Source organism: Rhodococcus sp. P4_C10 (assembly GCF_056402135.1).
Genome location: NZ_JBFUHZ010000012.1, coordinates 1 through 114,598, shown reverse-complemented (window position 1 = coordinate 114,598; position 114,598 = coordinate 1). Strand labels below are relative to the sequence as shown.

At 69.9% G+C, this 114,598-nt stretch carries 106 protein-coding genes and 3 pseudogenes; 32 read left to right on the top strand and 77 right to left on the bottom strand.

Going from position 1 to position 114,598, the window contains the following annotated elements; genetic code table 11:
* Positions 1–390: HNH endonuclease signature motif containing protein (locus AC1DWC_RS11350; RefSeq protein WP_477908065.1), on the top strand; the 390-nt coding region annotated here is incomplete at its 5' end.
* Positions 391–675: 285 nt separating this feature from the next.
* Here AC1DWC_RS11350 and AC1DWC_RS11345 read toward each other — a convergent pair.
* From AC1DWC_RS11345 to AC1DWC_RS11260, 18 genes are all read right to left on the bottom strand, one after another.
* Positions 676–1,272, bottom strand: coding sequence for a nucleotidyltransferase family protein (locus AC1DWC_RS11345; RefSeq protein WP_477908063.1), 597 nt, complete (start codon positions 1,270–1,272; stop codon positions 676–678).
* 64 nt (positions 1,273–1,336) lie between these two features.
* Positions 1,337–1,759 (bottom strand): hypothetical protein, encoded by a 423-nt coding sequence (locus tag AC1DWC_RS11340; protein ID WP_477908061.1) that lies wholly within the window; start codon positions 1,757–1,759, stop codon positions 1,337–1,339.
* Between the two features lie 64 nt (positions 1,760–1,823).
* The gene (locus AC1DWC_RS11335; RefSeq protein WP_477908087.1) at positions 1,824–3,788 is read right to left on the bottom strand and encodes a primosomal protein N'; all 1,965 of its coding nucleotides are present in this window, start codon (positions 3,786–3,788) and stop codon (positions 1,824–1,826) included.
* Between the two features lie 176 nt (positions 3,789–3,964).
* Positions 3,965–5,179, bottom strand: a complete 1,215-nt coding sequence (gene metK / locus AC1DWC_RS11330) for a methionine adenosyltransferase (RefSeq protein ID WP_477839353.1) — start codon at positions 5,177–5,179, stop codon at positions 3,965–3,967.
* 180 nt (positions 5,180–5,359) lie between these two features.
* Positions 5,360–6,640, bottom strand: a complete 1,281-nt coding sequence (gene coaBC / locus AC1DWC_RS11325) for a bifunctional phosphopantothenoylcysteine decarboxylase/phosphopantothenate--cysteine ligase CoaBC (protein WP_477908059.1) — start codon at positions 6,638–6,640, stop codon at positions 5,360–5,362.
* A 9-nt stretch (positions 6,641–6,649) separates the two neighbouring features.
* On the bottom strand, positions 6,650–6,952 hold the full coding sequence (gene rpoZ / locus AC1DWC_RS11320) for a DNA-directed RNA polymerase subunit omega (RefSeq protein ID WP_072846880.1): 303 nt from the start codon (positions 6,950–6,952) through the stop codon (positions 6,650–6,652).
* A 113-nt stretch (positions 6,953–7,065) separates the two neighbouring features.
* Positions 7,066–7,650 carry a guanylate kinase gene (gene gmk, locus AC1DWC_RS11315; protein WP_477839427.1) on the bottom strand — a complete coding sequence of 195 codons (585 nt, stop codon included), beginning with the start codon at positions 7,648–7,650 and terminating at the stop codon, positions 7,066–7,068.
* Between the two features lie 62 nt (positions 7,651–7,712).
* Positions 7,713–8,033, bottom strand: a complete 321-nt coding sequence (gene mihF, locus AC1DWC_RS11310; protein ID WP_072846879.1) for an integration host factor, actinobacterial type — start codon at positions 8,031–8,033, stop codon at positions 7,713–7,715.
* 126 nt (positions 8,034–8,159) lie between these two features.
* On the bottom strand, positions 8,160–9,035 hold the full coding sequence (gene pyrF / locus AC1DWC_RS11305) for an orotidine-5'-phosphate decarboxylase (protein ID WP_477908056.1): 876 nt from the start codon (positions 9,033–9,035) through the stop codon (positions 8,160–8,162).
* Entirely contained in the window at positions 9,032–12,373 is a 3,342-nt protein-coding gene (gene carB, locus AC1DWC_RS11300) for a carbamoyl-phosphate synthase large subunit (protein ID WP_477908054.1), read from the bottom strand. The genes pyrF and carB overlap by 4 nt, the downstream gene beginning before the upstream one ends.
* Positions 12,373–13,539: a glutamine-hydrolyzing carbamoyl-phosphate synthase small subunit gene (gene carA, locus AC1DWC_RS11295; protein ID WP_477908052.1), complete on the bottom strand. Its 1,167-nt coding sequence runs from the start codon at positions 13,537–13,539 to the stop codon at positions 12,373–12,375. Before carA ends, carB begins: the two co-directional genes overlap by 1 nt.
* Before the next feature lie 20 nt (positions 13,540–13,559).
* A complete protein-coding gene (locus AC1DWC_RS11290; protein ID WP_477839429.1) occupies positions 13,560–14,048 on the bottom strand; it encodes a PH-like domain-containing protein in 489 nt (162 codons plus the stop codon).
* 2 nt (positions 14,049–14,050) lie between these two features.
* Positions 14,051–15,385, bottom strand: a complete 1,335-nt coding sequence (locus tag AC1DWC_RS11285; RefSeq protein WP_477908050.1) for a dihydroorotase — start codon at positions 15,383–15,385, stop codon at positions 14,051–14,053.
* Entirely contained in the window at positions 15,382–16,323 is a 942-nt protein-coding gene (locus AC1DWC_RS11280) for an aspartate carbamoyltransferase catalytic subunit (protein WP_477908048.1), read from the bottom strand. The genes AC1DWC_RS11285 and AC1DWC_RS11280 overlap by 4 nt, the downstream gene beginning before the upstream one ends.
* Complete coding sequence (gene pyrR / locus AC1DWC_RS11275) at positions 16,320–16,946, bottom strand: bifunctional pyr operon transcriptional regulator/uracil phosphoribosyltransferase PyrR (protein ID WP_072846872.1); 627 nt, start codon at positions 16,944–16,946, stop codon at positions 16,320–16,322. The genes AC1DWC_RS11280 and pyrR overlap by 4 nt, the downstream gene beginning before the upstream one ends.
* A gap of 196 nt (positions 16,947–17,142) precedes the next feature.
* Complete coding sequence (nusB, locus tag AC1DWC_RS11270; protein ID WP_072846871.1) at positions 17,143–17,667, bottom strand: transcription antitermination factor NusB; 525 nt, start codon at positions 17,665–17,667, stop codon at positions 17,143–17,145.
* A gap of 1 nt (position 17,668) precedes the next feature.
* Positions 17,669–18,232, bottom strand: coding sequence for an elongation factor P (gene efp, locus AC1DWC_RS11265; RefSeq protein WP_477908046.1), 564 nt, complete (start codon positions 18,230–18,232; stop codon positions 17,669–17,671).
* A 16-nt stretch (positions 18,233–18,248) separates the two neighbouring features.
* Positions 18,249–19,355 carry a M24 family metallopeptidase gene (locus tag AC1DWC_RS11260; RefSeq protein WP_477908044.1) on the bottom strand — a complete coding sequence of 369 codons (1,107 nt, stop codon included), beginning with the start codon at positions 19,353–19,355 and terminating at the stop codon, positions 18,249–18,251.
* A gap of 100 nt (positions 19,356–19,455) precedes the next feature.
* Between AC1DWC_RS11260 and AC1DWC_RS11255 the strand changes: the two genes are divergently transcribed.
* Complete coding sequence (locus AC1DWC_RS11255; RefSeq protein WP_477908042.1) at positions 19,456–20,268, top strand: B-4DMT family transporter; 813 nt, start codon at positions 19,456–19,458, stop codon at positions 20,266–20,268.
* Positions 20,269–20,291: 23 nt separating this feature from the next.
* Here AC1DWC_RS11255 and aroQ read toward each other — a convergent pair whose 3' ends face one another.
* The 5 genes from aroQ to AC1DWC_RS11230 are packed head-to-tail and all read right to left on the bottom strand — an operon-like array spanning position 20,292 to position 24,065.
* Positions 20,292–20,717 carry a type II 3-dehydroquinate dehydratase gene (gene aroQ, locus AC1DWC_RS11250; protein ID WP_477839374.1) on the bottom strand — a complete coding sequence of 142 codons (426 nt, stop codon included), beginning with the start codon at positions 20,715–20,717 and terminating at the stop codon, positions 20,292–20,294.
* Positions 20,714–21,826, bottom strand: a complete 1,113-nt coding sequence (gene aroB / locus AC1DWC_RS11245) for a 3-dehydroquinate synthase (RefSeq protein ID WP_072843829.1) — start codon at positions 21,824–21,826, stop codon at positions 20,714–20,716. The genes aroQ and aroB overlap by 4 nt, the downstream gene beginning before the upstream one ends.
* 53 nt (positions 21,827–21,879) lie before the next feature.
* Positions 21,880–22,383: a shikimate kinase gene (locus AC1DWC_RS11240; RefSeq protein ID WP_477908040.1), complete on the bottom strand. Its 504-nt coding sequence runs from the start codon at positions 22,381–22,383 to the stop codon at positions 21,880–21,882.
* Positions 22,384–22,402: 19 nt separating this feature from the next.
* Complete coding sequence (gene aroC / locus AC1DWC_RS11235) at positions 22,403–23,602, bottom strand: chorismate synthase (protein WP_174556678.1); 1,200 nt, start codon at positions 23,600–23,602, stop codon at positions 22,403–22,405.
* Positions 23,603–23,636: 34 nt separating this feature from the next.
* Positions 23,637–24,065, bottom strand: a complete 429-nt coding sequence (locus AC1DWC_RS11230) for a prepilin peptidase (RefSeq protein WP_477908085.1) — start codon at positions 24,063–24,065, stop codon at positions 23,637–23,639.
* 244 nt (positions 24,066–24,309) lie between these two features.
* Between AC1DWC_RS11230 and AC1DWC_RS11225 the strand changes: the two genes are divergently transcribed.
* Entirely contained in the window at positions 24,310–25,143 is an 834-nt protein-coding gene (locus tag AC1DWC_RS11225; protein ID WP_477908038.1) for a lipase family protein, read from the top strand.
* A 3-nt stretch (positions 25,144–25,146) separates the two neighbouring features.
* Here AC1DWC_RS11225 and AC1DWC_RS11220 read toward each other — a convergent pair whose 3' ends face one another.
* The 5 genes and pseudogenes from AC1DWC_RS11220 to AC1DWC_RS11200 form a co-directional block, all read right to left on the bottom strand.
* Entirely contained in the window at positions 25,147–25,974 is an 828-nt protein-coding gene (locus AC1DWC_RS11220) for a shikimate dehydrogenase (RefSeq protein WP_477908036.1), read from the bottom strand.
* Positions 25,975–25,987: 13 nt separating this feature from the next.
* Positions 25,988–27,184, bottom strand: a pseudogene (locus AC1DWC_RS11215) (endolytic transglycosylase MltG); the annotation flags it as partial.
* Positions 27,185–27,219: 35 nt separating this feature from the next.
* The gene (gene ruvX, locus AC1DWC_RS11210; protein ID WP_072843834.1) at positions 27,220–27,750 is read right to left on the bottom strand and encodes a Holliday junction resolvase RuvX; all 531 of its coding nucleotides are present in this window, start codon (positions 27,748–27,750) and stop codon (positions 27,220–27,222) included.
* Positions 27,747–30,416, bottom strand: coding sequence for an alanine--tRNA ligase (gene alaS / locus AC1DWC_RS11205; protein ID WP_477908033.1), 2,670 nt, complete (start codon positions 30,414–30,416; stop codon positions 27,747–27,749). Before alaS ends, ruvX begins: the two co-directional genes overlap by 4 nt.
* 107 nt (positions 30,417–30,523) lie before the next feature.
* Positions 30,524–31,402 (bottom strand): AraC family transcriptional regulator, encoded by an 879-nt coding sequence (locus AC1DWC_RS11200; protein WP_477908031.1) that lies wholly within the window; start codon positions 31,400–31,402, stop codon positions 30,524–30,526.
* A 26-nt stretch (positions 31,403–31,428) separates the two neighbouring features.
* On the opposite strand from AC1DWC_RS11200, the gene AC1DWC_RS11195 reads away from it, so the two are divergent.
* Positions 31,429–31,923 (top strand): VOC family protein, encoded by a 495-nt coding sequence (locus AC1DWC_RS11195; protein WP_477908029.1) that lies wholly within the window; start codon positions 31,429–31,431, stop codon positions 31,921–31,923.
* Here AC1DWC_RS11195 and AC1DWC_RS11190 read toward each other — a convergent pair.
* Complete coding sequence (locus AC1DWC_RS11190) at positions 31,907–33,316, bottom strand: replication-associated recombination protein A (protein ID WP_477908027.1); 1,410 nt, start codon at positions 33,314–33,316, stop codon at positions 31,907–31,909. The genes AC1DWC_RS11195 and AC1DWC_RS11190 overlap by 17 nt on opposite strands.
* A gap of 286 nt (positions 33,317–33,602) precedes the next feature.
* On the opposite strand from AC1DWC_RS11190, the gene AC1DWC_RS11185 reads away from it, so the two are divergent.
* Both AC1DWC_RS11185 and AC1DWC_RS11180 read left to right on the top strand, forming a co-directional pair.
* Positions 33,603–35,210, top strand: a complete 1,608-nt coding sequence (locus AC1DWC_RS11185; protein ID WP_477908025.1) for an alkaline phosphatase D family protein — start codon at positions 33,603–33,605, stop codon at positions 35,208–35,210.
* Between the two features lie 152 nt (positions 35,211–35,362).
* Entirely contained in the window at positions 35,363–37,036 is a 1,674-nt protein-coding gene (locus AC1DWC_RS11180) for an alkaline phosphatase D family protein (protein WP_477908023.1), read from the top strand.
* Between the two features lie 13 nt (positions 37,037–37,049).
* Here the strand turns inward: AC1DWC_RS11180 and AC1DWC_RS11175 are convergent, their stop codons facing one another.
* The 3 genes and pseudogenes from AC1DWC_RS11175 to aspS all read right to left on the bottom strand — a co-directional run bounded on the left by AC1DWC_RS11175 (position 37,050) and on the right by aspS (position 41,180).
* A complete protein-coding gene (locus AC1DWC_RS11175; protein ID WP_477908021.1) occupies positions 37,050–38,249 on the bottom strand; it encodes a kinase in 1,200 nt (399 codons plus the stop codon).
* A 200-nt stretch (positions 38,250–38,449) separates the two neighbouring features.
* Positions 38,450–39,367, bottom strand: a pseudogene (locus tag AC1DWC_RS11170) (DUF389 domain-containing protein); the annotation flags it as partial.
* A 16-nt stretch (positions 39,368–39,383) separates the two neighbouring features.
* Complete coding sequence (gene aspS, locus AC1DWC_RS11165; protein ID WP_477908019.1) at positions 39,384–41,180, bottom strand: aspartate--tRNA ligase; 1,797 nt, start codon at positions 41,178–41,180, stop codon at positions 39,384–39,386.
* 154 nt (positions 41,181–41,334) lie between these two features.
* Here aspS and ypfJ point away from each other — a divergent pair, with 154 nt between their 5' ends.
* Entirely contained in the window at positions 41,335–42,279 is a 945-nt protein-coding gene (gene ypfJ, locus AC1DWC_RS11160; RefSeq protein ID WP_477908017.1) for a KPN_02809 family neutral zinc metallopeptidase, read from the top strand.
* 19 nt (positions 42,280–42,298) lie between these two features.
* On the opposite strand, the gene AC1DWC_RS11155 is transcribed toward ypfJ, so the two are convergent.
* On the bottom strand, positions 42,299–43,468 hold the full coding sequence (locus tag AC1DWC_RS11155) for an AI-2E family transporter (protein ID WP_477908015.1): 1,170 nt from the start codon (positions 43,466–43,468) through the stop codon (positions 42,299–42,301).
* A gap of 102 nt (positions 43,469–43,570) precedes the next feature.
* The gene (locus AC1DWC_RS11150; RefSeq protein ID WP_477908013.1) at positions 43,571–44,614 is read right to left on the bottom strand and encodes an Rv2578c family radical SAM protein; all 1,044 of its coding nucleotides are present in this window, start codon (positions 44,612–44,614) and stop codon (positions 43,571–43,573) included.
* Positions 44,615–44,701: 87 nt separating this feature from the next.
* On the opposite strand from AC1DWC_RS11150, the gene AC1DWC_RS11145 reads away from it, so the two are divergent.
* The 5 genes from AC1DWC_RS11145 (at position 44,702) to AC1DWC_RS11125 (ending at position 50,882) form a co-directional block, all read left to right on the top strand.
* Positions 44,702–45,616, top strand: coding sequence for a DUF5995 family protein (locus tag AC1DWC_RS11145; protein ID WP_477908011.1), 915 nt, complete (start codon positions 44,702–44,704; stop codon positions 45,614–45,616).
* A 12-nt stretch (positions 45,617–45,628) separates the two neighbouring features.
* Positions 45,629–47,275, top strand: coding sequence for an FAD-dependent monooxygenase (locus AC1DWC_RS11140; protein ID WP_477908009.1), 1,647 nt, complete (start codon positions 45,629–45,631; stop codon positions 47,273–47,275).
* Between the two features lie 162 nt (positions 47,276–47,437).
* Positions 47,438–48,976, top strand: a complete 1,539-nt coding sequence (locus AC1DWC_RS11135; RefSeq protein ID WP_477908007.1) for an arylsulfatase — start codon at positions 47,438–47,440, stop codon at positions 48,974–48,976.
* Between the two features lie 5 nt (positions 48,977–48,981).
* The gene (locus AC1DWC_RS11130) at positions 48,982–49,923 is read left to right on the top strand and encodes an HAD family hydrolase (protein ID WP_477908005.1); all 942 of its coding nucleotides are present in this window, start codon (positions 48,982–48,984) and stop codon (positions 49,921–49,923) included.
* Positions 49,924–49,946: 23 nt separating this feature from the next.
* Positions 49,947–50,882: a formylglycine-generating enzyme family protein gene (locus tag AC1DWC_RS11125; protein ID WP_477908003.1), complete on the top strand. Its 936-nt coding sequence runs from the start codon at positions 49,947–49,949 to the stop codon at positions 50,880–50,882.
* Here the strand turns inward: AC1DWC_RS11125 and AC1DWC_RS11120 are convergent.
* From AC1DWC_RS11120 to AC1DWC_RS11090, 7 genes are all read right to left on the bottom strand, one after another.
* Positions 50,877–51,197 carry a YidH family protein gene (locus AC1DWC_RS11120; protein WP_477908001.1) on the bottom strand — a complete coding sequence of 107 codons (321 nt, stop codon included), beginning with the start codon at positions 51,195–51,197 and terminating at the stop codon, positions 50,877–50,879. The two genes, AC1DWC_RS11125 and AC1DWC_RS11120, sit on opposite strands and share 6 nt — an antisense overlap.
* Positions 51,198–51,278: 81 nt before the next feature.
* Positions 51,279–51,854, bottom strand: a complete 576-nt coding sequence (locus AC1DWC_RS11115; RefSeq protein ID WP_477907999.1) for a TetR/AcrR family transcriptional regulator — start codon at positions 51,852–51,854, stop codon at positions 51,279–51,281.
* Entirely contained in the window at positions 51,851–53,824 is a 1,974-nt protein-coding gene (locus AC1DWC_RS11110) for an MFS transporter (RefSeq protein ID WP_477907997.1), read from the bottom strand. Before AC1DWC_RS11110 ends, AC1DWC_RS11115 begins: the two co-directional genes overlap by 4 nt.
* A gap of 95 nt (positions 53,825–53,919) precedes the next feature.
* Positions 53,920–55,965, bottom strand: a complete 2,046-nt coding sequence (locus AC1DWC_RS11105; protein WP_477908083.1) for a 5-oxoprolinase/urea amidolyase family protein — start codon at positions 55,963–55,965, stop codon at positions 53,920–53,922.
* Positions 55,965–56,630 (bottom strand): urea amidolyase associated protein UAAP2, encoded by a 666-nt coding sequence (locus AC1DWC_RS11100; protein WP_477907995.1) that lies wholly within the window; start codon positions 56,628–56,630, stop codon positions 55,965–55,967. Before AC1DWC_RS11100 ends, AC1DWC_RS11105 begins: the two co-directional genes overlap by 1 nt.
* Complete coding sequence (locus AC1DWC_RS11095) at positions 56,627–57,493, bottom strand: urea amidolyase associated protein UAAP1 (protein WP_477908081.1); 867 nt, start codon at positions 57,491–57,493, stop codon at positions 56,627–56,629. Before AC1DWC_RS11095 ends, AC1DWC_RS11100 begins: the two co-directional genes overlap by 4 nt.
* Positions 57,494–57,552: 59 nt before the next feature.
* On the bottom strand, positions 57,553–59,085 hold the full coding sequence (locus tag AC1DWC_RS11090; RefSeq protein WP_477907993.1) for an amino acid permease: 1,533 nt from the start codon (positions 59,083–59,085) through the stop codon (positions 57,553–57,555).
* A gap of 194 nt (positions 59,086–59,279) precedes the next feature.
* Here AC1DWC_RS11090 and AC1DWC_RS11085 point away from each other — a divergent pair, with 194 nt between their 5' ends.
* Positions 59,280–60,722 (top strand): putative nucleotidyltransferase substrate binding domain-containing protein, encoded by a 1,443-nt coding sequence (locus AC1DWC_RS11085; protein ID WP_477907991.1) that lies wholly within the window; start codon positions 59,280–59,282, stop codon positions 60,720–60,722.
* Positions 60,719–61,567, top strand: coding sequence for a Fic/DOC family protein (locus tag AC1DWC_RS11080; protein ID WP_477907989.1), 849 nt, complete (start codon positions 60,719–60,721; stop codon positions 61,565–61,567). The genes AC1DWC_RS11085 and AC1DWC_RS11080 overlap by 4 nt, the downstream gene beginning before the upstream one ends.
* Before the next feature lie 135 nt (positions 61,568–61,702).
* Here AC1DWC_RS11080 and AC1DWC_RS11075 read toward each other — a convergent pair whose 3' ends face one another.
* On the bottom strand, positions 61,703–62,401 hold the full coding sequence (locus AC1DWC_RS11075; protein ID WP_477907987.1) for a hypothetical protein: 699 nt from the start codon (positions 62,399–62,401) through the stop codon (positions 61,703–61,705).
* Positions 62,402–62,417: 16 nt separating this feature from the next.
* Positions 62,418–63,083: an ArsR/SmtB family transcription factor gene (locus AC1DWC_RS11070; RefSeq protein WP_477907985.1), complete on the bottom strand. Its 666-nt coding sequence runs from the start codon at positions 63,081–63,083 to the stop codon at positions 62,418–62,420.
* A gap of 90 nt (positions 63,084–63,173) precedes the next feature.
* Here AC1DWC_RS11070 and AC1DWC_RS11065 point away from each other — a divergent pair, with 90 nt between their 5' ends.
* From AC1DWC_RS11065 to AC1DWC_RS11040, 6 genes are all read left to right on the top strand, one after another.
* Positions 63,174–63,683, top strand: a complete 510-nt coding sequence (locus AC1DWC_RS11065) for a hypothetical protein (RefSeq protein ID WP_477907983.1) — start codon at positions 63,174–63,176, stop codon at positions 63,681–63,683.
* Positions 63,684–63,708: 25 nt separating this feature from the next.
* Positions 63,709–65,070, top strand: coding sequence for an MBL fold metallo-hydrolase (locus AC1DWC_RS11060; protein WP_477907981.1), 1,362 nt, complete (start codon positions 63,709–63,711; stop codon positions 65,068–65,070).
* The gene (locus AC1DWC_RS11055) at positions 65,067–66,344 is read left to right on the top strand and encodes an MFS transporter (RefSeq protein ID WP_477907979.1); all 1,278 of its coding nucleotides are present in this window, start codon (positions 65,067–65,069) and stop codon (positions 66,342–66,344) included. The genes AC1DWC_RS11060 and AC1DWC_RS11055 overlap by 4 nt, the downstream gene beginning before the upstream one ends.
* 346 nt (positions 66,345–66,690) lie before the next feature.
* Positions 66,691–68,067: an MBL fold metallo-hydrolase gene (locus tag AC1DWC_RS11050; protein ID WP_477907977.1), complete on the top strand. Its 1,377-nt coding sequence runs from the start codon at positions 66,691–66,693 to the stop codon at positions 68,065–68,067.
* A gap of 34 nt (positions 68,068–68,101) precedes the next feature.
* Positions 68,102–68,329 carry a YgaP family membrane protein gene (locus tag AC1DWC_RS11045; RefSeq protein ID WP_477842849.1) on the top strand — a complete coding sequence of 76 codons (228 nt, stop codon included), beginning with the start codon at positions 68,102–68,104 and terminating at the stop codon, positions 68,327–68,329.
* A 5-nt stretch (positions 68,330–68,334) separates the two neighbouring features.
* The gene (locus AC1DWC_RS11040) at positions 68,335–69,117 is read left to right on the top strand and encodes a sulfite exporter TauE/SafE family protein (protein ID WP_477907975.1); all 783 of its coding nucleotides are present in this window, start codon (positions 68,335–68,337) and stop codon (positions 69,115–69,117) included.
* 7 nt (positions 69,118–69,124) lie between these two features.
* On the opposite strand, the gene AC1DWC_RS11035 is transcribed toward AC1DWC_RS11040, so the two are convergent.
* Both AC1DWC_RS11035 and AC1DWC_RS11030 read right to left on the bottom strand, forming a co-directional pair.
* The gene (locus AC1DWC_RS11035; protein ID WP_477907973.1) at positions 69,125–69,505 is read right to left on the bottom strand and encodes a DsrE family protein; all 381 of its coding nucleotides are present in this window, start codon (positions 69,503–69,505) and stop codon (positions 69,125–69,127) included.
* Positions 69,506–69,556: 51 nt separating this feature from the next.
* Positions 69,557–71,044 (bottom strand): HD domain-containing phosphohydrolase, encoded by a 1,488-nt coding sequence (locus tag AC1DWC_RS11030; protein WP_477908079.1) that lies wholly within the window; start codon positions 71,042–71,044, stop codon positions 69,557–69,559.
* 150 nt (positions 71,045–71,194) lie between these two features.
* On the opposite strand from AC1DWC_RS11030, the gene AC1DWC_RS11025 reads away from it, so the two are divergent.
* Together AC1DWC_RS11025 and AC1DWC_RS11020 are read left to right on the top strand one after the other, a co-directional pair.
* Positions 71,195–71,947: a TetR/AcrR family transcriptional regulator gene (locus tag AC1DWC_RS11025; protein WP_477907971.1), complete on the top strand. Its 753-nt coding sequence runs from the start codon at positions 71,195–71,197 to the stop codon at positions 71,945–71,947.
* A 4-nt stretch (positions 71,948–71,951) separates the two neighbouring features.
* A complete protein-coding gene (locus AC1DWC_RS11020) occupies positions 71,952–72,374 on the top strand; it encodes an HIT family protein (RefSeq protein ID WP_477907969.1) in 423 nt (140 codons plus the stop codon).
* Positions 72,375–72,411: 37 nt separating this feature from the next.
* Here the strand turns inward: AC1DWC_RS11020 and AC1DWC_RS11015 are convergent, their stop codons facing one another.
* On the bottom strand, positions 72,412–73,062 hold the full coding sequence (locus AC1DWC_RS11015) for a class I SAM-dependent DNA methyltransferase (protein ID WP_477907967.1): 651 nt from the start codon (positions 73,060–73,062) through the stop codon (positions 72,412–72,414).
* Positions 73,063–73,196: 134 nt separating this feature from the next.
* On the opposite strand from AC1DWC_RS11015, the gene AC1DWC_RS11010 reads away from it, so the two are divergent.
* Both AC1DWC_RS11010 and AC1DWC_RS11005 read left to right on the top strand, forming a co-directional pair.
* Entirely contained in the window at positions 73,197–74,639 is a 1,443-nt protein-coding gene (locus tag AC1DWC_RS11010; protein ID WP_477907965.1) for an HNH endonuclease signature motif containing protein, read from the top strand.
* Positions 74,640–74,713: 74 nt separating this feature from the next.
* The gene (locus AC1DWC_RS11005; RefSeq protein ID WP_477907963.1) at positions 74,714–74,884 is read left to right on the top strand and encodes a hypothetical protein; all 171 of its coding nucleotides are present in this window, start codon (positions 74,714–74,716) and stop codon (positions 74,882–74,884) included.
* Positions 74,885–74,926: 42 nt separating this feature from the next.
* Here AC1DWC_RS11005 and AC1DWC_RS11000 read toward each other — a convergent pair whose 3' ends face one another.
* Genes AC1DWC_RS11000 through AC1DWC_RS10990 form a run of 3 tightly spaced genes read right to left on the bottom strand, consistent with a single transcriptional unit; the run spans position 74,927 to position 77,564 of the window.
* Positions 74,927–75,565: a hypothetical protein gene (locus AC1DWC_RS11000; RefSeq protein WP_477907961.1), complete on the bottom strand. Its 639-nt coding sequence runs from the start codon at positions 75,563–75,565 to the stop codon at positions 74,927–74,929.
* Positions 75,552–76,832, bottom strand: coding sequence for a histidine--tRNA ligase (gene hisS, locus AC1DWC_RS10995; protein WP_477907959.1), 1,281 nt, complete (start codon positions 76,830–76,832; stop codon positions 75,552–75,554). The genes AC1DWC_RS11000 and hisS overlap by 14 nt, the downstream gene beginning before the upstream one ends.
* A 51-nt stretch (positions 76,833–76,883) precedes the next feature.
* Positions 76,884–77,564 (bottom strand): MBL fold metallo-hydrolase, encoded by a 681-nt coding sequence (locus AC1DWC_RS10990; RefSeq protein ID WP_477907957.1) that lies wholly within the window; start codon positions 77,562–77,564, stop codon positions 76,884–76,886.
* 224 nt (positions 77,565–77,788) lie between these two features.
* Here AC1DWC_RS10990 and AC1DWC_RS10985 point away from each other — a divergent pair, with 224 nt between their 5' ends.
* From AC1DWC_RS10985 to AC1DWC_RS10975, 3 genes are all read left to right on the top strand, one after another.
* The gene (locus tag AC1DWC_RS10985) at positions 77,789–78,658 is read left to right on the top strand and encodes a peptidylprolyl isomerase (RefSeq protein ID WP_477907955.1); all 870 of its coding nucleotides are present in this window, start codon (positions 77,789–77,791) and stop codon (positions 78,656–78,658) included.
* Positions 78,655–79,455 carry a peptidylprolyl isomerase gene (locus tag AC1DWC_RS10980; protein ID WP_477907953.1) on the top strand — a complete coding sequence of 267 codons (801 nt, stop codon included), beginning with the start codon at positions 78,655–78,657 and terminating at the stop codon, positions 79,453–79,455. The genes AC1DWC_RS10985 and AC1DWC_RS10980 overlap by 4 nt, the downstream gene beginning before the upstream one ends.
* Positions 79,456–79,726: 271 nt before the next feature.
* Positions 79,727–80,338, top strand: a complete 612-nt coding sequence (locus AC1DWC_RS10975) for a DUF1707 SHOCT-like domain-containing protein (protein WP_477908077.1) — start codon at positions 79,727–79,729, stop codon at positions 80,336–80,338.
* A gap of 66 nt (positions 80,339–80,404) precedes the next feature.
* On the opposite strand, the gene AC1DWC_RS10970 is transcribed toward AC1DWC_RS10975, so the two are convergent.
* The 12 genes and pseudogenes from AC1DWC_RS10970 to AC1DWC_RS10915 all read right to left on the bottom strand — a co-directional run bounded on the left by AC1DWC_RS10970 (position 80,405) and on the right by AC1DWC_RS10915 (position 92,579).
* Complete coding sequence (locus AC1DWC_RS10970) at positions 80,405–82,735, bottom strand: RelA/SpoT family protein (RefSeq protein WP_477907951.1); 2,331 nt, start codon at positions 82,733–82,735, stop codon at positions 80,405–80,407.
* A 70-nt stretch (positions 82,736–82,805) separates the two neighbouring features.
* Positions 82,806–83,366: an adenine phosphoribosyltransferase gene (locus AC1DWC_RS10965; protein ID WP_477907949.1), complete on the bottom strand. Its 561-nt coding sequence runs from the start codon at positions 83,364–83,366 to the stop codon at positions 82,806–82,808.
* Positions 83,363–85,072: an ABC transporter substrate-binding protein gene (locus AC1DWC_RS10960; RefSeq protein WP_477907947.1), complete on the bottom strand. Its 1,710-nt coding sequence runs from the start codon at positions 85,070–85,072 to the stop codon at positions 83,363–83,365. Before AC1DWC_RS10960 ends, AC1DWC_RS10965 begins: the two co-directional genes overlap by 4 nt.
* Before the next feature lies 1 nt (position 85,073).
* Complete coding sequence (gene secF / locus AC1DWC_RS10955; protein WP_477907945.1) at positions 85,074–86,243, bottom strand: protein translocase subunit SecF; 1,170 nt, start codon at positions 86,241–86,243, stop codon at positions 85,074–85,076.
* A gap of 4 nt (positions 86,244–86,247) precedes the next feature.
* Positions 86,248–87,918, bottom strand: coding sequence for a protein translocase subunit SecD (gene secD / locus AC1DWC_RS10950; RefSeq protein ID WP_477908075.1), 1,671 nt, complete (start codon positions 87,916–87,918; stop codon positions 86,248–86,250).
* Positions 87,919–88,001: 83 nt separating this feature from the next.
* On the bottom strand, positions 88,002–88,376 hold the full coding sequence (gene yajC / locus AC1DWC_RS10945) for a preprotein translocase subunit YajC (protein ID WP_477907943.1): 375 nt from the start codon (positions 88,374–88,376) through the stop codon (positions 88,002–88,004).
* Positions 88,377–88,449: 73 nt separating this feature from the next.
* Entirely contained in the window at positions 88,450–89,544 is a 1,095-nt protein-coding gene (ruvB, locus tag AC1DWC_RS10940; protein ID WP_477908073.1) for a Holliday junction branch migration DNA helicase RuvB, read from the bottom strand.
* Positions 89,545–89,546: 2 nt separating this feature from the next.
* Positions 89,547–90,155, bottom strand: a complete 609-nt coding sequence (ruvA, locus tag AC1DWC_RS10935; RefSeq protein ID WP_477907941.1) for a Holliday junction branch migration protein RuvA — start codon at positions 90,153–90,155, stop codon at positions 89,547–89,549.
* Positions 90,152–90,736: a crossover junction endodeoxyribonuclease RuvC gene (gene ruvC / locus AC1DWC_RS10930; RefSeq protein WP_072843889.1), complete on the bottom strand. Its 585-nt coding sequence runs from the start codon at positions 90,734–90,736 to the stop codon at positions 90,152–90,154. Before ruvC ends, ruvA begins: the two co-directional genes overlap by 4 nt.
* 86 nt (positions 90,737–90,822) lie before the next feature.
* Positions 90,823–91,569, bottom strand: a pseudogene (locus AC1DWC_RS10925) (YebC/PmpR family DNA-binding transcriptional regulator); the annotation flags it as partial.
* An 81-nt stretch (positions 91,570–91,650) separates the two neighbouring features.
* Positions 91,651–92,301 (bottom strand): pyridoxal 5'-phosphate synthase glutaminase subunit PdxT, encoded by a 651-nt coding sequence (pdxT, locus tag AC1DWC_RS10920; RefSeq protein WP_477908071.1) that lies wholly within the window; start codon positions 92,299–92,301, stop codon positions 91,651–91,653.
* A 38-nt stretch (positions 92,302–92,339) separates the two neighbouring features.
* Positions 92,340–92,579: a hypothetical protein gene (locus tag AC1DWC_RS10915; protein ID WP_477907939.1), complete on the bottom strand. Its 240-nt coding sequence runs from the start codon at positions 92,577–92,579 to the stop codon at positions 92,340–92,342.
* A 263-nt stretch (positions 92,580–92,842) separates the two neighbouring features.
* Between AC1DWC_RS10915 and AC1DWC_RS10910 the strand changes: the two genes are divergently transcribed.
* Positions 92,843–94,546 (top strand): APC family permease, encoded by a 1,704-nt coding sequence (locus AC1DWC_RS10910; RefSeq protein ID WP_477908069.1) that lies wholly within the window; start codon positions 92,843–92,845, stop codon positions 94,544–94,546.
* A gap of 469 nt (positions 94,547–95,015) precedes the next feature.
* Here AC1DWC_RS10910 and AC1DWC_RS10905 read toward each other — a convergent pair whose 3' ends face one another.
* From AC1DWC_RS10905 to AC1DWC_RS10845, 13 genes are all read right to left on the bottom strand, one after another.
* The gene (locus AC1DWC_RS10905) at positions 95,016–95,300 is read right to left on the bottom strand and encodes a hypothetical protein (protein ID WP_477907937.1); all 285 of its coding nucleotides are present in this window, start codon (positions 95,298–95,300) and stop codon (positions 95,016–95,018) included.
* 327 nt (positions 95,301–95,627) lie between these two features.
* Entirely contained in the window at positions 95,628–96,449 is an 822-nt protein-coding gene (locus tag AC1DWC_RS10900) for an acyl-CoA thioesterase (RefSeq protein ID WP_477907935.1), read from the bottom strand.
* 55 nt (positions 96,450–96,504) lie between these two features.
* Positions 96,505–97,527 (bottom strand): cation diffusion facilitator family transporter, encoded by a 1,023-nt coding sequence (locus AC1DWC_RS10895; RefSeq protein ID WP_477907933.1) that lies wholly within the window; start codon positions 97,525–97,527, stop codon positions 96,505–96,507.
* Complete coding sequence (locus AC1DWC_RS10890) at positions 97,524–97,922, bottom strand: ArsR/SmtB family transcription factor (protein ID WP_477907931.1); 399 nt, start codon at positions 97,920–97,922, stop codon at positions 97,524–97,526. Before AC1DWC_RS10890 ends, AC1DWC_RS10895 begins: the two co-directional genes overlap by 4 nt.
* Positions 97,923–98,041: 119 nt before the next feature.
* Entirely contained in the window at positions 98,042–98,944 is a 903-nt protein-coding gene (gene pdxS / locus AC1DWC_RS10885; protein ID WP_072844223.1) for a pyridoxal 5'-phosphate synthase lyase subunit PdxS, read from the bottom strand.
* Between the two features lie 129 nt (positions 98,945–99,073).
* On the bottom strand, positions 99,074–100,129 hold the full coding sequence (locus AC1DWC_RS10880; RefSeq protein WP_477908067.1) for an NUDIX hydrolase: 1,056 nt from the start codon (positions 100,127–100,129) through the stop codon (positions 99,074–99,076).
* Positions 100,129–101,256: a glycosyltransferase family 4 protein gene (locus AC1DWC_RS10875; RefSeq protein ID WP_477907929.1), complete on the bottom strand. Its 1,128-nt coding sequence runs from the start codon at positions 101,254–101,256 to the stop codon at positions 100,129–100,131. The genes AC1DWC_RS10880 and AC1DWC_RS10875 overlap by 1 nt, the downstream gene beginning before the upstream one ends.
* The gene (locus AC1DWC_RS10870) at positions 101,257–102,159 is read right to left on the bottom strand and encodes a phosphatidylinositol mannoside acyltransferase (protein WP_477907927.1); all 903 of its coding nucleotides are present in this window, start codon (positions 102,157–102,159) and stop codon (positions 101,257–101,259) included.
* Positions 102,156–102,839 (bottom strand): phosphatidylinositol phosphate synthase, encoded by a 684-nt coding sequence (pgsA, locus tag AC1DWC_RS10865; RefSeq protein ID WP_477907925.1) that lies wholly within the window; start codon positions 102,837–102,839, stop codon positions 102,156–102,158. Before pgsA ends, AC1DWC_RS10870 begins: the two co-directional genes overlap by 4 nt.
* Positions 102,840–103,406: an ATP adenylyltransferase gene (locus AC1DWC_RS10860; RefSeq protein WP_477907923.1), complete on the bottom strand. Its 567-nt coding sequence runs from the start codon at positions 103,404–103,406 to the stop codon at positions 102,840–102,842.
* Positions 103,403–105,454 carry a threonine--tRNA ligase gene (gene thrS / locus AC1DWC_RS10855; RefSeq protein ID WP_477907921.1) on the bottom strand — a complete coding sequence of 684 codons (2,052 nt, stop codon included), beginning with the start codon at positions 105,452–105,454 and terminating at the stop codon, positions 103,403–103,405. The genes AC1DWC_RS10860 and thrS overlap by 4 nt, the downstream gene beginning before the upstream one ends.
* Positions 105,455–105,543: 89 nt before the next feature.
* The gene (locus tag AC1DWC_RS10850; protein WP_477907919.1) at positions 105,544–106,356 is read right to left on the bottom strand and encodes a hypothetical protein; all 813 of its coding nucleotides are present in this window, start codon (positions 106,354–106,356) and stop codon (positions 105,544–105,546) included.
* The gene (locus AC1DWC_RS10845) at positions 106,353–106,736 is read right to left on the bottom strand and encodes a TIGR02611 family protein (RefSeq protein ID WP_072844227.1); all 384 of its coding nucleotides are present in this window, start codon (positions 106,734–106,736) and stop codon (positions 106,353–106,355) included. The genes AC1DWC_RS10850 and AC1DWC_RS10845 overlap by 4 nt, the downstream gene beginning before the upstream one ends.
* 261 nt (positions 106,737–106,997) lie before the next feature.
* Between AC1DWC_RS10845 and AC1DWC_RS10840 the strand changes: the two genes are divergently transcribed.
* Positions 106,998–108,161 (top strand): tyrosine-type recombinase/integrase, encoded by a 1,164-nt coding sequence (locus AC1DWC_RS10840; RefSeq protein ID WP_477907917.1) that lies wholly within the window; start codon positions 106,998–107,000, stop codon positions 108,159–108,161.
* 847 nt (positions 108,162–109,008) lie between these two features.
* Here AC1DWC_RS10840 and AC1DWC_RS10835 read toward each other — a convergent pair.
* Positions 109,009–109,482: a hypothetical protein gene (locus AC1DWC_RS10835; protein ID WP_477907915.1), complete on the bottom strand. Its 474-nt coding sequence runs from the start codon at positions 109,480–109,482 to the stop codon at positions 109,009–109,011.
* A 122-nt stretch (positions 109,483–109,604) separates the two neighbouring features.
* Between AC1DWC_RS10835 and AC1DWC_RS10830 the strand changes: the two genes are divergently transcribed.
* Together AC1DWC_RS10830 and AC1DWC_RS10825 are read left to right on the top strand one after the other, a co-directional pair.
* Positions 109,605–110,468 carry a CBS domain-containing protein gene (locus AC1DWC_RS10830; protein WP_477907913.1) on the top strand — a complete coding sequence of 288 codons (864 nt, stop codon included), beginning with the start codon at positions 109,605–109,607 and terminating at the stop codon, positions 110,466–110,468.
* Between the two features lie 59 nt (positions 110,469–110,527).
* Positions 110,528–110,743, top strand: coding sequence for a hypothetical protein (locus AC1DWC_RS10825; protein ID WP_477907911.1), 216 nt, complete (start codon positions 110,528–110,530; stop codon positions 110,741–110,743).
* A 284-nt stretch (positions 110,744–111,027) separates the two neighbouring features.
* Here AC1DWC_RS10825 and AC1DWC_RS10820 read toward each other — a convergent pair whose 3' ends face one another.
* Entirely contained in the window at positions 111,028–112,053 is a 1,026-nt protein-coding gene (locus AC1DWC_RS10820; protein WP_477907909.1) for an NHL repeat-containing protein, read from the bottom strand.
* A 504-nt stretch (positions 112,054–112,557) separates the two neighbouring features.
* Here AC1DWC_RS10820 and AC1DWC_RS10815 point away from each other — a divergent pair.
* Positions 112,558–113,079 (top strand): hypothetical protein, encoded by a 522-nt coding sequence (locus AC1DWC_RS10815; RefSeq protein ID WP_477907908.1) that lies wholly within the window; start codon positions 112,558–112,560, stop codon positions 113,077–113,079.
* A 703-nt stretch (positions 113,080–113,782) separates the two neighbouring features.
* Here AC1DWC_RS10815 and AC1DWC_RS10810 read toward each other — a convergent pair.
* Positions 113,783–114,196, bottom strand: a complete 414-nt coding sequence (locus AC1DWC_RS10810) for a hypothetical protein (protein ID WP_477907906.1) — start codon at positions 114,194–114,196, stop codon at positions 113,783–113,785.
* Positions 114,197–114,598: the final 402 nt, after the last annotated feature.

Genomic DNA, 114,598 nt, shown 5'->3' with positions numbered 1-114,598 from the left:
GCGGCCCGCATCTCCTGCGACGCGCAGATCACCGCGATCTTCGTCGACCGGGGCGGCAACCCTCTCGACGTGGGCCGCACCACCCGCGTCATCTCCCCGAAACTACGGAAGGCGTTGGTGGCCAGGGACTGCGGCTGCGCGTTCCCCGGCTGCGGGCGCCCCGCCGCCTGGACCGACGCACACCATGTTCGGCACTGGTCCAAGGGCGGACCCACCGCCCTGTCCAACCTCGTGCTGCTCTGCAAGAAGCACCACACGATCATCCACAAGAACCACTGGGCAGTGAAGATCGAATCGGACGGATTTCCTTGGTTCACACCCCCTGCCTGGGTGGACCCCTTACGAAGACCCCGGCCGGCTCACAACCGGCGCGCGATCCACGAAGTCTGACCAGGCACAGGCCTGAATACTCACCCACAACCGGTCTGCGCTGTGTCGACAGGGGCGCCGCGGGCGGTGGTCGATTCCCGGTCTTCCTCACGGCACAACTCGGCGGTCATCCGTCGCGTTGAGCGTATCCGCGATTCGGTGGATCCGGGCAGCGGCGTCGGCCCCGCCTCGAAGGTCAGGTCCTCGTACTGCTCGCGTTGAGCACCACGGACTGGGCGACCATCTGGTTCTGGCTGTCGCCCACGACGGACGCCCGGCCAACCCCCGCCTCAGCGCCTGCTCCGTTTAGCCGTCGGAATGATCCGGCCACGGAATAACCTTCAACCTCGGCCACTCCGCCAGCCACCGAGCTGCCTTCGCCTCGTAGACCTCCCGAGGCGCCAATACCGGGTTGGGCCGCAGCACCATGCCGAAGAGGTCATCGAACCCGTGCGGTGCATACACCCGGAGCTCGCCGTCTGCGGCTCTCGTGATACCGAAACAGCAGGTGGTGGATGCGAAGTGGTCGATCGCATCCTCGGTGCTGGCGAACGGGGCCGCAGGGACCCCGAAATGTTCCTCGTACCAAAGGTGGACCCTCGCCTCGTTGCGCACCTCGACGGGCCGGCCGATGTCGGCGAAGAGCGTCTCGGCTCTCCTGATGATCCGGTCCTCGGCGTCGTAGCGCAGGTCCGATGCGTCGAAGTAGAAGAGGTCGTAGTCCCTGATGCCGGCCCGCAGATCGCGTCCGTCCAGGTGGTTCCAGACCGTCTGAAACACCCCACCAGCGGTGAGGTACCAGTCTCGAACACCGAGTTCGTCGGCGCGATCGACAATCCTGCGCACGTCGGGGTTGGCGAGCACGATCTCGAGCATTCGATGCTCGTCAGCGTGTGAGCTCACGACGACAATCTTGTACGGCGGCGGCCGCATTCGTGGTGTCCCCGTCCACTGCGCGATCGTCTTGTCACGCCACCGCCCTGCCGGTGGAGGATCGCTCACCGGCGAACTTGGCGGCCGCGACACCCAGCGCGATGGCGCTGAACGTCCCGCACCACAGGATCCAGGCACCCGCGTAGTACAGCAGCCACAGCGCGAACCGGAGTTGGATCACGATGAACGGGATCAACGCGATAGATCGAAAGGTTCGCAGGTCGCCGGCTCGGTACAGGATCTCGGCGAGGACGCAGACCGCCGCAAGCACCGTGAAGAACGGCAGGTTGTGCCATTTCAGGGCGTTGGTCCAGTAGGACTCACCCGAAACCCAGCTCATGCGTTCAGACGCGTAGTAGCCCAGTACACAACCGGTCAGCCAGTAGATCGTTGGCGCCGAGGCTGCCCGCGACAGCAGGCTGCGCCTGCCCACGGGGTTGGACACGGACTCTTCCACGGCTTCGAACTGTACTGATGGCCGAGGTGCCGGGAACTGGAAACCTCCCCGACGGGCCGCCGAGTCAGCCGATCCGCACCGGATCCATCTGCACCCGAACCGAACCCACGGCCCGCCGCGCACTCCGCACCGCCTGCGCCTCCGCCAACGCACGGGCCAACGCACCTCCCGCGGCCCGCGGCACCCGCAGCAACATCCGCTCCACCTCGACCGGTTCGGGTCCGTCACCGGAGAACGGCAACCGCTCCCCCGGCGGCAACGGCACCGGACCCAACGGCTCCACCCCGTCGGGCAGCGCCGCCGCCGCGAGCAGGTCCTCGATGGCGGCCCGGCCGCCGTCGACCGCGGCCAGGTGCACCGCGGGCGGGAAGCCGACCTCCGCCCGCTGCTCGAGCTGAGACTGCGCCGCCCCCACCGGATCCCACCGCACCAGGGCCTGCACGGTCGGCAGCCCCGCGTCGGCAACCACCACCACCTTGCCGCCGGCACCCGCCGGGCGCACCAGCGCGCCCGCCGTCATCCAGCGTCGCAGCGTCTCCTCCTCCGCCCGCAGGTCGGCCCGGCCGAGCAGCGCCCAGCCGTCGAGCAGCAGCGCGGCGCCGTAGCCACCCGGCATCACCGGCTCCGCCCCCACCGTCGCGACCACCAGGCTGGCACCGCCAGGCACCGTCGCGGACACCTCACCGCCACCGGAGGTGCGAACGGGCACCCCGGGAAACGCGCGCCCCAGTTCCTCGGCCGTCCGGCCCGCGCCCACCACCACCGCGCGCAGCGAACGGTTTCCGCAGACCTGGCACCGATGGTTCGCGTCGGCGACACCGCACCACCGGCAGGCCGGCGTGCCCGCGCCGTCCGGCCCCACCGCCGACGGCAGCGACAACGGACCGTTGCAGCGGCGGCACCGGGCGGGCGCCCGGCACTTCCCACAGGCCAACGACGGGACGTAACCGCGACGCGGCACCTGCACCAGCACCCCCGCACCCGCCGTCAACGCCTCCCGGGCCGCGGCGAACGCGATCGCGGGCAGTCGCGCCGCCCGCGCCCCCGGGTCACGGGCCAAGGCGTGGTCGCTGTCGGCCAGCGCGGTCACGTGCGGCGCCCGGGCCCGCACCTCCGGCCGCCCCGCGACCAGGTCGTGTGCCCAGCCGGAGTCCACCAGCGCCTGCGCCTCCGCGGTCCGCGCATGACCTCCCAGGATCACCGCGCAGCCGGTGCCGAAGGCCCGCAGCAACGCCACCTCCCGGGCATGCGGGTAGGGCGAGCGCGGCTCCGAGTGGTTGTCGTCCCCGTCGTCCCACACCGCGATCAACCCGAGCTCGGGGACCGGAGCGAACACCGAACTGCGGGTACCGACCACAATCCGTGCGGTGCCTCGCAGCGCGGCCAGCCAGCGCCGATACCGCAGCGCGGGACCCAGTCCCGCCGCCAGCGGCACCACCAGGTCGTCACCGACCAGCGCGACGCACGCGGCCGCCACCCGGTCCAGGTCCTTCTGGTCCGGCACCACCAGCACCGCGGACCTGCCCCCGCCCGCGACGACGGCAGCCAGCTCCGCCAGCCTCGTCGGCCAGTCCTCGCCGGGCAGCGCCTGCCAGGCCGCCCGCGGACCACGGCCGGCCTGCACCGCGGACACGAAGGCCTCGCCGTGCACGTAGGCAGCCCACGCCTCGACATCCGGGACCACCTCCGGCGCCGTCACCGGCTCGGGCACCGGCTCGGCCTCGACCCGCGCGTGCCGCGGCGGCACCGCCAGCCGCAGCACGTCCGCGCGGGTGCCGGCGTACCGGCGGGCGACGGCGTCGACGAGATCGGAGACCTCCGGGGTCAGGACCCGCTCGGCCGAGACCACCCGGTCGAGCCAGCCCAGCTTGCCGGGGTGCTCGCTGGTCGCAACGCGGGCGACGATGAACCCGTCGACCAACCGGCCCGCGAAACGCACCCGCACCCGCACCCCGGGCTGCGCCTGTTCGTCGAGTTCGACCGGAACACGGTAGTCGAACTCCCGGTCCAGGTGCGCGAGCGGCATCATCGGAAGTACTCGGGCGACAGGCAGTTCCGGCGCGGGCTCGCGCTCGGCCTTCACCGCCACGGGACCACCCGCACATGTCGGTGCAGGGTGTGCCGACAGCGACCCGGCCCGAGGCTCCGCCCGAGAGCAGACGAGCCGCCCACCACGATCGGTGAGCGGCTCGGTGCTGACGCCATTTACAGCCCGGCGGCCGCGCGCAGCTTCTCGGCGCGGTCCGTGTGCTCCCAGGGCAGGTCGATGTCGGTGCGACCGAAGTGCCCGTAGGCCGCGGTCGGCGCGTAGATCGGCCGCAGCAGGTCCAGGTCACGGATGATCGCGCCGGGACGCAGGTCGAAGATCTCGGTGATCGCGGTCTGGATGCGAGCCGGGTCGACCTTCTCGGTGCCGAACGTCTCGACGAACAGTCCGACCGGCGCCGCCTTGCCGATGGCGTAGGCAACCTGCACCTCGATGCGCTCGGCCAGGCCTGCGGCGATCGCGTTCTTGGCAACCCAGCGCATGGCGTACGCCGCGGACCGGTCGACCTTCGACGGGTCCTTGCCCGAGAAGGCGCCGCCGCCGTGACGTGCCATGCCGCCGTAGGTGTCGACGATGATCTTGCGACCGGTCAGGCCGGCGTCGCCCATCGGACCGCCGAGGACGAACTTGCCGGTCGGGTTGACCAGCAGTCGCACGTTCGAGGTGTCGAGATCGGTGTCACCGAGGTCGGCGAGCACCGAGCCGAGCACCTTCTCCCGGACGTCGGGGGTCAGCAGGTTGTCCAGGTCGATGTCCGCGGCGTGCTGGGTGGAGACGACGACGGTGTCGAGTCGGACGGCCTTGTCGCCGTCGTACTCGATGGTGACCTGGGTCTTGCCGTCCGGACGCAGGTACGGCAGCACGCCGGTCTTGCGGACCTCGGTGAGCCGGCGGGAGAGCCTGTGCGCCAGCGCGATCGGCAGCGGCATCAGTTCCGGGGTGTCGGTGCACGCGTAGCCGAACATCAGGCCCTGGTCGCCGGCGCCCTGACGGTCGATCTCGTCGTCGGTGACGCCGTCGACGCGAGCCTCGTGCGAGTGGTCGACGCCCTGCGCGATCTCGGGCGACTGCGCGCCGATCGCGATGTTCACGCCACAGGAGTTGCCGTCGAAGCCCTTGGCGGACGAGTCGTAGCCGATGCCGAGGACGACGTCGCGAACGATCTTCGGGATGTCGGCGTAGGCGGTGGTGGTGACCTCACCGGCGACGTGCACCTGGCCTGTGGTGACCAGGGTCTCGACGGCGACACGGCTGCGGGGATCCTGCTCGAGCAGCGCATCCAGGATGGAGTCGCTGATCGCGTCACAGATCTTGTCCGGATGGCCCTCGGTCACGGACTCGCTGGTGAATAGCCGACTACCGGACTTGCTCACAGATCTCCCTCTCGCCAACGCTGCTGTTGTGTACCGAGCCAAACCTAGTGCGAGGCACGGCAGATGTGCACTGCTGAAATCACGTCAAAACCGAAATTCACGAAGATCGGGAATCGCGCCGAACCCGACGCGACACCGATTTCCACATTACGAGCTTTTTTCACATTACGAGCACCGGACTCAGCCGGCACTCGCGCCCCCGCCGACGGCCAGCAATGCCGACGTCGCGTCGACGACCCGGCTCGCCATCAGCGACTTGGAGCCGTGCGCCAGCGCCCGCTCCGAACCGTCGGCGCCGAGGATCCAGCCGCTGTTGTCGTCGACCTCGAAGGCCTTGCCCTCGCCGACCGCGTTGACCACCAGCAGGTCGCAGCCCTTGCGGGCGAGCTTGCTGCGGGCGTGGGTGAGCACGTCGCCCTGCGCGTCCCCGGTCTCGGCGGCAAAACCGACGATCGCGGTGGTCAGCGGCAGGTCGCCGTCGTTGCGTGCCTTCACCAGCCCCGCCAGGATGTCGTCGTTGCGGGTCAGCGGGATCATGTCCGGCTCGTCCGCGCCCTTCTTGATCTTGGCGGTGGCCACCGTGGACGGACGGAAGTCGGCGACGGCAGCGGCCATCACCACGGCCTCCGCACCGACCGCGGCCTTGTCGACGGCCTCGCGCATCTCCTGCGCGGTGCGCACCCGGACCACGTCGACCGCGGCCGGGTCGGACAGTTCCGCGGTGTATCCGGCGATCAGCGTGACCTGGGCGCCGCGCTGCGCCGCGAGCCGGGCAATGGCGTAGCCCTGCTTGCCGGAGCTGCGGTTGCCGAGGAACCGGACCGGGTCCAGTGGCTCACGGGTACCGCCGGCGGAGACCACGATGCGACGACCCTCGAGGTCCCGGGGCAGCGCATCGGGACGCTCCAACAGCAGCGTCGCGAGCCCGACGATCTCGTCCGGTTCGGGCAGCCGACCGGCGCCGGTGTCCTTGCCGGTGAGCCGGCCGGACGCGGGTTCGATCACGGTGATGCCGCGCGAGCGCAGGGTCGCCACGTTCGCGACCGTGGCCGGGTGTTCCCACATCTCGGTGTGCATCGCGGGTGCGAACACGACCGGACAGCGGGCGGTGAGCAGGGTCGCGGTGAGCAGGTCGTCCGCGCGGCCGTGGGCAGCGCGGGCCATCAGGTCCGCGGTCGCCGGGGCGATGACGACCAGGTCCGCCTCCTGGCCGAGCCGTACGTGCGGCACCTGCGGCACGTCCGTGAAGACACCGGTCTGCACCGGGTTCCCGGACAGCGCCTCGAAGGTCGCGCTGCCGACGAACTCCAGCGCGGCCTCGGTCGGGATCACCCGGACGTGGTGTCCGCTCTCGGTGAAGCTGCGAATGATCGCGCAGGCCTTGTAGGCCGCAATGCCGCCACCCACTCCGACGACAATGCGCCGGTGCCGGGTGGCGGCACCCGAGTCAAGTTCGGTCACGGCCGGCGGTCACTCGCCTTCGGTGTGCTCGAGCAGATCGGCGTGGATCTCGCGCAGCGCGATGGAGAGCGGCTTCTCCTGCAGGCCGGGCTCGACGAGCGGGCCGACGTACTCGAGGATGCCGTCACCGAGCTGGTTGTAGTAGTCGTTGATCTGACGGGCCCGCTTGGCCGAGTAGATGACCAGCGCGTACTTCGAGGAGGTGCGCTCGAGCAGCTCGTCGATCGGCGGGTTGGTGATACCGAGCGGGGTGTCGTACGCCGGCACGCCGTGGCGATCGGCTTCGGACGCGGCTGTCTGAGTGGCACTCATGTGCGTATCTCCTGAAATTGGTCGGCGCTGGGTCAAGCTTTGTGTACTAGTCAGGACTGACTGGAGGTCAGAGCTGGGTACAAGTCGGTACGGCGAAATACGACGGCGGTCGGCTACCGCTGACCACCAGCCAACAAGGATACCAACTCCTCGCAAGCACGATCGACATCCTCGTTCACGATGACCGTGTCGAACTCGTCCTTGGCCGCCAGTTCGACCTTCGCGGTCTCCAGGCGGCGGGCCACAACCTCTGCCGACTCGGTGCCCCGCGAGGTGAGCCGGGACACCAGCTCCTCCCAGCTCGGGGGCGCCATGAAGGCGAGGACCGCCTCCGGCATCGCAGCGCGCACCGCGCGGGCGCCGACCAGGTCCACCTCCACCAGCACCGGATGGCCGGCCTCGAGGGCCGCCTCCACCGGGGCCGCCGGGGTGCCCGAACGCTGCAACCCGCCGTGGATGTCCGCCCACTCGAGCAGTTCGCCCGCTTCGATCATCCGCTCGAACTCGGCCGCCGTGACGAACCGGTAGTCCTTGCCGTCCACCTCGCCGGGGCGAGGGTCTCTTGTCGTGGCAGACACGCTGAAGACCAGTTCCGGCATGCGTTCGTGGAGCTTGCGCACCACGCTCGACTTGCCTACGGCGGAGGGGCCGGCCAGAACTACCAGCCGACCCCTCTGCACTGCACTGTCCCCGGCCACATTCACCGAGGTGGTCTTGCTGCTGTCTGACACCTGTTCTGCGTCAGCCACCACGTTTGTTCTCAGGCCTCGAAATCGAACCTGGTCAGCAGGGCCTTGCGCTGACGATCGCCGAGTCCGCGCAGACGGCGCGTCGGGGCGATCTCCAGCTCGGTCATGATCTCCTGCGCCTTGACCTTGCCCACCTTGGGGAGGGCCTCGAGCAGGGCGGACACCTTCATCTTGCCGAGAATCTCGTTCTCTTCGGCGTCCTTGAGGACCTGCTTCAGGTCGGTGCCGCCGCGCTTGAGGCGCTCCTTGAGCTCAGCCCTGGCCTTACGGGCGGCAGCCGCCTTCTCCAAAGCAGCGGCGCGCTGCTCATCAGTCAACTGGGGAAGGGCCACGGTTCCTCCGTCTCGTAGTGTGCAAATAGTGTTCAACCACTGGATAACCAGCGGCGATAGCGACCGTACTCACGCTTCGCCACGATTGCTAACTCGCCCCCGGACTCCGGTGGCGAATCTCGTCAGCTATGCGAGTCCGGCCTCGACCTCGTCGCGGACCCGTTCCGCCGCCGCACGCAGCGCCGAAACTGAGGGACCGTGACGAAGTACATCACGAGAAGTGTTGGGCAACAACAACTCTCGTGAATCATAGAATATCTCTGCGAGATCGGCCACAGTGGCACCCTGCGCGCCCAGCCCGGGCGCCAGGATCGGACCGGAAAACTCCGACAAATCCAATCCGTGCCCGCGTGTCGCACCCACGACCAGGCCGACCGTGTCCCGGCCATCACGGTTGTGCGCGACCGCGTCGTCCACCACCGACTGTGCCACAGACACCGCCTGGACTGCGGAAACCTCGCCGTCCGGGGCGCCGGAACCCGACGTTTCGGACAACCGGGCACCCTGCAGGCGCCCGCCCTCCGGGTTGGAGGTGCGCGCCAGCACGAACACCCCCCGCCCCGTCTCCGACGCCAGCGTCAGCGCCGGGTCGAGCGACCCGAAGCCGAGGTAGGGCGACGCCGTGACGGCGTCCGAGGCCAACGGAGAGCCGTCGCCGAGCCAGGACTGCGCGTAGGCGGCCATGGTCGAGCCGATGTCGCCACGCTTCGCGTCAGCGACCACCAGCGTGCCCGCCGAGCGCACCACCGAGATGGTGCGCTCGAGCACGGCATAGCCGGCGGAGCCGTAGGCCTCGAAGAACGCGACCTGAGGCTTCACCAGGGCCACCTCCCCGACGAAGGCCTCCACGCAGATCTCGGAGAACGCCTCGACGCCCTCCGCGGTCTCCGGCAGCCCCCACGCCTGCAACAGCGACGGGTGCGGGTCGATGCCCACGCACAGCCGGCCCCGGGCTCCGATCGCGGATCGGAGCCGGTGACCCCAACTGTGGCCGTGGCTCATGACCGCGCTGCCGGCTCGCGCAGCGTCGCGTGCAGGTCCTGCAGGGACTGCACCCCGATGTCGCCACGGATGGCGGCCTCGATGCCCTGCACCGCCGCGGAGGCGCCCTGGACGGTGGTGATGCACGGGATGGTCGCCGCCACCGCCGCGCTGCGGATCTCGTAGCCGTCCACACGGGGGCCCGAGTTGCCGTACGGGGTGTTGATCACCATGTCGATCTCGCCGGCCCGGATCTGGTCGACGATGGTCTGCGCGCCCTCCGGGTGGTCCTCACCCGACTGCTTGTAGACCTGCTCGCACGCGATGCCGTTGCGGCGCAGCACGTCCGCGGTGCCCTCGGTGGCCAGGATGGTGAACCCGAGGTCGGCGAGCCGCTTCACCGGGAAGATCAGCGACCGCTTGTCCTTGTTGGCCACCGACACGAACACCGAACCCGACGTCGGCAGCGAGCCGTACGCCGCGGTCTGGCTCTTGGCGAACGCGGTGCCGAAGTCGGAGTCGATGCCCATGACCTCGCCCGTCGACTTCATCTCGGGGCTGAGCAGGGTGTCGACGCCGGTGCCGTCCGCCTTGCGGAAACGGTTGAACGGCAGCACCGCCTCCTTGACCGCGATCGGCGCGCCGGCCGGGGTGTTGCCCCCGTCGCCCGTAGCGGGCAGCACACCGCTCGCCCGCAGGTCCGCGATGGACTCGCCCAGCATGACGCGGGCGCAGGCCTTGGCCAGCTGCACCGCGGTCGCCTTGGAGACGAACGGCACGGTCCGGCTGGCCCGCGGGTTCGCCTCGAGCACGTAGAGGATGTCGTCCTTGAGCGCGTACTGGACGTTGAGCAGGCCCTTGACGCCGATGCCCTTCGCCAGCGCCTCGGTGGACCGGCGCACGTTCTCCAGGTCCGCCCGGCCCAGGGTGATCGGCGGCAGCGCGCAGGCCGAGTCGCCGGAGTGGATGCCGGCCTCCTCGATGTGCTCCATCACGCCGCCGAGGTACACCTCGGTGCCGTCGCACAGTGCGTCGACGTCGATCTCGACCGCGTCCTCCAGGAACCGGTCGACCAGCACCGGCCGGTCGTCGGAGATCTCGGTGGCACGAGAGATGTAGTCCTGCAACGACTTCTCGTCGTACACGATCTCCATGCCGCGACCACCGAGCACGTAGGACGGGCGCACCAGCACCGGGTAGCCGATGCCGGCCGCGATCTCGCGGGCACCGTCGAAGGTGGTGGCGGTGCCGAACTTCGGCGCGGGCAGGCCGGCCTCGGTGAGCACCCGGCCGAACTCGCCGCGGTCCTCCGCCAGGTCGATGGCCTCGGGGCTGGTGCCCACGATCGGGACGCCCGCCGCCTTGAGCCGCTTCGCCAGGCCCAGCGGCGTCTGGCCGCCGAGCTGGACGATGACGCCCGCGACCGTGCCGGAGATCGACTCCGCGCGGTACACCTCGAGCACGTCCTCGAACGTCAGCGGCTCGAAGTACAGACGGTCCGCCGTGTCGTAGTCGGTGGAGACGGTCTCGGGGTTGCAGTTGACCATGACGGTCTCGTAGCCGGCCTCGGACAGCGTCAGCGCCGCGTGCACGCAGGAGTAGTCGAACTCGATGCCCTGGCCGATGCGGTTCGGGCCGGACCCGAGGATCAGCACCTTGGGACGCTCGGTCTGCGGCGCCACCTCGGACTCTGCCTCGGGGTCGAGCTCGTACGTGGAGTAGTGGTACGGCGTCTTGGCCTCGAACTCGGCCGCGCAGGTGTCGACCGTCTTGTAGACCGGGTGCACCTTCAGCTCGTCACGCAGGGCGCGGACGCCGTCCTCGTCGCCGAGTTCGGGGCGCAGCGCGGCGATCTGCCGGTCGGACAGGCCGTGGTACTTCGCCTGGCGCAGCAGCTTCTCGTCGAACGCCGCCGCCTCGCGGATCTCGTTGCCCAGCTCGTGGATCTGGAGCATCTGGTCGAGGAACCACGGATCGATCTTGGTGGCCTCGAAGAGCTGCTCGACGGTGGCGCCGAGGGCAAAGGCCTTCTCGATGCCGTACATCCGGCCGTCCTGCGGAACGCTCAGGTCGGCGAGCAGCGACTCCAGGTCGGTGGCCTCCACCTCGGGGCCGGTCCAGTAGCCCGCGCGCTTGGTCTCGAGCGAGCGCATCACCTTGCCGAAGGCCTCGGTGAAGTTGCGGCCGATGCTCATCGCCTCGCCCACGGACTTCATCGTGGTGGTGAGCGTGCCGTCGGCGCCGGGGAACTTCTCGAAGGCGAACCGCGGCGCCTTGACGACGACATAGTCGAGCGTCGGCTCGAAGCAGGCCGGCGTCTCCTTGGTGATGTCGTTGACGATCTCGTCGAGCGTGTAGCCGATTGCCAGCTTGGCGGCCATCTTCGCGATCGGGTAGCCGGTCGCCTTCGACGCCAGCGCCGACGAGCGCGAGACCCGCGGGTTCATCTCGATGACGACCAGGCGGCCGTCCGTCGGGTCCATCGCGAACTGGATGTTGCAGCCGCCGGTGTCGACGCCCACCTCACGCAGGATGTCGATGGAGAGGTCGCGCATGGCCTGGTACTCGCGGTCGGTCAGCGTCATCGCCGGGGCGACGGTGACCGAGTCGCCGGTGTGCACACCGACCGGGTCGACGTTCTCGATGGAGCAGACGATCACGACGTTGTCGCGGCCGTCGCGCATCAGCTCGAGCTCGTACTCCTTCCAACCGAGGATGGACTCCTCGATCAGGACGTTCGCGGTCGGCGACGCGGCCAGGCCGCCACCGGCGATCCGGTTCAGGTCCTCCTCGTTGTACGCCATGCCCGAGCCGAGGCCGCCCATGGTGAACGAGGGGCGCACGACCACCGGGTAGCCGAGTTCGGCGACCGTGGCGTGCACCTCGTCCATCGTGTAGCAGACGGCGGACTTCGCGGACTCGCCGCCGACCTTGGCGACGATGTCCTTAAACTTCTGCCGGTCCTCGCCGCGCTGGATGGCGTCGAAGTCGGCGCCGATCAGCTCGACGTCGTACTTCTCGAGGATGCCCTGCTCGTGCAGCGCGACCGCGGTGTTCAGCGCGGTCTGGCCGCCGAGGGTGGCGAGCACCGCGTCGATCGGGTGACCCTTGGCCGCCTCGAGCGCGATGACCTTCTCGACGAACTCGGCGGTGATCGGCTCGACGTAGGTGGCGTCGGCGAACTCCGGGTCGGTCATGATGGTGGCCGGGTTGGAGTTGACCAGGCTCACGCGCAGGCCCTCCTCGCGCAGCACGCGGCAGGCCTGGGTGCCCGAGTAGTCGAACTCACAGGCCTGGCCGATCACGATCGGCCCGGAGCCGATCACCAGGATGTGCTTGAGATCTGTGCGGCGTGGCATTACTTGCTGCCTTTCTTGGTCGAGCGAGCCTCGAGCAAGCCGGTGAAACGGTCGAAGAGGTATGCGGCGTCGTGCGGGCCTGCGGCGGCCTCGGGGTGGTACTGGACGGAGAAGGCGGAGTCGTCGAGCAGCCGGACGCCCTCCACGGCCCCGTCGTTGGCGCAGGTGTGGCTGACCACGGCCCGGCCGAAGGGGGTGTCGAACTCCTGTCCGGCCTCACCCTCGAGGGCGAACCCGTGGTTCTGCGCGGTGATCGCGATGCGACCGGTGTGGTGCTCGATGACCGGGATGTTGATGCCCCGGTGACCGAACTTCATCTTGTAGGTCTCCATGCCGAGTGCGCGGCCGAGGATCTGGTTGCCGAAGCAGATGCCGAACAGCGGCAGGCCCTGGCCGAGCACCTCCTTGGTCAGGTGCACCGCGCCGTCGGCGGTGGCCGGGTCGCCCGGTCCGTTGGACAGGAACACCCCGTCGGCCTCGAGGTCGAGGATCTGCTCGAGCGTCGCGTTGGACGGCAGCACGTGTACCCGAATGCCACGCTCGGCGAACATCCGCGGGGTGTTGGTCTTGATGCCGAGGTCGATCGCGGCGACCGTGAACCGGGCGTCACCGCCGGTGGGCTCGACGATGTAGCCGCTGGTGGTGCTGACCTCACCCGCGAGGTCCGCGCCGAGCATGGTCGGCTGCTGCCGGACCCGGTCCACCATGATGTCGTCCGCCGCCAGGGCGTCGCCGGAGAAGACGCCGGCCTTCATGGAACCGCGGGTACGCAGGTGCCGCACCAGGGCCCGGGTGTCGATGCCGGCGATGCCGACGATCCCCTGCTCCTCGAGCTTGGCCTGCAGCGAACCCGTCGCCCGCCAGCTCGAGGTGACGCGGGAGGGGTCCCGGACGACGTAGCCGGCCACCCAGATCTTGGCGCCGGCGGCGTCGCCGGTGGGGCCGACGGACTCGTCGTCCTCGTCGTTCCAGCCGGTGTTGCCGATCTGCGGCGCCGTGGACACCACGATCTGGCGGTGGTAGCTGGGATCGGTGAGGGTCTCCTGGTAACCGGTCATACCGGTGCTGAAGACCGCCTCGCCCAGGGTCTGCCCGACCGCACCGAAGGTGCTGCCGCGGAAGACCCTGCCGTCCTCGAGGACCAGGACCGCTGCCGAATTGCTCACGCGTTCTCTCCGTTCAACGCTCATGAGGCGTTCTCTTCGTTCACCCAGGCCGGGTACACACTCTTGTCGTCTCCACGGAAGCCGGTGTCGATCTCGGTCCCGGTGGGCAACTCCCACCGGATCACCAGCACTCCGTCCTTGCTCATGACCTTGCCCGCGAGCCCGCGCTCGGTTCGGATCGCGCGGATCGAGTCCTGCGGGATCCAGATCGCCGACGCGCCGTCGCGTTCGAGCAGCACACCCGCCTCGTAGCGGGACAGGTCTCCGGTCGCGCGGTAGCCGAGGTCGCCGACCGCGATCCGGTCCTGCCAGCTCGGCGCCAGCGTGCTGCCGACGTACAGTCCGCTGCTCGGTTCGATCAGCCGGGCGCCCAGTTCGGCGGGCGGCTCCGGCAGCACGCCGATCCGGTCCTGCTGGCGGCGGGCACGGCCCTTCCAACCCCAGTACATCAGCGCCACCATGACCACCCAGAACACCACGAATCCGAGGGTCAGCAGCAGCCGGTCCATGCTCATCGCTGTACCAGCCCGTCCCGGACGGTGACCCGGCCGCGCAGCAGGGTGGTGGTCACGCGGGCGGCGAAGGTCATCGCCTCGAACGGGGTGTTCGCGGCGATGGACGCAAGTTCCGGCCCCCGCACCGTCCACTCCCGCTGCGGGTCGACGAGCGTCAGGTTCGCCGGCTCGCCGACCGCGATCGGCCGGCCCTGGTCGGTCAGCCCGACGATCTCGGCGGGCCGCTCGCTCATCACCTTGGCCACGCCGCGCCAGTCCAGCAGGCCGGGCTCGACCATCGTCTGCGCGACGATCGCCAGCGCCGTCTCCAGGCCGAGCATGCCGGGCCGGGCCGCCGAGAACTCGCAGCACTTGTCCTGCTCGGCGTGCGGCGCGTGGTCGGTGGCGACGCAGTCGATGACGCCCTCGGCCAGGCCCTTGCGCAGCGCCTCGACGTCGCTGCGCTCACGCAGCGGCGGGTTCACCTTGTTCACCGCGTCGTACGTCTCGAGCCGCGAGTCGTCGAGCAGCAGGTGGTGCGGGGTGACCTCGGCGGTGATAGAGATGCCCTGCCCGCGCGCCCACTTCATCAGCTCGACGGTGCCGGCGGTCGACGCGTGGCAGATGTGCACGCGGGCGCCGGCGTCGCGGGCCAGCAGCGCGTCGCGGGCCACGATCGACTCCTCGGCGGCGCGCGGCCAGCCGGCCAGTCCGAGCCGGGCCGCGGTCGGGCCCTCGTGCGCGACGGCGCCGACGGTCAGGCGCGGCTCTTCCGCGTGCTGCGCGATGAGCACCCCGAGCGAGCTGGAGTACTCGAGTGCGCGACGCATGATCAGCGGGTCGTCCACGCAGTGGCCGTCGTCGGAGAACATCTTGACCTTGCCGATGCCCGCCGCCATGGTCGCCATCTCGGCGAGCTGCTTGCCCTCGAGCCCGACGGTCACGGCACCGACCGGGTGCACGTCGACCAGGCCGACCTCCTGCCCGCGTCGCCACACGTGGTCGGTGATGACCACGGAGTCCGCGACGGGGCTGGTGTTCGCCATCGCGAACACCGCGGTATAGCCGCCGAGCGCGGCGGCTGCGGACCCGGACTCGATGGTCTCGGTGTCCTCGCGGCCGGGCTCACGCAGGTGGGTGTGCAGGTCCACGAAGCCGGGCAGCAGCACCTGGCCGTCGGCCACGACGACCTCCGCGCCCTCGGGCACGTCGAGTCCGGCGCCGATCGCGAGGATCTCGCCGTCGCCGACCAGCACGTCCTGCGGCTCGCCCTCGCCGTACAGGCGGGCGCCGCGGATCAGGACCCCGCCGCGGGCGAAGCCTCGGGAAGTGTTTCTGGCCTCACCGGTCACAGCGCTGCCCCCTCGGTACCGACCAACAACCCGAACAGGACCGCCATGCGAATGTGAACTCCGTTCGTGACCTGCTGCAGCACAGCAGTTTTCGGTGAATCCGCGACGGCGGAGGCGATCTCCATGCCGCGCAGCATCGGACCGGGGTGCAGCACCACGGCATGCTCGGGGAGCATCGCGAGCCGCTTCTCCGAGAGCCCGTAAGTGATCGAGTACTCGCGCTGCGACGGGAAGAACCCGCCGTTCATCCGCTCGGCCTGCACGCGCAGCATCAGCACCGCGTCGGCGCCGGGCAGTTCCGCGTCGAGCGAGTGCGAGACCGTCACCGGCCAGGTGGAGACGCCGATCGGCAGCAGCGTCGGCGGCGCGACCAGCACCACCTCGGCGCCCAGCAGCGAGAGCAGGAAGGCGTTGCTGCGTGCGACGCGGCTGTGCAGGATGTCGCCGACGATCACGACGCGCTTGCCCTCGATCGAGCCGAGTCGCTGACGCAGGGTCAGCGCGTCGAGCAGCGCCTGGGTGGGGTGCTCGTGGGTGCCGTCGCCGGCGTTGATCACGGCCGGGCCGTCGTCCCCGTCCGCGGTCCACTCGGCGATCCGGTGCGCGGCACCGGAGGCGGGGTGGCGCACGATCAGCGCGTCCGCGCCGGCCGCCCGCAGCGTCATCGCGGTGTCCCGCAGCGACTCGCCCTTGGAGACCGAGGAACTCGAGGCGCTGACGTTGATCACGTCGGCGCTCATCCACTTGCCGGCCACCTCGAACGAGACCCGGGTGCGGGTGGAGTTCTCGAAGAAGACCGTCATGACGGTGCGACCCCGGAGCGTCGGCAGCTTGCGGACCTCGCGGCCGAGCAGCGCCTGCTCGAACCGTTCGGCCTCGTCGAGCAGCCCGGTGGCGGTCTCGACCGTGAGGTCCGAGACCGAGAGAAGATGCTTCACTTGCCCGCTCCCCCGTTTGCCCCGTCGCCCGGCGCCGCCTGGACGCCGCCGCTGAGCGTGACGCTGTCAACGCCGTCATGCTCCACGAGCTGCACCTTTACGTCCTCGGTGCGCGCGGTGGGCACGTTCTTGCCGACGTAGTCCGCCCGCAGCGGCAGTTCGCGGTGCCCGCGGTCCACCAGGACGGCGAGCTGCACGGCCTTGGGCCGGCCGAGGTCGCGCAACCCGTCGAGGGCCGCGCGCACGGTGCGTCCGGAGAACAGCACGTCGTCGACGAGCACCACCAGCGCGTTGTCGACGCCGCCGTCGGGCACGGAGGTGCGCTCGAGCGGACGGTGCGGCTTCGTCCGCAGGTCGTCGCGGTAGAGGGTGATGTCGAGCGAGCCGGTCGGCGGGCGGACCCCCGAGAACTCCTCGATCTTGTTCGCCAGCCTGGTCGCCAGGGTGGTGCCGCGCGTCGGGATGCCGATCAACACCACGCGGGGCGGGTCGGTCTCAGCGTCGAGCGCGGTCTTCTCGATGATCTGGTGCGCGATACGGGCGATCGTGCGGCCCACGTCGGCGGGAGACAACAGCTCCCTGGTCGCCGGTGACTCGGCGGAGGACGGCTCTGGGGAGAGCAAACTGGACCTCCTTCTCCGCCTCTCGGGACGGGTCGTTAAAGGATGTCTGACGTCGTCGAGCGTATCAGCGCGCGACCACCGGGACGGCAGCGGCGCCGGGTGTGCTCAGCCACACCGGCCGGCGGGCGGCGGAGACGACGAACGCCGCGGACCGATTCTCGATCGGTCCGCAGCGTTCGTGTCTGCACGGTCTTCCTCAGGCCTCGTCGCCGGAGGCCGAAACCGGGTCCGACTCCGGTTCGGCGGGCCGCGCCGACTGCGCGGTGGCGGCGGCCGCCGCCCGCACCTGAGGCGCGACGAGCACCACCTGTCCGAGCACGCCGTTGACGAACGCGGGCGAGTCGTCGGTGGAGAGCTCCTTCGCGAGCTCCACCGCCTCGTCCACCGCGACGACGGGCGGCACGTCCGTGGCGTGGAAGAGCTCCCACACCGCGATCCGCAGGATCGCCCGGTCCACCGCGGGCAACCGCTCCAGCGTCCAGTCCTGCAGGTGGTCGGCGATGACCCGGTCCAGGCGGTCCAGGTTCTCCGCCACCCCGGTCACCACGGTGACGGTGTACGGGCTGACCGGCGCGACGGTCTCGTCGCGGGTGGCCATCGTCGTCCGCTCGGAGGCCAGGGCCACCGGGTCGACGTCGCGGGCCTCGGCCTCGAAGAGGAAGTCGACGGCGCGCTTGCGGGCCTTGTGCCGGGCGCCGAACTTCTTGTGACTGCTCGACACGCTACGAATTCACGCGACCCAGGTAGTTGCCGTCACGCGAGTCGATCTTCAGCTTGTCGCCGGTGTTGACGAACAGCGGGACCTGCACCTCGGCGTCGGTCTCGAGGATGGCGGGCTTGGTACCACCGGTGGAGCGGTCGCCCTGCAGACCCGGGTCGGTGTGCTTGACGAGCAGCTCGACGGTGACGGGCAGCTCGACGAACAGCGGCGCGTCCTCGTGCGTGGCGACCTGGACATGCATGTTCTCGAGCAGGAATCGGGCCTGGTCCCCGACCGTCGCCTCGCTGATCGAGATCTGGTCGTAGGTGTCGCCGTCCATGAAGACGTAGTCGCTACCGTCGTGGTACAGGTACGTCATGTCGCGGCGGTCGACGGTCGCCGTCTCGACCTTCACGCCGGCGTTGAAGGTCTTGTCGACGTTCTTGCCGGAGAGCACGTTCTTGAGCTTGGTGCGCACGAAGGCCGGGCCCTTGCCGGGCTTGACGTGCTGGAACTCGATGATCTGCCACAGCTGACCCTCGATCTTCAGCACGAGCCCGTTCTTGAAATCACTGGTATCTGCCACTTACTTCGCGTCTCCTTCAGACGATGACGAAATCCTTGCTGGTGAGAGTGAGGAGCTCCGGCTCCTGCTCGCGAACGACGAGCGTGTCCTCGATCCTGACGCCACCGCGCCCGGAGAAGTACACACCCGGCTCGACGGTCACCACCGCACCGCAAAGGAGTGTACCGGTGCCGAGCGCTCCGATCCCCGGTGCTTCGTGGATCTCCAGCCCCACCCCGTGCCCGAGACCGTGCAGGAACAGCTCCCCGTGACCCGCGTCGGCGATCACCGACCGCGCCGCGGCGTCGACGGCCGACACCTCGACACCGGGTGCCAGGGCGGCGCGGCCCGCCGCCTGTGAACTCGCGACGAGGTCGTACACCTCGCGCTGCCAGTCCGCCGCGACGCCCAGCACGTAGGTCCGCGTCATGTCGGAGTGGTAGCCGCCGACCTGCGCACCGAAGTCGAGCTTGACGAAGTCGCCGGTCGCGAGCACCGCGGCGGTGGGCCGGTGGTGCGGGACCGCCGAATTCGCCCCGGCCGCGACGATGGTCTCGAACGAGATGCCGTCGGCGCCGTGCTCGAGCATCAGGAACTCCAGCTCCCGCCCGACCTCCCGCTCGGTGCGACCGGGCCGCAGCCCCCCGCGTTCGACCAGCACCGCCAGTGCCAGGTCCGCGACCGCGCAGGCCCGGCGCAGCAACCCGATCTCGTGCTCGTCCTTGACCATTCGCAGCTGTTCGACCGTGCCGGGGGTCCGGACGAACTCGAGGTCCGGCGCCGCCGACTGCCAGCCGGACAGGTTGTCGACCGTCACCACGTGGGACTCGAAACCGACCCGGGAGACCGGTGCGGCGGACAGCCCGCGCACCAACGCCGCGGCGCCGGCCCGGTCTATCAGCGAGGGCAGGTCCGGCACCTGCGCCGCCACCTGCGTCAGGTACCGGCCGTCGGTGCAGATCACGGTCCGGTCCTCGGAATCGGCGGAGTCCCGGGCGTCGACGACCAGCGCGGCGCTGGACCCGGTGAAGCCGGTCAGGTACCGGATGTTGAGCAGGTCGGTGACGAGCATCGCGTCGAGGCCGCGGTCGCGAATCTGCGCGCGCAACGCGGCCCGGCGGGACTCGTGATCGGCGGAGGACATGGCCCCAACCTACGGCAGCGGAACCCGTCACGAGCGTCACCCGGAGCGGTCGCTGTGGGTTAGGACACAGACCTGTCGTGACGGTCGTTACGCTGTCGGCATGAACTCGTGGCTTCTTCGTGGACTCGGGATGGCGTTTGTGCACGTGGTGACACGTGTACTGCTCGGAATCGCCGTCACCGAATGGCCCCTGCACGGCACCTCACTGCGGTGGGTCAGCATCGTCGTGGTGATTCTCGCGGCGCTGATCTGGGGTGGCCTCGACGGCATCCGTGACGCGCGTGCGTACCCGGGTGAGGACGAGGGCGCCGACCTCACCATGATGTGGCTCAAGGCCTCCGTCCTCGCCGGCCTGCTCGCGGGCGCGGTCGTCTGGGTGGTGGGCATGGTCAGCGACATCGCCCTCGGCGAGAACTCGCTGTTCTTCGAACTGACCTCCGGCGCGGCCTTCACGGTGCTGCTCGTCTTCATCCCCGCGACCCTCGGCGGCGCCATCGGCCGCCTCATCGTCCGGCGCGACGCGAAGAAGTCCGTCGCCGCCCCGGTCGCGGTCGGCGCCACGGGTGCGGCCGAGTCCGCGTACAACGACGATTACATCGACGCGGGCTCCGAGACCGTCGCCTACGCCGAGGAGGGCTACGCCGAGTCCGACTGGACGTACGAGCACGGCGCCGGCGAGCAGGTCCCGAACGGCCAGTACCCCGACGCCCAGGACCCCAACGCGCAGGGCGGGTACTACCAGCAGAACGCCTACCCCGAGGGCGGCTACAGCGACCCGTCCGCGGACACCGAGGTCTTCCGGGCCGTGCAGCCGCAGTCCGACGACACCGTCGTCTTCCCCGCGATCCAGGACCCCCCCCCCCCCCCCCCCCCCCCCCCCCCCCACGAGTGTGTGAACAGCTCGGTGAGGTAGCGCCACCGCTCGGCGAGAAGCCGCTAACGCTCCGCGAGGAACCTCAGCGCCAACGGATATCCGGCGACGCCGCACCCCACGATCACGCCGGTCGCGATCGCGCTCAGGTACGACTGGTGACGGAACTCCTCGCGGGCGTGCACGTTCGAGATGTGCACCTCGACCAGTCCGGCCTCCAGCTCCGCGCAGGCGTCCCGCAGGGCAATCGAGGTGTGGGTGAGCGCGCCGGCGTTGAGCACCACCGGCTCCCCCGCGTCCGCGGCCGCATGGATCCAGCCGAGCAGCTCGGCCTCGCTGTCGCTCTGCCGAACCTGCACCTCGACACCGAGTTCGGCCGCGGACCGCTCGCACAGCGCGACCAGGTCGGCGTAGGTGGTCGCGCCGTACACCTCGGGCTGGCGCTTTCCGAGCCGGCCGAGGTTGGGCCCGTTGATCACCTGGATCCTCACAGCAGCACCGTCCCCCTGCCCGCGGCGTCACCCTCACGGGCGACGGCGGAGTAGGCGGCGGCCAGCAGCGACGGGTCCGGGCCCTCGAGGCGGCCGGGCTTGGCCAGGCCGTCGAGCACCACGAAGCGGAGCATCCCGGCACGGTTCTTCTTGTCCGTCTGCATGCCCTTGACCAGGTCCGCGAACGCATCGGCGTCGTAGCCGGTGGGCAGGCCCACGGCGGTGAGCACGCTGCGGTGCCGGTCCGCGGTGGCGTCGTCGAGGCGACCCGCCAGGCGACCCAGTTCGGCGGCGAACACCAGGCCCACCGACACGGCCGCGCCGTGCCGCCAGCGGTACTTCTCGCGACGCTCGATGGCGTGGCCGAGGGTGTGGCCGTAGTTGAGGATCTCGCGCAGGTCGGACTCGCGCAGGTCGGCCGCCACCACACGGGCCTTGACCTCGATCGAGCGTCGGATCAGTTCGGGCAGCACGGTGCCGGTGGGGTCGAGCGCGGCCTCGGGGTCGGCCTCGATCAGGTCGAGGATCACCGGGTCCGCGATGAAGCCGGTCTTGATGACCTCGGCCATGCCCGCGACGATCTCGTTGCGCGGCACCGTCTCGAGCGTCGCGAGGTCCACCAGCACGGCGGACGGCTCGTGGAAGGAGCCGACCAGGTTCTTGCCGGCGTCGGTGTTGATCCCGGTCTTGCCGCCGACGGCCGCGTCGACCATCGCCAGCAGGGTGGTCGGCACGTGCACGATCCGGACGCCGCGCATCCAGGTCGCGGCGACGAAGCCGGCGAGGTCGGTGGCGGCGCCGCCGCCGAGGCTGACGACGGCGTCGCTGCGGGTCAGGCCGATGCGTCCGAGGACGTCCCAGCAGAACTCCGCGACCTTCAGGTCCTTGCCGTCCTCGGCGTCGGGGATCTCGACGCGGTGCGCGTCGATGCCCTTCGCGGCGAGCGCGGCGCGCACGGCCTCGGCGGTCTGCGCCAGCGGCGGCTGGTGGAAGATCGCCACCGTGCGGGTGCCGATCAACTCGTCGACGAGTTCACCGAGCAGTCCGCGCCCGATGATCACCGGGTAGGGGCTCGCCGTCTTGACCTCGACACGTACCGGTTCGGTCACTGTGCTGTTCTCCGCTTCTGTGCGCAGGGCCTGCTCGTTGTCTGTCACGTTCTCTACCCCAGCTTCGTGAGGATCTGCTGCACCACCCGCGCGGGGCTGCGACTGTCGGTGCGCACCCGGATCGTCGACACCTCACGGTAGAGCGGGCGCCGGCGACGCATCAGGTCCCGGTACTTCTGGCGCGGGTCTCCCCCGTTGAGCAGGGGCCGGGAGTCGTTGGTGCCGGTGCGCTTGAGCCCCTCGGAGATGCTGATCTCCAGGTACACCACCGTATGCCCGACCAGTCGGGCGCGGGTGGCGGCGGACAGGATTGCGCCGCCGCCGAGCGAGACGATGCCGTCCTGCTCGAGCAGCGCCCGCCGGACCATGTCCTCCTCGAGCGCCCGGAACACCGGTTCGCCGTCCTTCGCGAAGATGTCCGGGATGGTGCGTCCGGTCTCCTCCTCGATCGCGACGTCGGTGTCGAAGACGTCCACGTCGAGTGCCCGGGCGAGCCGGCGACCGATCGTGGACTTACCCGCTCCCGGCGGCCCGACCAGCACCGCGACGGGACTCATCGGGACTCACGACCGGCGGTCACCTCGCGAGACGCTCCTGCACTGCGGCCAGGTAGCCCTCGACGTTGCGGACGGTCTCGGTCAGCGAGTCGCCGCCGAACTTCTCGAGCGCGGCCTGCGCGACGACCAGCGCGACCATCGACTCCGCGACGACGCCGGCGGCGGGCACGGCGCACACGTCGCTGCGCTGGTGGATTGCCACGGCCTCCTCGCCGGTGGACATGTCCACCGTCGCCAGCGCGCGCGGCACCGTGGAGATCGGCTTCATCGCCGCCCGCACCCGCAGGGCCTCGCCGTTGGTCATGCCGCCCTCGAGCCCGCCGGCGCGGTTCGTCGAACGCAGCACCCCGTCGGGGCCGGGACGCATCTCGTCGTGCGCGGCGCTGCCGCGGCGGCGGGAGGTCTCGAAGCCGTCGCCGACCTCGACGCCCTTGATCGCCTGGATGCCCATGAGCGCGGCGGCCAGGCGCGAGTCGAGCCGGTTCTCGCCGCTGACGAAGGAGCCGAGGCCGACGGGCAGTCCCTCGACGATCACCTCGACGACGCCGCCGAGGGTGTCGCCCTCGCGCTTGGCGGCCTCGATCTCGGCGATCATCGCCGCCTCGGCATCACTGCCGAACGCCCGCACTGGGCTGGCGTCGATGGCGGCCAGGTCGGCGGCGACCGGCAGCGGCGCATCCGCGGACCGGGCCGCGGTGCCGATGGAGACGACGTGCGAGAAGACCTCGACGCCGAGGGCCTCGCGCAGGAACTGCCGCGCGACGGTGCCGGCGGCGACGCGGGCCGCGGTCTCGCGGGCGCTGGCGCGCTCGAGCACCGGGCGGGCGTCGTCGAAGCCGTACTTGAGCATGCCGGAGTAGTCGGCGTGGCCGGGCCGCGGCCGGGTCAGCGGCGCGTTGCGCGCGAGGTCCTTGAGCAGCGCCTCGTCGACGGGGTCCGAGGACATCACGGTTTCCCACTTGGGCCACTCGGTGTTGCCGACCTCGATGGCGATCGGGCCGCCCATGGTCCGGCCGTGGCGGACGCCGCCGAGCACGGTGACCTTGTCGGCCTCGAAGGCCATCCGGGCGCCACGGCCGTAACCGAGACGGCGGCGGGCCAATTGGGCAGAAATCTCGTCCGAGGTGACCTCGACCCCGGCGACCATTCCGTCGAGGAGGGCGACCAGGGCGGGACCGTGGGATTCTCCGGCAGTTATCCAGCGCAGCACGGCGCCCATCTTTCCACGGCGGGCCTCGGCGAATGCACACCGGCTACCCGAGCGCCGTCACACCCAACGCCAGGAGCGTCGCCAGACACATCGACGGCCCGTGCGGCACGGCGCGTCCGCGGCGCCCCGATGCGAGCAGAACCACCCCGACCGCCGCGGTGAGCGCGAACGCACCGAGCGCCGCCAGGACCCAGGCCTGCGCACCGGCCGCCCCCGTGACTGCGCCGAGCCCGAGCGCGAGCTTCACGTCGCCGCCGCCCATCCCCGTCGGTACTGCCAGGTGCGCGGCGAGGTAGAACCCCGCCAACAGTGCCGCCCCGACCAGTGCGGCCCGCCCCTGCCCGGCGACCGTGGCCGAGACCAGCACGACGGCGGCGCCGGGCACGGTCAGCGCGTTCGGCAGCCGTCGGGACGCGATGTCCACGGCGCTCAGGCACGCACACCACACCAGCAGACAACCCGCCGCGAACATCGGCCAGGACTCCGCGCGCGCGGCCAGTACACCCGTCCCGGCGATCGTGACGAGGGCCGCCACCGCCGCCCCGCCCTGCCCCCACCCGGTGTCCATGCGTTTCACCGTGCCAGGCGCCACACTCAGGCCGGGGTCCTCGACCTGGGAATACTCCTGTCCTGTGGATTGATTCGGGACCTGTGGAGGAAGATTCTTCCCACCAGGGCGGCAGGCCCCACCCGGTCGGCGGAATCGAGGAACGGACATGACGAGCCCGCAGATGGATCCCACCAGCGCCGTGACCTGGGGCCCGTTCGTCCAGGCCGCCTACGACCAGTTCCACCTGCACCCGCGCGACGACAATCCGGCGGCCGTCGCGAACCTGCCCGCGGGGTACACCCTGGTCCGAACCATCCAGATGACAGATGTCGTCGGTCCGCTGCAGGACCGGGTGTTCTACGGCTACGTCGCCGTCGGCGGCGACCCCCAGACCGTGGTGATCGCCCTGCGCGGCACCGCGTCACCCCTGGAGTGGTGGGCCGACCTGCACTGGGACCTGGTGCCGTTCACGCAGGTGTCGAACGGCGGGAGCGTCGCGGAGGGCTTCCACAACCTCTACGCCACCTTCGGCACCATGACGCCCGGGCAGTCCGCGCCCGCGGCGCCGGGCCGTTTCGCGTCCGCGCTCGCCCGGGCGGCCGCCGACGGTCTCGGCGCCACGCTCGACGCCGCATCACCCGTCGTCGTGTGTGGTCACAGCCTCGGCGGCGCGTTGGCGACCCTGCTTGTCGCAGATCTCGCCGCGAACACCGCGTTGCGCCCGCAGGCGTGGACGTTTGCCTCACCGAAGGTGGGAGATGCCACGTTTGCGGCGCGGTACGGCGGGCTCAGCGGCGTGTCGTGGCGGATCTACAACCAGGTCGACGTGGTGCCGTACTTCCCACTCGACCCCGACGACAACTACCAGCACGTGACCGCCGGATACGCGATCAACTCACTCGGGTCGGCGCGCTGGAACGTGGGGTGCGCCCACGCCCTCAACACCTACCTCAGCGTGCTCTCGGCGGGCGCCGTGCAGCTCGATCCCGGCTGCCGCTGACGGTCAGCGCGCGACGACGGCCGCCATCGCCTCGCGGGGAGCGGGCCGGCCGGTGAACTGCTCGACCTGACCGAACGCCTGGTTGAGCAGCATCCGCAGGCCGTCGACGACGATGCCGCCGGCCGCCTCGACGGCGGCGGCGAGCGGGGTCGGCCACGGGTCGTAGATCGCGTCGAGCAGGACCGGCACACCGGCGACCGCCGAGGCGAGGTCCGCGCCGGCGGCGGCCGGGATGGTGCTGACCACCACGGCGGCGCCCGCACAGGTCCGGGTCAGCGCATCGAGTTCGAAGTCCTGGTGCCGCACGGTCAGGCCCATTGCCCGCCCGCAGTCGAGGGTCTCGGCGGCCCGCTCGGCCGACCGCGCCACCACCACGGCCTCGGTCGCGCCGAGGTCGGCGAACGCCCGCAGGCTCGGCCGGGCGGTACCGCCGGCCCCGAGGACCACCGCGGTGCGCCCGGTCAGGTCGGTCACCCCGACCTCGGCCAGGGCCCCGGTGACGCCGTCGACGTCGGTGCAGTCCGCCCGCCAGCCGCCGGCGGTCCGGACCAGGGTGTTCGCGGAGCCGATCTGCACGGCCCGCTCGGTGCGCTCGGTGGCGAACTCGAGAGCCGCGAGCTTGCCGGGCATGGTCACCGACAGCCCAACCCACTCGGGGCCGAGTCCGTCCACCAGGCCCGGCAACTGCTCGCCGGTGCACTCGATCCGGTCGTAGGTCCAGTCGGTCAGGCCGAGCGCCCGGTACGCGGCCAGGTGCAGCTGCGGGGACCGTGAGTGTGTGATCGGGCTGCCCAGCACCGCGGCCCGACGCGGCCCGGTCTGGTTCCCCACCTCGGATGTCGAATCAGCGACCACTGTCGAGAATCCCACTGCCCTGGGCCTTCACGATGTTCGCCAGGTGCTCGTCGTAGCCCTTGGTGAACAGCGTGGTGCCCTGCTTGTCGATGGTCACGAAGTACAGCCAGTCCCCCGCGGGCGCGGTCTCGACGGCCTGCACCGCGGCGATGCTCGGCGAGGAGATCGGCGTGGCGGGCAGCCCGTCCTTGGCGTACGTGTTCCACGGGGTGACCCGCGCGCGGTCGGCGTCGGTGGTCGCGACCTCGGTCGTGTCGAGGGCGTAGTTGACCGTGGAGTCGAACTCGAGTTTCTGCGGCTCCGCGAGCCGGTTGATGATCACCCGGGCCACCTTGCCGAAGTCCTCGGGCAGCGACTCACGCTCGACGAGCGATGCGGCGATGAGGACCTGGTACGGCTGCAGCGCGACCGCGGCACCGGCCGTCCTGATGCCGGTGGACTCGTACTTCTCGGCGCTCCCGCTGACCAGGGTCTGCAGGATCTCGGTCGCGCTGCCGGTGGGGTCGAAGTCCCAGCTGCCGGCGGCGATCAGGCCCTCGAGCTGCCGGTTACGGTCCGGCACGTCGCGGACCTGCGACGCCGCCCAGTCCGGCACGCCGAGCGCGGTGAGGTCGGAGTCGGCGCCCGCGGCCTCGAGCTCCGCGACGCTGATGCACTTCGGCGCGGCGCCGCCGGGCAGGCAGCTGGCCTTCGAGATCAGGGTGTAGATCCCATTCTTGGTGGCTCCGGTGGTGACGTCCCGGGTGTCGTGCAGCTGACGACCCTCGGAGATCACCAGCGCGCCGACCCGCGACTCCGGGTTCACCAGGGCGGTGACGGCGGCGGTGGCCGGCAGTCGGGACTCGACGGAGTAGAAGCCGGGCTGGAGCGAGGTCATCGATCCATGCTGGACCGCGGCGTTGTAGAACGCGTCGCTGCTCTTGACCACGTCCTTGGCCAGCATCTCGGCACCGATCTGCTGCGCAGTGTCGCCGGGATGCACCTGGACGACCACCTCGGGACCGGCCTCGCCGACGGCGTAGTCGGCCGGCAGGCCCGGGCCGCCGAAGAGCTTCTTGACGCCGAAATAGCCTATGCCGCAGATCATCACGACGGCGACCAGCGACGCCAGCACCACCACTGCCCGGCCCTTGCCGCGACGTCGGCGGTTGGCTGCCTCGCGCGCGCGACGCGCCTCTGCGCGGCTGTTGTACACCTGGGGCTCGCCCGACCGGGTGTCGGTCACTGACCATCCTCCGTCTGTGAGTGCAGGTCCTGCGCGGCACGCAAAGCCCTGCTCCGCTGGTCCAACCATCCCTGCAGGATCGCGACGGCCGCCGCCTGGTCGATCACCGACCGTTGGCCCTTGGCCTTGACCCCGCTCTCCCGCAGTGCCCTTGACGCCGTGACCGTCGTGAAGCGCTCGTCGGTCATCCGCACGGGCACCGGCGCGAGCCGATCCCGGAGCTGGGCGGCGAATGTCGAAGCCAGCCCCGCGGCACTGCCGCGCTCCCCCCGGAGGGTCTGCGGCAGACCGACAATAACCTCGACCGCCTCGTATTCCTCGACTATCGCCGCGAGTCGCTCGATGTCGGACCTGTCGGCCTTGGACTTCGCCCGCGGCACGGTCTCCACCGGCGTGGCGAGAATGCCGTCGGGATCACTGGACGCGACGCCGATCCGGACGCTGCCGACATCGACGGCGATGCGGCGGCCGCGCCCGGGGTCGTCGACCCCGGGCTGATCGGCCGCGGCCTGGTCCTCCCGACTCAACCCGCGAGCTCGGCGACGCGGGCGCGCACTGCCGAGAGCGCGGCGGGGATGCCCGACGCGTCGCTGCCCGAACCCTGAGCCATCTCGCGCTTGCCGCCGCCGCGGCCGCCGATGCTCGGTCCGAACGCGGCCACCAGGTCTCCGGCCTTGACGCCGAGGTCCTGCGCGGCCTTGTTGGCGCTCACCACGAACGGCACCTTGCCGTCGGCGGAACCGATCAGGACCACCACGGCGGGCTCGGTCCCGAACCGGCCGCGGACGTCGGTGGCGAGGGTGCGCAGGTCGTTGCCCGCGACGCCCTCCGGCGCCGCCTCGGCGACCAGCAGCAGCCCGCCGATCCGCTCGGCCCGCTCGACGAACGCGCCGGCGCCGGCCAGCACCGCGGCCGCCTTGGTCTGCTCGAGTTCCTTCTCGGCGACCTTGAGCCGCTCGACCAGTTGCTCGACGCGGCCGGGGACCTCGTCGGAGGGCACCTTCAGCGCGGTCGCGACGCCCGCGAGCAACGCCCGCTCCTTGGCCAGGTACTTGTACGAGTCCAGCCCGACGAACGCCTCGACGCGGCGGATGCCGGAGCCGACGGACGACTCGCCGAGCAGGGTGACCGGCCCGATCTGCGAGGAGTGCGCCACATGGGTGCCGCCGCACAGCTCCATCGAGAAGGGGCCGCCGATCTCCACGACGCGGACCTCGGCCCCGTAGTTCTCGCTGAACATCGCCATCGCACCCATCGCCTTGGCCCGGTCCAGGTCCGTGACGAAGGTGTTCACCGGATGGTTCGCGGCGACGGCCTCGTTGGCGACCGCCTCGATGTCCTGCTTCTGTGCCTCCGAGAGCTGACCCTGCCAGGAGAAGTCGAAGCGCAGGTAGCCCGGCTTGTTCAGCGAGCCTGCCTGAACGGCGTTGGGGCCCAGCACCTGTCGCAGCGCGGCGTGCACCATGTGGGTGCCCGAGTGGCCCTGGGTGGCGCCGGCGCGCCAGTTGGCGTCGACCTGCGCGAGGACGGCGTCGCCCTCGGTGAGCTGGCCCTCCTCGACGGTGACCTTGTGCACCCACAGCTTCTTGGCGATCTTCTGCACGTCGCGCACCCGGACCCTGAGGCCCGGCGCCGTGATGACGCCGATGTCCGCGATCTGGCCGCCGGACTCCGCGTACAACGGGCTGCGGTCGAGGATGACCTCGACCTCCTGGCCGACGGTGGCCACCGGCACCCGGACGCCGCCCGAGATCAGCGCGAGGACGGACGCCTCGGTGGTGAGCTCGGCGAAGCCGGTGAACTCGGTCTCGCCGCGGTCGACGAACTCCTTGTAGACGGTGAGGTCGGCGTGCGCGTGCTTGCGGGCCTGCGCGTCGTCCTTGGCGCGCTGACGCTGCTCGGCCATCAGCGACCGGAAGCCGTCCTCGTCGACGGACAGGCCGGCCTCCGCCGCCATCTCCAGGGTCAGGTCGATCGGGAAGCCGTAGGTGTCGTGCAGGGCGAATGCCTCGCCGCCGGCGAGGACCTTCTGGCCGGCGTTCCTGACCTCGTCCGCCGCGGTCTCGAACCGCTTCTCGCCGGAGACCAGGGTGCGACGGAACGCCGCCTCCTCGCCGACGGCGACGTTGAGGATCCGCTCGAAGTCGGTGTCGAGCACCGGGTACGACGGCGCCATGGTGTCGCGGACGACGGTGATGAACTCGCGCATGCTGGGCTGCTCGGCGCCGAGCAGCTTGGCCGAGCGCACGATCCGGCGCAGCAGCCGGCGCAACACGTAGCCGCGGCCGTCGTTGCCGGGATTGACGCCGTCGGCGATCAGCATCGCGGCGGTGCGAGCGTGGTCGGCGATGACGCGGAAGCGGACGTCGTCCTCGTGGCTGCCCGCTGCGTACGGGCGACCGGTGAGCTCCTCGGCCTTGGCGATGACCGGTCGCACCAGGTCGGTCTCGTACACGTTGTCGACGCCCTGGAGGACCAGCGCGACCCGCTCGACACCCATGCCGGTGTCGATGTTCTTCTTCGGGAGCACGCCGACCGGCGCGTGACCGAGCTTCGGGCTGAGCTCACCGCGAACGTCCTGCATGAACACGAGGTTCCAGATCTCGAGGTAGCGGTCCTCGTCCACGACGGGACCGCCCTCCTTGCCGAACTCGGGGCCGCGGTCGTAGTAGATCTCCGAGCACGGGCCGCCCGGACCGGGCACGCCCATGTCCCAGTAGTTGTCCTTGCCGTCGCGGAACTGGATCCGCTCCTCCGGGATCCCGGCGACGCGACGCCAGATCTCCGCGGCCTCGGGATCCTTCTCGTAGGCGGTCACCCAGATGCGCTCGGGGTCGATTCCGTACCCGCCCTGGTCCAGCGGCTTGGTGATCAGCTCCCAGGCGAGCGTGATGGCGCCCTCCTTGAAGTAGTCGCCGAACGAGAAGTTGCCCGCCATCTGGAAGAAGGTGTTGTGCCGAGTGGTGACGCCGACCTCCTCGATGTCACCGGTGCGCACACACTTCTGCACGCTCGTCGCCCGCTGGTACGGCGGGGCCTGCTGGCCGAGGAAGAACGGCTTGAACTGCACCATGCCGGCATTGACGAAGAGCAGGTTCGGGTCGTCGAAGATCAGGGAGGCGCTGGCCACCTCGGTGTGACCCGCCTTGACGAAGTGGTCGAGGAATCGCCTGCGGATCTCGTGGGTCTGCACGTCATGGTCCTTACAGATGGGACGGTGTGGGCTGCCGATGTGTCCGCTCCGGACGCGCGCGGGTATGCGCGCACGCCAGTATTGCGACACCTCGGCCAACCGCCAGCCTATCGCGCGGACCCGGACACTCCGTCGCCGCCGCGGCCGGTGTCGAGTCCGCGCCCGTACCGCGACGGTGGAACACCCACCGCTGCGGTGAAATCCCGGGTGAGATGGGACTGGTCGTACCAGCCCAGGGTGAGCGCCAGCTCGGCCAGGTCGAGGCCCGGGTCCTCCTGCAGAGCGGTCATCGCGTCGAGCAGGCGGTAGCGGCGGATCAGCCAGGCCGCGGAGATGCCGACATACCGGCGCAGCAGGCGCTGCATCGTCCGGTCGCTCATGGCGTGTCGCCGAGCCAACTCGGCGGACCGGACCACTCCGCGGTCGGCGGCGACGTCCTCGACGAGGGCGCGGACCCGGACGTAGTCGGGGTCCACCTCCGACGGCAACCGGGCCACGAGATGACGTTCCGCGACCGCGCACCGGCCCTCGTCGTCCTCGCAGGCGAACACCTCGTCCCGCAGGCCCTCGGCGCCGGGGACGACAGTCGGCAGCGAGGCCACCGAGTCCGTGAACCGGCTCGCGTCCAGGCCGGTCAGTGCGGTGAACCCACCGGGACGGAACTTCACCCCCAGCACGCGCCCTCGCCCGGCCAGTTCGATGTCGAAACGCGTGGTGATCACGCCGTGCACCAGCATCGACGGCAACGGGTGCCCGTGCCTGACCGGCTCCTCCCCCTCCTCGAACGACAGGTGCACGGCCGGATGCGAGAGCACCGACGACTGCTCCCGCCGCGGGGTGTCCAGGGCCCATCGCACCGACCAGTAGTGCTCGACGTACGGGTCGAGGCGCGGGTCGCACGGGTAGCGGCCGAGCCGGTAGACGGACCCCACCTGGGACGGCCGGAGAATCCCCCGGCTTCCTGTCGCATCTGTCAAAGACGCCATCGGCCGAGTGTAGGCAGGCTGGGACCGTGAACACGATCCCCACGCCCGTCCCCGACGGCTACACCACCCTCACCCCGTTCCTGGTGGTCGACGGCGCCGCCGCCGCGATCGACTTCTACGTCGGCGTCTTCGGCGCCCGCCTGATCTCGCGCAACGACCTGCCGGACGGCCGGATTGCGCACGCGGAGTTGGACTTCGGCACCGGCCGGCTGCAGCTGTCGGACCCGATGCCGGAATCGGGCCTGGTCGCGCCCGACCCGACCGCGCCGGTCAACCACTCGTACGTCCTGTACTGCGCCGACGTGGACCGGGTCTGGCGCACGGCGGTCGACGCCGGCGCGACGGCGTTCGAGGAGCCGTCCACCTTCGTCACCGGCGACCGCTTCGGCGCGGTGCTGGACCCGTTCGGCCATCGCTGGGCGATCATGACCCGGGTCGAGGAGGTCTCCGAGGAGGAGGCGCGCCGCCGCGTCGACGCGTGGCTGGCCGACGAGGCCGCGGCCGTCAACGCCCCCGGATGATCCGGCGCAGCTTCGGAACCCGTTGCGCCAGATCACGTTCGGCGCCGTGGCCGGTGGGTTCGTAGTAGTCGACGCCGACCAGCTCGTCCGGCGGGTACTGCTGGGCGAGGACCCCGTCCGGGTGGTTGTGCGGGTACCGGTAGCCGACGGCGTTGCCGAGCTTCTCCGCCCCGGCGTAGTGGCCGTCGCGCAGGTGCGGGGGCACCAGCCCGTCGCGGCCCTGGTTGACGTCGGCCATCGCCGCACCGAGCGCCGCGATGACGGCACCGGACTTCGGCGCGGTGGCCAGGTGGATGGTGGCCTGTGCCAACGCCAACCGGGCCTCCGGCATGCCGATCAGCTGCACGGCCTGCGCGGCGGCGGTCGCGGTCTGCAGGGCCGTCGGGTCCGCCATCCCGATGTCCTCGCTGGCGTGCACCACCAACCGGCGCGCGATGAACCGCGGGTCCTCCCCCGCGACGATCATCCGGGCCAGGTAGTGCAGCGCGGCGTCCACGTCGGAGCCGCGGATGGACTTGATGAACGCGCTGATCACGTCGTAGTGCTGGTCGCCGTCGCGGTCGTAGCGGACCGCGGCCTTGTCGACGCTGGACTCGACGGTCTCGAGATCGAGCAATGCGGGACGCACCGCAGTCCGGTCCAGCGCTGCGCCCGCCGCGGCTTCGAGCGCCGTCAACGCCCGTCGAGCGTCGCCGGCGGCGAGGCGGACGAGATGTTCGAGTGCGTCGTCGGCAATCTCGACGGATCCGCCCAGTCCCCGCTCGTCGGTGCGGGCGCGCTCGATCACGACTCGGATGTCATCGGACGTCAGCGACTGCAACTGCAGCACGAGCGAACGCGACAACAGCGGCGAGACCACCGAGAAGGACGGGTTCTCGGTGGTCGCCCCGACCAGCAGCACGATGCGGTTCTCCACCGCAGCGAGGAGCGCGTCCTGCTGCGTCTTGGAAAACCGGTGGACCTCGTCGATGAACAGGACTGTCTGCTCGCCGTGGAGCAGGCGCCGTCGGGCCAGTTCGATGACGCCGCGCACTTCCTTGACACCGGCCGACAGCGCCGACAGCGCCTCGAACCTGCGCCCGGTGGCACCCGAGATGAGCGACGCCAGCGTGGTCTTGCCGGTCCCGGGCGGACCGTACAGCAGCACCGACGACGCGCCGGACCCCTCGACGAGGCGACGCAGCGGAGCCCCCGGTGCCAGCAGGTGCTGCTGACCGACCACCTCCGCCAGCGTCGCCGGCCGCATCCGCACCGCGAGTGGCGCGCCCGGATTCGGCATCGACGTACGCGCGGGGACCGACGTGAACGGTTCGGGTGCCGACTCGGGTGCCGGAGCCTCGAACAGGCCCGACCCGTCGCCGCCCGCGTCTGTGTCGCCGAAGAAGTCAGTCACACCCCGACGCTACTAGCCGACCCCGACGTCAACCCCCCGCCGTCGGCGCGGAGTGAGCTGGGCGACTCGGGGATGAGAGGGCGAACATCGGGTGAACACCGCGCACATGCCCCGTTTTGAACTGGTCAAGCGTCCAGGTTCGGGGTGTGATCCCGAGGTGCCTCAATCACCCGTGCCCGCACACTCCTCCCGACCCGCTGCCGATCGCGCCGGACTGAGCCGGCGCGGACTCCTCCGCGGCTCCGCCATCGCGGCCGGTGCCGGCCTCGCCGTCTCTGTGACCGGAATGACCGCCACGGCAACCGCCGCCGCGCCGGCCGTTGCCTTCGGGCACGGCGTCGCGTCCGGCGACCCGCTTCCCGACCGCGTCATCATCTGGACCCGCGTCACACCGTCGGCCGACGCGATGCCCGGATCCGGTGCGGGAGCGGCGATCTCGCTGGAATGGCAGGTCGCGACCGATCCCGGTTTCGCCTCCGTCGTGCGCAACGGCACGGTGACCGCGGACGCCGGCTCCGACCACACCGCGAAGGTCGACGTCACCGGCCTGAAGCCCTCGACCGCCTACCACTACCGCTTCACCGCCCGCGGCGGCGCGGTCGCCGGCCAGGTCTCCCCCGTCGGACGCACCCTCACCGCGCCCGCCGACGATGCGGACCTGGCGCGGCTGCGGTTCGGCGTGGTGTCCTGCTCCAACTGGGAGGCCGGTTTCTTCTCCGCCTACCGCCACCTGGCCCAGCGCGAGGACCTGGACGCGGTCCTGCATCTCGGTGACTACATCTACGAGTACGGCCGAGGCGAGTACGGAGGACGCAACGGTCCGGTCCGGCCCACCGACCCGGCGCACGAGATCGTCTCCCTCGCCGACTACCGGATCCGGCACGCCCAGCACAAGACCGACCCGGACCTGATGGCGCTGCACGCGCGGGTGCCGTTCATCGCGACCTGGGACGACCACGAGTCCGCGGACAACTCGTTCAACGGCGGCGCCGAGAACCACAACCCCGCCACCGAGGGCGACTGGGCCACCCGCAAGGCCAGCTCCACCCGCGCCTACTTCGAGTGGATGCCGGTGCGGGCCACCGGGTCCGGCACCGAGGTCATGCTGTACCGGCGGTTCCGGTTCGGCAACCTCGCCGAGATCTCGATGCTCGACCTGCGCACCTACCGCGACCAGCAGACCACCTCCACCGCCGGACCCATGGTGGACTCACCCGACCGGACCATCACCGGCCGCGCCCAGATGGACTGGCTCAGCAACGGCATCGTGTCGTCACCGACGCAGTGGAAGGTGGTCGGCAACCCGGTGATGATCGCGCCCACCCTGGTCCCGCCGCTGGACACCAAGACCACCGCCGCGCTGACCGAGATACTCGGAATCCCCGACGAGGGCATTCCCTACGGCACCGACTCGTGGGACGGCTACGCCGCCGACCGCCGCCGGCTGTACGACGCGATCGCCGCGGCGGGTGTCGACAACACGGTCTTCCTGACCGGCGACGTCCACACCTCCTGGGCCTGCGACCTTCCCCTCGACGCCGCGAACTACCCGGCGGGCCCCACGATCGGCACCGAACTCGTGGTGCCGTCGGTGACCTCACCGAACATGGACGACTCACTGGGGGTGCCGCCCCGCACCGCCAGCCTCGCGGTGGAGGAGGCGTACAAGGCGGTCAACCGCCACATCCGGTACCTGGATTTCGACTCGCACGGATACGGCGTGTTCGAGGTCGCGCCTTCCGGGGCGCAGATGGACTGGTTCTACATCAGTGACCCGATCGACCCCAACGCGACCGTGCGCCACGGCGCGAGCTACCGGGTCGCGGACGGCACCCAGCGCACGCTCCCGGTCGGCACACCTCTCGACCCCGCGGCCCACCGTCCCGGCGCATGAGCTCCAGACCGCCCGTATTCGAACGACACGAGGACGAACGTCAGGTGAACAATGGGCGATCGACCCCGTTGCGGTTTGAACACGCGTCCATGTTCGGCTGTGATTCTCGGGTGTCTGACAACTGCCTTCCCGACCACACCACCGTGCCGAGCGTGAGCAGGCGCACCCTGCTGAAGAGCTCGGCCGCGCTCGCGGGTGTGGGCATCACCGTTGTGGCCGCGGGCACCGCCGCCGCCGCCACACCCGGCGCGCCCGCCGTCGGCTTCGCGCACGGCATCGCCTCCGGCGACCCCCTCCCCGACCGGGTCATCATCTGGACGCGCGTCACCCCGTCCGCCGACGCGGTACCCGGCTCCGGTGTGGGAGCGGCGATCTCGCTGGACTGGCAGGTTGCCACCGATCCCGGCTTCACCTCGATCGTGCGGAGCGGCACCGTGACCGCGGACGCCGGTGCCGACCACACCGCCAAGGTGGACGTCACCGGCCTCGAGCCCTCGACCACCTACCACTACCGCTTCGCCGCCCGCGGCGGCGCGGTCGCCGGCCAGGTCTCCCCCGTCGGCCGCACCCGCACCGCACCCGCCAACGACGCGGACCTGGAGCGGCTTCGGTTCGGCGTGGTGTCCTGCTCCAACTGGGAGGCCGGCTACTTCGCCGCGTACCGTCACCTGGCGCTGCGCGAGGACCTGGACGCCGTCATCCACCTCGGTGACTACATCTACGAGTACGGCCAGGGCGAGTACGGCGCCAAGAACGGATCCGTGCGCCTGCACGAGCCCGCACACGAGATCGTCTCCCTCGCCGACTACCGAATCCGGCACGCGCAGTACAAGACCGACCCGGACCTGGCGGCGCTGCACGCGAGGGTGCCGTTCATCGCGACCTGGGACGACCACGAGTCCGCGGACAACGCCTACAAGTCCGGCGCGGAGAACCACAATCCCGCCACCGAGGGCGACTGGGCCACCCGCAAGGCCAGTTCGGCGCAGGCCTACTTCGAGTGGATGCCGGTGCGGGTCAACGGTTCCGGCGCCGAGATGGCGCTGTACCGGCGGTTCCGTTTCGGCAACCTCGCGGAGATCTCGATGCTCGACCTGCGGACCTACCGCGACGAGCAGGCCTCCCCGGGCGCGGGCTGGCGCAAGGTCGACGACCCGGAGCGGACCATCACCGGCCGGGCCCAGATGGACTGGCTGACAAGCGGAATCGTGTCGTCGCCGACGCGGTGGAAGGTCGTCGGCAACCCGGTGATGATCGCGCCCAGTCAGATCCCGCCCCTGGACACCAGGACCACCGCCGCGATCACCGAGATGATCGGCGTGCCCGCCGCGGGCATTCCCTACGGCACCGACTCGTGGGACGGCTACACCGCCGACCGCCGGCGACTGTTCGACGCGATCGCCGGGCAGGGCGTCGACAACACGGTGTTCATCACCGGCGACATCCACTCCTCGTGGGCGTGTGACCTGCCGGTGGACGCGGCGAACTACCCGGCCGGACCGACGGTCGGCACCGAGTTCGTGGTGCCGTCGGTGACCTCACCGAACATGGACGACTCGCTGAACGTGCCGCCGCGCACGGCCAGCGTCGCGGTGGAGGAGGCCTTCAAGGCGGTCAACCGGCACATCCGGTACATCGACTTCGACTCGCACGGCTACGGGGTGTTCGAGGTGAGCCGGGCCGCCGCGCAGATGGACTGGTTCTACCTGTCCGACCCCACCGACCCCCGCGCCGCCGCCACCCACGGCGCCAGCTTCCGGGTCGGGTCCGGCGAGCAGCGGACGCAACCGGCGGCGGCGCTCGACCCGGCCGCCTACCGGCCGTAGGGCCGGCCGGGGCTCAGCCCCAGTGCCGGTCCATGGCGTCCGCCACGAGCCCGGCGTGGTCCGCCACGCCGGGCTCACCGGTGCGCCGGGCCGACACCTCGAGCGCACGCCAGCGCGCGATCAGCGCCTTGGACCGGGGCACGGACATGTGGTGTTCGCGCGCCGCGGCGATCCGGGCGTGGTCGTCGGGCAGGAACCAGTAGGTGGACAGCCAGGTCCACATCAGCTGCGCCTCGAGCAGTCCGGTCGCCAGCAGGTGGTCGTCGGCCAGCTGTGGCCACATCCCAACCACCTCGGCGCGCCAGGCGTCCACCATGGCGGCCGAACGTTCCTGGGTCAGCTCGATGCTGCACAGGCATCCCGGGAACGAGGTGAGCGCGTAGGAGAGGTCGAGGGTGGCGTCCCGGAAGCCGCCCCACTCGTAGTCCAGGAACTGCACGCCCTCGCCGTTGACGATGATGTTGTCCGGGCACAGGTCCGACGGGCTGAAGGCGCGGTAGCGGCCGCCGTTGAACAGCCGCACGGCGTGACCGGCACGGTTCGCCAGCTCCGGCGGGACGGTGATGCCGAGCTCGCGCTCGAGCAGACCGGGCACCTTCGGCATCGTCGCGCCGACCTGCTCGGCGACACTGCTGTGGTATTTCTCCACCCCGGCCCGCCGCAGCAGCGCGGTGAAGTCCTCCTCACGCCCGACGGTGGCCGCGTGCATGCGTCCCATCGACTGGGCCATGGCCATCAGCGAGTTGGTCACCGAGGCCTCGTCGGCGCGTGCCAGCAGGCTCGCGATCGGGGTGGCGTCGCCGAGATCGGCAAGGACCAGCAGGCGGGCCGGGAGGTCGTAGGCGATCAGCTCGGGACCGGGCCGCGATTCCGTCGCGAGGGCGTTCGCGAACTGGTACGAGACCGCCTCGCGGAGGAACGCGGTGTCGACCAGTTCGCCGTCCGCGGGGCCGGCGGCCGGCGTGCCCGGTCCGTACACCGCGACGCTGCGAGCATGGGATGCGGCGGAGAGTTCCCGCACCTGCTTGATCACCAGGGTGCGGGGCAGCGAGAACGGATTCTCGGCGCACCGGACCCGCAGCACGATCGTGCGGCCACTGCCACCGAGGTCGACGGGGTCGACGAGGGTGACGGGCGCTCCGGTGCGTCGTTCGAGCAGCGCCTCGGCTGCTGTCACAACCTCAGAAACTGGGTCGGCCAATAATGCGGTCATCGCGATCCAACCTACCCGCCCTCGGCCCGATTCGGGCCGTCTAGTTCAACGCTCCGCCCACCCGCGGAGCCACATACCGGCGCGACCAGCAAAAACAGACCGGGCCGTACGATTGATCTCAAACAGGTTACGCCAGCGGGCCATCCGGCACAGACCCGGTCCGGTCGCGCGCCCCGCCGACGCCGCAGCGCCTGTCGCCGACGCGGGTGCAGCGCCAGTACCAGCACCCCCGCGGAGACGATTCCGATCATGTTCACCCGAGCTGGCATGCCGACAGCAACGCCACGTGCCACTGCCCCACCGTCGCGGCCACCACGGCAAAACCGGCCGCGGGCACCGTGGTCACCGTGGTCACCGAGACGAACACCCCGACCAGCGCCGCCGACTTCGAACTGACCAGCGCCAACATCCCCGCCGAGCCCGCCAGCAGGGCCACGACCAGCGAGAACGGGCCCACCTCGTAGACGAAGTCCACCTGGTGGATCCGGTCGAAGGTCTCGAGGCTCAACCAGCCGGCTGCCTCCGCCGCGAGCGCCCCGACCGCGGTGACCAGCATGGCCACCGGGAAGCCGACGACCAGCGCCAGCAGCGAACGCCGGGCAAGCCGGCGTTCGCGGCGCACGATCGCGACGGCCAGCGCGGCCAGGGGGCCGAACTCGGGGCCGACCACCATCGCGCCGACGATCGTCACCGGCGAGTCGGTGACCACACCAATGGCCGCCAGCAGGCAGGCGATGGTGAGGAAGGCCAGGAAGGTCGCATTGAGCGTCGACTCTTCCCGGGTGCGCCCGAGCAGTTCCTCCAGACGACCGTGTCGTCGGGGTCCCCCGGCGCCAGCCGCCGCGCCTGCCTGGCGGCGTCGGAGATCACGGTGTCGAGCGACTCGAGCGTGATGGCGCCGGTGTGTTCGAGCCCCATCGACTCGAGCGCGTCGACCACCTCGTCGGTGCACTCGCGCGCCAGGTCGGCCTGGACGGCGTCGCCCTCCGGAGAGAGCGCGCCGCCGCGCGTGAGCACTATCGCGTGAGCACTATCTGGGTGGCCCCCGGCTGCGCCCGCAGCATGGCCAGTACGTCCTCGGTTCGCGAGACCGGACTGATCACGCGCAGGTGCAGCACGGGTCCACCCGGCCGATCAGGCCTGCTCGGCCTTGCAGTCCTTCGGCTCCTTGGACTCCGGCTTGGCGTCGATGCCCGACTCCTTGCGCTGCTGCGGCGTGATCGCCGAGGGCGCGTCGGTGAGCGGGTCGACGCCGCCGCCGGACTTCGGGAACGCGATGACCTCGCGGATCGAGTCCATGCCCGCGAGCAGGGCGGTGATCCGGTCCCAGCCGAACGCGATGCCGCCGTGCGGGGGCGCACCGTAGGCGAAGGCGTCGAGCAGGAAGCCGAACTTGTCCTCGGCCTCCTCGTGCGAGATGCCCATCACCTTGAAGACGCGTTCCTGAATGTCCTTGCGGTGGATACGGATCGAGCCGCCGCCGATCTCGTTGCCGTTGCAGACGATGTCGTAGGCGTACGCCAGTGCGGTGCCCGGCTCGGTGTCGAAGGTGTCGATCGACTCCGGCTTCGGCGAGGTGAACGCGTGGTGCACCGCGGTCCAGGCGCTGTAGCCCAGGGCCACGTCGCCGCTGGCGGTGGCGTCGGCGGTCGGCTCGAACAGCGGCGCGTCGACCACCCACAGGAACGCCCATGCGTTGGGGTCGATCAGGTCCTGCTTGCGGGCGATCTCGCCGCGCGCGGCACCCAGCAGGGCCCGCGAGGACTTGGTCGCGCCCGCGGCGAAGAAGATGCAGTCGCCGGGCTTCGCGCCGACGTGCGCGGCCAGGCCGTCACGCTCGGTGTCGGTGAGGTTCTTCGCGACCGGCCCGCCCAGGGTGCCGTCCTCGCCGACGAGGACGTACGCCAGGCCCTTGGAGCCGCGCTGCTTGGCCCACTCCTGCCACGCGTCGAGCTGCTTGCGCGGCTGGCTCGCGCCGCCGGGCATCACGACGGCGCCGACGTACTCGGCCTGGAACACCCGGAAGGTGGTCTCGGAGAAGAACTCCGCACACTCGACCAGCTCGAGATCGAACCGCAGGTCCGGCTTGTCGGAGCCGTAGCGACGCATCGCCTCGGCGTACGTCATCCGCGCGATCGGGGTGGTGATCTCGTGCCCGATCAGCTTCCAGACGTTGGTGAGGATCTCCTCGGCCAGCAGGATGACGTCGTCCTGGTTGACGAAGCTCATCTCGATGTCGAGCTGGGTGAACTCCGGCTGCCGGTCGGCGCGGAAGTCCTCGTCCCGGTAGCAGCGGGCGATCTGGTAGTACCGCTCGATGCCACCGACCATCAGCAGCTGCTTGAACAGCTGCGGGCTCTGCGGCAGCGCGTAGAAGCTGCCCGGCTGCAGGCGCGCGGGCACCAGGAAGTCGCGGGCACCCTCGGGGGTGGAGCGGGTCAGGGTCGGGGTCTCGACCTCGACGAACTCGTGGTGCGCGAGCACCTGACGGGCCGCGGCGTTGACCTTCGAGCGCAGCCGGATCGCGTGGCCGGGACCCTCACGGCGCAGGTCCAGGTAGCGGTACTTGAGGCGAGCTTCCTCGCCGGCGTTGTCGTCGAGCTGGAACGGCAGCGGGGCGCTCTCGTTGAGCACCTCGAGCTCGACCGCGTTGACCTCGATGGCGCCGGTCGGGATCTCGAAGTTCTGGTTGCCCTCGGGGCGGACCTCGACGGTGCCGGTGACCTTGACGCAGTACTCGGCGCGCAGCTTGTGCGCCTGCTCGAGCACGTCCTCACTGCGGAAGACCACCTGTGAGACGCCGGAAGCGTCGCGCAGGTCGATGAAGATCACCCCGCCGTGATCGCGCCGCCGGGCCACCCATCCGGTGAGGGTGACGGTCTGGTCGGCCTGCTCTGCTCGCAACGAGCCGGCGAGATGGGTGCGCAGCACGGGGTTCCTTTCACACACTTTCAACAGCGTTCTGTCGTCAGTGATCCTACGGAGAAGCAACACGGAAGACATAACGCACCAGAGGAATCACCCGGAGCCTTTCACGTGCGAAGCTGTCCCCGGCGATCACAGACCCCGACAGAAAGCGGTGACCATGACCTTCAACGAGGGCGCTCAGATCACTCCGGGACGGGTCTCCGTCGGCGGCAGCGGCGGCGGTGGCCGCGGCGGTCGTGGCGGCAAGGTCGCGCTCGGCGGCGGCCTCGGCGGCATCCTCGTACTCGTGCTGGCCCTGCTGTTCGGCGGCGACCCGGGGACTGCGCTGGGCAGCCTCACCGGAGCCCAGGACGACGCCCAGCTGGGGACGGGTTCGCTGAGCCAGGTCGCAAACTGCAAGACCGGCGCGGACGCCAACCGCGACGTGAACTGCCGGGTCGCCCTCACCGCCGAGAGCCTCGACGCGGTGTGGGCGCAGGAGCTCGGCAAGCAGACCGGCACCCCGTACGTCATGCCCGGCGTCATGCTCTTCTCCGGCTCGGTGAACACCGGCTGTGGCAACGCGACCAGTGACGTCGGCCCGTTCTACTGCCCCGCGGACTCCACCGCCTACTTCGACACCAGCTTCTTCCAGTTGCTCGTCGACCAGTTCGGCTCCAGCGCCGGACCGCTCGCGCAGGAGTACGTCGTCGCGCACGAGATCGGCCACCACATCCAGAACCAGCTCGGCGACATCGGCCGCGCGCAGGCCGATCCGAAGGGCGCGCAGTCCGGCGCGGTCCGGACGGAGCTGCAGGCCGACTGCTATGCGGGCGTCTGGGCGCACTACGCGGACACCCTGCCCGCGCCCGGCAGCAACGAGCCGTTCCTGAAGCCGCTGACCGAGACCGACATCCGGGACGCCCTGTCGGCGGCGTCGTCGGTGGGCGACGACCGCATCCAGCGGGCGTCGAGCGGACGCGTCAACCCCGAGGGCTGGACGCACGGCTCCTCGGATCAGCGGCAGAGGTGGTTCCTCACCGGCTACAAGACCGGCAAGGTCAGCGCCTGCAACACCTACGCCGCACGGGATCTGGACAACCCGCCCGCGCTGACCCGGTAGTCGCACGCAACGAGGTCGGCTACTCGGCCAGGGGTGTCTCGTCCGGGGGCTCCGGCGGCGTCGCGGGGCTTTCCGGCGGCGCCACGGAGTCCGCCTGACCCTCGTGTACGAGGTCGTAGCGGTGGCCGTAGGTCTCCACGATCGCCTGGATGACCGCGACCACCGGCACGGACACCAGCGCGCCGACCGCACCGAACAGCGACGCCCCGACGATCACCGAACCGAAGGCGACCGCCGGGTGGATCGAGACGGTCCTGGAGGTGATCCGCGGGTGCAGCACGTAGTTCTCGACCTGCTGGTAGGCGGTGCCGAACACCACCACCCACAGTCCGTCCACGGGCTGCGCCGCCGCGGCGATGATCGCGGGCAACGCGATCGCCAGGTAGGTGCCCAGCGTCGGGATGAACTGCGAGACCACGCCGGTCCAGATCGCCAGCGGCAGCCAGTACGGCACCCCTATCGCCATCAGGAAGATTCCGGTCACGACCGTGCTCACCGCCGCCAGGATCAGCCTCGACACGACGTACCCGCCGGCCTTCTCGACCGAGATGCCCCACACCGTCGAGATGATCTGCTGCTGCCGGGCCGGGAACCAGCTCGAGATCGTCCGCCGCATGGCCGGCCCCTCGGCGGACATGTAGAACACGAACAGCAGCAGCGTCATGGCCTGGAACACGACGCCCAGCAGCGACGAGAGCACTCCCAGCACCCCGGGCGTGAACCGTTCCGCGAGGTCGCGGACCGTGTCCGGAGTGATCTTGATCAGGTCCTTCCCGGTCGCGAACTCGGTGCCGAAGGTCCGGTTGGCCCATTCGGTCACTCGCGAGAGCGCGTCCGGCAGCGCGGTCAGCAGCTGGGCGAGCTGGTCGACGAGCAGCGTGCCGAACACCCCCACGAACCCCACCACGAACAGGAAGAGGGCGAGGAGCACCAGGCCGGTGCCGGCGCCGCGACGCAGTCCGCGGCGTTCGAGCCAGTCCACGATCGGCTCGATGGTGACGCTGAACAGCCAGGCCAGGAACAGCAGTCCGAGGAAGCCGCGCAGATTGTGGAACAGCCATCCGGACATCTGGTACGCCGCTATGGCGAGCAGCACGTAGAGGATCGCGATCCGCAACCATCGAGTGTTGGCGCGCCGGTCCACGTCGGCGGCCGGTGTCGGAACGTCCTGCCCGGTCGACTCGCTCATCGCACCCTCCGTAGTCGGGTGGCTCCTCCCGTACCGCCGGAATCTACTCGCCGGGTGCGGAGACCACAGCTCGAAACCGGGTCGGCTCAGGCACCGGCCGACTCAGAACAGGGTCAGCGCGGCCGGCGCCCCGGCACCGACGAGCTCGCGCGCCGGCTGCGGTGACGCCGCCTGCCGGTGACCGTCGCGCCCGCCGAGGCCGTACTTCTCCACCAGCGGCGCCACCCGGCCGCGCAGCCACTGCTTGTACTCCGGGGTCACGTAGGCGCCGCGGCCGTAGAGCTGCCGGTACCTGCGCACCAGCGCCGGATGCTCCTGTGCGAGCCAGTTGAGGAACCAGCCGCGGGTGCTGCCGCGCAGGTGCATCGGGAAGACCGTCACCCCGCTCGCGCCCGCCTCCGCCAGCGCACCGAACAGCCCCTCCAGGTGCCGGGTGGAGTCGGTGAGGAACGGGATCACCGGCGCGACCATCACATTGCAGTCGAAGCCCGCGTCGGTGATCGCCCGGATCAGCTCCAACCGGGCCCGCGGGGACGGGGTGCCCGGCTCGATGGACGCCTGCAGGTCCGGGTCGTGGATTGCCAGCGACACCGCGACGGAGACTGGGACCTGGTGCGCGGCCATGGTGAGCAGCGGCAGGTCCCGGCGCAGCAGGGTGCCCTTGGTCAGGATCGAGAACGGCGTGCGGGACTCCGCCAACGCGCCGATGATGCCCGGCATCAGCCGGTAGCGGCCCTCGGCCCGCTGGTACGGGTCGGTGTTGGTGCCCAGCGCCACCGGTTCACCCTTCCAGGAGCGGCGGGCCAGCTCGCGGCGCAGCACGGCCGCGATGTTCGTCTTCACCACCACCTGGCTGTCGAAGTCCGCGCCGGCGTCGAGGTCCAGGTACTCGTGGGTGGGCCTGGCGAAGCAGTACCGGCAGGCGTGGGTGCAGCCGCGAAAGGGGTTGACCGTGAACCGGAACGGCAGGGCCGAGCCCTCCGGCACCTTGTTCAACGCCGACTTGCACAGCACCTCGTGGAAGGTGATCCCCTCGAACTCAGGGGTCTGTACGCTCCGCACCAGTCCCGCGCGCGCCAGCCCGGGAAGGGCCCCGTCGTCGTCCGACGACTGCCCGGCGTCGAGAGCCTGCCCCTGCCATCGCATGCCTACAGTCGAACACTCGTTCTAGGTCAAGTCAACCCCTCATGCCGTCGCCCTGCCCGCGGGCCCGCCGCTGGCTAGGCTTCGCCGATGAGCCCCCGTCGGTCCGCCGCGCGAACGGCCGGGACTCGTCTCGCAGCCGTCGCCGCGTTGTCACTGCTCTGCTCGACCGCACTCACCCCGGCCGCCTGGGCGGCACCGGTCCCCGACACCGCCTGCGGCACCGCGCTTTCCGACGCCGAGATGGCCACGGTCGCCGCACTCTCCGACACCGGTACCGTCACCGCCGCCGATCCCATGGCGCGCCTCGAGGACGAGGCGTCCCGGCAGCAGCGAATCGCCGAGATCCTCGTCGCGCATCGCGACCGGCGGGGACTGTTCGGCATCGGCCTCGACGCCGTCGTCCAGGCCGCGGTCATGCCGCTGCAGCGCAACCCCGCCGCGTTCGCGACGCCGACGTGGGCGCACGCGGTCAGCACGGACCTGCTGCGTCGCTACCTGGTCAACGTGCATGCGGAGTTCACCGGCGGCCCGGTCGATCCCGCCTGGCGGCGCTACTTCGCGCTCGCCTACGACTGCACGCAGTCCCCCGGCCGGGTGGCCATGGTCGGCTACAACACCCACCTGACGATCGACCTCGCACGCGCGGTCGCGGCGACCGGCGCGGCGCAGCCGAACGTGCCCGACTTCTACAAGATCGTCGACTCGATCGCCACCGACGGCGACGCGATCGTCACCAGCACGAAGGCGGTCTACGGCGCGGACCTGGGACCGCTGTGGCGCTTCTACTTCCTCGGCGAGGGCCTGGACCGGCTCGCGGGCGAGGGTGTCGCGTCCGAACTGCTGCTGCGCGCCGCCGACAGCGGCTACAACACCCTGACCCTCGCCAACGGCTTGGCCCTGCAGAACCCGCAGACCGCCCCGGCCGCGGCGGCGGAGATGGACGCACTGTGGACCGCCGCGGACGGCGCCGTCGAAGTCCTCGCCCGCCTCGGCGGACTCTGAGACAATCGGGGCATGACTTCGGCGGTCGACCCGAAGATCCCGCACACGAGCACCGACGTCCTGGTGGTCGGTGCGGGACCTGTCGGTCTGACGGTGGCTCTCGAACTCCGGCGACACGGCGTGGACGTGATGGTCGTCGATCGACTGGCGCAGCGGGCACCGTTCGCCAAGGCGGTGGGCATCCAGCCCCGCACCCTGGAACTGTGGGACTCGATGGGCGTCGTCCGCCCCGCGCTCGACGCCGGCATCACCATGCGAGGCCAGCTGGTCTACGTCAACGGCACGCAGACCGCCCGGCTGGAACTCTCGCTGCCCGAGCAGGTGCCGTACCGCTTCCTGGCGCTGCCGCAGTACGAGACCGAAAGGGTGCTCGCCGAGGCGCTGACCGAGCGCGGCGGCCGGGTGCAACGCGGCGTCGAGTTCGCCGGGTTCACCCAGGACCACGACCACGTCGTCGCGACCGTCCACAGCCCGAGTGGCGTTTCGACCGTCGTGTGCCGGTACCTGGTCGGCTGCGACGGCGCGCACAGCCTGGTCCGCAAGGGACTCGGCGTCGGGTTCGAGGGCGACGCCTTTCCCGAGGAGTACATGCTCGCCGACGTCGAACTCGACTGGACCATGCCCGTCGGGTTCGGGGTCCGCGCGATGCACCAGCGCGACGGCGTCACCGACGACCTGCTGGTGTGCATCCCGCTGCCGGGTGAGCGCCGCTACCGGGTCTCGATGCTGGTGCCCGACGAACTCGCCACCGCGCCACCGGGATCCGGGGAGGTCGCACACGGGCTCGAGGGCGGACGTCGGCCGGAGCTGCGACACGTGCAGGCGGTGCTGGACCGGCTGGCGCCGCAGCCCACCACCGCCTCGCGGTTGCGGTGGTCGTCGGTGTTCCGGATCAGTCACCGACTGGCGTCCTGCTACGGGGTGGGTCGGGTGTTCCTCGCCGGGGACGCCGCGCACATCCACCCGCCCACCGGCGCGCAGGGCATGAACACGGGCATCCAGGACGGCTGCAACCTCGCCTGGAAACTCGCGTTGGCCGTGCGCGGGCAGGCCGCGGACGGACTGCTCGACAGCTACGACGTCGAACGCCGCCCGGTCGGCGAGGAGGTGGTGGGGCGCACCGTGCGGCAGGCCCGCCACGGCATCGGCGCGGACGAAACCGATCCCGCCTTCGTGATCGCCCGCGAGGCCCAGCTGCTGGTCGGCTACCCGGACAGCCCGCTCGTCGGCGCGGACCCGGCCGACGCCGCCCCCACGTCCGGACCCGCCCCCGGTCAACGGGCCCCCGACGCCACCGGCCTGACCCAGGACTGCGCCGCCGTTCCGACCCGGGTGCACGCGCTGCTGCGCCACCCCGGCCACACCCTGCTTCTGTGGGCAGCCGACATCGCGGACTGGACGACGCAACGGGCGCTGGCCGCGGCCGTCGACCAGCGGTTCGGGTCCACGGTGCGCACCTACGTCCTGGTCGACCCCGCCGCCGACGTCCCGGACGCCTCGGGCATCACCCTCCGCGACTCCGCGGGACACTTCGCCGCCGGGTACGGCGCCGCCGGCCGATCCGGATTCCTGATCCGCCCGGACGGTTACCTCGGCCACCGAGCGAACGAGATCACCCTCGCCGGCCTCGCCGGAAGCCTGGCCCGCACCCTGCACTGACCGGGAACGGCAGTCGTCGGGCGGGCGCGGCGGCGTCTCACCCGGTACGGGTGATGCGCCCGACCGCCCTCCCGAGGAGCGTCGGAGACGCCACATCCCTGATGCCTGCTGCGCTGCATCTGCACGGGCGTCGCATCCGAACGCACACGCGAGGAGCGAACGATGGCGGACACCAAACCCAACATCCTGGTGATCTGGGGCGATGACATCGGAATCACCAATCTCAGCTGCTACAGCGAAGGACTGATGGGTTACCGGACCCCGAACATCGACCGCCTCGCCGACGAGGGCATGAAGTTCACCGACTCGTACGGCGAGCAGAGTTGCACGGCCGGCCGCGCCTCGTTCATCACCGGTCAGAGCGTGTACCGCACCGGGATGAGCAAGGTGGGGATCCCGGGCGTCGACGTCGGACTGTCCGACGAGGACCCCACCATCGCCGAACTGCTCAAACCCCTCGGCTACGCCACCGGACAGTTCGGGAAGAACCATCTCGGCGATCTCAACAAGTACCTGCCGACCGTCCACGGGTTCGACGAGTTCTTCGGCAACCTCTACCACCTCAATGCCGAGGAGGAACCCGAGCTCGCCGACTACCCGAGCGCACAGGACTACCCCAAACTGCACGAGGTGATGATGCCGCGCGGCGTCCTGCACTGCTGGGCCACCGAGGAGGACGCCGGCGAGGTCGATCCGCGGTACGGGCCGGTCGGAAAGCAACGCATCGAGGACACCGGGCCGCTGAGCAAGAAGCGGATGGAGACCATCGACGACGAGACGGTCTCCGCGGCGATCGACTTCATCACTCGGCAGAAGGAAGCGGAGACACCGTTCTTCGTGTGGATGAACACCACGCACATGCACCTGCGGACCCACACCAAACCGGAGAGCCTCGGGCAGGCGGGGCACTGGCAGTCGCCCTACCACGACACCATGATCGATCACGACAAGCACGTCGGCCGACTGCTCGACGCGGTCGACGAGCTCGGTCTCGCCGAGGACACCATCGTCATCTACAGCACCGACAACGGCCCCCACGCCAACACCTGGCCGGACGGCGCGACCACCCCGTTCCGCAGCGAGAAGGACACCAACTGGGAGGGCGCCTTCCGCATCCCCGAGGTGATCCGCTGGCCGGGCAGGATCCCCGCCGGGGTGGTGTCCAACGAGATCGTCCAGCACCACGACTGGCTGCCCACCTTCCTCGCCGCCGCGGGCGAGCCCGAGATCGTCGAGCAACTGAAGACCGGGCACACCGTCGGCGACAAGACGTTCAAGGCGCACATCGACGGCTACAACCTGCTCCCGTACCTCACCGGTGAGGTCGAGACGTCCCCGCGACGGGGACTGATCTACTTCTCCGACGACTGCGACGTGCTGGGCATTCGTTTCGACAACTGGAAGATCGTGTTCATGGAGCAGCGGGCACAGGGCACCCTCGGGCTGTGGGCGGAGCCGTTCACGGCCCTGCGGGTGCCGAAGGTGTTCAACCTGCGCACCGACCCGTTCGAGCGGGCCGACATCACCTCGAACACCTACTGGGACTGGTTCCTCGACCACGACTACATCGCCATCTACGGCACGTTCATCACCAGTCAGTTCCTCGAGACCTTCAAGGAGTTCCCGCCGCGGCATGAGCCGGCCAGCTTCACCATCGACCACGCGGTGGCCAAACTGCACGCCTTCCTGGCGAAGGACTGACCGCGGTGGGGACCGACCTGGGTTCCTGGGCGGACGGGGCGACCCGGTCGGCGATCGTCGACTTCGTCGATCGGGTCACCACCACGGGCGGACCGGACTTCGTCGAACCCGCGAACCGAGTGGCCGTCTTCGACAACGACGGCACGCTCTGGTGCGAGAAGCCGATGCCCGTCCAGCTCGACTTCACGGTCCGGCGCTTCGCCGAGATGGCCGCGGCCGATCCCGCCCTCCAGCAGAAGCAACCCTGGAAGGCGGCCCACGAGCACGACCTCCAGTGGCTCGGCGCGGCGATGGTCAAGCACTACAACGGTGACGACGGCGACCTGAAACTGCTGATGGCCGCGGTCACCGAGGCATTCGACTCGGTGACCGTCGAGAACTACGACGCTCGGGTCCGGGCCTTCTTCGGCGGCGCGGACCACCCCACGCTCGGCCGCCCCTACCGCGGCTGCGGATACGTGCCGATGGTCGAGTTGTTGCGCTACCTCGAGGCGAACGGCTTCGCGAACTACATCGCGTCCGGCGGCGATCGCGACTTCATGCGACCGGTCGCCGGCCGGCTCTACGGGGTGCCGCCGGAACGCATCATAGGCAGCGCCCTCGGCCTCTCGTACCGCGAGGGTGCGGACGCGACGGACCTGCTCTACAAGGCCGCGATGGACTTCTTCGACGACGGACCGGAGAAGCCGATCCGGATCTGGAGCAGGATCGGGCGGCGGCCGATCCTGTCGGTCGGCAACTCCAACGGCGACCTGCCGATGCTCACGTTCTCCGGGCAGCCCGATCGCCCGGCCCTGCGGATGCTGATCCTGCACGACGACGCCGACCGCGAATTCGACTACGTCGCAGGCGCCGAGCAGGCCCTCGATCACGCACGGGAGAAGGACTGGACCGTGGTAAGCATGAAGAACGACTGGACCAACGTCTTCTCGTCGGCCGTCACCTGATCAGGGAAGAAGGGAAGGCTTCGTTGGAAACCCAGACCGTCTCCGAGGTCCGTCACATCCCCGCTCAGACCTTCACCATGGGCTCGGATCGGCACTACCGGGAAGAAGGCCCGTCGCATCGGGTGGCGGTCGACGCGTTCGCCATCGAGACCCACCAGGTCACCACCGAGCAGTTCGCCCGATTCGTCCGGGACACCGGGTATCTCACGGTCGCCGAACGCCCGCTCGACCCCGCCGACTTTCCCGGGGCGCCCGCGGAGAACCTGCAACCGGGGTCGATGGTGTTCACCCCGACGCCGGGACCGGTCGACCTCCGTCACCTCAGCCAGTGGTGGACCTGGACCGTCGGCGCGTCCTGGCAGCACCCCACCGGGCCGGCGTCCACCACGACCGGCCGCGAGCGACATCCCGTCGTCCATGTCGCCCACGAGGATGCGGCGGCCTACGCCCGGTGGGCCGGGCGGTCCCTGCCCACCGAGGCGCAGTGGGAGGCCGCCGCCCGGGGCGGCCTCGACCACACCGACTTCACCTGGGGCGAGAACCCCGAGCCCGAATCCACTGCGCTGGCGAACTATTGGCACGGGGACTTTCCGTGGCGTGCCGAGCCGGGCTACGGCGCCACGACCGCCGTCGGCAGCTTCGCGTCGAACGGGTACGGCCTGTACGACATGGCCGGCAACGTGTGGGAGTGGACCGCGGACTGGTACTCGGACCGGCACCCCGACACCGCGGAGTCGTGCTGCGCGCCGAGAAACCCGCGCGGGCCCGACATGTCGCAGAGCTTCGACAGCCGCCAACCCCAGTTCCAGGTGCCCCGCAAGGTGATCAAGGGTGGCTCGTTCCTGTGCGCCGACAGCTACTGCAGGCGGTACCGTCCCGCGGCGCGTCGGCCGCAGATGGTCGACACCGGCATGAGCCACATCGGCTTCCGCTGCGTCGCCGCCGTTCCCGGTTCATAGCAGAACCACCACGGCGACGAGCGCCAGCAGGGTGACGATGGTCGTCGTGGCGATCGCGGCGAAGGTGGCGGGTGCGAATTCCCCGGACTCGATCTGCCGGGTGACGGACCGGTACCGGAGCGTGCCGTAGGCGGACACCATGAGTCCCGCGGCCATCAAGATGAACCCGGCCGCGACGGCGTGGCCGCCACGGTCCGGAGCAAATTTCGCCACCGCCACACCGAGCGCGGCGACGCTGATGCCGGTGCGATGCCATGCGAGGTAGGTTCGCTCGTTCGCGAGGTGGTCGCGAGCCGTGCTTCCGGCATTCGGCAAGGTGGGGCCGAAGATGTTCGGTCGTCGAGCTCGTCGACCATGCTCGCCTCGGGTCACACCTCAACAATGGCAGGCGCGCAGTCACCCGTCGAGGGTCGCCGCAGGCCCCGGGCCGTCGGGCCCGTCGACGATCGCCTGAACCAGTGCCCCGTATCGCTCGATCAGCTCCTCGCCGGCGATGACGTCGGGGTCGAGTAGTCCCATCGTCCGTATCCCGCCCGCCAGTCCCAGCAGTGCGGCGAGCACCAGGTGTGAGCGCACCTGGGCGTCGGACCGGTCGCCGATGCGCTCGGCGATGGCGGCGACGTAGCGGCGCTGGTAGTCGGCCCGGGCGGACTCACGGTCCTCCGACTCGTGGATCAGCAGCAGCACCGTCGCCAACGGGTCGGGTGCGTCGCTGTCGCGTCGCTCGACCAGACGGCGAACGAGCCCGTACCCCACCGCCTCCCGGGCGCCCTCCCCCGCGTCGAGGGTCGGCTCGGACGGGTCCGCGGCGGCCAGCAGCGCGGCCTTGCTGCCCATCAGTTTCATCACCATCGCGGGCGAGCACCCGGCCCGGGCGGCGATGTCCTTGATCGTGGTCGCGGTGTAGCCGCGCCGGCCGAACAGTTCCCGCGCGGCGGCCACCACCGCGTCCCGGGTCGTCGCTCCGCTCACGGGGCTCGCACCGCCTCCCGGTCCTCGGCCAGGTCGACGTCGATTGTCGCCGACTGCGCCAACACGAAGATCTGGCGGGTGCTGGTGCACCGACTGCCCGGCTCGAGCGCGGTGAACAGGTAGCGGCCGGTGGGTGGCAGCGCCAACTCGTACCGGCCGTCGTCGCCGCAACGCGTGGACGCGACGAACTCCCCGGTGGTCTTGGCCAGGGTCACCACGGCCGCCGTCGCGGGCAGCGTGCCCGCGCTCACCCGTCCGCGCAACCGGAGCCGCTCGGCGAGCACCACGCTCTGGCGGGCGCGAGATTCGTCGAACTCGAGCACCTGCGACCGGGGCGCCCACCCGTCGGCGCTGGCGACCACCAGATACGGACCCGGCGCGGGCAGCACCACCGAGAACTCACCCGTGTTGTCGGCGCGACTCCAGTCGACCGGCTCGCCGCTCGTGCGGAACACCGACACGACCGCGTGCCGAATGGGCTGCAGGTCGGCATGGAGGACGGATCCGGTGACGACCAGTTCCTCGGGTGCACCGACAGCATCGGCCGGAATCGGGGCGACAACCGACGTCGGCTGCTGCCGTGGGATGAAGGCGGCGACGAGTGCGGACGCGACACCGGCGACGGCGGCCATCGCGAAGATGACCTTGAACGCGCCGAGCGCGGGGAACACCTGTCCGGCCACCTCCACGGTGACCGCGGTGAGGACCGCGGAGATGACGGCGCTCGAGATCGAGGTGCCGACCGAGCGCAGCAGCGCGTTGAGGCCGTTCGCGGACGCGGTCTCGGTGATCGGCACCGACCCCATGATCAGCATCGGCATCGACGCGTAGGCGATGGCGGTGCCGGTGGTCACCAGCATGGCGCCGGCGACGATCAACGGAACCGAACCGGTGAGGAAGATGCGCAGCGTGTACGCGACGGCGAGCACCAGGCCACCGAGGACCAGCGTGCGCTTCGCGCCAACCCTGCCGATCAGCCGTCCCGCGACGGGCGAGACGGCGACCATCATCAGTCCGGCGGGCATCATGCACAGTCCGGCGACCATCGCCGTCATCCCGTGTCCGTACCCGGTGACGGTGCTCACCTCGAGCTGTTGCGTCGTCGACAGCATGTTGGCGTACATGGAGATTCCGACCAGCAGCGCACTGATGTTGGTCAGCAGCACCGGCCGGCGTGCGGAGGTGCGCAGGTCCACCATCGGCTGGTTGACCCGCAGCTCGTAGGGGAACCACGCGGCGAAGGCGACCAGCGAGACCACCAACGCCAGGATCGTCGGCTCACTGGCCCAGCCCCAGGTGCCGCCCTTGGAAATGCCCAGCAGCAGCGCGGTCAGCGCCACGGACAGCAGCACCGCGCCGCCGTAGTCGAAGCGACCAGGGGTGCGCACCGGCGACTCCGGTACGACGGCGAGCACCGCGATCAGCAGCGCCACGCCCGACGCCGCGGACAGCCAGAAGATCGACTGCCAGCCGAAGTGCTCGTAGGCCAGCCCGGACAGCGGCAGCCCGAACGCGGATCCGATGCCGAGGGTCGCGCTCATCATCGCCGTGGCACCGGCGACCTTCGACTTGGGCAGTTCGTCGCGCAGGATGCCGATGCCCACCGGCACCAGCGCCGACGCGAATCCCTGCAGGCCGCGGCCGACGAGCATCGCCGGGAACGTGGCACCCACCGCGGCGATCATCGACCCGAGCACCATCGTCAGCAGCGAGACGACCATCATCCGGCGCTTGCCGAACATGTCCGCCAGCCGCGAGACGATCGGTGTCGCCACCGCCGCGGTCAGCAGCGTCGCGGTGACCAGCCAGGACGCGCTGGCGTAGTCGATGCCGAGGATCCCGGGAAAGTCCGCGAGCAACGGGATGATCAGGGTCTGCTGCAACGCGACGACGGTGCCGGACATGCACAGCACGGTGACCAGCACGGTGCTCGACGTCCGGCCCGTCGCCTGTTTCGAATGGGTCGACACGGGGTACTCCAGGGGCCAGCGGTGAATGAGCGTTCACCCCCGAGTGAACAGGCATTCACCCCGCTCGCGCAAGCCGGACATTTCGCCCCGCACCGTCAGGCCGCCACCTCACCAGGAGCGCTCGACGACGGGGTGCGGGCGAACTCCCCTGCCGCCGACCAGGCCTCGCGCTCGGCGCCGAACGCCGCGGCCTGGTCGGCGCGGAACCCGGCGATCGACTCGGCGTTCTCGCCGACGAACCGTTCGTGCTCGGCCAGCGAGAAGGTGCCGTCGGTGATCTGGACGCCGCCGGGCCCGCCCGCCGCGGTCTCGGCGCGCAGTTCGAGCAACTCGTCGGGTTCGACCGGGTACCAGGAGATCCGGTCGAAGAAGCGCAGCAGCCACGGCGTGCCGTCCTCGAACGGAGCCGACCGCTCCGGGTGCCGGTGGTTCCACACCTGGGTGGTGCGGCCGACGAACTGGTAGCCGCCCGGCCCCTCCATCCCGTAGATGCACAGGTAGGCCCCGCCGATCCCGACCGCGTTCTCGGGCGTCCAGGTGCGCGCCGGGTTGTACTTGGTGGTCACCAGGCGGTGCCGCGGGTCGAGCGGCGTGGCGACCGGCGCGCCCAGGTAGACGTCGCCGAGGCCGAGCACCAGGTACTGCGCGCCGAACACGGTGTCGAACACGTCGGCCACCGAGACCAGTCCGTTCATCCGCCTGATGAACTCGATGTTCCAGGGGCACCACGGGGCGTCCGCGCGCACGCCGTTCATGTACCGCTTGATGGCCTCGCGGGTGGACGGGTCGTCCCAGGACAGTGGCATCCGGACCTCCCTGCTGGGCACCACCAGCTCCGACAGGTCCGGCAGCTGGTCCTCTGCCTCGGCCAGCAGGCCCATCAGTTTGGGCACCGGCAGCACGTCGGGGTCGACGCGCACCTGCAGGGACCGGATCCCGGGCGTCAGGTCCAGCAGGCCGGCGGGCTTCTCGGCGTCGAGCCGTTGGTGCAGGGCGTGTGCCCGGGCCCGCAGCGCCAGGTCGAGGGTCATGTCGCCGTACTCGACGAGCACGTTGTCGTCGCCGGAGCGCCGGTAGGTGACGGCGGTGGCGCCGTCGCGGCGGGCCATCACCCCGTCGTCGCCGTCGCCGCCCGCCCCGAACACGGCGGGCAGGCTGGCCCGCCGGCCCAGTCCCAGTTGGCGTTTCGAGGCGGCGCGCTCCGCGCGGATCGGCACGAATCGGACCGTGTCGCCGGGGCTGAGCTGGCCGAGCTTCCAGCGTTCGGCCGAGACCACGGTGACCGGGCAGACGAACCCGCCGAGGCTCGGGCCGTCGGGGCCCAGCAGGATCGGGGTGTCCCCGGTGAAGTCGAGGGCGCCGACGGAGTAGGCGTTGTCGTGGATGTTCGACGGGTGCAGGCCGGCCTCGCCGCCGTCGCCGCGGGCCCAGTCCGGCTGCGGCCCGACCAGTCGGACGCCGGTGCGGTCGGAGTTGAAGTGCACCTGGTAGTCGGTCCGGTACAGGGTGTCGATGTCCTTGCGGGTGAAGAACTCCGGCGCCCCGTGCGGGCCCTCGGTGACGGCGATCTCCCAGCGTCCGCCGATGACCGGGCGGTGTTCCATCGGAACCGGTTGCGCGGCACCGGGGTTCGTATGCCCCTCGCCGCAGCGCAGGATGTCACCCTCGCGCAGCGTCCGGCCCTCGTGGCCGCCGAACCTGCCGAGCGTGAACGTCGCACCGCTGCCGAGGTAGTCGGGCACGGTGAGGCCGCCGCGCACCAGCACGTAGATCCGCAGGCCGGGCCCGGACGCCGCGCCCACGTCCAGGACCCCGCCCGCCGGCACCTCCACCGGTGCCCACGACCGCACCGGCAGTCCGTCGACCCGGACGCTCGCGGGGGCGCCGGTGACGCAGACGGTGGTGGCCTCGTCGAATCGCAGGGCGGGGCCGGCCATCGCGCACTCGAGTCCGGCGGCGCCCTCGTCGTTGCCGAGCGCGACGTTGCCGAGCCGGAACGACAGGTCGTCCATCGGACCCGACGGCGGCACCCCGATCTGCCAGTAGCCGACGCGGCCGGGCCAGTCCTGGACGGTGGTGAGCATGCCCGGACGCTGGACGGTGACGGTGTTGCAGCGGCCGTCTCCGCCGGCGGGGATCATCACGACGCCTCCGGCCGGGTGACGATCATCCGCACCTCGGTGGGGTCGAATCCGTTGCAGGGGTTGTTGACCTGCGGGCAGTTCGACACCAGGACCAGGGTGTCGACCTCCGCCCGCACCGCCAGTCGCTTGCCGGGCGCGGACAGCCCGTCCACGATGCCGAGGGTGCCGTCCGCGTCCACCGGCACGTTCATGAAGAAGTTGATGTTGGAGACCAGGTCCCGCTTGCCCAGGCCCCACTTGGCGCCCTCGATCAGGAAGTTCTCCACGCATGCGTGCTGGTGCCGGGTGTGGTGCCCGTACCGCAGCGTGTTCGACTCCTGCGAGCAGGCGCCGCCGACGGTGTCGTGGCTGCCCACCTCGTCCGCGACCAGGGTCATCAGGGCGGTGCCGTCGTCGGACCGCAGCACGCTGCCGGTGGTGAGGAACAGGTTGCGCTGCGCCGCAACCGTGGCCGCGGCACTGTAGCGGACGGTGTGGTCGGCGGCGGCGTAGAACAGGGTGTCGACGGCCTGGTTGCCGTGCAGGTCGACGATCGTCAGGACGTCGCCGGACCGGACGACCGCGGACCAGGGCCCGCGGGCGCCGACGATCTCGTCGAGCACCACCTCCCCTGGAACCAGGGCGAGCGAACCGGGTACGGGAACGGTACGGGTGGAGGTCATTTGGCGTCCTTTCCGAACTGCGGTGCGGCGGCGTTCCAGGCGTCCTCGGTGTTGAGGACGGCCCGCTGGTACTCCGGGTCGTCCCCCGCCCCGGCGCCGGCGACCACGGCGCCGAGGTCCTCGGGGGCGGCCCAGGCGAGCACCTCGAGCGAGGTGGTCGGGTAGGTCGGTGCGGGGTCGAGCGGGTGCGCGGTGTTCGCGATCAGCACGATCACCGGCAGGTGGACCAGCAGTTCGAGTTCCGTTCCGGCCCCGGCGGTCCCGACGCTGGTGAGTGCGCCGTCGGACTCCACCCGTACGCCGTGGAAGAAGGTGAGCACCGGCGGCAGGTCGCGGGCGGTCAGGCCGTGCCTGGCGGCCGCGAGGGTGAGCAGTTCACGGCCCGCGGGTGCGCCCGAATGCGCGCTGCCCTCGCCGTACTTCGCGGTGTTGGCGGCCAGCGACGTGGTGCCGCAGAAGGCGTCGTGCCGGCCGGAGGTGTCGGCGACGACGGTGGCGAGCACCCGGCCGGCGTCGGAGAGCAACGGGTGTCCGGCGCCGAGGTAGGCCTGCCACGGCACCTTGACGGTGTCGGCGACGTTCAGTCGTTCGTGGGTCGCGTCGGCGCGGTAGAGCAGCAGGTTCGCGCACGCGGCGCCGTCGAGATCGCGCAGCCGGAGCCGGGTTCCGCGGGCCAGCACCTTGGAGGTGTACCGGCCGCCGGGCACGGTTTCCGCCCAGGTGAGCCGGTCGACGGCGACGCCGGCGGGCGGGTTCGGCCAGGCGGACGCGGGCAGCACCGGCATCGAGTCGGTGATCGTCCCGGCCTGCGCGCGGGCGTGGTCGCGGGCGGCGGCGGTGGTGGCGGTGTCGTTGACCGCGATGTCGTCGACGGCGGTGTCGTTGACGGCGACGGTGTTCGCTGTGCTGGTGGTGGACACTGTCAGGCTCCAATCGTGACGGGGTTCGGGACGGCCTTGCCGCGCGGGTAGCAGAGCGCTCCGACGACCATCACCGCGACGACGGTCAGCGGGCCGGCCCACTGCAGGACGGGGTACTCCCCCGTGGGGTTGAAGATCTCGGCGCGCGGCCAGGCGAGGTTGACCACCATCGCGACGCCGTAGGCGACGGCGGCGATGTTGACCGGGAGCGCCCACCTGCCGAGCGAGAACAGCGGCTTCCCTTCGGAGTCCACCTGCGGTCCGCCGTTCGGCCAGCCCTTCAGCCGCCGCACCAGCAGCGGAACTGTGACCAGCAGGTAGGCCAGGTAGATCAGGATGATGCAGACACTCGACAGGGTCGCGAAGATCGCCGAGTTGCCGACGTTGACGGCGAGGACCGCGATGCACAGCAGCCCGATGAGCACGGACGGCGCGATCGGGGTTCCGGTGCGCGGGTTGACCTTCGAGAGCGTCGCCGAGGCGGGGAGCCGGCCGTCGCGGGCCATCGAGAACATCAGCCGCGACGCCGCGGTCTGGATCGCCAGGGTGCAGACGAACACCGCGATCGCGACGTCGATCAGCAGCAGCGTCCCCCACGGCGAGGACAGGATCGAGTTCAGCACGTACGGAAGGCCTTCGGTGGCGAGCCGGCCGTCGGTCAGGCTGGGCGCGGCCATCAGCGCCCCGACGATCATCAGGCCGCCGCCGAGGGCGGACACCGACAGCGCGAGACGGATCGTGCGGGGTGCCACGCGGCGCGGGTTGCGAGTCTCCTCGGCGAGTTCGCCGGCGGATCCGAACCCGACCATCACGTAGGCGGCCATCAGTCCGGAGACGATCCAGGCCCAGATGTAACCGGGCTGCCCGCCGGCCGCACCGGTGTCGAACACCACCTCGGGCCCGCGCTGGGCGTGGGTGAAGAACATGCCGATCACCGCGATGACACCGACGATCTCGCAGGTGACGCCGATGTTGTTGATCCGCGACATCCAGTTGACGCCGATGCAGTTGATGACGGTGGTCAGCACCAGCAGCACCGAGCCGAGGAGCACCGCGTTGGCCGCCCCGGACGACGACAGAAGCGACGGGTCGTCGCCGATGACCTGGAAGCCGCTCCACACGTTCGGCAGCACAACCTGCAGGGCGATGGCGGCGGCGGAGGCGGTGACGATCTGCGCGAGGATCATGAACCAGCCGGCGAACCAGCCGATCACCTCCCCCGCCATCCGCCGCGACCACTGGTAGATCGCGCCCGAGATCGGGTACCGCGCCGCGAGTTCGGCGAAGCACAGCGCGACCATGAACTGGCCGAGGAACACCACCGGCCAGGTCCAGAAGAACGCCGGCCCGGCGAAACCGAAGCCCAGACCGAACAGCTGGAAGATCGTGGTCAGGATCGAGACGAACGAGAATCCGGCGGCGAACGAGGCGAACTTGCCGAGCGAGCGGTGCAACTGCTGCTCGTACCCGAACTCCGCGAGTTCGTCGGAATCCGGATGACTCTGGTCCTTCGGCTGTGATGCGACGGTCGTCATGTGCTCTCCCGGGTGGCGGAGTATCTGTCGGTTGACAGTTTTTCCGCCGCCCGTTCCCCACGGGTGTCCCCCCGGTTTCGCGATGTAGCCATTGCGTTGCGGCTCAATGTCATCCGTTACGTCGACATTGCGGCTTCCTCACCGCCTCCCCCGGCAGGCTTGCGGCGCCGGCCAGCCCTGCGAGGATGGGCCCCATGACCGAAGCCGGTGCACCGCGCGTCGCTCCGCTCGTCGTTCGTGACCCGGCGATGCGTCCGGCCGGCGAGCTCCTGCGCGGGCCCGCCCTCACCTGCGCGCCCGAGACGTCGGCGCGCGAGGCCGCCGAACTGATGACCCGCGCCGGCCGACGCTGCGTCCTGATTCCCCTGGCCGAGGGCGCGCACGGGATCTTCACCGACGGCGACCTGCGCCGGAAGGTGGTGGCCGCCGGGCTGACCACCGCCACCCCGGTGTCGGCGGCGATGACCGCCCCGGTCCGCACCGTGCCCGCCGACCGGCTCGGCGCGGACGTGCTGATGGACATGCTCGAACTCGGCGTCCGGCACATGCCGGTGCGGTCGGCCTCCGGCGCACTGCTCGGTGTGCTCGAGGACGTGGACCTGCTCGCCACCGCGACCCGCAGCGGTTTCCTGCTCCGCGGCGAGGTCGCGCGGGCGGCCGACCCGGACGCACTGGTCGCGGCCGCCGCCCGCGTCCCGGACCTGGTGCTGGGGCTGTGGCGGGCGCGGGTGGCCCCGCTGGACGTCAGCGCGATCCTGTCGGTGATCGTCGACGCGGCCGCGGCCCGGGCGCTGCAGCTCGTGACCGCGGACCGCGACGGCGGCGGGGCGCTGTTCGCCTGGCTCTCGCTCGGCAGCGTCGCGCGCCGCGAGGCCATGCCCGGCTCCGACGTGGACAGCGCGCTGGCCTGGGCCGACGAGGACCCTGATGCCTGCGCCGAGGACCTGATGGCGATCGCCGCACGCGTGCACGACCTGCTGGACCGCTGCCGCTTCCCGTCCGACGACAAGGGCGCCGTCGCCGCGCGGCCCAGGTTCGCCCGGTCGAGTGGTGGGTGGCTGCGCGCCACGGACGGTTGGATCGCCGATCCGTACCAGGACAAGGGGATCGTGATGATCTCGCTGCTGGCCGACAGCCGCGTGGTGTGGGGCGCGGATCGACTCGGCCTCGCCGCCGGTGTCGCGGAGCGGGCCCGGGCGAACCCCCAGGCGCTGCGACTGCTCCTGCGGGAGGCCGTCGAGGACAAGGCCCGGATCCATTCGCTGCGCCAGATCCTGACCCGGCGAACCGAGACCGTGGACCTGAAGTCGCAGGGCGTGATGCCGATCGTCAACGTCGCGCGCTGGGCGGGCCTGGCCACCGGGTCCGACGCGGGGTCCACGACCGCACGGCTGCAGGCCGCGTCGGGCAGCGGACTGCTTCCCGACGACGACGCCCGGGTGCTGGCCGAGTCCTTCGACGTGCTGCAACAGATCCGGCTGCGGCACCAGTGCGAACAGCTCGAGCAGGGGTTGCCGGTCACCGACGAGCTGGCCATCGCCACGCTGACCCCGCTCTACCGCAGCCTGCTGGCGAACGCGGTCCGGGAGGTCGCGGGCGTGCAGCGCAAGCTCGCGTACGCGGGACCGGCGACATGACCGCGCCGGTGGCGCCGCGTCCCGCGGCCCGGTGGCCGGAGCTGTTCGCGGACCTCACCGACGGCCAGACGCACGCGGTCGAGCAGACCGTCGCCGCGGAGCGGCTCGAGGGCTGGCGGCCCCGGCGTGAGCACGTCGCCGACCTGGTGGCGTTGGCCACCGGCGACGGCAGCCACGCCGACCGCCTGGCCCGCTGGCGGTCGGAGGCCGCCGCGCTCCCCGTCGCCGGACGCCGCCGCCTCGCCCTGCCGCGTCCGTACCTGGTGACCGGGACGTCGGTGCTGCGCAACAACTTCGGTTTCCGCGACGGCGGACAGCTGCGCGAGGTCGAGTTCCCCGCGACCGCCGCCCGGCTGCTGCAGGCCCACCTGGCGGCGGCGACGCCGGTGCGCTCGGTGGATGCCGAGCACATTCTGCGCCTCCACGGGCAGGTGTTCGGCGACGTGTTCGGCTGGGCCGGGCAGACCCGGTTCGTGGACCTGTCGAAGAACGGCGACGCCTTCGCGCCGGTGGCCGCGATCGGCCGCTACCTGCGGGAAGTCGAGATCGCCGTCGCGGTGACCGACTGGCCCCGCGTCGACCGGGGCCGCCTGGCCTACGCGCTCGCCGCGGTCTACGCGACCTACAACCACGCGCACCCCTTCCGCGAGGGCAACGGCCGCACCGGCACCCTGCTGCTACACCAACTCGCCGCGTCCACCGGGTTCCGTCTGGACCTCTCCGACGTCACGGCCACGGAATGGGTTGCCGCCTCCCGGGACTCGGCCCCGTTCCGCCGGACCGGCGCACCGTCGCCTCGGCCGTTGATCCCGCTGCTGCGGCGTGCGTTGGTGTCGCGACGTTAGCTGAACGTCAGCGCGCCGCCGGCCGGCGATCTGGAGGCGCTCCTTGCCGAACTGGACAGAGCCGCGGACGGCTTGTACCGTGCCCATCGCGCCAGGCAGGTTGTCGTGGATCCAGATCAGGCGAGCCGACTGACGTCAGGTGGCGTTGTAGGGCTCGAAATACGCCTCACCCACGACGAACATCCCCCGTTGCGGTAGCCAGAAGTCTCCGAAGCGAGCCTGCTCGGGCAGCGGCCCGGGCGGTCCGAGGTCGACGCCGTCGATCGTTGCGCGGCTCCGGTCGATGTTCCACAGCATCCGAGGATTGGCCCGGAACCGCTGACCGTTCGCGGTTGTGCCGGTCAGCCCCACCCGCCCGACACCCAATGCGGGTCCGGCGATACGCGCCATCGCGGACAGCACAGCCGTGGTGCGCCACAGCGCCCCCGGCATCAGCCTGCCCAGGCTCGTCATCGCGGCCGTCGCGGCGGACCTGCCCAGCTGGAGGTCCCACACGAGTGCGTCGTCCACCGTCACCGTAAACGCGAACGGGCCCGTCCACGTCACCGCGATCTCCGCCGTTCGTGCCTCCCCGACCGCCGAGCCGAAGTATCTGGCGCAGCTGGCCTCGGGTGCGTTGCTGCTGTGAATGACCCAGATTCCTGCCGGGTCTCGATGCCACACCGAGTCGTACCCGACGCCGATGGAGCTGGCCGGGAAGTGTCGCATCGCGAGGTAGTGACCGCTCGCGAATGGCGCCCCCATCACGCCGTAGCCCGCGAACCGTTCCACTCCGTCGTCGCCCGGCGGGATCGTGCGCGTGCGTTCAGCAACAGATCGTGGGTTGTTGTGCATCGTCCGACCTCCTAACTCATCCTCGTTCGACGTCGAGTCCAGCGTTCCGCCATTCAGGTAGACCGTCCTCGAGGCGAGCGGCCGCGATGCCGTGCCGGCTCATCTCCCGCACGGCCTCGTCGGCGTAGGCACAGAACGGACCGCGGCAGTACGCGACTACCCCGACGTCGCGTGGCAGCTCGTCGAGTCGCTGGCGGAGTTCGGCCAGCGGAACCGACCGAGCGCCACGAATGTGCCCGGCGTGGAACTCGGCCTCCGGTCGCACATCCAAGACGAGGACGTCGCCGATGCCCAGTCGCCGGACCAGGTCGTCGCGGCTGATCTGCTCGAGGTCCGTTCTATCCCCGAGGTAGGCCTCGGCGAGAGCCTTGACCTCCGCGACGTGGTCGACGGCGACATCGCGCAATACCGTCCACAGCTCGACCACCCGGGGTCCCGCCACCGAATACACCACGCGATTCCCGTTGCGCCTCGACCGGGTGAGCCCCGAACGGGAGAGCTGACGCAGGTGCTGCGAGGTGTTGGCGACACTCTGTCCGATCTCGAGCGCGACCTCCTCGACAGAGCGCTCACCCTGCGCGAGCACGTCGATGATCTCGGCGCGCCTGCCGCTGCCCAGCGCCTTGGCAACGACAGCGAACCCGTCGTACAGCGCGTCCTTCGCGGCTCGATGATCTGTCACGATCTCGCACCCTCCTCATACCTGGTCTTGACAGAATATCGCTTCCATTCAATAATTCAAGTGATTTCTTGATTCGCTCTGGAGGACGTCATGTCCACTACGAAGACAACTCACGGTTCGACGGCCAAGGCCCCCTCGCAGCTACGTATCGGTGCATCACTGATGGCGATTGCCGGCATCGCCTTCGTCGGCTATGCGGCCGTGTTCCTGATCCGCAACTTCACCGGCTCGTACCTCGAACTGGGGATCGGACCGCACGAGGTGAGCGTGGACCGGGACCAGATCGAGGCCTTCAGTCCCTCCCTCGCGGAGTATGTTTCCCACTTGCACATCGCGGTGGCCGGGTTCATCGCCGCCACCGGGCTCGCCGTCGCGGCACTGTCCTGGTTCGGCGTCCGGCGCCGTGAGCTGTGGGCGTGGGTCACCGCCGTCGCGGCACCGGTCGTCGGGCTCGCGATCGCACTGCCCGCCCACTATCCCCACCACTTCGACACTCTCGGCCACCTCGGCCCGATCTACCTGGCGACCACAATCTTTGTCGTCGGTGCGATCCTGGCCCTGCCGGGTGTCCTCTCCCAACACGATCACGAGGCGAGATGAACAGGGCATCGACGAGGGGTGCGTAATGGCAGCCGTCGAACTTGTGCCGATCATCGACGAAGGGCTCGGCAACTCCGCCTACCTCGTCGATCTGGGAGACGGGCGCGCCCTGGTCGTCGACGTCAGCCGGGACCTACGCCCCGTGCACGCCGCCGCGGCGCAGCGGGGGCTGACGGTGGCGTTCGCCGCCGACACGCACCTGCACGCCGACTTCCTCTCCGGCGCACACCAACTCGGCGCGACACTCGGAACGCAGATCCTGGCCTCCGCCGCAGGACATCGGGAATTCGCCCACACCGGACTGCACGACGGCGACGAAGTCGACCTCGGCGGGCTGCGGCTGCGCGCCTGGAGCACCCCCGGCCACACCCACGAACACCTCTCGTTCCTGCTGCTCGACGGCGACCGCGAGGTCGGCGTGTTCACCGGCGGATCACTGCTGGTCGGCTCCGCCGCTCGCACCGATCTCGTCTCGCCCGACCGCACCGAGGCCCTGGCCCGCGAACAGTTCACGTCCCTGCACCGCCTCGCCACGCTACCCGGCGACGTCGCGGTCTGGCCCACCCACGGCGCCGGGTCGTTCTGCTCCGCACCACCGGGCGCGGAGCGCACCAGCACCATCGCCACCGAGATCGCCACCAACCCGTTGCTCGGCGTCCCGGACGAGGACGCCTTCGTCGCCACGCTGCTCGGGTCGCTCGGCAGCTACCCGCCCTACTTCCTGCGCCTGGGCGAGCTGAACCGACTCGGCCCCGCCCTGCTCGATCACGCGCCCGCCCTGCCCTCGCTGGACGTGGACGCGGTGCGGCACCATCTCGGCGACGGCGCGGCGCTGGTCGACGTGCGGCCCTTGGACCGCTTCGCCGCCGCCCACATCCCCGGCGCACTCTCGATCCCACTGCGGCCGGTGTTCGCCAGCTGGCTGGGCTGGCTCGCCCCCGTCGATCGGCCCCTCATCATCGTCCGCGACCCCGATCAGGACGCCGACGACATCGTGTGGCAGGCAGCCAAGATCGGCTACGACAACCTTGTCGGCGAGCTCGCCGGCGGCATCGACGCCTGGACCGCCGCCGAGCGGGAGGTCGCGTCGACCCGCGTCGTCGGCCCCGACCAGCTCGAGAACGTGCGGGTCCTCGACATCCGTCAACGACCCGAATACCTCTCCGGGCACCTCCCCGGCGCATTCCACATCGAACTCGGTGCCGTAGCCGAGCGCGCCGGCGAACTCTCCGAGGAGCCGACGGTGGTGATGTGCGGCCACGGCGAACGCGCGATGGGCGCGGCCAGCCTGCTCGAACAAGCCGGCCACCGCCGGCTCGCCGTGCTCGAGGGCGGACCGGACGACTGGGCCCGCGCCACCGGCCGCCGCCTGGAGACTGGGGCGTGAGCACCACCGATACCCGCCCGCTTCAGCTCGGACTGGGCCCCAACATCGCCCAGTTCACCCTGCTCGTTGCGGTGAACGCCCTCGTCGGCGGAATGCTCGGCCAGGAACGGACCGTGCTGCCGCTGCTCGGCGAGCAGGTGTTCGGCCTGCGCGCTTACACCGCCGGGCTCTCATTCATCCTCGTCTTCGGTGTCGCCAAGGCCGCCACCAACTACTTCGCGGGGACCCTCTCCGACCGGTTCGGCCGCAAACCGGTGCTCGTGACGGGCTGGCTCGTCGCGATCCCCGTCCCGCTGATGCTGATCTGGGCACCGTCGTGGTCGTGGGTCATCGTCGCAAACGTGCTGCTCGGCATCAGCCAGGGACTGACCTGGTCCACCACCGTGGTGATGAAGATCGACCTCGTCGGCCCCGCCCGCCGCGGCCTCGCGATGGGCCTGAACGAGGCCGCCGGGTACGGCGCGGTCGCGGTCACCGCCCTGGCCACCGGTAGTCTGGCCGAGTCCTACGGGCTGCGCCCGGCACCGTTCCTGCTCGGCATCGCGTTCGCCGCGCTCGGGCTCGGCCTGTCAACTCTCGCCGTTCGCGAGACCCGCGAACACGCCCGCCTCGAGGCCGCCGGGCACGTCGCACGCGAAGACGGCCGCCACGACCACCTCCACTCCGACCTCACCGATCGTGAAGTGTTCACCCAGACGAGCTTCCGCGAGCCGGCGCTGTCGTCGGCGAGCCAGGCCGGACTGGTCAACAACCTCAACGACGGCCTCGCCTGGGGACTGTTCCCGATCCTGTTCGCCGCCGCAGGACTGTCCGTCGGAAAGATCGGCCTGCTGGCAGCGTTGTACCCGGCGGTGTGGGGAGCCGGTCAGCTGATCACCGGCGCGCTCTCGGACAGGTGGGGGCGAAAGTGGATGATCGCCTCCGGAATGTGGCTCCAGGCCACAGCTTTGGGACTGATCGCGCTCGGCGATGCGTTCGCGGTGTGGGCGGTAGCCGCGGTGATGCTCGGCGCCGGGACCGCACTGGTCTACCCGACGTTGCTTGCCGCGATCGGCGACGTCGCGCACCCGGCCTGGCGGGCGCGGGCGGTCGGGACCTACCGGCTCTGGCGCGACGGCGGCTTCGCGGTCGGCGCACTGCTCGCCGGCATCGTTGCCGATGCGCTCGGCGTCCGTGCCGCCGTCTGGACCGTCGCGGCCCTCACCGCGGTATCCGGTGCCGTGGTGGCGGTCCGGATGTACGAAACCCACACTCCCGCACCACGACAAACCTGACAGTCAGCGAGATCACGATCCCGGAAGGCGGCATGTCCGACGCCGCAGATGCACGGTTTCTGGGATGTCGCCCGCGAGGCGCACATCGAATGCGCGGAGCCCGCCGCCACCGTCTCGAAGCCAACCCGGCTGGCTCGGCACCCATTTTCCTTGCCGGTCGGACGTCCGACCGCTTGCCGCTTCCTCGGCGCGCCGCTCGACATCCTCCCTCGACGCACCACAGTCAACCCATGTCCGATACCCCATGGGGTACTTGACATACCCATGGGGGTATATGGCACCCTGTATTCATCACCCCCGCTGACCCGGGCAAGCAAGGATGCCGAGAAGTAGGAAGGTTGTCCCGATGATCCTCGAGCAGTACTACATCGAGTGCCTCTCGCACGCGTCGTACCTCGTCGGCGACGAGAGCACCGGCCGCGCCGTCGTGGTCGACCCGCGTCGCGACATCACCGAGTACCTCTCGGACGCCGCTCGACACGGCCTGACCATCGAGGGCGTCGTCAACACGCACTTCCATGCGGACTTCGTCTCCGGACACCTCGAACTGGTCGAGGCAACCGGCGCCTGGATCGGCTTCGGCGAGGCCGCGGACACCGACTACCCGATCGTCCGACTGCGCCACGGCGAGCACCTGACCCTGGGAGACGTGGACATCGAGATCCTCTCCACACCCGGCCACACATGGGAGTCGATCAGTCTGCTGGTCCGCGAGAACCGCGATGCCGAGCCGGCCGCCGTGCTGACCGGCGACTCGCTGTTCATCGGCGATGTCGGCCGCCCCGACCTGGCCAATCTCGGTGGCGGCAGCAACACCGACCTCGCTCGGGCGATGTACCGCACAATCCACGAGACGCTGCTTTCCTTGCCCGACACGGTGACCGTCATGCCGGCCCACGGGGCGGGGTCGTCCTGCGGCAAGAACCTCTCGTCCGAGCTGACGTCCACCATCGGCGAACAGCGACGCACCAACCCGTCGGTGCAGCCGATGAGCGAAGCGGCGTTCGTCGCCCTGATCACCGACGGCCAGCCTGCGGTGCCGGGGTACTTCGCCGCCGACGTGGCCCTGAACAAGTCGAATCGGGCCCTACTCGACCCGGATCGGCGCATCCCTGAGCTGTCCGCGGAAGACCTGCGGGCCGAGATGACCAGCGGCACCCGCGTTCTCGACGCCCGCACCCCCGACGCCTTCGCTGCCGGCCATCTGCGCGGCTCGGTCAACGTCGGATTCGACGGCCGGTTCGCCGAGACCGGCGGCATGGTCGCCGACATCGGCGAGCGCATCGTGCTCGTCACCTACCCCGGCGAGGAACAGGAGGCGGCAATGCGCCTGGCGCGCATCGGGTCCGACAACGCCGTCGGCTATCTCACCGTCGACGCCGCCTTCCCTGACGCACTCACCGACCTGGTCCACACCGGGCCGCGCACCACGGCCGTCGAGCTCGAGGAACTCCTCGACGCCGACGCCGTCACGCTGATCGACATCCGCAACCCCGGTGAACGCGACTTCGGCGTCATCGACGGTGCCCGGTCGATCCCCCTCGCGCAGCTGCGATCCCACCTCGCGGACCTGCCGCGGAACAAGCCCATCGTCGTCCACTGCGCCGGCGGCTGGCGCTCGTCGGTCGCCGCATCAATGTTGCGTGCCGACGGCCTCGAGAAGGTCAGCGACCTGGTCGGCGGCTACGCCGCCTGGACCGAACGCGCCGCCGTCTCCGCCTGATCCACAAACTATCGAAAGGACGGCACCGACCGTCATGACAGCACTCCCCCGACACCACGGCTGGACCATCGAACGGGTGGTTCCGCTGCTGGGCGGCACGGTCGTGCTGCTCAGCGTGGCACTGGTACTCGCGTTCTCCGCCTGGTGGCTGATTCTCACCGCGTTCGTCGCCGCGAACCTCCTGCTCTACAGCGCGGTGGGCTGGTGCCCGATGAGCCTGCTGCTCCAGCGCCTCGGGATCCCGCGGATCAACGGTCGCTGACCGAGATGACGCTCACGATCGCGCTGGCCCTCGCCGCCGGCGCAGCCATCGGCGTCCTGCTCGGACTCCTCGGCGGCGGCGGATCCATCCTCGCCGTGCCGGTGCTGGTGTTCGCCCTGGGCCTCGACCTCGACGAGGCGATCCCGATCTCGCTGATCGTGGTCGGCGCCGCCTCCGCCGTCGGGGCCGTCCCCAAGATCCGCGCGCACCTCGTGCAGTGGCGGCTGGCGGCGGTGTTCGCCGCCGCCGGTATCCCCGCAACCTTCCTCGGCAGCGCCCTGGGACGGCAGCTACCGCAGACCGTCGTGATGGTCGGGTTCGCCATGGTCATGGTCGTGGCCGGCGCCCGCATGCTCGCCGACACCGGTGACACCGGCACCGCATGCAGGGTGGGCAACTCCGGCATCAACTGGCGCCGCTGTGCGTCACGCTCGATCCCGGCCGGCTTCGCCGTCGGTGTGATGACGGGGCTCTTCGGCGTCGGCGGCGGATTTCTCATCGTCCCCGCGCTGGTACTCATGCTGGGTGTCGAAATGCGGATCGCGGTGGGAACGTCGCTGCTCGTCATCGTCGCGAACTCCGCCGCCGGCCTCGTCGCGCAGGTGGGCGGCGGCGTCACGGTCGACCCCGCCACCACGATCGGTTTCGCCGGCGCCGCGATCGCGGCCTCCCTGATCGCCGGTCGGTTCGGCAGCCGCGTCGACACCCGCAGACTCCAACACTGGTTCGCCTACCTGGTGTTCGTCGTCGCCGCCTACGTGCTGCTCGACACGCTCGTGCTGAGTTGACGGCGCGTCAGTAACTGAAGGTGACCACCGGGTCGGTGTCGATCCACTTCCACATCACCACGGTGCCGCCCACCTCCGCGTTCGGGACCAACGCCTCGCTGTCCAGATGCTTCGCGTCGAAACAGATGGGACAGACCAGGTATCGGCCGCCCGCCGCCGCGTAGCGTGCGGCCAGTTCGGGCAGCGGCGGGCATCCGTCGCAGGCCACGCCCTGCAGGGTCCCGCGCAGGACCAGGCGTACCGCCTCCTTCGTCAGGAACATCAGCGTCTCGCGGCCGTCCTCCGCCGCACCGACGGCGACCAGGAAGGCCACCGTCACCTTCTCCGCGTCCTCGAGGCCGGTCGTCAGACTGATCACGGCCTTGGGTCGTCCTCCGTTGTTCGTCATGGTGTCGACTCTTCGCCGCCGCGCCCGGATCGGCATGGGGCAACTGCCCCATCAGTCGGACGAAGCGTGCACCGGCGGACGCACCAGCCCGTGGTCGATCGCGGCCAGGCTGGCCTGCGTCCGGTTGCCCACCCCGAGTTTGAGGTAGATGTGCTCGACGTGATTGCGCGCCGTCTTGGCCGCGATCGACAGGTCGGTGGCGATCTCCCGGTTTGACCGGCCGTACGCCAGCAGCCGTAGCACCTCCACCTCACGGTCGGTCAGGCCCGCGGGCCACGGACGCGCCCGGTCGATGCGATGGCCGGCCACCGCGAGCACCGCATCCACCGCCTCGGCGTCGAGGCGTCCCTCCCGTGCCTCCGCACGCAAGCGGTCCGCGGCCAGGTCCGGCCCCATCGCCGGCCGGTACGGGCGGGGCTCCAGCCAGCCCTGGTACGCCTCGGCCGCCCCGAGCAGCCGGTCGGAGACCGACAGGTTGGCGCCGCGGACCCCGCGTGGGAATCCCGACCCGTCGAGCCGCTCGCGGTGCGCGGCCGCGATCGCGACGATCGGTTCGAGACCGACGACCCGACCGAGGATCCGTCCGGTGAGGTAGGGGTAGAGCCGGAGCCGTTCGAACTCCGCGGCCGTCAACGGGCCGGTCTTGTCCCAGACCGAGTTCGAGACGCCGATCCGGCCGAGACCGTGCACCAGGCCGGCGCGGTAGAGAACGCCGGCATCGGCCGGCCCCATCCCGGCGTGCCGGGCCGCTGCGGCGACCAGGTCGGCCACCGCCGCGGCGTGACCGACCAGCGCCGGGCACTTGAGGTCGACGAAGGCGCCGAGCTCCCGGAGCAACCCGTCGAGCTCCGCCTCCGACAGCTCCCGGTCGCCGTCCGGCGCCTGCGCGAGCGACTCCGTCCACACGTCGCCGGTGAGCAGGCCGTCGAGAATCTCGTCGGCGTGTTCGGTGAAGGTCTGTGCGACCGACGGACAGAACGCCCGGCCCGCCCTCGCCTGCACCACGGCCACCGCCTGCGCGACGCCGCCCGCGCGCAGGTGCACCTCGGCCACGTCCGCCACCTGCGCGATGCAGGCCACCTCGGGTACGTCCGGTCCCCGCGCCCCGGTCGGCAGCCCCGCACCGTCCCAACGCTCGAACATCGCGCCGACCACGGCGGCCACGTCCTCACCCAACCCCACGCGGTCGGCCAGTGCCCCGGCCGAGGCGCAGTGCGAGCTGATCAGTTCCGACATGCGCGAACGGGCGGTCACCGCGAACGCCGCCCGGTGCATGGTGCGCTCCCACAGCGGCAGTCCGGAACCGGTGTGTTCGAGCATCAGACGCAGGAAGGGCAGGCCCGCGCGGTCGACGTGGTAGGTGTCGGCTCGGAAGCCGATGTCGTCGCCGAACGCGGCCGCGATCTCGGGCGAATCCGCGTGACAACCGATCCAGGCGATCAGGGTCCCGTAGTAGACCGCGCCGCGGGCCCGGGCGTCCATCCCGCAACGGTCGGCAAGCCTGGTCGCGATCAGCGAGGAGCGCAGCATGTGCTCCATCGGCTGACCCAACCCGAGGTCGATCGCGAGCGACAACGCGGCGAGCAGCTCGGCCCGCCGCGGTCCGGCAGCGGACCCGTGTCGCGTCACGGTTACATCCTCCCCCACAGGGTCCCCCGCCGTGGGATCCGACTCTGACAGGATGAGGCCGTGACCACCGCCGGACCGGGCCGCCCACGGCTGACCAAGCAGCGTCGGCCGGGCGGGACCGCGCAGGCTGAGATCCTCGACGCGGCGGCGGAACTGTTCACCACCCGGGGGTTCTCCTCCACCTCGACGCGCCAGATCGCGGAGGTGGTCGGGATGCGTCAGGCCTCGCTGTACCACCACTTCGCCACCAAGGACGACCTCCTGGTGGCGCTGCTGGAGAAGACGGTATCGGCCCCGCTGCGGCTGGCCTCGCGCCTCGCCGAGCGCGACGAACCGGCCGCGGTCCGGTTGTATGCGCTGGTCCTGTTCGACGCCGGGCAGCTGATGTCCGGACGGTGGAACCTCGGTGCGCTGTACCTGCTGCCCGAACTGCGCACCGAGCGGTTCGCCCAGTTCCGCTGGGAGCGGCAGATGCTGCGCCGGCGCTACGGCGCCCTCGCCGCGGCCGTGCTGGGGCAGCTGGACTCCGCCGACACCGCCCGCGCGGGCCTGCCCTTTCGCATCGTCGAGAGCGTGATCAACGAACGCAGTGACACGGAGGCCGGGGACACGGAGGCCGGGGACACGGAGGCCGGGCACATGGAAGGCGGCGACGTGGAGGGGGACGACATAGGCGGCGACCAGCCGGGCATCGGGACCGACTCGCCCCAACTGCTCGCCGACGCGGGCCTGCGGGTGCTGGGGTGGACCGACGTCGAATCGCTGCGAACACCGGCCGGCGCACTGCTCGCAGAGTTCGCGGCCGAGGCCTGAGCCGGTGGGCGGCGAGTGCGTCTTCTGTGGCGTGGTCGAGCACGCCGCTCGGGCTCACATCGTCTTCGAGGACGCCGACACGGTCGCCTTCCTGGACCGGCGGCCGGTGTTCAAGGGCCACGTGTTGCTGGTGCCGCGCCGGCACGTCGCGGTCCTGGCGGACCTCCCGGCCGAGCTGATCGCGCCGCTCTTCGCTGTCGCGCAACGCCTCTCGTCGACTGTCGTCGATACACTCGGCGCGCAGGGGTCGTTCGTCGCCGTGAACAACGTGGTCTCGCAGAGCGTGCCGCACCTGCACGTGCACGTGGTGCCGCGAACCAAGGGTGACGGCCTGCGCGGCTTCTTCTGGCCGCGAACGAAGTACGCCGACGAGGTCGAGGCCGCCGACTACGCCGCGCGGCTCGGTGCCGCGATGCGCGCTGGCTGAATTTCGTCCGCCTCGCAATTGTCCGGTGTCCGTTCGACTACTCGGAGGGCTTGCGCGCCATCAGGTATGCCTGGCGTTGCTTCTCGGGAGGCGTGGGCTGCCGCAGGAGCTGCGCATGCACGTCAAAGCCGGCCTCCCGAAGGAGCCCGACGATCAGGTCGGGCGACAGTCGATACACGTCGTAGGACACCGTGTGCCCGTACGCCTCCTCGAGCCGGACGCGTTCGTCACCGACCTGGAATGCGAGCGCCAGGTGGCCGCCGGGCCTCAGGGTCCGGTGGAACGCGGCGAAGACCGCCGGCAACAGCTCCGGCGGAGTGTCGATGATCGAGTACCACGCGACAATTCCCGCGAGGACACCGTCTTCCAGGTCCAGCTCCGTCATCGAGCCCACATCGAACCGAAGCTCCGGATGGTCGCGGCGGGCCACCGCGACCATCTCGGGCGAGAGATCGACACCGAACGCACCGAGCCCCAGAGACCGCAGGTGCGCCGTCACCCGGCCCGGCCCGCATCCCAGGTCCGCGACGGGACCGTCGCCCGCGTCGTGCACGAACTCCGCAAACGTTGCCAGCATGGCCCGGTCGAACGGCTGGTCCGCGAGCATGCCACGAACGAGCTCGGCATAGTCCACCGCGACCGTGTCGTACGCGGCCCGCGTCATGTCCAAGCAGGAAGGTCCCGTCATGCGGAGGACCATATTCCCAACGACCGACATCATCGTGGGCCAGTGATTCACCGATCGGCATCACACACCTTTTGTACACTTAACCAGGCAAAACATCATTGTGATCGAATACGCGTGCGAGTAGAATTCGATGTATGAAACTCGACGCCATGCTCACCGACCCCGCCGGGGTCGAGGCATGGCGACTCGACGAAACCGAGATACTTGCGGCGGTGCCGGAGCTGGTTCAGGACATGCGCAGACGCGACGCGCTCCTCGTCCGACTCGTCCACGAGGCAGACCAGCGCTGCCTGCCCGAACACGTCGGCGCCGCGGACACCACCGCCTGGCTCGCCGGCGTCACCCGGATGCACCCCGCCCACGCCGCGCAGATCGTCCGTCTCTCCCGAGAAATCCCCCTGCACCCGCAGGTGGCCGAGGTGCTGGACGAGGGATGGATCGAACTCGGTCACGTGCAGGTGATCGTCAACTTCCTCGGCCGCCTCGCGAAACTCACCCGCGACTTCGACATCGACCCGGCACCCGACGGGACCGACTGGGAGCACCCGGACCCGAACAGCGGACGGGCCGACGACTGCGAGGCCTACCTGCTCATCGCCGCCCGCGTCGAGGACCCCGCACAGTTGCGCAAGCGGGCCCGCGAGATGGAGATCTTCTTCGAATGCGACAGCGATCTACCGTCCGACGCAGAGAACCCCGAACTGAACGAGTTCCACGCCTCCAGCACCCTGGGCGGGCGGGTGCTCGTGAAGGGCAGCTTCGACGCCGAGTCCGGCGAGGCCCTCCAGACCGCGTTGTCCGGGCTGTCCAAGCCGCACCCGGGCACCGACGAGCACGGGCAACCCGTCCGGGACGACCGCTCCGCAGCCAAGCGCCGCGCCGACGCCCTCGAACAGATCATCCGCGGACACCTCGACAACGCACGCGGACCGCTCGAAGGCGGCGAACGACCCCACGTCACCGTCACCATCGACGTCGACGCACTCAAGGACGCGGTCGCCGCGACCGCGCCGACCCCCGCGACCGGGGCCTGGTCCGGAACAGGCTGGGACTACCACTCCGACAACGCAACCGGACCCGTCGGCGGCCAACGCTGCGACGGCTGTTCAGACGTCAGGCCGCCGCGGCACTACCGCCGACGCCGCCACGCCACCATGCCCTGGGCCGGCCCCATCTCCGCCGCCACCGCCGCCCGCATCTCCTGCGACGCGTCGGTCACCGCGATCTTCGTCGACCGGAACGGCAACCCCCTCGACGTCGGCCGAACCACCCGCATCATCTCCCCGAAACTCCGCAAAGCCCTGGTCGCCAGGGACTGCGGCTGCGCCTTCCCCGGGTGCGGCCGACCCGCCGCCTGGACCGACGCCCACCACATTCGGCACTGGTCCAAGGGCGGACCCACCGCCCTGGCCAACCTCGTGCTGCTCTGCAAGAAGCACCACACGATCATCCACAAGAACCACTGGGCAGTGCAGATCGAATCGGACGGATTCCCGTCGTTCACCCCGCCAGCATGGGTGGACCCGATGCGAAGACCGAGGCCGGCACACAACCGGCGCGCGATCCACGGGGTCTGATCCAAGGCCCGAATACTCACCCACAACCGGTCTGCGCCGTGCTGGTGGCGGACACTGCAGCTAGAGTGGCGCGCATGTCTGCCATGCACGAGGTTCCCAGCACCGACAACGCTGTTCGTCGTCCGCCAACCCACGCCGAGGCAATTGCCGAGTTCCGCGAGATGGCCGAACGACACCCCGAGTTGGACATCGACATCGACGCCGTACTGGCATCCGTCCGTTACGTACGAGGCGAATCCGACTGACGGTCGGCCACCACCGGCCCGCCGGGCCGACCCCGAGCCCGGTCAGTCGGTGAGACCGACGACCTCCTGGTCGGTGAGCACGGTCTGCGGCACCCGGCCGGCATCCTTCGCAAGGTGCACGGCCCGATACAGCGGACGCTCCTCGAGTCCCGCGCCGCGGGCCTCCGCCCGCAGCTGGGCGACGAGCACCGTCGACATCGCCAACGCGGGCGCCAACTCACTCGAGACCAACGCGTCGGCCAGCGACCGCAGCCCGAGAACCTCGAGCTCGCGCCCACCGTCCTCGGTGTAGAGGGCCAGCGGCACCGACAGCACGGTGTTGCCGTCTCCGACCCGCAGGATCAGCTGACTGACCCGGGCCGCGCGCACCTGCAACTCCGTGGTCACCGCGGCGGAAAGATCCACCGACTTCGACCGCAACGCGCTCTGGGCGTGGATGACGTTGCCGCTGATCCAGATTCGACGGCGCAGGGTCAGGAGCGCGGACAACGCGGTGGGCAGCGCCACGATCGCGCCGACCAGCACCCCTGTCCACAGCGAGGTGAAGACCCCGACCACCGCGCCGACCACGACACCGAGCCCGACCGCCACCGCCGCGACCTTCCGCAGCCGAGGCGCGATCAGGGACGCGGGAATCAGGTCCAGCGACACCGGGCCCGCGGCCGCGTCACCCTTCGCCAAGGAACGCCCCGACCTGCGCGACCACGTCGTCGAGCGGCACCGGCCGCTGGTCTCCGGTCGCCAGGTCCTTGAGCCCGACCACGCCCTCCTCGAGGTCCCGCTCGCCGAGGACCAGCGCCAGCCGGGCGCCGGAGCGGTCGGCGGCCTTCATCGCGCCCTTGAGTCCACGGCCGCCGTAGGCGATGTCCGTCCGGATTCCGGCCTGCCGCAGCTGCGCCGCCACCACCACCATGCGGGACCGCGCCTCGTCACCGAGCGGCACGCCGAATACCTCGCAGCGCGCCGGGCTCGCGACCGTCTTGCCCTCCGCGGCGAGCGCGAGCACGGTGCGGTCGACGCCGATGCCGAACCCGATGCCGGACAGCGGCTGACCGCCGAGCTGTTCCATCAGTCCGTCGTAGCGGCCGCCGCCGCCGATCCCCGACTGCGCGCCCAGGCCGTCGTGCACGAACTCGAAGGTGGTCTTGGTGTAGTAGTCGAGCCCACGCACCATCCGCGGGTTCACCACGTACGGGACGCCGAGCGCGTCGAGGTGCGCGAGCACCTCGTCGAAGTGCGCCTTCGCCTCCTCCGAGAGGTGGTCGAGCATCAGCGGGGCGCCGGCCGTCATCTCCCTGACGTGCGGGCGCTTGTCGTCCAGCACGCGCAGCGGGTTGATCTCGGCTCGCCGACGGGTGTCCTCGTCGAGGTCGAGGCTGAAGAGGAACTCCTGCAACAGCTCTCGGTACTGCGGTCGGCAGGTTTCGTCGCCGAGCGAGGTGATCTCCAGGCGGAACCCGTCCAGGCCGAGGGACCGGAATCCGGCGTCGGCGATCGCGATGACCTCCGCGTCGAGGGCGGGGTCGTCGACGCCGATCGCCTCGATGCCCACCTGCTGCAGCTGCCGGTAGCGGCCGGCCTGAGGACGCTCGTAGCGGAAGAACGGGCCCGCGTAGCTGAGTTTGACCGGCAGCTGGCCGCGGTCGAGGCTGTGCTCGATGACCGCCCGCATGACGCCGGCGGTGCCCTCCGGGCGCAGCGTGACCGAGCGGTCGCCGCGGTCGGCGAAGGTGTACATCTCCTTGCTGACCACGTCCGTGGACTCGCCGACGCCGCGGGCGAACAGTCCGGTGTCCTCGAAGATGGGCAGCTCGATGTGCCCGTATCCGGCGAGCCGCGCGGCCCGGGTGAGGCCGTCGCGGACCGCGACGAACTCCGCGGACGCCGGCGGCACGTAGTCGGGGACGCCCTTGGGGGCCGAGAATGCGGTGTTACTGGGCTTGCTCACGTTTTCCACTATTCCTTAAACACGGAGGCGCGACAGACAGGGAGGCGCGACTTACCTGGAGTCGGCCAGTCCGACCAGGAACGGGTTGGCCACGCGCTCCTGCCCGATCGAACTGGAGCCGCCGTGGCCGGGCAGAATCGCGGTGTCGTCACCCAGGACCAGCAACTTGGCCGCAATCGACCGCAGCAGCTGCTCGTGGTCGCCGCCCGGCAGGTCGCTGCGCCCGATCGAACCGGCGAACAGCGTGTCCCCGGTCAGCGCCACCTGCACCGGACCATCCGCGGTGGCCGCCGTCGTCCGCAACACCACCGAACCCTGGGTGTGCCCGGGGGTGTGGTCCACCTCGAACCGGATGCCGGCCAACTCCAGCACGTCACCGTCCGCCAGTTCGCGCACGTCGGCGGGCTCACGGAACTCGGCGTCGCCGATCATCGCGGCCAGCGCGGGACCGGTGCCGCGCAGCGGGTCGCTGAGCATGTACCGGTCCTCGGGGTGGATGTAGGCCGGGATCCCGAACTTCTCGCACACCGGCGCCACCGACCAGGTGTGGTCCAGGTGTCCGTGGGTCAGCAGCACCGCCGTCGGGGTCAGTCCGGACTGGTCGAGGAACTCGACGAGTGGCGCGGTGGCATCTTGACCGGGGTCGACGACGACGCACTCGGTCGAGTCGTCCTGCGCCAGGATGTAGCAGTTCGTCTGAAAAGCTCCGGCCGGGAATCCGGTGACGAGCACGGCAATCGCTCCTTGGTGGCGGTGGCGGGGAAACAGGTGTTACTGACAAAGCCGGTCCAGAGGGACCGGCTACAGCCTAGGCTGCCAACCCGTCAGCATGCTCACAGGTTCTAATGGCAGACTTTGACAGCGACTGACCAGTGGGCGTCATGCCCTACATACGAGGGCCGCTCGTCCCGCCGCGCGGGGCGGCGCGCCCGTGCGGTTACCGGAGGTATGCAGTAGTGCCGAGCAATGAGCAACGTCGCCAGGCCGCCAAACGGAAGCTGGAACGACAGCTCGAGCGCCGGGCCGAGCAGGCCCGCAAGCGCAAGCAGATGACCATCGGAGCGTCCGTGTTCGGCGCCGTACTCGTGGTCGCGGCCGGAGCCGTCGTCTACAACCTGACCAAGGGCGACGACAGCGCAGACATGTCCACCACCGCGGCGAGCAGCGCACCCCAGGAGGCCGGTGTCATGCCCGCGGGCCGCGCCGAGGCCCTGCCCGCGACCGTGGACTGCACCTACATGCCGGACGGTCAGGCCCCCGCGAAGCCCGCGAACATGCCGAACGCGAGCGCCGTCTCCGCCGAGGGCACCGTCACGGTCAACCTGGACACCACCCAGGGACCGATCGGACTCGACCTCAACCGCGCCGAGTCCCCGTGCACGGTCAACAGCATGGTCAGCCTCGCGGAGCAGGGCTACTTCAACGACACCCCCTGCCACCGGCTCAGCACCACCGGCCTGAAGATCCTCCAGTGCGGCGACCCCACCGGCCAGGGCACCGGCGGACCCGGCTACGGCTTCGTCAACGAGTTCCCCACCGACCAGTACAGCCCCGACGACCCGAACCTGGGTGAGTCCGTGACCTACGGGCGCGGCACCATCGCGATGGCCAACACCGGCCAGCCGGGCAGCAACGGCAGCCAGTTCTTCCTGGTCTACGACGACTCCCCGCTGCCGCCGATGTACACCGTCTTCGGCACCATCTCCGACGAGGGCCTCGCCACCATCGAGAAGGTCGCCGCGGCAGGCGACGACGGCTCGATGTCCGCGGGCGGCGGCAAGCCGAACACCCCGATCCAGATCACCACTGCGAGCGTGGCCGCGTGAAGCGCACCCTGATCGTCGCCGCGGGCGTCGGCCTGGCCCTGGTGACAGGCGCCTGCTCGAGCAGCACCGACAACTCCGCCGGCGGATCCTCGGCCACGTCCGCCACGACGTCCGCCACCGCGTCCGGCACCACGATCAACCCGCCGGACCTGTCGTCCTACCCGAAGCTCCCCGCGGTCACCACGCCCACCGAGGGCACCGCGGCCTGCTCGTACCCGGCCAGCGGCCAGCCGGTCAAGCCGGTCACCCCGCCGCCGTCGGCCGGCGTGCAGGCCGAGGGCACCGCCGAGGTGACCATGACCACCTCGCAGGGCCCGATCGGGCTGAGCCTGAACCGCGCCGAGGCGCCGTGCACGGTGAACAGCTTCGTCAGCCTGGCCGAGCAGGGCTACTACAACGACACGCCGTGCCACCGCCTGAGCACCAGTGGGCTTTACATCCTGCAGTGCGGCGACCCGTCCGGCACCGGCCGCGGCGGACCGGGCTACGGCTACCTCAACGAGTACCCGTCCAACCAGTACACCGCGGCGGATCCCGCCGGTCAGCAGCCCGTCGTGTACCCGCGCGGCACCATCGCGATGGCCAACACCGGCCAGCCGGGCAGCAACGGCAGCCAGTTCTTCCTCGTGTACGAGGACTCCCCGCTGGCTCCGCAGTACACGGTGTTCGGCACCATCTCCGAGGAGGGCCTCGCCACCATCGAGAAGGTCGCCACCGCAGGAAACGACGAGTCGATGCCCGCGGGAGGCGGCAAGCCGAACACCCCCGTGCAGATCGAGAAGGTCACCGTCGGCTGACTGAATCGCCCGACCGGGCGGGTCGAGAACTGCGACGACTTGTTGTCACGGGCCGTTGAAACGAAGGTCTCCTGTCGTGGAGTGGTGTTGCACGGACACCCACCCGCCGACTGGAGACCTTCGTTCGTCCCGATGCCCACCGGCACGCGACACTCCGATCGCCGTGCGGCCGCTGCGGTCGTACGCGGCGCTTTCGATCGCCCGCGCACGAGGTCATAGGATTCTCCGTTGACGAATCCGACAATCCGCTCACAGAGAGAGTCGTTACGTGATGGACGAACCCGACCGCGAAGACCTTCTACTCAGCGATGACGAGCGCCTGCACGCCTTGAATGTCATCGGCGAGCACTACGCCGCCGGACGGTTGGACGGAACCGAGTTCTACGACCGCTCGGAAGTAGTCGCCTCTGCACGCACTCTCGATGCAGTCCGCAGTGCTTTCCGAGGACTTCCTGGCGGACTGCCACTCGAGCTGGTCGACGGGCACCTTCGGAAGATCCCGGTCAGCGGAAACACCCCGGCAACGAGGAACGGCGACACCGTTGCTTCACGAACCGCATCACGCAGTCCCGAAGAGGAGCTTTCCTCCCTCCGCAGACGCGGGGACTTGATCGAGACGCTCGACGGGGCGATCTTCGGTATCACCCTCGTGACTTTCCTTGTGCTGCAACTGATCGTCGACTGGGACTACGCCTGGGTCGTCTGGCCGTCACTGGTGCTCACTCTCAGCATCCCCCGGATGATCCTCAGGTTCGGCGACACCGATGAGGAGATCTACGAGGAGCTGAAGGACTCGGAAGCCACCTCACGCAAGAAACGCCTCCGTGAGGCCGCCGATCGGATACACGAGCTCGAAACCAAGCAGGACCCCGAGAAGATCTGAGCGGCCCGAGGTGGCACGGATCACGCGTTCGAGTCGAGATCCACCTCGGCGCAGGCGCGTGAGCGCCTACGCCGCGCTGGTCAGCCGGTAGACGTCGTAGACGCCCTCGACATTGCGCACCACGTTCAGCACGTGGCCGAGGTGCTTGGGATCGCCCATCTCGAAGGTGAACCTGCTGATCGCGACCCGGTCACCGGAGGTGGTCACCGAGGCCGAGAGGATGTTCACCTTCTCGTCGGCGAGCGCCTTGGTCACGTCGGAGAGCAGCCGGTGCCGGTCCAGGGCCTCGATCTGGATGGCCACCAGGAACACCGACGACGCCGACGGCGCCCACTCCACCTCGATGATCCGCTCGGACTGCTCCTTGAGCGACGACGCATTGGTGCAGTCCACCCGGTGCACGCTCACAGCGCCGCCACGGGTCACGAAACCCATGATCTCGTCGCCCGGTACCGGGGTACAGCACTTCGCCAACTTGGCGACCGTTCCCTCGGCCCCGGGCACCAACACCCCGGAGTCGGTGGTCCGACGCGACCTCGTCGGCATCGTCGACGGGGTGGCCCGTTCGGCCAGCTCCTCCTCGACGTCGCCGACGCCACCGAGGTGCGCGACCAGCCGCTGCACCACGTGCTGCGCCGAGACGTTGTGCTCCCCCACCGCCGCATACAGCGCGGAGACGTCCAGGTACCGCAGCTCGTGCGCGATCGCCGACATCGACTCGGCGCTGAGCAGCCGCTGCAACGGCAGGCCCCCGCGCCGCACCTCCTTGGCGATGGCCTCCTTGCCCGCCTCCAGCGCCTCCTCGCGGCGTTCCTTGGCGAACCACTGCCGGATCTTCGTCTTCGCGCGCGGCGAGACGACGAAGGTCTGCCAGTCCCGGCTGGGCCCGGCGTTGACGGCCTTGGAGGTGAACACCTCCACCACCTCGCCGTTCTCCAGCGTCCGTTCCAGCGCGACGAGCCGGCCGTTGACCCGGGCGCCGATACAGCGGTGCCCGACCTCGGTGTGTACGGCGTACGCAAAGTCCACCGGCGTCGACCCGGCGGGCAGCGTCACCACGTCGCCCTTCGGGGTGAAGACGAAGATCTCCTTGACCGCCAGGTCGTAGCGCAGCGACTCGAGGAACTCCCCCGGGTCCGCCGCCTCCCGCTGCCAGTCGAGCAGCTGACGCATCCACGCCATGTCGTCGACCTCGGCGACGTCATTGGAGTGCTTGCCCTTGGTCTCCTTGTAGCGCCAGTGCGCCGCGATGCCGAACTCGGCGGTGCGGTGCATGTCGCGGGTGCGGATCTGCACCTCCAGCGGCTTGCCCTCCGGCCCGACGACGGTGGTGTGCAGCGACTGGTAGACGCCGTAGCGGGGCTGGGCGATGTAGTCCTTGAAGCGACCCGCCATCGGCTGCCACAGCGAGTGCACCACGCCGACGGCGGCGTAGCAGTCTCGGACCTCGTCGCACAGGATCCGCACGCCGACCAGGTCGTGGATGTCGTCGAAGTCGCGGCCCTTGACGATCATCTTCTGGTAGATCGACCAGTAGTGCTTGGGCCTGCCCTCGACCACCGCGCTGATCCGGGACGCGGCCAGGGTGGCGTTGATCTCGGCCCGCACCTTCGCCAGGTAGGTGTCGCGCGACGGCGCCCGGTCCGCGACCAGACGCACGATCTCCTCGTACTTCTTGGGGTGCAGGATCGCGAAGGACAGGTCCTCGAGCTCCCACTTGACCGTGGCCATCCCGAGTCGGTGCGCAAGCGGCGCAATAACTTCCAACGTCTCGCGCGCCTTGCGTGCCTGCTTCTCCGGCGGCAGGAAGCGCATGGTGCGCATGTTGTGCAGCCGGTCCGCCACCTTGATCACCAGCACCCGCGGGTCCCGCGCCATCGCGATGATCATCTTGCGAATGGTCTCGCCCTCGGCCGCGCTGCCGAGCACCACCTTGTCCAGCTTGGTGACGCCGTCGACCAGGTGCGCCACCTCGTCACCGAAGTCCTCGGTGAGCTGCTCGAGGCTGTAGCCGGTGTCCTCGACGGTGTCGTGCAGCAGCGCCGCGACCAGCGTCGTGGTGTCCATGCCGAGCTCGGCGAGGATGTTCGCGACGGCCAGCGGATGGGTGATGTAGGGGTCGCCGGAGCGACGTTTCTGGCCCTCGTGCCGCTCCTCGGCGACGTCGTATGCACGCTGCAGAGGCGCCAGGTTCGCCTTGGGGTACAGGTCGCGATGCACCGCGACCAACGGCTCGAGCACCGGCTTGACCACGGTGTTGCGCTGCGCCGTGATCCGGCGTGCGAGCCGAGCCCGCACCCGCCGCGACGCCGAGGTGGGCACCGCGGGCGTCGTGCCCTCCGGAGTCGAGCCCTGTCCACCGTTTCCGGACCGCGACCTGTCGAGGTTCTGGGTCATCTCCGTCACCTCCCACCGAATCGGTCGTGCACTACTGGCCGCGCAACGCTGCCAGCGACAACTTTAGTCCTCAGACCCGCAGCAGCGACGTGAGCGGGTACTCGGCGAGCCGGTCCCGGCCGGCGAGCGCCTCGATCTCGAGGACGACGGCGACACCCACCACCGTGGCGCCCGCCGAGGCGAGCAGTTCGGCTGTGGCGCGGAGCGTTCCGCCGGTGGCCAGGACGTCGTCGATGACCAGCACTCGCCTGCCTCGCAGGTCGACACCGTCGGCAGGTACCTCCAGCGTCGCCGAGCCGTACTCGAGGTCGTAGGACTGACTGAGCACCGGCGGCGGCAGTTTGCCGGCCTTGCGGACCGCCAGCACGCCCGCGTCGAGGGCCAGCGCGACCCCCGCACCCAGCAGGAAGCCCCGGGCGTCGATGCCGGCAACCAGGTCCGCGTCGCCGCCGATGGCCACCAGGGCGTCGACAATGTCGCGAAAAGCCTTCGCATCGGCGAAAACCGGGGTCAGGTCGGCGAAACGCACACCAGGCTCCGGGAAGTCGTCGGCCCACCGGGTCAGGCGGGCGACGTCCGCGGAAGCGGACTCGAGGGACGGGACTGCGTGCGGGGACGGCTCGGTACTCACCTGAGCAGTATCCACCTGTCCATGTTCCAGCCCGCACCTGCGGCCGTCGGATTCGGCACCGCGGCGTGCATGCCGTCCGCGAACGCCGTGGTCCGCGGCTCGTTGAACAGCGGGATCGAGGGCATCTCCGACCACAGGATGTTCTCGGCCTCGGTCGCCAGCCCCAGCTGACGGTCGTAGCCCGTCTCGACGGCGAGCTGACCCGCGATCTCGGTGACCCGGCCGTTGCGGAACTGCCCGAAGTTGCTGCCGTCGCCCTCCGCCAGCGAGTACGCGGGCGGCACCAGGGAGTCGGCGCCCGCCGCACCCTGCGCGGACGCGGTCCCGCCGAGCACGGCGTCGACCTTCCCGGCGGCCAAAGCGAATGGGGTGAAGTCGGCAGATCCGTTGTCCTGCACGGTGATCCCGGCAGGAGAACATGCCGCCGCGATCGCGGCGACGGTGGCGGCACGCCGGGCGTCGGGCGCCAGGTAGCCCACTCGCACCGTGATCGGACCCTGCCCGGACGCGGAAAGTGCCGCGCTGGCGGCGCCGGTGTCCGCCCGCAGGTAGCGGTCCCCCGCGACCGCGGCCACCGGCGGGTACAGCAGCGTGTCCGCCTGCACGATCCGGGAGTTCAGCACGCCGGACCCGAGGCCGGACTGCGGCGCGTAGCCCGGGTGGCCGAGCGTGTCGAAAAGCTGCTGGCGCGGCACACACGAGGCGAGCGCCCGCCGTGCATCGGCCGAGCCGAGCACGCCGCCGGTGGCCAGCACCAGCTGCTCGCTGCTACGCGACGGCTCGTGGACGGTGCTGAAACCCTTGCCCGGATCGAACCCGTCGATCGAACCCGCGCCGACGTCGAGCACGTCGACGTCGCCGGAGGCCATCTTCTCCTCCAGGTCGACGCCCTTGGGCCACACCACGATCCGATCGGTGGCGGGCTTGTTCCCCCACCACTTGTCGTTCGCGACGAGGACCAGTCCGTCCTCGGCCGAGTACGACTGCGCCCGGTACGGACCGGCCGACGGGAACACCGCCGGGTCGAGCTCGCCCTCGGTGAGGTTCCAACCGGTGTTCCAGAACGCGGCGACCCGCGCGGCCGCCGCGGTGTCCTCGCCCTGCAACGCCGTCACCACGTCGGGGACGCCCGCGGCCCGCGCGGCCACGTGCGCGGGCATCAGCTCGGTGGCGCCGAACAGCGCCCGCCACTCGGCGAACGCCCGCCCGGGCCGGAACACCACGGTGGCGTCCTTGGTCCCGGGCTGGCACTCGACGCGGTCGATGTCCGAGTAGCCGGCCCGGGAGGCCGCGTGGAACAGCGGCGCCTGGTCGGGGCCGATGAACCGGCCGCTGCCGGCCGCCCAGGCCAGCACCAGGTCGTCGCAGGTCACGGGCACGCCGTCGGAGTACACCGCGTTGGGGTTGACCTTGTAGAGCAGGCTCAACCCGTCGCCCGGTTGGGCGGTGACGGTGCCGACGTCACCGTCGGCGAGGGCGCGGCCCTCGGGGCCGAGGTAACTCAGCCCCGGGAGCACCCGCGCGAACGCCTGCCGGGCACCCGACGCGGCACCGTCCGCCGTGTTCGCGTTGTACGTGGTGAGCACGTTGTCGATGGCGTAGCCGATGGACGGGACCTGGTCCTCGCCCTTCGAACAACCGGCGGCCGTCGCGACAAGTGCGATCGCGACGACGCCGGCGACGCCGATCCGTCTACGCCTGCTCATCTCAGTGCCTCTTCTTGTTGCGCTTCCCTGTCGGCCGAGATCCCGGCTGCGGTGCGGCCGCGGTCCGTCGCGGGGACGACACCGAGCCTGCCAGGGCCGCGGTCGAGGTCCCGGCCGCCGCGCCAGCCTTCTCGGCGCGCCGGGCCAGCACCTTCTTGGTGTGCGCGGCCACGGGTCCCCAACGCTCCTTGATCGACACCAGCATCGGGGTGGCGAAGAAGATCGAGGACACGGCACCGACGATGATGCCCACCAGCTGCACCACCGCGAGGTCCTTGAGGGTGCCCACACCCAGCAGGCCGACCGCGACCACCAGCAGGCCGATCACCGGCAGGACCGAGATCACCGTGGTGTTGATCGAACGCATCAGCGTCTGGTTCACCGCAAGGTTCGCCTGTTCGGCGTAGGTGCGGCGGGTCAGGTGCAGGATGCCCCGGGTGTTCTCCTCGACCTTGTCGAACACCACGACGGTGTCGTACAGCGAGAAGCCGAGAATGGTCAGGAAACCGATCACCGTCGCCGGCGTGACCTCCAGCCCGATGATCGAGTACACGCCCGCGGTGACGACCATGTCGAAGAACAGCGCGACCAGTCCCGCGGTCGCCATGTCGCGCTCGAACCTGATCGCGATGTAGATGCCGACGATCACCAGGAACACCGCCAGCGCGATCAGCGCCTTCTGGGTGATCTGGCTGCCCCAGGTCTCGCTGACGTCCGCGACGGAGATCGCGTTCTTGCTCGGGACGCCGTCCTTGTCCTCCGGCTGGAAGGTGTCGTACAGCGCGTTCTGCAGCGAGGCCACCTGGCTGATGTCCAGCGCCTCGGATCGGATCTGGATGGTCGCGGCGTCACCCGAACCGACGGTCTGCACCGACACGGGCTCCATGCCGAGCGTGTCCGTGTAGACCGCCTCGACCTGTTCGGTGGTGACGTTGTCGGCCGCGGGGAACTGGATTCGCGATCCACCCTCGAAGTCGATGCCCAGCGTGAACCCGCGGAAGACGATGCTGGCCATGGAGATCAGCACGATGACGCTGATGATGGCGTAGTACAGCTTGCGCTTGCCGACGATCTCGAAGGCGCCGGTGCCGGTGTACAGCCGGGACAGCAGCCCGTGCTTGGGCAGGTCGGTCTGGTCCTCGGGGGCCAGGTCCTCGGTTGAGTTGGTCACTGTCTCAGGCCTCCTTCGCCTGCGCACCGACGGCGTTGTGCACCGAGGTGGCGGCGGTCTTGCGTTCGCGGGCAACCTGCTGGACGGCACCGAGGCCGTTGACGCTCGGCTTCGACCAGAAGTCGGACTTCGAGGCCAGGTGAACCAGCGGATGGGTGACCAGGAACACCACGAGCACGTCGAGGATGGTCGTCAGGCCGAGGGTGAACGCGAAGCCGCGCACCTGCCCCACCGCGAGGATGTACAGAACCGCGGCGGCGATGAAGCTGACCGCGTTGCCGGACAGGATCGTCCGGCGGGCGCGCGCCCATCCGCGCGGCACGGCGGACCGGAAGCTGCGACCCTCCCGTATCTCGTCCTTGATCCGCTCGAAGTAGACGACGAACGAGTCGGCCGTCATGCCGATACCGATGATCAGACCGGCGATGCCGGCGAGGTCGAGGGTGAATCCGATGTACCGGCCCAGCAGCACCAGGATCGCGTACACGAGGACACCGGAGAGCACGAGCGACAGCGCGGTGAGCACGCCGAGCATGCGGTAGTAGATGAGGCAGTACAGCAGCACCAGGATCAGGCCGACCAAACCGGCGATCAGGCCGGCCTGCAGCGACGCCAGACCCAGTGTCGCCGAGACCGTTTCGGCCTCGGAGGCCGAGAAGGACAGCGGCAGCGAGCCGTACTTGAGGGTGTTGGCGAGTTCTTTGGCACCGGCGGCCGTGAAGTCACCGGTGATCGAGGTGGCGCTGCCCGCGGGGGTGGCGCCCTGCACGACGGGCGCGCTGACCACCTTCGAGTCGAGGGTGAACGCGGCCTGCTTGCCGATGTTGGCGGCGGTGAACTGCGCCCAGGTGCTGCTGCCGTCGGACTTGAAGGTCAGGCTGACCTCGTGGCGCGCCTGCTGCGAGTTGAACGCGGAGGTGGCGTCGGCGATCTCCTGGCCGTCGATGATGCTCGGCCCCAGCAGGTAGACGGTGGTGCCGTCGGTCGAGCAGGCCACGAGCGGCAGGGTCGGGTCGTCGTTGCCCTGCAGCGGGTCGGCGGCGCTGCAGTCGAGGGTCGCCATGGCCTGCTGCTGGACCGCGGGATCGGTACTCTGCCGGGTCTTCTTCGCCTCGGCGATCTCCGCGGCCGCCTGGTCCGCCGTCGACAGGTCGCCGCTCGGCGGTGCCGGGGCGGTGGTGGGCTCGGGCGCCGGCGCGGGGGCCGGTTCCTGGGCCGGGAACGGGCGGTTCTGCGGAGCGGGAGCGCCTTCCGGAGCCGGGGCACCCTCGGGGGCGGGGGCACCTTCGGGAGCCGGTGCGCCTGCCGGGGCCGGGGTCTGGGTGACCGGCACCTGGGCCTGCGCGTTCGACGAGACCTGCGAACCGAGCACCGGCCGGATGTACAGACGCGCGGTCTGCCCCAGCGTGCGGGCCTGCGAGCTGTCGTCTCCGGGGACCGTGATCACCAGGTTGTCACCGTCGATCACCACCTCGGACCCGGACACACCGAGACCGTTGACGCGGGTCTCGATGATCTCCTGGGCCTGACGCAGCGAGTCCTGGCTCGGCCTGCTGCCGTCCGGGGTGCGCGCGGTCAGCGTGACACGGGTGCCACCCTGCAGGTCGATGCCGAGCTTCGGCGTCGGGGACTTGTCACCCGTGAAGAAGACGAGCGCGTACAGCACGGCAACGATCAGCCCGCGTCTGGGGCCGCGAACTCCCGCCCCAGACGCGACCGCTGCCGAGCGAGGGCACTCGGCAGCGGAAACGGTCTAGCTCACTCCTTGTCGAGGCGACGCTGGGTCTCCTCGGGGGTTTCCTCGCTCGCCGCGTCGGCATCCGATGCGGTGGTGTCCTCGTCGAGGTCGTCGGCATCGAGGTCGACCGCCTGGTCCTCGTCATCGACGATCAGCTCGCGGACCACCAGCCGCGACCACGTGGTCACGACGCCGGGGGCGATCTCCAGCTCGACGGTGGTGTCACCGAGGCCGACAACGGTCCCCTGCAGTCCGGAGGTGGTGAGGACACGGTTGCCGACGGTCAACGAGTCCTGCAGCTCGGCAGTCTTCGCCATTTCCTTCTTCTGGCGGCGGATGCCGAGGAACATCGGCACGAGCAGGGCGAGAATAAGGAGCGGAAACAGCAGTTCCATTGTTGAAGTCAGTCCTAAAAGGTTGTCCGTGCGACCGGTCCGGGTCGGACCGTCGCAGTACCCCAGTGTGCCACTAGTCCAGCAAACCCTGCGGAGGTTCGTTCACACGGACTTCGATACCGCCGGCGGCCGCGTCCGGAGGCGGCGTCAACCCGAGCTGCTGCCAGGCCGCGGCGGTGGCGACGCGCCCACGCGGCGTCCGCGCGATCATGCCGGCGCGGACCAGGAACGGCTCGCAGACCTCCTCGACGGTGCTCGGTTCCTCCCCCACCGCGACCGCCAGCGTCGACACGCCCACCGGGCCGCCGCCGAAGCTGCGGATCAGCGCGCTGAGCACCGCGCGGTCCAGGCGGTCCAGGCCTAGCTGGTCCACGTCGTAGACGGCCAGCGCCGCATCCGCGATCTCCCGGGTGATCACGCCGTCGGCACGCACCTCCGCGAAGTCGCGGACCCGTCGCAGCAACCGGTTCGCAATACGCGGCGTGCCGCGGGAGCGTCGGGCGATCTCGGCGCCGGCGTCGCCGCCGAGCTGCACACCCAGGATCCCGGCCGAGCGCATCAGGATGCGCTGCAGCTCCGGCGGGTCGTAGAAGTCCATGTGCGCGGTGAAGCCGAAGCGGTCCCGCAGCGGCCCGGTCAGCGCCCCGGACCGGGTGGTCGCGCCGACCAGGGTGAACGGCGCGACCTCCAGGGGAATCGAGGTGGCACCGGGGCCCTTGCCGACGACGACGTCGACCCGGAAGTCCTCCATCGCCAGGTACAGCATCTCCTCGGCGGGCCGGGCGATCCGGTGGATCTCGTCGATGAACAGGACGTCGCCCTCGACCAGGTTGCTCAGCATCGCCGCCAGGTCACCCGCGCGTTCGAGCGCGGGACCCGAGGTCAGTCGTAGCGACGAGCCGAGTTCGGTCGCCACGATCATCGCCATGCTGGTCTTGCCCAGGCCGGGCGGCCCCGAGAGCAGGATGTGATCGGGGGTGCCGCCGCGCAGCTTGGCTCCGGTCAGCACCAACTGCAGCTGTTCGCGCACCCGCGGCTGACCGATGAAGTCGTCGAGGGAGGTGGGCCGCAGGCTGGCCTCGATGTCGACGTCGCCGGCGACCAGGCTGGCCGTGACGGCCGACTCCTCGTCTTCGAAACCGGTGCCGTCGAATCCGTTGCCGGGCATCGTCATCGGGTCTTACCCAGGAGGCCGAGCGCCGAGCGCAAGGCGGTGGAGGTGTCCGCTGCGGGGTCCGCGGCGAGCACCGAGTCGGTGGCCGGCTCGGCCTGCTTGAGCGGGAAGCCGAGTCCCACCAGCGCCTCGACGATCTGCTCGCGGACCAGGCCCGGTACGACGCCCGCTGCCCCGCCGAGGTGCGGGTCCGCGGCGGCGGGGACGGCCTCGACCTTGTCCCGGAGCTCGACGACCATCCGCTCGGCCCCGCGCTTGCCGATGCCCGGCACCCGGGTCAGCGCGGTGACGTTGCCCTCGGCGAGCGCCTTGCGCAACGCGACCGGCTCGAGCACGGCCAACGTGGCCATCGCCAGTCGCGGGCCCACCCCGGACACGGTCTGCAGCAGACCGAACAGGTCCCGCGACTCGGTGTCGTGGAAGCCGTACAGCGTCATCGAGTCCTCGCGGACGATCATCGCGGTCACCAGGCGCACGTCGGCGCCGCGGGTGAGCGTGGACAGCGTCGCCGGGGTGGCGTTGAGCCGGTAGCCGACGCCGGCGGCCTCGAGCACCACGTGGTCGAGTGCGATCTCGAGCACCTCACCGCGAACGGAGGCGATCATCGGGTACCTGCCTTCTTGAGCCTGGACTTGGTGACTTCCGCGAGTTTCGCCTCGTACCGCAGCCGCTGCTGCGCCGCGGCCTCCTCGGCCTGCGCCATCCGGGCCATCATCGGGGCCCGCCAGCAGTGGCAGATGGCCAGCGCGAGCGCGTCGGCCGCATCCGCCGGTTTGGGCGCGACCGAGAGGCCGAGAATCTTGGTCACCATCGCGGTGACCTGCTTCTTGTCCGCGGCGCCGTTGCCGGTGACGGCGGACTTCACCTGGCTCGGCGTGTGGAAACAGACGTCGATGCCGCGACGGGCCGCGGCCAGCGCCACCACCCCGCCGGCCTGCGCGGTGGCCATCGCGGTGCGCACGTTGTGCTGGGAGAACACCCGCTCCACGGCGACCACGGTCGGCCGGTGCAGGTCGAGCCACTGCTCGGCGGCGTCCGAGATGCGCAGCAGCCGCAGGGCCAGGTCCATCTCGGGTGGGGTCCGGACCACGTCGACGGCGACGGGCGTGACCGTCCGGCCACGGCCGGAGTCGACCACCCCGAAACCACACCGGGTCAGCCCGGGGTCGACTCCCAGGACGCGCATGAACCCACCTCTCGACACAATTGCGAACAGCTGTTCGAGAGTATAGATCGGGGGTCCGACAGGTCGGTAGACCAACACGCGGTCGCGTCGAGCTCGGCCAGGACCTCGTCGGACAGGTCGACGTTGGTGTACACGTTCTGCACGTCGTCGGAGTCCTCGAGTGCGTCGACCAGCTTGAAGACCTTGCGCGCGCCGTCGGCGTCCACCGGGACCTCGACGGAGGCGCGGAAGTCCGGGTCGGCGGACTCGTAGTCGATGCCGGCCTCCACGAGCGCGGTGCGCACGGGGATGAGATCGGCTGCCTCGGAGACGATTTCGAAGGTGTCACCGAGGTCGTTGATCTCCTCGGCGCCGGCCTCGAGGACCACCTCGAGGATCTCGTCCTCGCTGCGGCCCGCCTTCTCGAGGATGACGACACCCTTGCGGCTGAACAGGTAGGACACCGAACCCGGGTCCGCGAGGTTGCCGCCGTTGCGGGTCATCGCGGTGCGGACCTCGCCGGCCGCGCGGTTGCGGTTGTCGGTGAGGCACTCGACCAGCAGCGCCACGCCGTTGGGGCCGTAGCCCTCGTACATGATCGTCTGCCAGTCGGCGCCGCCCGCCTCTTCACCGGCGCCACGCTTGCGCGCACGCTCGATGTTGTCGTTGGGGACGGAGCTCTTCTTCGCCTTCTGGATGGCGTCGTACAGGGTCGGGTTTCCCGCAGGATCGCCGCCACCCGTACGCGCCGCCACCTCGATGTTCTTGACAAGCTTCGCGAAGGACTTACCGCGTTTGGCGTCGATCGCGGCCTTCTTGTGCTTGGTGGTGGCCCATTTGGAGTGGCCGCTCATGCGTAGTTCCCTCTTCCCGTTCGTAGATGCGCACGCCGCAGCGGTGCACGCTGCAGCGGGGAGCACACAGTACCGCTGAGTTTACGCGCGCGTGGCCGCCACTCCCCGCACCATGTCGACAAAGAGCTGGTGGACCCGCCTGTCGCCGGTCACTTCCGGGTGGAATGACGTCGCCATGACGGCCCCCTGACGGACCGCCACGATGCGTCCGGCGGCAGGACCCTCGGGCACCGTGGCCAGCACCTCGACGCCCTCCCCGACCCGTTCGACCCAGGGTGCGCGGATGAACACCGCGCGCATGGCGTCGCCGTCGATGCCCGCGAAGTCGAGGTCCTCCTCGAAGGAGTCGACCTGACGCCCGAAGGCATTGCGCCGCACCGTGATGTCGAGCCCCGACAGGCAGTGCGCGTCGGGGCGGGTGTCGAGGACCTCGCTGGCCAGCAGGATCATGCCCGCGCAGGAACCGTAGGCCGGCATCCCGTCCCGCAGCCGGGCCCGCAACGGCTCGAGCAGGTCGAATACGGTGAGCAGCCGGCTCATCGTGGTGGACTCGCCGCCGGGGATGACCAGGCCGTCGACCGCGTCGAGCTCGGCGTGCCGGCGCACCGTCACCGCGTGCGCGCCGGATGCCTCGAGCGCGGCGAGGTGTTCCCGGAAGTCGCCCTGCAGGGCGAGCACCCCGATGGTCGGTTGCGTTGTGCTGATGACTGATTCGCCTGTCGTTGGCGTGATGGACACTGATTCCTCGATCTCGGGACTGCTGACGACGGTCACTGCTGGGGCACCCCCACCAGCATCAGGCGCTGGGGCGGCACCGGCGCGTCGGTGGGCACCGGCAAGAAGGTGTCGGTGGTCCAGCGCAGGGCGCCGTCGACGGTCAGGGCGGCCGCGGCGGCGTCGGACGGCGCCGTGTCACCACCCGACGACCCGAGCGACTTGCCCACCGCAACGGCCACCGCGACCAGCGCGGCACCGCCCAGCGTCAGTTCCAGAATTCGTCTCGTCTGCACGCAACGAGGATACGGATGCCCGCGGCGGCGCCGACGGGCGGAGGAATGCCCGCCGCGGCCGTCGGACCCACCGCGCCAAGATGGCGGCGCGCCCCGTCAGGGAATCGTCAGGGCCGCGGGCGACGACGAGATTCGCGTCCACACTCGCACCCGTGACCAACACACTGCTCATCCGGACGCCCCGGCCCGGCCGCACGTCGACGACCACCGACAGGCGCAGACTCTCGGTGTCGACCGGTCTGGCCGGCCTGTCGCTGGACGCGATGGCGTCGGTGTCCTACGGGCCGGAGGCCATCGTCCTGGTGCTCGCCGCCGCGGGCGGCGCGGGACTCGGGTTCACCCTCCCGGTCACGCTCGCGATCGCGGCACTGCTCGCCGTCCTCGTGGCGTCCTATCGCCAGCTGATCGCGGCCTTCCCGGACGGCGGCGGCGCCTATGCGGTGGCCCGTGCGCGGCTGGGTCAGCGCACGGGGCTCGTCGCGGCCGCGTCCCTGGTGATCGACTACATCCTCAACGTGGCGGTCTCCATTGCCGCCGGCGTCGCCGCCCTGACGTCGGCATTCCCCGCCCTGCTCCCCTACACCGTATGGATCTGCCTGGCCGTTCTGGTGAGCGTCACCGCTCTCAACCTTCGCGGCATCGCCAGCAGCGCACGCGCCTTCATGATCCCGACGGCGGTGTTCGTGGTCGGCATCTTCACGGTGATCGTCGCGGGGCTGCTGCGCAGCGAACCGCTGAGCGTCGCCGAGGGCACTGCCGTCGCGGTCAACATGCAGACGGTCGGGGTGCTGCTGCTCCTTAAGGCGTTCTCCAGTGGATGCGCCGCCCTGACCGGCGTGGAGGCCATCGCCAACGCCGTACCGAGCTTCCGGGAACCGCGGGTCCGCACCGCCCAGCGGGCCGAGGTGGCGCTGGGAATCCTGTTGGGCACCATGCTGATCGGGCTCGCAGTGCTGATCGGCAAATTCGCGCTGCACCCGGTCGAGGGCACAACCGTGCTCTCCCAGCTCACCGAGGCCTCGCTCGGGCACGGAATCGGCTACTACGTGGTGCAGTTCGCGACCGTCGTCCTGCTCGCCCTGGCCGCGAACACCTCCTACGGTGGGCTGCCGACGCTGATGCGGCTGCTGGCCGACGACAACTGCCTGCCGCACCGGTTCGCGCTGCGTTCCCCGCGCCAGGTCTACCGCCACGGTGTGCTGGCCCTGGCCGTCTTCGCGGGCATCCTGCTGATCGGTTCACGCGGCAGCATGAATGCCCTGGTGCCGCTCTTCGCCATCGGCGTCTTCGTCGGGTTCACCATCGCCCAGGTCGGCCTGGTCAGGCACTGGCGGGTCACCCGCGGCGCCGGCTGGCAGTGGCGGGCTACCCTCAACGGCTTCGGTGCCGGCCTGACCGCGGTGGCCGCCCTGGTCACCACCGCCATGAAGTTCACCGAAGGCGCCTGGCTGATCGTGATCGCCCTGCCGCTGCTGGTCTTCCTGATGGAACGGGTGCGCGCCGCGTACTCGGCCATCGGCGGCCACCTCCACCTGGGCGAGGTGCCCGCCGTCCCCGCCGCGGAGGGCACCGTCGTCGTGGTCCCGGTCGCGGAGGTCTCCGCGCTCAGCCGTGAGGCGATCGGGGCCGCGCTGTCCCTCGGCAGTGACGTGGTCGCGGTCCGGGTCTGCCCGGTCGGCGAGTCACCACGGGCATTCACGACAGCGTGGCAGGCCTGGCATCCCGGGGTGCGACTGGTCCTCCTCGACGACGCCGACGCCGGTCTCGCGCCCACCCTGACGCGGTACGTCACCGACAGTTTCGCGGGCCGGCGGGTGGTTGTGGTGATCGGCGAGGTCGAACCGGGCACCGCCTGGCAGCGGATCCTGCCGAACCACCGAGGCGACGAACTCGACCGTGCGCTGCGCCGAGAGACCGACGCGGTCATCTGCCGGGTCCGGTTGCGGGTCGGCCGGCAGTCCTCGTAGACCAGACGCGTCAGCCCCTCCTGGACCACCGCGGCCACGAGACGACCCTCCCGGTCGAAGATCCGCCCTGTGCCGGCGCACCGTCACCGCGTGCGCGCCGGATGCCTCGAGCGCGGCGAGGTGTTCCCGGAAGTCGCCCTGCAGGGCGACCAGCCGATGGTCGGTTGGGTTGTGCTGATGACTGATTCGCCTGTCGTTGACGTGATGGACACTGATTCCTCGATCTCGGGACTGCTGACGACGGTCACTGCTGGGGCACCCCCACCAGCATCAGGCGCCGCGCCGACGCCGTTGTGCCGGTGGGCACCGGGTTCACGGTGTCGAGTTCCGGAATTCGTCTCGGCTGCACGCAACGAGGATGCGGATGCCAACCGCGGCGTCGACGGGCGGAGGAAGCGACCGAGGCGGCCTCCGACTGACCCGAGAATGAGGCGACAATGTGACCACCTCATCAAGCGGTGTCGGATGATTACGGGCCGCCAGAGAGCGAGTAGCCGACGTATCGATTGCCCCATTCCAGAAAGGCGCTCGTCGTGGCCTCACCGCGAACCTCGTCGTTCTGCCACTGATAGATGCTGTGAATGGGCGGCAGGAAGCCCACTCGCTCGAGCGTCCAGTGCTCGCGGTGCGTTCGGCCGTAGCGTTGGTTCAATTCCTCGCGACTGAACTCGTCATTGCCCAGGAGGTACGTCCTGCCCAGCGACTCGATTCTCGCCGGCGGTGTGAGGACGTTGACGCTGCGGTAGACAAGCATCGTGTAGACCAAGCCCACCAAGAAGATCGCGACCAGTGTGCAGGCTCCTACGCGGAGCACTCGGTACGCGGGGAACGGCATGGCTCACCGTACAACCCGGCGAGAACCTCCCAGAGAACCCCTTTCCCGGTCGACCAGCTGCCGAAGAACCCTGAAAAGCTGCCGGCACTGCCACTGCTCACTCGCGACGATTGCGCCGTTGGAGTTGGCGCGCGCCGATCCTGCGTGCCTGACTCGAATCGCCCAACGAGTGGCCCACCGGCGGTTCCCTGGCATGCACTCGATGCAAGCGCGGACACCGGGACCACCCCTGATCTGGGCGAACTGTCAGTCCTCCCGGACCAGGCGGGTCAGCCCCTCCTGGACCACCGCGGCCACGAGGTGACCCGCCCGGTCGAAGATCCGACCCTGCGTCAGGGCCCGGCCGAACCCCGCGGACGGTGAGGACTGGTCGTAGAGCAGCCACGCGTCGGCGCGGAACGGGCGCATGAACCACAGCGCGTGGTCGAGCGAGGCCTGCTGCACGTGGGCGTCGGGGTGCGGCACCTGAGCCGAGCCGAGCAGTGTCATGTCGCTCATGTACGCCAGGGTGCACACGTGGAAGACCGGATCGTCGGGCAGGCGGCGGCGGTAGCGGAACCACACCTGCTGCTGCGCCGGCACCCCCGCGCGCCGAGTCACCTTGTCCTCCGGGACGAATCTCAGGTCCCAGTTGGCCCATTCGCGAAACTCCCAGGACAGTTCGTCGCTCGCGATGTCGGCGGTGTCCGGCAGGTCCTCCGGATCCGGCACCGGCGGCATCTGGTCCTCGTGTTCGATGCCCACGTCCCCGACGTGGAACGAGGCCGACATGGTGAAGATCGCCTGCCCGTCCTGTACCCCGGTGACCCGGCGGGTGCAGAAGGACCGGCCGTCGCGGATCCGGTCGACCAGGAAGACGGTGGGGATCGTGGGGTTTCCCGGACGCAGGAAGTAGCCGTGCAGCGAGTGCACCCGGTACCGCTCGTCCACCGTCCGCACCGCGGAGACCAGCGCCTGGCCGGCCACCTGGCCGCCGAAGGTGCGGGTCAACATCGTGTCCGCGACGATGCCCCGGAAGATGTCCTTCTCCAGCCGTTCGAGTTCGAGGATCTCTTCGATGGACGACATGGCGCTCCCTCTCTCGGCGACCCGACTTGGTCAGGCTAGCAACAGCTCTGCCCCGTCAGTCGCCCGCGGGATGCGCGGGATACGCGTGGATCAGCGCGGAGCCGAGCTTCGGGACGGCGCCGACGAGGGTGGACTCGGCGCGGTGTGCGAGCCGGTGGGCGTCGGCGAGGGTCATCGTCTCGGGCACATCCACCTCGGCGTCGGCGTGCAGGCGGTGACCGATCCACCGCATCCGCAGGCTGCGCACTCCGAGCACCCCCGGCACGCCGGCCAGCACGGCGTCGGCGGCGTCCACCAGTTCCGGGTCCACGCCGTCCAGTAGCCGGCGCAGCACGTCCCGGGCCGCCGACCGGAGGACGACGAGGATTGCCAGCGTGATGAGCAGTCCCACAACGGGATCGGCGAGCGGGAAGCCTGCCGCGACACCGCCCGCCCCCAGCACCACCGCGAGCGAGGTGAACCCGTCGGTGCGCGCGTGCAGCCCGTCGGCGACCAGCGCCGCCGACCCGATCTGCCGGCCGACCCGAATCCGGTAGTGCGCCACCAGTTCGTTGCCGACGAAACCGATGACGCCCGCGGCCGCCACCGCTCCCAGGTACTGGACCGAAGGCGGGTGGACGAGCCGGCGAACCGACTCCACGGCGGCGACGGCGGCCGAGACGGCGATCATCAGCACCACGAACAGCCCGGCCAGGTCCTCGGCCCGACCGAGACCGTAGGTGTACCGGCGGGTGGCCGCCCGCCGGCCGAGCGCGAACGCGATCCACAGCGGCACCGCGGTGAGCGCGTCCGCGAAGTTGTGGACGGTGTCGGCGAGCAGCGCCACCGACCCGGACACCGCCACGACCAGCGCCTGCGCCACTGCGGTGAGCGTGAGCGCCACCAGGCTGATCTTGACCGCCCTGATCCCGATCGTGCTGGACTCGAGCGCGTCGTCGACGCTGTCGGCCGGGTCGTGGCTGTGGGGCGCGAAGAACTCCCGGACGAATCCGTGGCGGTTGTCGTGGCCGTGGCCGTGGGCGTGCCCGTGCCCGTGTCCGTGGCCGTGGCCGTGCGCGACATCCCGGGCCGGGGTCATGCCGGTCCCCCGACCGCCGTTCCGTCGCGTCGGGCTCGGATCTCGTCGTTCGGACGGTGATGCGCGGGCACCCCTGGGCCGGCGTGCTCGGCGTTGAACACCGCGTCGGTGACGAGTTGCCGGACGTGGTCGTTGCCCAGCCGGTAGAAGACCTGCGTGCCCTCGCGCCGGGTTCGCACCAGACGCGCCATCCGGAGCTTCCCCAGGTGCTGCGAGACAGAGGGTGCGGGCTTGGCGACGCGCTCGGCGAGCTCGTTCACCGACAACTCACGGTCGACCAGGGCCCACAGCACCTGCACGCGGGTCGGGTCCGCCAGCATCCGGAAGACGTCGACGACCAGGCCCACCTGATCGTCCGGCAGAGGCCCGCGGCAAACGCCACTGTCTGCATTCATACGTAGACAATAGAGCAGTCTGCCCCGGACGAGACAGCGCCGGAAACGACGCAGGCGCCACCGCCGAAGCGGTGGCGCCTGGGCGCTCAGTACGTCTACGTGACGTCGCTACGTCTGGGTCACCAGCCGCGCTCGGCCAGACGGTGGCCCACCGGCAGGTCGTCGACGTTGATGCCGACCATGGCCTCGCCGAGTCCACGGGAGATCTTGGCGAGCACGTCGGCGTCGTCGAAGAAGGTCGTCGCCTTGACGATGGCGGCGGCCCGCTCGGCCGGGTTGCCGGACTTGAAGATGCCCGAACCGACGAAGACGCCCTCGGCACCGAGCTGCATCATCATCGCGGCGTCGGCGGGGGTGGCGATGCCACCGGCGGTGAACATGGTGACCGGAAGCTTGCCCTCCTTGGCGACCTCGACCACGAGCTCGTACGGCGCCTGCAGCTCCTTCGCGGCGACGTAGAGCTCGTCGTCGCTCAGCGAGCTGAGACGGCGGATCTCGCCGAGGATGGTGCGCATGTGGGTGGTCGCGTTGGAGACGTCACCGGTGCCCGCCTCGCCCTTCGAGCGAATCATGGCCGCGCCCTCGGTGATTCGACGCAGCGCCTCACCCAGGTTGGTGGCGCCACACACGAACGGCGCGGTGAACTTCCACTTGTCGATGTGGTTGGCGTAGTCGGCCGGGGTCAGCACCTCGGACTCGTCGATGTAGTCGACGCCGAGGGACTGCAGGATCTGAGCCTCGACGAAGTGTCCGATGCGGGCCTTGGCCATCACCGGGATCGAGACGGCGGCGATGATGCCGTCGATCATGTCGGGGTCACTCATCCGGGACACGCCACCCTGCGCGCGGATGTCGGCGGGGACGCGCTCGAGCGCCATGACCGCGACGGCGCCGGCGTCCTCGGCGATCTTCGCCTGGTCGGGGGTGACGACGTCCATGATGACCCCGCCCTTGAGCATCTCGGCCATGCCCCGCTTGACGCGGGCCGTGCCGGTGGTCGGGGCGGTTTCTGCGGTGCTCACGGCAAACTCCATCGGTAGTGACCTGTGTGGGAACACTCGCGCCACGATCCGCCGGGTCCTCGACCCAGCGGGACCGTGCCCGGGCGTGCCCCAATTCTAGGACGACGCGCCTGTCAGCCGGTCGGCCGGTCAGCGAATCGAACGGACCTCGGGCTCGACGGCCCGCCCCACCACCACTCTGGCCTCGCCGAGCAGGTCCGGCAGCTCCTCCGGGTAGACCACCTCGCCGGACGCCGCAATCGCCCGCATCTCCGCGGCCGTGCACCACCGATGACCGGTGATGGCGCGCCGCTCGAGCTCGGTGAAACCGTTACGCTGCGGCGTGAACGAGGCGGTCTGCAGCGCGAAGAACAGTTCCTCGGACCGGATCAACTCGCCGTCGTACGGGAACACCGCGACCCGGCGCCACATCGGCCCGCGCAGCGCCGCCTGGTCCACGGCGAGACCGGTCTCCTCGGAGATCTCCCGGACGGCGGTCTCGCGCAGGCTTTCCCCCGCCTCGACGCCCCCGCCGATGGTGAACCAGAAGTGCACGTCCGGCGACTGCGGGTCGTGACCGCGCAGCAGCAGCGCCCGGCCCTTCTCGTCGAGCAGCACGATCCGGGCGGAGGTACGCATCTCGTCGACACTCAGCCCGCCCGTCGCGGCGGCCGTGGTGCGTTCGGCGATCTCGAAGTAGCTCGGCAGCGGCGCGGTGCCGCCCAGGTGCAGCCAGCGCACCGGTCGCCGGGTCCGAAGTGCCAGGGTGTCGCGGACGGCGTCGTTGTGGAACCGGCGCGCGATCAGCACCCGTGCCTCCGCGTCCGCCAGCTCCGCCACCAGTTGGGGCGGCAGCGCCTCGGTGGGCACCGCGCCCAGCGCCGCGGACAACGCGTTCTCCGCGGTCTCGCGGTGTCCGCGGTCGGCCTGCTCGGCCTTCACCGCCAGGGCCGCCAGGGTCCGCCCGTCGGACGCCCCCGGCACCGGACCACCGAACGAGTACCCGGTGGGCACGAGCGCCGCGGACACCGCGCGTGCGACCACGGACCGCCGGGCCAGCGCGGAGTCCAGCGCCTGCCAGGACAGGTCCGAGCGCACGTGCAGCCGGTCGAGGCGGTTCGCCGTGGCGTACGCCCACACTCCGACGGCGACGACCACGGCGGCGATCAGCGCGAGGACCAGGATGGTGGTCGCGGAGAAGGTCATCATCGGGTCTCCACCCGCACACCCTGCGCCCCGACGGTCACGGTCTCGTAGACCCGCAGGATCTGTTCCGCGACGACCGGCCAGTCGTACTCGGCGACCACCTCGGTGCCGGCCGTGACGAGGGCGCGGCGGCGGTCCGGGTCGCTGAGCACGGTGTCGAGCGCATCGGCCAGCGCGGCCGCGTCGCCGATCGGCACCAGCAGGCCCGCGGCACCGTCACGGAGCACGCGACGGAACGCGTCGAGTTCGCTGGCCACCACCGCGGTGCCCGCGGCCAGCGCCTCGACCAGCACGATGCCGAAGCTCTCCCCGCCCAGGTTCGGCGCGCAGTACACGTCGGCGCTGCGCATCGCGGACGCCTTCTCGGCGTCGGTGACCTGACCGAGCAGGCGCAGGTGCTTCGCGTAGCGACCGGCCTCCTTCCGGAGCCGGTCCTCGTCGCCGCGCCCGACCACCAGTACCTCGAGGTCGGGGTGCCGCTCGGCCAACGTCGGCAACGCCCCGATCAGGGTGTCCATGCCCTTGCGCGGCTCGTCGTAGCGGCCGAGGAACAGCACGGTGCCGCCGGCGCGCGGGTACCCGTCGATGGGCCGGGCGTTCGCGAACGCGGGCACGTCGACGCCGTTGGGAATCTCCACCGCGTCCGACCCGAGGGACTCCACCTGCCAGCGCCGCGCCAGCTCGGAGACCGCGATCCGGCCGGAGATCTTCTCCAGGTACGGCTGCAGGACACCCTGAAAGGTGCTGAGCACCAACGACTTCGTGGTGGAGGTGTGAAAGGTCGCGACGATCGGCCCCTGCGCGATCTTCATCGCCAGCATCGACAGGCTCGGGGCGTTGGGCTCGTGGATGTGCAGCACGTCGAAGTCGTTCTCGCTGATCCAGCGACGCACCCGGGCGTACGCGACCGGTCCGAAGCTCAGCCGTGCCACCGACCCGTTGTACGGGATCGCGACCGCGCGACCGGCCGAGACCACGAAGTCCGGCAGCTCGGTGCTCTCCGCGGCCGGCGCGAGCACGCTCACCTTGTGACCGCGCTCGATCAGCACCTGCGCGAGCTCGACGACGTGCGCCTGCACTCCGCCCGGCACGTCGAACGAGTACGGGCAGACCATGCCGATCTTCATCTAGGACTCCATCCGCGCCACGCGGGCCGCCGACAGGTCGGCGCGCCACAACGGCTGCAGCATGTGCCAGTCCTCGGGATGCGCGGCGATGTTCGCCGCGAACCGGTCGGCCAGCGCCTGCGTGGACGCTTCCAGGCCGGCCGAGGTGTCGATCGGCGGGTCGATCTGGAAGCCCCAGGCGTCGCCGACGAAGTAGCAGTGCACCGGCAGCAGTACCGCGCCGGTCTCGATCGCCAGCTTCGCCGGGCCCGCCGGCATCCGCGTCGGCTCACCGAAGAAGGTCACGGGCACACCGCGACGGGCGAGGTCCCGCTCTCCGAGCAGGCACACCACCTTGTTCGCTCGCAGCCGGGCGGCCAACTGCCCGAACGGCGGGGTCTCGCCGCCGCTGAGCGGGAAGATCTCGAATCCGAGGCCCTCGCGGAAATCGACGAACCGCTGGTAGAGCGACTCGGGCCGGAGCCGTTCGGCGACCGTGGACAGCCCGCCGCAGTGCTGCACGCACCAGACCCCGGCCATGTCCCAGTTGCCGCTGTGTGGCAGCGCCACCACCGCGCCCTTGCCCGCGGCCAATGCCGCGTCCAGGTGCTCCTGGCCGTGCACCTGGGAATCGAGGCGACGCCCCAGTTCCGCCTGGTCCATCGACGGCAGCCGGAATGCCTCCCGCCAGTACCGCGCGTAGGACCGCAGTGACGCGCGGATCAGCTCGTCGGGCACCTCCGCCGGCGGCACACCGAGCACCCGGGCGAGGTTGCGGCGCAACTGGTCCGGCCCTCCACCCCGCCGGGCGGCAAGGTCCGCACCGAGGTCGAACAGGCCTGTCGCGACCCGCTCGGGCAGGGCACGCACGAGCCGCCAGCCGGCCGCATATCCCAGATCGGTCGCCCGTTCGCTCCACGTCACCGCTGTGTCTCTCCACCCTCCACGCCCTGCGGCGTCTCCTTGACCGGCAACAACTCTCGCGCGCCCGCCGAGTTCCGGACCGCGAGCACACGCTGGAACACCGTCACGATGCTGGCCGCCGCGAGCAGCCACATGGCGACGTACACCGCCCACTCCAGCCAGCCGATGCCGAAGTGACCGGCGATGCCGGTCAGGCCCGCACCGGTCAGCACGATGACCAGCCGGTCCGAGCGCTCGATCAGCCCGCCGTCGGCGGAGAGCCCGCTGGCCTCCGCACGCGCCTTGGCGTACGAGATGACCTGCGAGGTGACCAGGCAGATCAGGGTCGCCACCAGCAGCGACTTGCTGTTCTCGTGGTACACCGCCCACCAGGCCAGGCCGGCGAAGATCGCGCCGTCGGCGATGCGGTCGCAGGTGGCGTCGAGCACGGCCCCGTAGCGGGTGCCACCGCCGCGGGCTCGGGCCATCGCGCCGTCGAGCAGGTCGAACATGACGAAGAACCAGATGAGGATCGTGCCCCAGAACAGGTGCCCCGACGGGAACAGCGTCAACGCGCCGGCCACGGTCGCGACCGTGCCGAAGACGGTCACGGCATCGGGCGTGAGACCGGTCCCGATCAACGCCCGCCCGAGCGGCGCCGTCACCTTCGACACCGACGCGCGCCCGAGGATGCTGAGCACCTACCGGCCCCCGTCGTTCCAGGCTGCGGACAGCAGCGCCCGCGTCTCACGCAGCAACTGCGGCATCACCTTGGCACCGCCGACGACGGTGATGAAGTTCGCGTCCCCGCCCCACCGCGGCACGATGTGCTGGTGCAGGTGCTCGGAGAGCGAACCACCCGCCGCCGCACCGAGATTGAGGCCCACGTTGAAACCGTCGGGCCGGGAGACCTTCTTGATGACGCGGATCGCCTGCTGGGTGAAGGCCATCAACTCGGATGACTCGCCCTCGGTGAGGTCCTCGAGCGCAGCCACCCGGCGGTACGGGACCACCATCATGTGACCGGGGTTGTACGGGTACAGGTTCAGCACCGCGTACACGTGCTCGCCGCGCGCGACGATCAGCCCCTCCTCGTCGCTCATCTTCGGGATGAACGTGAACGGACCCTCGTCGGGCGTCGAGGTCTTGGGCGCCTCCGCGATGTAGGACATCCGGTGCGGGGACCACAGACGCTGCAGCCGGTCCGGATCGCCCGGCCCGGTGTCGGTCAGCGAGGTCTCCGGCGGCACTGACGAGTCGTCGCTCACGCCAGACCGCCGAGCAGCTCCGCCGTCGGTGAGGCGTTGTCCCGCCGGGCAATCCAGCCGCTGATGGCCTCGACCGCGGTGTCGACCGGGATGCCGTTGACCTGGGTGCCGTCCCGGAACCGGAAGCTCACCGCGCCGGCCTCGACGTCCCGCTCGCCGGCGAGCAGCATGAACGGCACCTTCTGGGTGGTGTGGTTGCGGATCTTCTTCTGCATCCGGTCGTCACTGACGTCCACCTCGGCCCGGACCCCGGCGGCCTTGAGCTTGTCGACGACGCCGAACAGGTGCTTCTCGAACGCCTCCGCGACCGGGATGCCGACCACCTGTACGGGCGCCAACCAGCCCGGGAACGCGCCCGCGTAGTGCTCGGTGAGCACGCCGAAGAACCGTTCGATCGAGCCGAACAACGCGCGGTGGATCATCACCGGGCGGTGCTTGGCACCGTCGGTGCCGGTGTATTCGAGCTCGAACCGCTCCGGCAGGTTGAAGTCCAGCTGGATCGTCGACATCTGCCAGGTGCGGCCGAGAGCGTCCTGCACCTGCACGGAGATCTTCGGTCCGTAGAACGCGGCTCCACCCGGGTCCGGCACCAGGGTCAGGCCCGACGCCTCGGCCACCTCGGCGAGGGTGTTGGTGGCCTCTTCCCAGGTGGCGTCGTCGCCGACGAACTTGTCCGGGTTCTTGGTGGACAGCTCGAGGTAGAAGTCGTCGAGTCCGTAGTCCTTGAGCAGCCCGAGCACGAAGTTCAGGGTGGTCGTCAGCTCGTCACGCATCTGCTCGCGGGTGCAGTAGATGTGCGCGTCGTCCTGGGTCATGCCGCGCACCCGGGTCAGGCCGTGCACGACGCCGGACTTCTCGTAGCGGTACACCGATCCGAACTCGAAGAGCCGCAACGGAAGTTCGCGGTACGAGCGTCCACGCGAGCGGAACACCAGGTTGTGCATCGGGCAGTTCATCGGCTTGAGGTAGTACTCCTGGCCGGGCTTGCGCACCGTGCCGTCCTCGTTGAGCTCCTCGTCGATGTGCATCGCCGGGAACATGCCGTCGCGGTACCAGTCCAGGTGGCCGGAGACCTCGTAGAGGTGGCCCTTGGTGATGTGCGGGGAGTAGACGAACTCGTAGCCCTCCTGCACGTGACGCTGGCGGGAGTAGTTCTCCATCTCCTGCCGGATGATGCCGCCCTTGGGGTGGAACACCGGCAGGCCCGAGCCCAGCTCGTCGGGGAAACTGAACAGGTCGAGCTCCGCGCCCAGCTTGCGGTGGTCGCGGCGCTCCGCCTCGGCCAACAGCTCCATGTGCGTGTCGAGCGCCTCCGAGGACTCCCAGGCGGTGCCGTAGACGCGCTGCAGGTCCTCACGCGACTGGTCGCCGCGCCAGTACGCGGCGGAGCTCCGGGTGAGCTTGAACGCGGGAATGTGCTTGGTGGTGGGGATGTGCGGGCCGCGGCAAAGGTCGCTCCAGACCTTCTCACCGGTGCGCGGGTCGAGGTTGTCGTAGATGGTCAGCTCGTTGCCGCCGACCTCCATCACCTCGGGATCGTCGATGCCGGACTTGTCGTCGATCAGCTCGAGCTTGAACGGCTCGTTTGCCAGTTCGACGCGGGCGTCCTCGATCGAGTCGACCACGCGACGCGAAAAGCGCTGCGAGCCCTTGATGATCTGCTTCATCCGCTTCTCGAGGCGGGTGAGGTCCTCGGGGGTGAAGGGATCCGCAACCCGGAAGTCGTAGTAGAAGCCGTCCTTGATCGGCGGGCCGATGCCCAGCTTCGCGGCCGGGAACTCGGCCTGCACTGCCTGCGCCAGCACGTGCGCGCACGAGTGCCGGATCACCATGCGGCCGTCATCCGTGTCGGCCGCGACGGCCTCGACCTCGGTGTCGGTGTCGGGAATCCACGACAGGTCCTTGAGCTGGCCCTCGGCGTCACGGACGACGACGATCGCGTCGGGCCCCTTGCCGGACAGTCCCGCCTCACGAACCGCCGTACCGGCGGTAGTCCCCGCAGGCACCCGGACGTGGGCGGCTGGGACGACTGATGCAGGCGTGGTCACGGCGATGTGCTCCTCGATGTGTTAGCCGCCGTCGGCGACGGCTGCTCGGTGAGCCCTCATGCTATCGGCACCGGATTCGAATCTGCCCGTCACCCGACCAGCGCGCCAAGTCGTGCGAGCCGCAACGCAGGAAGCTGACTGGGACAGCTGACGCACTTGGCTCGCTCGGCGGCTTCCGGATCGCCCGCCGCCGCGACCGCCGGGGAGCGGTAGAGCAGGCAACAGGAGTTACGGCGGACGAACCTGCGCGCACCGGGCGGCGGTTCCACCTCCGGGTCGGCGAACGTCTGCTCCCCGGCAACGACGTCGACGAACCGCGGCGTCAACAGGGGCGCGCCGATCCGCTCCGCGATGCGGACTGCGAGCGCACTGCCGATCGACGGCCCGCCGAGCGCGGTGGCCGCGTCGAGCGCGCGGTTGGCGATCGCGTCGGTGGCGATGGCCCACAGCGACCGCTCGTTCATCTTGGCGACCGCGGCCAGCCAGCCGATGATGCGCACCATCGCCGCCCGGAGCCGGTCCGCGAACTCCTCGGGCCCGCGAAGGATGCCCGCCGAGCGCACGGTGGCGACGGATCCGTCGGGGCGCAGGGTGAACGTCAACCGTTCGGGCGTCGGGTCCGGCGCCAAACCGGTCGAGAGCAGCATCGCGGCCGGGACCGCCAACAGCGCCGAGCTCGCGGAGTACCACCACAGCGTGGCCGGCACCCGTGCGTCGTCGCACCGCCAGATCCGAGCGGTCTGCGACACCCGGGACCCGAGCCAGGTCGGGTCCACCAACTTCTCGCCGCGCAACTCGAGCGCGTTCGCGGGTGCGTTGACCAGCCCGCGCACCGGCGGCAGGGCCGCTGCGGTGCGGGCATAGGCATCGGCCACTTCCGGGTCGATCGTCGGGCCGCTCATCCGAGCACCGGACTGTGCAGCAGCGGGTGATCGAACCCGAACCATCCGCCGACCAGGCTGAACGTGCCCAACAACCAGAGGGTGAGCAGGACGACCGCGGTTGTCAGCAGCACCCCGGCCGCCTTCACCACCACCGACTGCCCGGCGAACCAGACCATGAACCTGTCGTAGCGTGCCTTCGCGAAGTGCAGCAGCCGGTGCGCCCAGGCGAACTCGGTGGCGAGAATCCCCAGGCCTGCGAACACGATCAGCCAGCCGGGTCCGGGGTACGGAATCGTGATGACACCGATGACGAACACCAGTCCGCCCACCACGCCGACACCGATCCGGTAGGCGAGGTTGAGGCCGACATTGGCTGCTATGCGACGGCGCTGCTGCATCCATCGGTTCTCGGTGGTCGACACCCCACACACATTACTTACGCATACGGAGTGCCGGTGGGAGGCTCCGCGTTGCGAGATTCTCGCAACGGGCCTTTTCTGTCGTGGTCCCGGCTGGGATCGAACCAGACGTGATATACCTGGTCGGAGAGTTAGCCAGCAGGTCAGAGGCAGTTAGGCGTGCCACGCTATGCCAAGATATGCCAACTTCTGACACTCTAGGGCCCACGGAGGGCCCACGAAATCTAGGAGAGCAGCCGCATGGCCAGAAAAGTATTCGGACGCATTGAAAAGTTGCCGTCAGGGCGGTATCGAGCCCGCCACCCTGACCCCACTCCGGGGAGCGCGGAGCGCATTCCTGCACCCAGCACGTTCAGCACCAAACGCGCGGCACAGACCTGGCTGAACACACAGCAGGACGCAATTGCCGGGGGCACCTGGGTACACCCAGATGCCGCCGCCGTGGCACAGCAGGCCACTCAGACCGAGGAGGCACGTAAAGCTGTCGCGTTCGGTGTCTACGCCGAGAAATGGGTCGCCACCAGGACCAATAGCAAGGGCGAGCCGCTACGCCCCCGCACCCGCAAGGAATACGAGCGGATGCTTGGCGCTACCGGATCGCTATTCCATTGGGCGGCAACACCCATCAACGAAGTACGCCCCGATGCAGTGCGCGAGTGGCGAACTGAACTTCTCGCAACCGGCAAGGCGACGGCCACCGCGAGGGCCTACGACTTAATGAAGTCGATATTGAAAACAGCCGTAGAAGACGGCCTGATCAGTGGAAACCCATGCAAAATCAAGGGTGGCTCACTTACTGCCACGGGGAAATCCACAACGCCGCCGACCGAGGTCGAGCTGGACATCATCATCGAAAAGATCGTGCCGAAGTACCAGCCATTCGTGATCATCGCCGCCGCCGGCGGCCTGCGATTTGGCGAGGTTATCGGCCTGACCAGCGACGATGTGGCCGTTGAGCGCGACGGCGACGGCGAGGTGGACGCGGTGCGGATCGCTGTCGTGCGCAGCATCGTCGAAGGCAACGGCATCGCCAAGGTAGCCGGACCTCCGAAGAGCGCCGCAGGACAACGCATCGTAGCCATCTTCGGCCACGACGCCCGGATCGTGGCCGCCCACGTCGAGTCCGTGAAACCGGGTGCACTGCTGTGGACAGACCATAGCGGTGGCTACGTTTCACAAAGCACGGTGAATAACCACTGGAGGAAGGCTCGGGCAGCAGCAGGACGCCCTGACCTGGCGTTTCACTCGCTGCGCCACTATGCAGGAACTCGCTACGCGCAAACAGGCGCGACCGTAGCCGAGACTATGGCGCGGTTGGGACACAGCAGCGTCAAGGCCGCAATGCGCTACCAGCATGCCGGCACCCGTGACGACGAACTCGCCAGGCGCGCTTCACGCAGGTAACGCCGGCCACCACCCCGCACCACATCAGTGCGAGGTGGTTTCTACACTGTCGCCAGGGTGTTCGCCGCGCCCCGGCCGGTGCGCGCCCTACACCGGGGCGGAACACCCAGTGCGTCCGCTTCCGACGCATCGGTGCGGGCGCAGGTCTGCAGAACCAGCGTCCCGCCGTCGGCGTGGCCAAGCCACCCGGCGACCGCGGACGGTGTTGCCCCGCGGCTATCAGCCGCGACGCCGCGGTGTGCCGAGCGGCGTGGAGCCTGCGGTGGGGCACCTGCGCGTACCGCAGAACCTCCTTCCACCAGTCATCGAGGGTGCGCGGCGCTACTGCACGGCCGTCCCAGTGCGTAGGCAGGTGGAGATCTCGTGCCCCGACCCATCCTTCACCAGCTCGCTTCCTTGAACCCCCGGCGGGTTTAACGCCACGCCGCTTTCAAGAAGTGAGAGGCCATAAGATCAAGTTCCAGCCAGAATTTCTCCTGGTCAGGACATTCCCCTCCAGACAACCAACCCGCGCCTACTCATGACTCCCCTGCGGTGTGTCACATCCGTGTCACATCGAGCCCTCGGCTGGCACCCTCGAATACTCGCTTGCTGCCTGGAACCGGCCCGCCCTGGCTGCGTCCAACCGGGTATGACCGATGACGAACTCGACCGGATCGCCGAGCGGCACTTCGAGGGCCTCCCGCCCCGATCCAGCAAGGAGTCGGAGGTGTACGCCGGCCTCGACTTCGTGGTGGGGGTTGCAGATAGCAAGGAAGTGGTGGCGGCAGGCGGGACCCTCGAAGGCCTTCCGAGCAGGCTCGGCCCCGACCCGATCACGCGTCGAGCATGTGGGGCGATCTCGGCGTTACAGGCGTCGAGCAGTTCCGTCGATGTAGCCACTCGCGGCGGCGACCAGCGCGTCGTCCTTGACGCAGGTGAAACCGGCGTCCTTGAGAGCTGCGGTGAGAGCTGCCTCGTGCACAGGGTCGATCTGGAGGAAGTCGCCGCTCAGGACGCTGGCCTCGGAGCGACCGTACCGGGTGCTCAGCTCGGCCGGCATCCACTTGAACATCTCCTGTGCAGGCCACTCCGGCCAGTCTCCGTCGACATGACCGGGGATCAGGTCAAGGTCGAACGGCGTTTCAGGTGCCGGCAGGGCAATCTCCGCGCCTTCGAGTCGGTCAACGATGTCCTGCCACCGGTGCGTGGGCAGTTCTGCCTGGGCGTGGCCCCAGGTGTCGAATCCGGCCCACATCCGGGCCAACTCGTGCGCAGTATCGCGGTCGATGAACACCAGATCCGCGCCCGCGGTCCCGTACACCAGCACCCGTGAACCCATCACAGCCTCCGTTCCTGCCCTGGTCCACCCCAGTGGAACACCAGGGCGCAACGGCAGCAACCCGGCACCCGCCGTAGTGCCATCGCAGCCTCCTGGGCGCCGGAAGCGCCGGCGGCCGCATCGTGGTCGGACTGAGGCCATCGATTCGCTCAGGCGTGTCACCTCCGGTTTTGCGCGCCACCGTCGCTCTCCCCGCGGATAATGAAGGCCGGACCACCGGGCACCGTCCCCTGTGCCCCCGCACGCTTGGAGATGAGATGGACGACCTCAGCGGCGCGACCCGATTCATGTCAGCCTTCAACGAGATCGAGAACCATTTCAGGTTGACGTACCCGAACGGCGACGAGCAGATTCCCTTCACGAAGATGGCGAAGGACTACGCCGAGCGACACCACATCCGCTTCGACCTGCCGGCGTTACATGCTTTCGCCAACCTGCGGAACACGCTGGTACACAGCAACTACTACGGCGGCAAACCGATCGCCGAACCGGTACCGGACATCGTCGAGGCCATCGAGACTCTCCGGGACGCAATCCTCAACCCGCCGAAAGTGCTGGCCGTGCTCCAGAATCGGACGGTGGCGTCCTTTCGAGCCGACGACCCGATCCGATCCGTCCTCGAGGAAGTCCGCGCACACGACTACTCCCAGTTCCCCGTCACCGACGACCACGACTATCACGGTCTGCTGCCAACCAACTGCATCGCACGCTGGCTCGCCCACCGCCTGGCCGCCGACGAGATCGTCGAGAGCGAACCGGTCAGTGCAGCACTCGCATTCGCCGAGCCACGCGATCGGGCCGTCCATCTCCCACGTACAACGACAGTTGCCCACGCGATCAAGACACTGTCGCCACCCGCCGATGCCGGGTATCCACCGGCCGCACTGATCATCACCCAGAACGGCAGGCGTCACGAGACGCCGCTGTCCATCGTCGTCGCGGACGATCTTCCAACGCTGGTCGCGGCCCTGTCCACGGGACCATGACCTCGATCACCGGTCGCTACCCACGACCGGCGTCCACTCTCCGATACGACCAGGAGGTAATGATGGAACCCGGAGAAGTGATACTCGGGCAGGGTGTCTGGTGGGCCGAAACTTCTTGGCGGGTCATGGGCATCAGCGAGGACCGCACGCTGCTACGCCTGGCGAGACCCACCCATCACCAGGACGGCACCGTTTCGTTCACCGAGAACGTGGTCGACGACGTACCCGTCGAGTTCGTCTCTCCCCGCGACTCGTACTCGCGAGGGGAGACATGAACACGGCCGGCTTGAAGGGGTGCGGAGTTACCCGTGTACGACCACAGTCGACGAGGGCCTGATCGGCTCCGGGATCGTCTCGTCCGGCACCCGGTGCCGTTCGTCATTCACACGCGAGATGTCGCAGGCATGTGCCATCGTCACGGATGCCGAGTGGACGCAACGCCGACGCCAATGTCATGGCCGCGAAGATGGCACGAATCCGAGACCCCCGTCCAGTTGCTGAACGAACTGGTCCGGCCTGACCAACGCACTCGCTGACAGTCCCTCTGTGCGTCGGTGGTTTAGCTGCTGCCAAACAGGCTGCACAGCGACCCGGCGCACGGCGGTGTAGTCGTCGGCTGTGCGGGCTGCACTGCCACCGCCATGGGGTTATTGAGGCCACTGACCAGCGGAGTGGGTGTGCCACCAGTCGTCGGCACCGAAAGCACGGCCCCCGTGTTGGCGGCGTTGCCCGCGTCTGCAATGTAGAGAGTGCCGCCGGAAACGGCTAGTCCGATAGGGAAGTGCAGGTCAGTGACCAGGGTAGTAGGTGTACCGCCCGTGATCGGCACCGACGACACCCTCTGGCGACCCGGCTCGGAGAAGTACAGAGTGTCGCCGGACACTGCCAACCCGAATGGATTCGCCAGGCCGGCGACAAGGGTGGTAGGTGTACCGCCCGTAATCGGCACCGATCGCACCGTGCCGGTGTCGCCGACGCCGTAACCTTGCACCGTGAAGTAGACGGTGTCACCCACGACGGCCACAGTCATTGGCACCGCCCCATAGGCCTCATAGGGGGGTGAGGCCAGGATCGTGGCCAATGTAGTCAGGGTGCCGCCACTGGTCGGCACTGACACCACCGAGGTGCCCTTGGGGATGTACAGGGTATTGCCGGCAACTGCCACGCCGTTCGCACCGTTCGGGTCGTTCAAACCTGTGATCACCGTCGTGGGCGTGCCACCGGTTGTCGGCACCGATCTCACAGTGGTGCGGTCTGCGACATAGAGCGTGTCGTCCGAGACTGCCAGTCCGATTGGGACCTCCTGCATGCCTGTCACAAGGGTGGTGGTTGCGCCGCCAATGGTCGGCATCGAAACCACGGTGCCGCCATTCTCCTGACTGGCGATGAAGAGGGTGTCCGGTGGGGATATCTCCGCTGCTGCGGCGGCAGGTTCCATCCCCACAAGCACCGTTGCGAGCGTGAGAATCCCCGCACTAGCCGCGGCAAGCGCCGTGCCGATCGTCCGCCGGGGGAACTTTGCACGTTTCCCCTGCCTGCCGACGAGGCTCCAGTTCTCCAGCTTCTGTAAGTGCAGTGCAGACATTGGGTTCTCTTCCCTCATAGGTGGCGCGGACTCCGCACTGTTGACCACTTGCGGTCGAGACCTTAGCGGTGCACTCCCGGCATCAGCACAACACCAGATCGGCGCCTCCGCTGACCAAACGCAATATTGCTACCAGATTCGCGGACAGCAGGCCCTCGAAATCACCTGCTGTGTCGGTCAATCACCAGACAATGCGCTGGCTACCGGATGAAGCGCTCGACGACGTCCGAGCGGACGACTAGGATTCGGATCGGCCCGACTGGTGCGGCGGTCAGCGCGGTCACCACCCGCCCGGACCCCCGCCGGCGGTGAGCCGATCCAATCGCTGCTCGAAACCATCGGCGAGGACTAACGGGGGACGCCTCGTCATACTTCCCGATGTTTCGCCGATGTACTGGCTGCCGGGCCGTCCGGTATTACTACATCGGATAGGGGATGTTGATGCGCTGCGGTGGATGCCTTCGCCAGTTCAGTTCACTTTACGGGGGGATGTGCCCGGGCTGTATGACTGAATCTCAGGCCATCCGTTTCAAGCAGTCCACCCATGAGCAGCGCATGGCCGCGGCTGGCATAAATGCGAAGGCGAGAGAGAACGCAAGGGAGAAGGAGGAACTGCGACAGGCCAACCTGACGCCAGAGGCACGGCGTCAAGAACGGTTCCTTGACCTCGCGCTCATCATCTCAGCATCGGGGTTCACCATCACCATGGTGGTTGGTGCAGTCACGTGCCTAGTGTTGCTCTTCGGGAAGGTCGGCGGGACGATCCTCGCCATAGTCGTGGGTGGGGCGAGCCTCTTCGCGGTCCGCAAACTGTTGCAGGCGAACATGCCACCAGAGATGCGCGGTCGAGAACGGTTCCGTGAGATCACGCTCATCGTCTCGGCATCGCTGTCAGCTATCGCCGCGGCTATTCTCGTAGTCACGGTCCTGGTGCTGATCCTCGGAAAGTTCGGCGCGACGATCCTCGGCACTGTCTTGGGCCTGGCGATCTTCTACGCGATCGGCAAGGTGTTGTTTGGCTTCTAGCCAGACCCGTTCCCAGGCACAGTCGCTCACCGTTTCCCCGTCAGAAGCAGTCCATATGAAGTGGAGACGTTCCTCCCTAGCCCCTACCAACATGAGGGAGAAGCGGTTCGAGCAGGGGCTTGTCCCACCTGCGTGACTACATCCAGCAGCACGGCAATGAGCACGTGCTGCGGTCCTGGGAATGCCCACGATGCGGATTCCCGCTCGGCCACTGGACGTCGCAGAGCGGACCGCGGACCGCGGCGCCATGACCCCTCAACGTATCCAGGCGCTCCGTGACCCGGGCTTCGAAACCGGCAACCGCGCGGCGCGTAGCCCGACGAACCTCCATCTGCAACAGTGGGATCGTGGCCTCACGGACCTCCGCGCTTACGCCGCCGAGCACCGGACGCCGACGTCCCCTGCCACTACACGATCTCCGACGGCTTCGCTCTAGGCATGTGAGTCCAGTCCCATCGCAAGGAACTGCGCACCGGCAAGCTCACCGACCCGGCCCGTCACGCCGCGCTGACCCGCTCTCAGGTTCGTCGAGCAGTCCCGCCGCGGCTTCGCCACCACCTACAGCCACCCTCCGACCGGTCGGTTCACCGCCAACTTCGGGAACCACCACGATGTCTCGCCTGGTCAGGTCCCGCGGTTTCGCTTCCGATCACTCCCTCCCGAACGGAGGCGAGCTGGCCAGAGGTCGTCCACGCTCAGAGAATCAGAACTCGCTGACGGAGCGGGTCGAGAAGTACACGCCAAGGGACCCGCACACGTGTTCAGCAGCGCGATCCGCCTCCATACGGGAATCGGCCCACCAGTACAGCTGAACGTCCTGACACACAGCGACGCCCGCCTGGATCTTCTGGATCGTGTCAGCGGCCCCGGTACCATCGTCGAACTCGTCAAGGCCGTGACCGAATCCGATGTGCTTTCCATCCGGCAATCCGAACTCGTCAGCGATCCACCGCTGGAACATGCAGACCGCTGTTCTCACTTGTTGCGAGGCGTAGTCGCCGCCGGATGCCTGGACTTCGCTGCACACCGCGTTCGTGAGGAATGCTCGCTCGCGAAGGTGGCGTTGCTGCCGATCCGCAGCGCTCTCCGTCTGCAAGGTCGCGTTCACAAGTGGCATGTGCACAACCTATCGGTGGTCGGGTCGGCGAGGAACGCATCCGGCTCGTTTGTGTAGCCGGTCGTAGACCCCCAGATATCCGGCGACAGCCGAAGGGGCGCTTATGTCAGGGTTCCCGTCATCGACTTGGAGGTTCCATCCGCAGCAATGACGGTGCCGTACAAGCCGTAGTGGCGCAGGCCTGGCGGGATTCGATACCGGCGTACGACAGGGAGGAATCGCCGTAGCGGCGAAACGCGAACACGGCCTGTTCCTTCGACCTGATGCCGTTGCGGGGGCCTTGCTGCCTGGAACCGGCCCGCCCTGGCTGCGTCCAACCGGGTATGACCGATGACGAACTCGACCGGATCGCCGAGCGGCACTTCGAGGGCCTCCCGCCCCGATCCAGCAAGGAGTCGGAGG

What these genes read in the sequence shown, in the direction of transcription:
- AC1DWC_RS11335 (WP_477908087.1), bottom strand. Translation starts at nt 3,788, where the DNA reads ATGATGCCGCTCGCGCACCTGGACCGGGAGTTCGACTACCGTGTTCCG.
- rpoZ (WP_072846880.1), bottom strand. Translation starts at nt 6,952, where the DNA reads ATGAGTGCCACTCAGACAGCCGCGTCCGAAGCCGATCGCCACGGCGTG.
- pyrF (WP_477908056.1), bottom strand. Translation starts at nt 9,035, where the DNA reads ATGAGCCACGGCCACAGTTGGGGTCACCGGCTCCGATCCGCGATCGGA.
- carB (WP_477908054.1), bottom strand. Translation starts at nt 12,373, where the DNA reads ATGCCACGCCGCACAGATCTCAAGCACATCCTGGTGATCGGCTCCGGG.
- AC1DWC_RS11290 (WP_477839429.1), bottom strand. Translation starts at nt 14,048, where the DNA reads ATGGACCGGCTGCTGCTGACCCTCGGATTCGTGGTGTTCTGGGTGGTC.
- AC1DWC_RS11260 (WP_477908044.1), bottom strand. Translation starts at nt 19,355, where the DNA reads ATGTCCTCCGCCGATCACGAGTCCCGCCGGGCCGCGTTGCGCGCGCAG.
- AC1DWC_RS11255 (WP_477908042.1), top strand. Translation starts at nt 19,456, where the DNA reads ATGAACTCGTGGCTTCTTCGTGGACTCGGGATGGCGTTTGTGCACGTG.
- AC1DWC_RS11240 (WP_477908040.1), bottom strand. Translation starts at nt 22,383, where the DNA reads ATGAGTCCCGTCGCGGTGCTGGTCGGGCCGCCGGGAGCGGGTAAGTCC.
- aroC (WP_174556678.1), bottom strand. Translation starts at nt 23,602, where the DNA reads ATGGGCGCCGTGCTGCGCTGGATAACTGCCGGAGAATCCCACGGTCCC.
- AC1DWC_RS11230 (WP_477908085.1), bottom strand. Translation starts at nt 24,065, where the DNA reads ATGTTCGCGGCGGGTTGTCTGCTGGTGTGGTGTGCGTGCCTGAGCGCC.
- AC1DWC_RS11225 (WP_477908038.1), top strand. Translation starts at nt 24,310, where the DNA reads ATGACGAGCCCGCAGATGGATCCCACCAGCGCCGTGACCTGGGGCCCG.
- AC1DWC_RS11200 (WP_477908031.1), bottom strand. Translation starts at nt 31,402, where the DNA reads ATGGCGTCTTTGACAGATGCGACAGGAAGCCGGGGGATTCTCCGGCCG.
- AC1DWC_RS11185 (WP_477908025.1), top strand. Translation starts at nt 33,603, where the DNA reads ATGACCGCCACGGCAACCGCCGCCGCGCCGGCCGTTGCCTTCGGGCAC.
- AC1DWC_RS11175 (WP_477908021.1), bottom strand. Translation starts at nt 38,249, where the DNA reads ATGACCGCATTATTGGCCGACCCAGTTTCTGAGGTTGTGACAGCAGCC.
- ypfJ (WP_477908017.1), top strand. Translation starts at nt 41,335, where the DNA reads ATGACCTTCAACGAGGGCGCTCAGATCACTCCGGGACGGGTCTCCGTC.
- AC1DWC_RS11155 (WP_477908015.1), bottom strand. Translation starts at nt 43,468, where the DNA reads ATGAGCGAGTCGACCGGGCAGGACGTTCCGACACCGGCCGCCGACGTG.
- AC1DWC_RS11150 (WP_477908013.1), bottom strand. Translation starts at nt 44,614, where the DNA reads ATGCGATGGCAGGGGCAGGCTCTCGACGCCGGGCAGTCGTCGGACGAC.
- AC1DWC_RS11145 (WP_477908011.1), top strand. Translation starts at nt 44,702, where the DNA reads ATGAGCCCCCGTCGGTCCGCCGCGCGAACGGCCGGGACTCGTCTCGCA.
- AC1DWC_RS11140 (WP_477908009.1), top strand. Translation starts at nt 45,629, where the DNA reads ATGACTTCGGCGGTCGACCCGAAGATCCCGCACACGAGCACCGACGTC.
- AC1DWC_RS11135 (WP_477908007.1), top strand. Translation starts at nt 47,438, where the DNA reads ATGGCGGACACCAAACCCAACATCCTGGTGATCTGGGGCGATGACATC.
- AC1DWC_RS11105 (WP_477908083.1), bottom strand. Translation starts at nt 55,965, where the DNA reads ATGATCCCCGCCGGCGGAGACGGCCGCTGCAACACCGTCACCGTCCAG.
- AC1DWC_RS11100 (WP_477907995.1), bottom strand. Translation starts at nt 56,630, where the DNA reads ATGACCTCCACCCGTACCGTTCCCGTACCCGGTTCGCTCGCCCTGGTT.
- AC1DWC_RS11090 (WP_477907993.1), bottom strand. Translation starts at nt 59,085, where the DNA reads ATGACGACCGTCGCATCACAGCCGAAGGACCAGAGTCATCCGGATTCC.
- AC1DWC_RS11085 (WP_477907991.1), top strand. Translation starts at nt 59,280, where the DNA reads ATGACCGAAGCCGGTGCACCGCGCGTCGCTCCGCTCGTCGTTCGTGAC.
- AC1DWC_RS11080 (WP_477907989.1), top strand. Translation starts at nt 60,719, where the DNA reads ATGACCGCGCCGGTGGCGCCGCGTCCCGCGGCCCGGTGGCCGGAGCTG.
- AC1DWC_RS11075 (WP_477907987.1), bottom strand. Translation starts at nt 62,401, where the DNA reads ATGCACAACAACCCACGATCTGTTGCTGAACGCACGCGCACGATCCCG.
- AC1DWC_RS11065 (WP_477907983.1), top strand. Translation starts at nt 63,174, where the DNA reads ATGTCCACTACGAAGACAACTCACGGTTCGACGGCCAAGGCCCCCTCG.
- AC1DWC_RS11060 (WP_477907981.1), top strand. Translation starts at nt 63,709, where the DNA reads ATGGCAGCCGTCGAACTTGTGCCGATCATCGACGAAGGGCTCGGCAAC.
- AC1DWC_RS11050 (WP_477907977.1), top strand. Translation starts at nt 66,691, where the DNA reads ATGATCCTCGAGCAGTACTACATCGAGTGCCTCTCGCACGCGTCGTAC.
- AC1DWC_RS11045 (WP_477842849.1), top strand. Translation starts at nt 68,102, where the DNA reads ATGACAGCACTCCCCCGACACCACGGCTGGACCATCGAACGGGTGGTT.
- AC1DWC_RS11040 (WP_477907975.1), top strand. Translation starts at nt 68,335, where the DNA reads ATGACGCTCACGATCGCGCTGGCCCTCGCCGCCGGCGCAGCCATCGGC.
- AC1DWC_RS11035 (WP_477907973.1), bottom strand. Translation starts at nt 69,505, where the DNA reads ATGACGAACAACGGAGGACGACCCAAGGCCGTGATCAGTCTGACGACC.
- AC1DWC_RS11030 (WP_477908079.1), bottom strand. Translation starts at nt 71,044, where the DNA reads ATGGAGCACATGCTGCGCTCCTCGCTGATCGCGACCAGGCTTGCCGAC.
- AC1DWC_RS11015 (WP_477907967.1), bottom strand. Translation starts at nt 73,062, where the DNA reads ATGACGGGACCTTCCTGCTTGGACATGACGCGGGCCGCGTACGACACG.
- AC1DWC_RS11010 (WP_477907965.1), top strand. Translation starts at nt 73,197, where the DNA reads ATGAAACTCGACGCCATGCTCACCGACCCCGCCGGGGTCGAGGCATGG.
- AC1DWC_RS11005 (WP_477907963.1), top strand. Translation starts at nt 74,714, where the DNA reads ATGTCTGCCATGCACGAGGTTCCCAGCACCGACAACGCTGTTCGTCGT.
- AC1DWC_RS10975 (WP_477908077.1), top strand. Translation starts at nt 79,727, where the DNA reads ATGGACGAACCCGACCGCGAAGACCTTCTACTCAGCGATGACGAGCGC.
- AC1DWC_RS10970 (WP_477907951.1), bottom strand. Translation starts at nt 82,735, where the DNA reads ATGACCCAGAACCTCGACAGGTCGCGGTCCGGAAACGGTGGACAGGGC.
- AC1DWC_RS10960 (WP_477907947.1), bottom strand. Translation starts at nt 85,072, where the DNA reads ATGAGCAGGCGTAGACGGATCGGCGTCGCCGGCGTCGTCGCGATCGCA.
- yajC (WP_477907943.1), bottom strand. Translation starts at nt 88,376, where the DNA reads ATGGAACTGCTGTTTCCGCTCCTTATTCTCGCCCTGCTCGTGCCGATG.
- ruvB (WP_477908073.1), bottom strand. Translation starts at nt 89,544, where the DNA reads ATGCCCGGCAACGGATTCGACGGCACCGGTTTCGAAGACGAGGAGTCG.
- ruvA (WP_477907941.1), bottom strand. Translation starts at nt 90,155, where the DNA reads ATGATCGCCTCCGTTCGCGGTGAGGTGCTCGAGATCGCACTCGACCAC.
- ruvC (WP_072843889.1), bottom strand. Translation starts at nt 90,736, where the DNA reads ATGCGCGTCCTGGGAGTCGACCCCGGGCTGACCCGGTGTGGTTTCGGG.
- AC1DWC_RS10910 (WP_477908069.1), top strand. Translation starts at nt 92,843, where the DNA reads ATGGCGTCGGTGTCCTACGGGCCGGAGGCCATCGTCCTGGTGCTCGCC.
- AC1DWC_RS10905 (WP_477907937.1), bottom strand. Translation starts at nt 95,300, where the DNA reads ATGCTTGTCTACCGCAGCGTCAACGTCCTCACACCGCCGGCGAGAATC.
- AC1DWC_RS10900 (WP_477907935.1), bottom strand. Translation starts at nt 96,449, where the DNA reads ATGTCGTCCATCGAAGAGATCCTCGAACTCGAACGGCTGGAGAAGGAC.
- AC1DWC_RS10895 (WP_477907933.1), bottom strand. Translation starts at nt 97,527, where the DNA reads ATGACCCCGGCCCGGGATGTCGCGCACGGCCACGGCCACGGACACGGG.
- AC1DWC_RS10890 (WP_477907931.1), bottom strand. Translation starts at nt 97,922, where the DNA reads ATGAATGCAGACAGTGGCGTTTGCCGCGGGCCTCTGCCGGACGATCAG.
- AC1DWC_RS10880 (WP_477908067.1), bottom strand. Translation starts at nt 100,129, where the DNA reads ATGACCTTCTCCGCGACCACCATCCTGGTCCTCGCGCTGATCGCCGCC.
- AC1DWC_RS10875 (WP_477907929.1), bottom strand. Translation starts at nt 101,256, where the DNA reads ATGAAGATCGGCATGGTCTGCCCGTACTCGTTCGACGTGCCGGGCGGA.
- AC1DWC_RS10850 (WP_477907919.1), bottom strand. Translation starts at nt 106,356, where the DNA reads ATGAGCGGCCCGACGATCGACCCGGAAGTGGCCGATGCCTATGCCCGC.
- AC1DWC_RS10845 (WP_072844227.1), bottom strand. Translation starts at nt 106,736, where the DNA reads ATGCAGCAGCGCCGTCGCATAGCAGCCAATGTCGGCCTCAACCTCGCC.
- AC1DWC_RS10840 (WP_477907917.1), top strand. Translation starts at nt 106,998, where the DNA reads ATGGCCAGAAAAGTATTCGGACGCATTGAAAAGTTGCCGTCAGGGCGG.
- AC1DWC_RS10835 (WP_477907915.1), bottom strand. Translation starts at nt 109,482, where the DNA reads ATGGGTTCACGGGTGCTGGTGTACGGGACCGCGGGCGCGGATCTGGTG.
- AC1DWC_RS10825 (WP_477907911.1), top strand. Translation starts at nt 110,528, where the DNA reads ATGATGGAACCCGGAGAAGTGATACTCGGGCAGGGTGTCTGGTGGGCC.
- AC1DWC_RS10820 (WP_477907909.1), bottom strand. Translation starts at nt 112,053, where the DNA reads ATGTCTGCACTGCACTTACAGAAGCTGGAGAACTGGAGCCTCGTCGGC.
- AC1DWC_RS10815 (WP_477907908.1), top strand. Translation starts at nt 112,558, where the DNA reads ATGACTGAATCTCAGGCCATCCGTTTCAAGCAGTCCACCCATGAGCAG.
- AC1DWC_RS10810 (WP_477907906.1), bottom strand. Translation starts at nt 114,196, where the DNA reads ATGCCACTTGTGAACGCGACCTTGCAGACGGAGAGCGCTGCGGATCGG.